General features: G+C 63.1%; 114 protein-coding genes, 2 tRNA genes and 1 pseudogene (2 of these 117 only partly in view). 19 read left to right on the forward strand and 98 right to left on the reverse strand.

From position 1 onward, the window contains the following. The 33 genes from D8M36_RS07185 to rpsJ form a co-directional block, all read right to left on the reverse strand. Positions 1 to 392, reverse strand: partial view of a DNA-directed RNA polymerase subunit alpha gene (locus D8M36_RS07185; protein WP_055089393.1) — the 5' end (the start) only. 610 nt of this gene lie to the left of the window's left edge; 392 of the gene's 1,002 nt are visible here — the first part of the coding sequence; the start codon lies at positions 390 to 392; its stop codon lies beyond the left edge, outside the window. 96 nt (positions 393 to 488) lie between these two features. Next, on the reverse strand, positions 489 to 896 hold the full coding sequence (gene rpsK, locus D8M36_RS07190; protein ID WP_016664053.1) for a 30S ribosomal protein S11: 408 nt from the start codon (positions 894 to 896) through the stop codon (positions 489 to 491). A 77-nt stretch (positions 897 to 973) separates the two neighbouring features. Beyond that, the gene (gene rpsM, locus D8M36_RS07195) at positions 974 to 1,351 is read right to left on the reverse strand and encodes a 30S ribosomal protein S13 (RefSeq protein WP_074297683.1); all 378 of its coding nucleotides are present in this window, start codon (positions 1,349 to 1,351) and stop codon (positions 974 to 976) included. Positions 1,352 to 1,523: 172 nt separating this feature from the next. Beyond that, positions 1,524 to 1,637 carry a 50S ribosomal protein L36 gene (gene rpmJ, locus D8M36_RS07200; RefSeq protein ID WP_016664051.1) on the reverse strand — a complete coding sequence of 38 codons (114 nt, stop codon included), beginning with the start codon at positions 1,635 to 1,637 and terminating at the stop codon, positions 1,524 to 1,526. 74 nt (positions 1,638 to 1,711) lie between these two features. Then, entirely contained in the window at positions 1,712 to 1,933 is a 222-nt protein-coding gene (gene infA / locus D8M36_RS07205) for a translation initiation factor IF-1 (protein WP_016664050.1), read from the reverse strand. Between the two features lie 177 nt (positions 1,934 to 2,110). Beyond that, a complete protein-coding gene (gene map, locus D8M36_RS07210; RefSeq protein WP_126847854.1) occupies positions 2,111 to 2,971 on the reverse strand; it encodes a type I methionyl aminopeptidase in 861 nt (286 codons plus the stop codon). A 6-nt stretch (positions 2,972 to 2,977) separates the two neighbouring features. Then, complete coding sequence (locus D8M36_RS07215; RefSeq protein WP_126847856.1) at positions 2,978 to 3,562, reverse strand: adenylate kinase; 585 nt, start codon at positions 3,560 to 3,562, stop codon at positions 2,978 to 2,980. Continuing rightward, positions 3,559 to 4,866, reverse strand: a complete 1,308-nt coding sequence (secY, locus tag D8M36_RS07220) for a preprotein translocase subunit SecY (RefSeq protein WP_126847857.1) — start codon at positions 4,864 to 4,866, stop codon at positions 3,559 to 3,561. The genes D8M36_RS07215 and secY overlap by 4 nt, the downstream gene beginning before the upstream one ends. Before the next feature lie 158 nt (positions 4,867 to 5,024). Next, complete coding sequence (gene rplO / locus D8M36_RS07225) at positions 5,025 to 5,477, reverse strand: 50S ribosomal protein L15 (protein ID WP_126847859.1); 453 nt, start codon at positions 5,475 to 5,477, stop codon at positions 5,025 to 5,027. Between the two features lie 3 nt (positions 5,478 to 5,480). After that, on the reverse strand, positions 5,481 to 5,663 hold the full coding sequence (rpmD, locus tag D8M36_RS07230; protein WP_034372287.1) for a 50S ribosomal protein L30: 183 nt from the start codon (positions 5,661 to 5,663) through the stop codon (positions 5,481 to 5,483). Continuing rightward, positions 5,660 to 6,352, reverse strand: a complete 693-nt coding sequence (gene rpsE, locus D8M36_RS07235) for a 30S ribosomal protein S5 (RefSeq protein WP_034372284.1) — start codon at positions 6,350 to 6,352, stop codon at positions 5,660 to 5,662. Before rpsE ends, rpmD begins: the two co-directional genes overlap by 4 nt. 35 nt (positions 6,353 to 6,387) lie before the next feature. Next, on the reverse strand, positions 6,388 to 6,774 hold the full coding sequence (gene rplR / locus D8M36_RS07240) for a 50S ribosomal protein L18 (protein ID WP_034372282.1): 387 nt from the start codon (positions 6,772 to 6,774) through the stop codon (positions 6,388 to 6,390). Between the two features lie 2 nt (positions 6,775 to 6,776). Next, complete coding sequence (gene rplF, locus D8M36_RS07245; protein ID WP_034372280.1) at positions 6,777 to 7,319, reverse strand: 50S ribosomal protein L6; 543 nt, start codon at positions 7,317 to 7,319, stop codon at positions 6,777 to 6,779. An 18-nt stretch (positions 7,320 to 7,337) separates the two neighbouring features. After that, on the reverse strand, positions 7,338 to 7,736 hold the full coding sequence (rpsH, locus tag D8M36_RS07250; RefSeq protein ID WP_016664041.1) for a 30S ribosomal protein S8: 399 nt from the start codon (positions 7,734 to 7,736) through the stop codon (positions 7,338 to 7,340). Between the two features lie 63 nt (positions 7,737 to 7,799). Further along, on the reverse strand, positions 7,800 to 7,985 hold the full coding sequence (locus D8M36_RS07255; RefSeq protein ID WP_016664040.1) for a type Z 30S ribosomal protein S14: 186 nt from the start codon (positions 7,983 to 7,985) through the stop codon (positions 7,800 to 7,802). A 1-nt stretch (position 7,986) separates the two neighbouring features. Next, a complete protein-coding gene (gene rplE, locus D8M36_RS07260; protein WP_065247396.1) occupies positions 7,987 to 8,544 on the reverse strand; it encodes a 50S ribosomal protein L5 in 558 nt (185 codons plus the stop codon). After that, positions 8,544 to 8,954, reverse strand: a complete 411-nt coding sequence (gene rplX, locus D8M36_RS07265) for a 50S ribosomal protein L24 (protein WP_055089370.1) — start codon at positions 8,952 to 8,954, stop codon at positions 8,544 to 8,546. Before rplX ends, rplE begins: the two co-directional genes overlap by 1 nt. 1 nt (position 8,955) lies before the next feature. Beyond that, entirely contained in the window at positions 8,956 to 9,324 is a 369-nt protein-coding gene (rplN, locus tag D8M36_RS07270; protein WP_016664037.1) for a 50S ribosomal protein L14, read from the reverse strand. Between the two features lie 506 nt (positions 9,325 to 9,830). Beyond that, entirely contained in the window at positions 9,831 to 10,742 is a 912-nt protein-coding gene (locus D8M36_RS07275; RefSeq protein ID WP_126847861.1) for a sensor histidine kinase, read from the reverse strand. Continuing rightward, positions 10,739 to 11,512 (reverse strand): response regulator transcription factor, encoded by a 774-nt coding sequence (locus D8M36_RS07280; RefSeq protein ID WP_126847863.1) that lies wholly within the window; start codon positions 11,510 to 11,512, stop codon positions 10,739 to 10,741. The genes D8M36_RS07275 and D8M36_RS07280 overlap by 4 nt, the downstream gene beginning before the upstream one ends. Next, on the reverse strand, positions 11,502 to 12,065 hold the full coding sequence (locus D8M36_RS07285) for an OmpA family protein (protein WP_126847865.1): 564 nt from the start codon (positions 12,063 to 12,065) through the stop codon (positions 11,502 to 11,504). The genes D8M36_RS07280 and D8M36_RS07285 overlap by 11 nt, the downstream gene beginning before the upstream one ends. Further along, entirely contained in the window at positions 12,062 to 12,769 is a 708-nt protein-coding gene (locus tag D8M36_RS07290; RefSeq protein WP_126847867.1) for a hypothetical protein, read from the reverse strand. The genes D8M36_RS07285 and D8M36_RS07290 overlap by 4 nt, the downstream gene beginning before the upstream one ends. Before the next feature lie 265 nt (positions 12,770 to 13,034). After that, on the reverse strand, positions 13,035 to 13,310 hold the full coding sequence (gene rpsQ, locus D8M36_RS07295) for a 30S ribosomal protein S17 (RefSeq protein ID WP_034372258.1): 276 nt from the start codon (positions 13,308 to 13,310) through the stop codon (positions 13,035 to 13,037). A gap of 17 nt (positions 13,311 to 13,327) precedes the next feature. After that, entirely contained in the window at positions 13,328 to 13,561 is a 234-nt protein-coding gene (rpmC, locus tag D8M36_RS07300; protein WP_034372255.1) for a 50S ribosomal protein L29, read from the reverse strand. After that, positions 13,561 to 13,980, reverse strand: a complete 420-nt coding sequence (rplP, locus tag D8M36_RS07305; RefSeq protein WP_016664027.1) for a 50S ribosomal protein L16 — start codon at positions 13,978 to 13,980, stop codon at positions 13,561 to 13,563. The genes rpmC and rplP overlap by 1 nt, the downstream gene beginning before the upstream one ends. A gap of 5 nt (positions 13,981 to 13,985) precedes the next feature. Next, positions 13,986 to 14,813 (reverse strand): 30S ribosomal protein S3, encoded by an 828-nt coding sequence (rpsC, locus tag D8M36_RS07310; RefSeq protein WP_126847869.1) that lies wholly within the window; start codon positions 14,811 to 14,813, stop codon positions 13,986 to 13,988. Then, on the reverse strand, positions 14,813 to 15,178 hold the full coding sequence (gene rplV / locus D8M36_RS07315) for a 50S ribosomal protein L22 (protein WP_065247390.1): 366 nt from the start codon (positions 15,176 to 15,178) through the stop codon (positions 14,813 to 14,815). The genes rpsC and rplV overlap by 1 nt, the downstream gene beginning before the upstream one ends. Positions 15,179 to 15,237: 59 nt before the next feature. Further along, entirely contained in the window at positions 15,238 to 15,519 is a 282-nt protein-coding gene (gene rpsS / locus D8M36_RS07320; protein WP_065247389.1) for a 30S ribosomal protein S19, read from the reverse strand. Between the two features lie 21 nt (positions 15,520 to 15,540). Next, positions 15,541 to 16,377: a 50S ribosomal protein L2 gene (gene rplB, locus D8M36_RS07325; RefSeq protein ID WP_065247388.1), complete on the reverse strand. Its 837-nt coding sequence runs from the start codon at positions 16,375 to 16,377 to the stop codon at positions 15,541 to 15,543. Between the two features lie 46 nt (positions 16,378 to 16,423). Then, positions 16,424 to 16,726, reverse strand: a complete 303-nt coding sequence (gene rplW, locus D8M36_RS07330) for a 50S ribosomal protein L23 (protein WP_065247387.1) — start codon at positions 16,724 to 16,726, stop codon at positions 16,424 to 16,426. Then, on the reverse strand, positions 16,723 to 17,667 hold the full coding sequence (gene rplD / locus D8M36_RS07335) for a 50S ribosomal protein L4, sunset domain variant (RefSeq protein ID WP_126847871.1): 945 nt from the start codon (positions 17,665 to 17,667) through the stop codon (positions 16,723 to 16,725). The genes rplW and rplD overlap by 4 nt, the downstream gene beginning before the upstream one ends. 5 nt (positions 17,668 to 17,672) lie before the next feature. Continuing rightward, on the reverse strand, positions 17,673 to 18,353 hold the full coding sequence (gene rplC / locus D8M36_RS07340; protein ID WP_065247385.1) for a 50S ribosomal protein L3: 681 nt from the start codon (positions 18,351 to 18,353) through the stop codon (positions 17,673 to 17,675). A 13-nt stretch (positions 18,354 to 18,366) separates the two neighbouring features. Further along, the gene (rpsJ, locus tag D8M36_RS07345; protein WP_055089348.1) at positions 18,367 to 18,675 is read right to left on the reverse strand and encodes a 30S ribosomal protein S10; all 309 of its coding nucleotides are present in this window, start codon (positions 18,673 to 18,675) and stop codon (positions 18,367 to 18,369) included. Positions 18,676 to 19,142: 467 nt separating this feature from the next. Here rpsJ and D8M36_RS07350 point away from each other — a divergent pair, with 467 nt between their 5' ends. Next, a complete protein-coding gene (locus D8M36_RS07350; RefSeq protein ID WP_126847873.1) occupies positions 19,143 to 19,865 on the forward strand; it encodes a general stress protein in 723 nt (240 codons plus the stop codon). Positions 19,866 to 19,970: 105 nt separating this feature from the next. Here the strand turns inward: D8M36_RS07350 and tuf are convergent, their stop codons facing one another. From tuf to rplJ, 16 genes are all read right to left on the reverse strand, one after another. Further along, the gene (tuf, locus tag D8M36_RS07355; protein ID WP_126847875.1) at positions 19,971 to 21,158 is read right to left on the reverse strand and encodes an elongation factor Tu; all 1,188 of its coding nucleotides are present in this window, start codon (positions 21,156 to 21,158) and stop codon (positions 19,971 to 19,973) included. A 127-nt stretch (positions 21,159 to 21,285) separates the two neighbouring features. Then, positions 21,286 to 23,433, reverse strand: a complete 2,148-nt coding sequence (gene fusA / locus D8M36_RS07360) for an elongation factor G (RefSeq protein WP_126847876.1) — start codon at positions 23,431 to 23,433, stop codon at positions 21,286 to 21,288. 42 nt (positions 23,434 to 23,475) lie between these two features. Then, the gene (rpsG, locus tag D8M36_RS07365; protein ID WP_016664015.1) at positions 23,476 to 23,946 is read right to left on the reverse strand and encodes a 30S ribosomal protein S7; all 471 of its coding nucleotides are present in this window, start codon (positions 23,944 to 23,946) and stop codon (positions 23,476 to 23,478) included. After that, a complete protein-coding gene (rpsL, locus tag D8M36_RS07370; RefSeq protein WP_016664014.1) occupies positions 23,946 to 24,320 on the reverse strand; it encodes a 30S ribosomal protein S12 in 375 nt (124 codons plus the stop codon). Before rpsL ends, rpsG begins: the two co-directional genes overlap by 1 nt. Before the next feature lie 407 nt (positions 24,321 to 24,727). Then, positions 24,728 to 25,975 carry a septal ring lytic transglycosylase RlpA family protein gene (locus D8M36_RS07375; protein WP_161970229.1) on the reverse strand — a complete coding sequence of 416 codons (1,248 nt, stop codon included), beginning with the start codon at positions 25,973 to 25,975 and terminating at the stop codon, positions 24,728 to 24,730. 337 nt (positions 25,976 to 26,312) lie between these two features. Next, positions 26,313 to 30,200, reverse strand: a complete 3,888-nt coding sequence (locus tag D8M36_RS07380) for a DNA-directed RNA polymerase subunit beta' (RefSeq protein WP_126847880.1) — start codon at positions 30,198 to 30,200, stop codon at positions 26,313 to 26,315. Between the two features lie 117 nt (positions 30,201 to 30,317). Beyond that, complete coding sequence (gene rpoB, locus D8M36_RS07385; RefSeq protein ID WP_126847881.1) at positions 30,318 to 33,803, reverse strand: DNA-directed RNA polymerase subunit beta; 3,486 nt, start codon at positions 33,801 to 33,803, stop codon at positions 30,318 to 30,320. 217 nt (positions 33,804 to 34,020) lie between these two features. Beyond that, the gene (locus D8M36_RS10095) at positions 34,021 to 34,218 is read right to left on the reverse strand and encodes a hypothetical protein (protein ID WP_161970230.1); all 198 of its coding nucleotides are present in this window, start codon (positions 34,216 to 34,218) and stop codon (positions 34,021 to 34,023) included. Continuing rightward, on the reverse strand, positions 34,215 to 34,739 hold the full coding sequence (locus D8M36_RS07395; protein WP_126847885.1) for an ATP-binding cassette domain-containing protein: 525 nt from the start codon (positions 34,737 to 34,739) through the stop codon (positions 34,215 to 34,217). Before D8M36_RS07395 ends, D8M36_RS10095 begins: the two co-directional genes overlap by 4 nt. Then, a complete protein-coding gene (locus D8M36_RS07400; protein WP_126847887.1) occupies positions 34,724 to 35,761 on the reverse strand; it encodes a hypothetical protein in 1,038 nt (345 codons plus the stop codon). The genes D8M36_RS07395 and D8M36_RS07400 overlap by 16 nt, the downstream gene beginning before the upstream one ends. Beyond that, entirely contained in the window at positions 35,758 to 36,594 is an 837-nt protein-coding gene (locus tag D8M36_RS07405; RefSeq protein ID WP_126847889.1) for a hypothetical protein, read from the reverse strand. The genes D8M36_RS07400 and D8M36_RS07405 overlap by 4 nt, the downstream gene beginning before the upstream one ends. A gap of 443 nt (positions 36,595 to 37,037) precedes the next feature. Then, entirely contained in the window at positions 37,038 to 37,508 is a 471-nt protein-coding gene (locus D8M36_RS07410) for a hypothetical protein (RefSeq protein ID WP_126847891.1), read from the reverse strand. 84 nt (positions 37,509 to 37,592) lie between these two features. Next, positions 37,593 to 38,369, reverse strand: coding sequence for a hypothetical protein (locus tag D8M36_RS07415; protein ID WP_126847893.1), 777 nt, complete (start codon positions 38,367 to 38,369; stop codon positions 37,593 to 37,595). Between the two features lie 15 nt (positions 38,370 to 38,384). Next, positions 38,385 to 39,239 (reverse strand): hypothetical protein, encoded by an 855-nt coding sequence (locus D8M36_RS07420; protein WP_126847895.1) that lies wholly within the window; start codon positions 39,237 to 39,239, stop codon positions 38,385 to 38,387. Between the two features lie 148 nt (positions 39,240 to 39,387). Next, positions 39,388 to 39,774, reverse strand: coding sequence for a 50S ribosomal protein L7/L12 (gene rplL, locus D8M36_RS07425; protein WP_016664006.1), 387 nt, complete (start codon positions 39,772 to 39,774; stop codon positions 39,388 to 39,390). 117 nt (positions 39,775 to 39,891) lie between these two features. After that, entirely contained in the window at positions 39,892 to 40,407 is a 516-nt protein-coding gene (gene rplJ, locus D8M36_RS07430; RefSeq protein WP_065247372.1) for a 50S ribosomal protein L10, read from the reverse strand. 679 nt (positions 40,408 to 41,086) lie between these two features. Between rplJ and adhE the strand changes: the two genes are divergently transcribed. Continuing rightward, positions 41,087 to 43,702 carry a bifunctional acetaldehyde-CoA/alcohol dehydrogenase gene (adhE, locus tag D8M36_RS07435; protein ID WP_126847896.1) on the forward strand — a complete coding sequence of 872 codons (2,616 nt, stop codon included), beginning with the start codon at positions 41,087 to 41,089 and terminating at the stop codon, positions 43,700 to 43,702. 79 nt (positions 43,703 to 43,781) lie between these two features. Here adhE and D8M36_RS07440 read toward each other — a convergent pair whose 3' ends face one another. Then, a complete protein-coding gene (locus tag D8M36_RS07440) occupies positions 43,782 to 44,963 on the reverse strand; it encodes a Gfo/Idh/MocA family protein (protein WP_164497578.1) in 1,182 nt (393 codons plus the stop codon). A 365-nt stretch (positions 44,964 to 45,328) separates the two neighbouring features. Between D8M36_RS07440 and D8M36_RS07445 the strand changes: the two genes are divergently transcribed. Beyond that, positions 45,329 to 46,912: a peptide MFS transporter gene (locus D8M36_RS07445; protein WP_126847900.1), complete on the forward strand. Its 1,584-nt coding sequence runs from the start codon at positions 45,329 to 45,331 to the stop codon at positions 46,910 to 46,912. A gap of 88 nt (positions 46,913 to 47,000) precedes the next feature. Here the strand turns inward: D8M36_RS07445 and rplA are convergent, their stop codons facing one another. The 5 genes from rplA to D8M36_RS07470 all read right to left on the reverse strand — a co-directional run bounded on the left by rplA (position 47,001) and on the right by D8M36_RS07470 (position 49,431). Continuing rightward, on the reverse strand, positions 47,001 to 47,720 hold the full coding sequence (gene rplA, locus D8M36_RS07450) for a 50S ribosomal protein L1 (RefSeq protein ID WP_126847902.1): 720 nt from the start codon (positions 47,718 to 47,720) through the stop codon (positions 47,001 to 47,003). Between the two features lie 6 nt (positions 47,721 to 47,726). Then, entirely contained in the window at positions 47,727 to 48,158 is a 432-nt protein-coding gene (gene rplK / locus D8M36_RS07455) for a 50S ribosomal protein L11 (protein ID WP_055089313.1), read from the reverse strand. A gap of 81 nt (positions 48,159 to 48,239) precedes the next feature. Continuing rightward, positions 48,240 to 48,995, reverse strand: coding sequence for a transcription termination/antitermination protein NusG (gene nusG / locus D8M36_RS07460; RefSeq protein WP_126847904.1), 756 nt, complete (start codon positions 48,993 to 48,995; stop codon positions 48,240 to 48,242). 28 nt (positions 48,996 to 49,023) lie between these two features. After that, a complete protein-coding gene (gene secE / locus D8M36_RS07465; RefSeq protein WP_126847906.1) occupies positions 49,024 to 49,287 on the reverse strand; it encodes a preprotein translocase subunit SecE in 264 nt (87 codons plus the stop codon). Between the two features lie 71 nt (positions 49,288 to 49,358). Next, a tRNA-Trp gene (locus D8M36_RS07470) sits at positions 49,359 to 49,431 on the reverse strand. A gap of 218 nt (positions 49,432 to 49,649) precedes the next feature. Between D8M36_RS07470 and D8M36_RS07475 the strand changes: the two genes are divergently transcribed. Continuing rightward, complete coding sequence (locus D8M36_RS07475; RefSeq protein WP_126847907.1) at positions 49,650 to 50,873, forward strand: pyridoxal phosphate-dependent aminotransferase; 1,224 nt, start codon at positions 49,650 to 49,652, stop codon at positions 50,871 to 50,873. 3 nt (positions 50,874 to 50,876) lie between these two features. Then, positions 50,877 to 51,923 carry an adenosine deaminase gene (locus D8M36_RS07480; protein ID WP_126847909.1) on the forward strand — a complete coding sequence of 349 codons (1,047 nt, stop codon included), beginning with the start codon at positions 50,877 to 50,879 and terminating at the stop codon, positions 51,921 to 51,923. Positions 51,924 to 51,929: 6 nt separating this feature from the next. Here D8M36_RS07480 and galK read toward each other — a convergent pair whose 3' ends face one another. Further along, complete coding sequence (gene galK, locus D8M36_RS07485) at positions 51,930 to 53,129, reverse strand: galactokinase (RefSeq protein ID WP_126847911.1); 1,200 nt, start codon at positions 53,127 to 53,129, stop codon at positions 51,930 to 51,932. A gap of 10 nt (positions 53,130 to 53,139) precedes the next feature. Beyond that, the gene (locus D8M36_RS07490; protein WP_126847913.1) at positions 53,140 to 54,702 is read right to left on the reverse strand and encodes a threonine/serine ThrE exporter family protein; all 1,563 of its coding nucleotides are present in this window, start codon (positions 54,700 to 54,702) and stop codon (positions 53,140 to 53,142) included. A 51-nt stretch (positions 54,703 to 54,753) separates the two neighbouring features. On the opposite strand from D8M36_RS07490, the gene D8M36_RS07495 reads away from it, so the two are divergent. Next, positions 54,754 to 55,410 carry a carbonic anhydrase gene (locus tag D8M36_RS07495; protein WP_126847915.1) on the forward strand — a complete coding sequence of 219 codons (657 nt, stop codon included), beginning with the start codon at positions 54,754 to 54,756 and terminating at the stop codon, positions 55,408 to 55,410. A 35-nt stretch (positions 55,411 to 55,445) separates the two neighbouring features. Here D8M36_RS07495 and D8M36_RS07500 read toward each other — a convergent pair whose 3' ends face one another. Further along, the gene (locus tag D8M36_RS07500) at positions 55,446 to 55,733 is read right to left on the reverse strand and encodes a DUF3017 domain-containing protein (RefSeq protein WP_065247361.1); all 288 of its coding nucleotides are present in this window, start codon (positions 55,731 to 55,733) and stop codon (positions 55,446 to 55,448) included. 98 nt (positions 55,734 to 55,831) lie between these two features. Between D8M36_RS07500 and D8M36_RS07505 the strand changes: the two genes are divergently transcribed. Continuing rightward, positions 55,832 to 57,298 (forward strand): aspartate ammonia-lyase, encoded by a 1,467-nt coding sequence (locus tag D8M36_RS07505; protein WP_126847916.1) that lies wholly within the window; start codon positions 55,832 to 55,834, stop codon positions 57,296 to 57,298. A gap of 25 nt (positions 57,299 to 57,323) precedes the next feature. Here D8M36_RS07505 and ppk2 read toward each other — a convergent pair whose 3' ends face one another. The 3 genes from ppk2 to purN all read right to left on the reverse strand — a co-directional run bounded on the left by ppk2 (position 57,324) and on the right by purN (position 60,675). After that, entirely contained in the window at positions 57,324 to 58,274 is a 951-nt protein-coding gene (gene ppk2, locus D8M36_RS07510; protein ID WP_126848036.1) for a polyphosphate kinase 2, read from the reverse strand. Between the two features lie 149 nt (positions 58,275 to 58,423). Beyond that, complete coding sequence (gene purH, locus D8M36_RS07515) at positions 58,424 to 60,034, reverse strand: bifunctional phosphoribosylaminoimidazolecarboxamide formyltransferase/IMP cyclohydrolase (protein ID WP_238638417.1); 1,611 nt, start codon at positions 60,032 to 60,034, stop codon at positions 58,424 to 58,426. A gap of 65 nt (positions 60,035 to 60,099) precedes the next feature. Continuing rightward, entirely contained in the window at positions 60,100 to 60,675 is a 576-nt protein-coding gene (purN, locus tag D8M36_RS07520; RefSeq protein ID WP_074297698.1) for a phosphoribosylglycinamide formyltransferase, read from the reverse strand. A 73-nt stretch (positions 60,676 to 60,748) separates the two neighbouring features. Here purN and D8M36_RS07525 point away from each other — a divergent pair, with 73 nt between their 5' ends. Then, the gene (locus tag D8M36_RS07525) at positions 60,749 to 61,165 is read left to right on the forward strand and encodes a hypothetical protein (protein ID WP_126847918.1); all 417 of its coding nucleotides are present in this window, start codon (positions 60,749 to 60,751) and stop codon (positions 61,163 to 61,165) included. Here the strand turns inward: D8M36_RS07525 and D8M36_RS07530 are convergent. After that, the gene (locus tag D8M36_RS07530) at positions 61,162 to 62,664 is read right to left on the reverse strand and encodes a cell division protein PerM (RefSeq protein ID WP_126847920.1); all 1,503 of its coding nucleotides are present in this window, start codon (positions 62,662 to 62,664) and stop codon (positions 61,162 to 61,164) included. The two genes, D8M36_RS07525 and D8M36_RS07530, sit on opposite strands and share 4 nt — an antisense overlap. 75 nt (positions 62,665 to 62,739) lie before the next feature. Between D8M36_RS07530 and D8M36_RS07535 the strand changes: the two genes are divergently transcribed. Then, positions 62,740 to 64,062 carry an isochorismate synthase gene (locus D8M36_RS07535; RefSeq protein ID WP_074297871.1) on the forward strand — a complete coding sequence of 441 codons (1,323 nt, stop codon included), beginning with the start codon at positions 62,740 to 62,742 and terminating at the stop codon, positions 64,060 to 64,062. Here the strand turns inward: D8M36_RS07535 and D8M36_RS07540 are convergent. The 4 genes from D8M36_RS07540 to D8M36_RS07555 form a co-directional block, all read right to left on the reverse strand. Further along, entirely contained in the window at positions 64,043 to 65,167 is a 1,125-nt protein-coding gene (locus D8M36_RS07540) for a S1C family serine protease (protein ID WP_074297706.1), read from the reverse strand. The genes D8M36_RS07535 and D8M36_RS07540 overlap by 20 nt on opposite strands. A gap of 9 nt (positions 65,168 to 65,176) precedes the next feature. Next, entirely contained in the window at positions 65,177 to 66,841 is a 1,665-nt protein-coding gene (gene menD, locus D8M36_RS07545) for a 2-succinyl-5-enolpyruvyl-6-hydroxy-3-cyclohexene-1-carboxylic-acid synthase (protein WP_074297709.1), read from the reverse strand. A gap of 9 nt (positions 66,842 to 66,850) precedes the next feature. After that, on the reverse strand, positions 66,851 to 67,837 hold the full coding sequence (locus tag D8M36_RS07550; RefSeq protein ID WP_074297710.1) for an o-succinylbenzoate synthase: 987 nt from the start codon (positions 67,835 to 67,837) through the stop codon (positions 66,851 to 66,853). 138 nt (positions 67,838 to 67,975) lie between these two features. After that, a complete protein-coding gene (locus D8M36_RS07555) occupies positions 67,976 to 70,438 on the reverse strand; it encodes a phosphoketolase family protein (protein WP_074297711.1) in 2,463 nt (820 codons plus the stop codon). A 179-nt stretch (positions 70,439 to 70,617) separates the two neighbouring features. Here D8M36_RS07555 and D8M36_RS07560 point away from each other — a divergent pair, with 179 nt between their 5' ends. From D8M36_RS07560 to D8M36_RS07570, 3 genes are read left to right on the forward strand one after another with little or no spacing between them, the layout of a single operon-like run. After that, a complete protein-coding gene (locus tag D8M36_RS07560; protein ID WP_074297873.1) occupies positions 70,618 to 71,598 on the forward strand; it encodes a 1,4-dihydroxy-2-naphthoyl-CoA synthase in 981 nt (326 codons plus the stop codon). A gap of 58 nt (positions 71,599 to 71,656) precedes the next feature. Next, positions 71,657 to 73,186 (forward strand): AMP-binding protein, encoded by a 1,530-nt coding sequence (locus D8M36_RS07565; protein ID WP_126847922.1) that lies wholly within the window; start codon positions 71,657 to 71,659, stop codon positions 73,184 to 73,186. After that, complete coding sequence (locus D8M36_RS07570; RefSeq protein ID WP_074297715.1) at positions 73,187 to 74,086, forward strand: 1,4-dihydroxy-2-naphthoate polyprenyltransferase; 900 nt, start codon at positions 73,187 to 73,189, stop codon at positions 74,084 to 74,086. A gap of 32 nt (positions 74,087 to 74,118) precedes the next feature. On the opposite strand, the gene D8M36_RS07575 is transcribed toward D8M36_RS07570, so the two are convergent. Next, a complete protein-coding gene (locus tag D8M36_RS07575) occupies positions 74,119 to 74,403 on the reverse strand; it encodes a DUF4229 domain-containing protein (protein ID WP_161970231.1) in 285 nt (94 codons plus the stop codon). Between the two features lie 37 nt (positions 74,404 to 74,440). Between D8M36_RS07575 and D8M36_RS07580 the strand changes: the two genes are divergently transcribed. After that, positions 74,441 to 74,971: a PLD nuclease N-terminal domain-containing protein gene (locus D8M36_RS07580; protein WP_126847926.1), complete on the forward strand. Its 531-nt coding sequence runs from the start codon at positions 74,441 to 74,443 to the stop codon at positions 74,969 to 74,971. Here the strand turns inward: D8M36_RS07580 and D8M36_RS07585 are convergent. From D8M36_RS07585 to D8M36_RS07625, 9 genes are all read right to left on the reverse strand, one after another. Next, entirely contained in the window at positions 74,968 to 76,203 is a 1,236-nt protein-coding gene (locus D8M36_RS07585) for a GHMP family kinase ATP-binding protein (RefSeq protein WP_074297721.1), read from the reverse strand. The genes D8M36_RS07580 and D8M36_RS07585 overlap by 4 nt on opposite strands. After that, complete coding sequence (locus D8M36_RS07590; RefSeq protein ID WP_074297724.1) at positions 76,200 to 76,994, reverse strand: nucleotidyltransferase family protein; 795 nt, start codon at positions 76,992 to 76,994, stop codon at positions 76,200 to 76,202. Before D8M36_RS07590 ends, D8M36_RS07585 begins: the two co-directional genes overlap by 4 nt. Before the next feature lie 44 nt (positions 76,995 to 77,038). Further along, positions 77,039 to 77,809 carry a fructosamine kinase family protein gene (locus tag D8M36_RS07595; protein WP_238638418.1) on the reverse strand — a complete coding sequence of 257 codons (771 nt, stop codon included), beginning with the start codon at positions 77,807 to 77,809 and terminating at the stop codon, positions 77,039 to 77,041. 51 nt (positions 77,810 to 77,860) lie between these two features. Then, positions 77,861 to 78,904: a c-type cytochrome biogenesis protein CcsB gene (gene ccsB, locus D8M36_RS07600; protein WP_074297728.1), complete on the reverse strand. Its 1,044-nt coding sequence runs from the start codon at positions 78,902 to 78,904 to the stop codon at positions 77,861 to 77,863. A gap of 10 nt (positions 78,905 to 78,914) precedes the next feature. Next, complete coding sequence (gene resB, locus D8M36_RS07605) at positions 78,915 to 80,543, reverse strand: cytochrome c biogenesis protein ResB (RefSeq protein ID WP_074297730.1); 1,629 nt, start codon at positions 80,541 to 80,543, stop codon at positions 78,915 to 78,917. A gap of 32 nt (positions 80,544 to 80,575) precedes the next feature. Then, the gene (locus D8M36_RS07610; protein ID WP_153246513.1) at positions 80,576 to 81,325 is read right to left on the reverse strand and encodes a cytochrome c biogenesis CcdA family protein; all 750 of its coding nucleotides are present in this window, start codon (positions 81,323 to 81,325) and stop codon (positions 80,576 to 80,578) included. Positions 81,326 to 81,330: 5 nt separating this feature from the next. After that, entirely contained in the window at positions 81,331 to 81,909 is a 579-nt protein-coding gene (locus D8M36_RS07615) for a TlpA family protein disulfide reductase (protein ID WP_074297734.1), read from the reverse strand. Further along, complete coding sequence (locus tag D8M36_RS07620; protein WP_074297736.1) at positions 81,906 to 82,553, reverse strand: histidine phosphatase family protein; 648 nt, start codon at positions 82,551 to 82,553, stop codon at positions 81,906 to 81,908. The genes D8M36_RS07615 and D8M36_RS07620 overlap by 4 nt, the downstream gene beginning before the upstream one ends. Before the next feature lie 64 nt (positions 82,554 to 82,617). Next, on the reverse strand, positions 82,618 to 83,121 hold the full coding sequence (locus D8M36_RS07625; protein WP_074297875.1) for a MarR family winged helix-turn-helix transcriptional regulator: 504 nt from the start codon (positions 83,119 to 83,121) through the stop codon (positions 82,618 to 82,620). 229 nt (positions 83,122 to 83,350) lie between these two features. On the opposite strand from D8M36_RS07625, the gene D8M36_RS07630 reads away from it, so the two are divergent. Both D8M36_RS07630 and D8M36_RS07635 read left to right on the forward strand, forming a co-directional pair. Beyond that, positions 83,351 to 83,893 carry a YceI family protein gene (locus D8M36_RS07630; protein WP_065247337.1) on the forward strand — a complete coding sequence of 181 codons (543 nt, stop codon included), beginning with the start codon at positions 83,351 to 83,353 and terminating at the stop codon, positions 83,891 to 83,893. 24 nt (positions 83,894 to 83,917) lie between these two features. Further along, complete coding sequence (locus D8M36_RS07635) at positions 83,918 to 84,253, forward strand: glutaredoxin family protein (RefSeq protein WP_074297738.1); 336 nt, start codon at positions 83,918 to 83,920, stop codon at positions 84,251 to 84,253. Between the two features lie 358 nt (positions 84,254 to 84,611). Here the strand turns inward: D8M36_RS07635 and D8M36_RS07640 are convergent, their stop codons facing one another. The 3 genes from D8M36_RS07640 to D8M36_RS07650 form a co-directional block, all read right to left on the reverse strand. After that, positions 84,612 to 84,710: a 30S ribosomal protein bS22 gene (locus D8M36_RS07640; protein ID WP_005504750.1), complete on the reverse strand. Its 99-nt coding sequence runs from the start codon at positions 84,708 to 84,710 to the stop codon at positions 84,612 to 84,614. A 240-nt stretch (positions 84,711 to 84,950) separates the two neighbouring features. Next, a complete protein-coding gene (locus D8M36_RS07645) occupies positions 84,951 to 86,645 on the reverse strand; it encodes a GTPase family protein (protein WP_126847929.1) in 1,695 nt (564 codons plus the stop codon). Then, positions 86,642 to 88,423: a dynamin family protein gene (locus D8M36_RS07650; RefSeq protein ID WP_065247334.1), complete on the reverse strand. Its 1,782-nt coding sequence runs from the start codon at positions 88,421 to 88,423 to the stop codon at positions 86,642 to 86,644. The genes D8M36_RS07645 and D8M36_RS07650 overlap by 4 nt, the downstream gene beginning before the upstream one ends. A 146-nt stretch (positions 88,424 to 88,569) precedes the next feature. Here D8M36_RS07650 and D8M36_RS07655 point away from each other — a divergent pair, with 146 nt between their 5' ends. Continuing rightward, positions 88,570 to 89,976 (forward strand): TrkH family potassium uptake protein, encoded by a 1,407-nt coding sequence (locus D8M36_RS07655; protein WP_126847931.1) that lies wholly within the window; start codon positions 88,570 to 88,572, stop codon positions 89,974 to 89,976. A 19-nt stretch (positions 89,977 to 89,995) separates the two neighbouring features. Further along, on the forward strand, positions 89,996 to 90,664 hold the full coding sequence (locus tag D8M36_RS07660; protein WP_065247333.1) for a potassium channel family protein: 669 nt from the start codon (positions 89,996 to 89,998) through the stop codon (positions 90,662 to 90,664). Between the two features lie 42 nt (positions 90,665 to 90,706). On the opposite strand, the gene proC is transcribed toward D8M36_RS07660, so the two are convergent. The 3 genes from proC to D8M36_RS07670 are packed head-to-tail and all read right to left on the reverse strand — an operon-like array spanning position 90,707 to position 96,229. Beyond that, on the reverse strand, positions 90,707 to 91,546 hold the full coding sequence (gene proC, locus D8M36_RS07665; RefSeq protein ID WP_126847933.1) for a pyrroline-5-carboxylate reductase: 840 nt from the start codon (positions 91,544 to 91,546) through the stop codon (positions 90,707 to 90,709). A gap of 19 nt (positions 91,547 to 91,565) precedes the next feature. After that, a complete protein-coding gene (locus D8M36_RS10155; RefSeq protein ID WP_164497579.1) occupies positions 91,566 to 91,739 on the reverse strand; it encodes a hypothetical protein in 174 nt (57 codons plus the stop codon). After that, positions 91,736 to 96,229, reverse strand: coding sequence for a DUF4011 domain-containing protein (locus D8M36_RS07670; RefSeq protein ID WP_126847935.1), 4,494 nt, complete (start codon positions 96,227 to 96,229; stop codon positions 91,736 to 91,738). Before D8M36_RS07670 ends, D8M36_RS10155 begins: the two co-directional genes overlap by 4 nt. A 193-nt stretch (positions 96,230 to 96,422) precedes the next feature. Here D8M36_RS07670 and D8M36_RS07675 point away from each other — a divergent pair, with 193 nt between their 5' ends. Beyond that, positions 96,423 to 96,638 carry an Rv0909 family putative TA system antitoxin gene (locus tag D8M36_RS07675; RefSeq protein ID WP_065247331.1) on the forward strand — a complete coding sequence of 72 codons (216 nt, stop codon included), beginning with the start codon at positions 96,423 to 96,425 and terminating at the stop codon, positions 96,636 to 96,638. Between the two features lie 331 nt (positions 96,639 to 96,969). Here the strand turns inward: D8M36_RS07675 and D8M36_RS07680 are convergent, their stop codons facing one another. Together D8M36_RS07680 and mobA are read right to left on the reverse strand one after the other, a co-directional pair. Then, positions 96,970 to 97,650, reverse strand: coding sequence for a copper resistance CopC family protein (locus D8M36_RS07680; protein WP_126847937.1), 681 nt, complete (start codon positions 97,648 to 97,650; stop codon positions 96,970 to 96,972). A gap of 26 nt (positions 97,651 to 97,676) precedes the next feature. Further along, positions 97,677 to 98,363, reverse strand: coding sequence for a molybdenum cofactor guanylyltransferase (gene mobA, locus D8M36_RS07685; protein WP_126847939.1), 687 nt, complete (start codon positions 98,361 to 98,363; stop codon positions 97,677 to 97,679). 128 nt (positions 98,364 to 98,491) lie between these two features. On the opposite strand from mobA, the gene D8M36_RS07690 reads away from it, so the two are divergent. Further along, positions 98,492 to 98,564: transfer RNA gene (locus D8M36_RS07690), tRNA-Arg, on the forward strand. A gap of 97 nt (positions 98,565 to 98,661) precedes the next feature. On the opposite strand, the gene D8M36_RS07695 is transcribed toward D8M36_RS07690, so the two are convergent. From D8M36_RS07695 to D8M36_RS07760, 14 genes and pseudogenes are all read right to left on the reverse strand, one after another. After that, entirely contained in the window at positions 98,662 to 99,666 is a 1,005-nt protein-coding gene (locus D8M36_RS07695; RefSeq protein ID WP_126847940.1) for a Gfo/Idh/MocA family protein, read from the reverse strand. Next, positions 99,663 to 100,667 (reverse strand): Gfo/Idh/MocA family protein, encoded by a 1,005-nt coding sequence (locus D8M36_RS07700; protein ID WP_126847942.1) that lies wholly within the window; start codon positions 100,665 to 100,667, stop codon positions 99,663 to 99,665. Before D8M36_RS07700 ends, D8M36_RS07695 begins: the two co-directional genes overlap by 4 nt. Positions 100,668 to 100,703: 36 nt before the next feature. Next, positions 100,704 to 101,603, reverse strand: coding sequence for a carbohydrate ABC transporter permease (locus D8M36_RS07705; RefSeq protein WP_126847944.1), 900 nt, complete (start codon positions 101,601 to 101,603; stop codon positions 100,704 to 100,706). Then, the gene (locus D8M36_RS07710) at positions 101,596 to 102,567 is read right to left on the reverse strand and encodes a carbohydrate ABC transporter permease (RefSeq protein ID WP_126847945.1); all 972 of its coding nucleotides are present in this window, start codon (positions 102,565 to 102,567) and stop codon (positions 101,596 to 101,598) included. The genes D8M36_RS07705 and D8M36_RS07710 overlap by 8 nt, the downstream gene beginning before the upstream one ends. Further along, positions 102,564 to 103,886, reverse strand: coding sequence for an ABC transporter substrate-binding protein (locus D8M36_RS07715; RefSeq protein ID WP_126847947.1), 1,323 nt, complete (start codon positions 103,884 to 103,886; stop codon positions 102,564 to 102,566). The genes D8M36_RS07710 and D8M36_RS07715 overlap by 4 nt, the downstream gene beginning before the upstream one ends. Before the next feature lie 41 nt (positions 103,887 to 103,927). Next, positions 103,928 to 105,139 (reverse strand): ROK family transcriptional regulator, encoded by a 1,212-nt coding sequence (locus D8M36_RS07720; protein WP_126847949.1) that lies wholly within the window; start codon positions 105,137 to 105,139, stop codon positions 103,928 to 103,930. A gap of 244 nt (positions 105,140 to 105,383) precedes the next feature. Beyond that, the gene (locus D8M36_RS07725) at positions 105,384 to 106,745 is read right to left on the reverse strand and encodes a D-serine ammonia-lyase (protein WP_238638419.1); all 1,362 of its coding nucleotides are present in this window, start codon (positions 106,743 to 106,745) and stop codon (positions 105,384 to 105,386) included. Between the two features lie 49 nt (positions 106,746 to 106,794). Further along, a pseudogene (locus tag D8M36_RS07730) lies at positions 106,795 to 107,904 on the reverse strand (GntT/GntP/DsdX family permease); the annotation flags it as partial. A gap of 168 nt (positions 107,905 to 108,072) precedes the next feature. Beyond that, positions 108,073 to 108,954 (reverse strand): hypothetical protein, encoded by an 882-nt coding sequence (locus D8M36_RS07735; protein WP_126847951.1) that lies wholly within the window; start codon positions 108,952 to 108,954, stop codon positions 108,073 to 108,075. Between the two features lie 87 nt (positions 108,955 to 109,041). Next, positions 109,042 to 109,959: a C40 family peptidase gene (locus tag D8M36_RS07740; protein WP_238638420.1), complete on the reverse strand. Its 918-nt coding sequence runs from the start codon at positions 109,957 to 109,959 to the stop codon at positions 109,042 to 109,044. Between the two features lie 183 nt (positions 109,960 to 110,142). Further along, a complete protein-coding gene (locus D8M36_RS07745) occupies positions 110,143 to 110,871 on the reverse strand; it encodes a metal-dependent transcriptional regulator (protein ID WP_126847953.1) in 729 nt (242 codons plus the stop codon). A 155-nt stretch (positions 110,872 to 111,026) separates the two neighbouring features. Next, positions 111,027 to 111,326, reverse strand: coding sequence for a hypothetical protein (locus D8M36_RS07750; RefSeq protein WP_126847955.1), 300 nt, complete (start codon positions 111,324 to 111,326; stop codon positions 111,027 to 111,029). Positions 111,327 to 111,379: 53 nt separating this feature from the next. Continuing rightward, a complete protein-coding gene (locus D8M36_RS07755; protein ID WP_126847957.1) occupies positions 111,380 to 112,060 on the reverse strand; it encodes a hypothetical protein in 681 nt (226 codons plus the stop codon). Positions 112,061 to 112,201: 141 nt separating this feature from the next. Further along, on the reverse strand, positions 112,202 to 113,026 hold the 3' portion of the coding sequence (locus D8M36_RS07760) for a DUF308 domain-containing protein (RefSeq protein WP_126847959.1). Its footprint extends 651 nt past the window's final position; the window shows 825 of its 1,476 coding nt (coding positions 652–1,476); the start codon falls outside the window, past its right edge; its stop codon occupies positions 112,202 to 112,204.

Here is a 113,026-nt window from a genome sequence, read left to right on the forward strand (position 1 = left end):
TTGGAGTTAAGGGTCGCGATGTGCAGGTCCGGGTTGTGGATCTCAACACCGGCAGGCGGGGTGATGTCGGCGGCGGTCACGACGCCCTCACCCTCCTTGCGCAGGTACATGACGACCGGCTCGTCGTTCTCCGACGACACCACGAGGTTCTTGATGTTCAGGATGAGCTCGGTGACATCTTCCTTCACACCGGGAACGGTCGAGAATTCGTGGAGAACGCCGTCGATGCGGATCGACGTCACTGCCGCGCCCGGGATGGACGAGAGCAGTGTGCGGCGCAGCGAGTTGCCGAGGGTGTAGCCGAAGCCCGGCTCGAGAGGCTCGATGACGAACCGTGAACGGTAGTCAGAAACGACCTCTTCGGTCAGCGTGGGGCGCTGTGCAATGAGCACGTTGTGTCCTTTCTTGGAACGTCCGCTATATGACGTTCGCGGTGGCGGTACGACACTGATGGATGACGGTTATCGTTTCGCGCACCCGAGCAATGCTCAGTTGCGGCGACGCTTCGGCGGGCGAACGCCGTTGTGGGGCTGCGGGGTGACGTCCTGAATCGAACCGACCTCGAGGCCCGCCGCGGTGAGCGAACGGATGGCGGTCTCGCGACCCGAACCCGGGCCCTTGACGAAGACGTCGACCTTCTTGAGGCCGTGTTCCTGGGCGCGGCGAGCAGCGGCTTCAGCAGCCATCTGCGCGGCGTACGGGGTGGACTTACGCGAGCCCTTGAACCCGACCTGGCCGGAGGAGGCCCACGAGATCACAGCGCCACTCGGGTCTGTGATCGACACGATGGTGTTGTTGAAGGTGCTCTTGATGTGTGCTTGGCCGTTAACGACGTTCTTTTTGTCCTTGCGGCGGGGCTTACGCGCCGCAGCGGCCTGTCGTGACTTTGGAGGCATATGCCAAAACTCCTTGAGTTTGTAAAAGGTGATCGATACGAGTCAGTGCTGGGCACCGCTCGTGGAGTAACTGCGGCTCAGCGAGTGGCCTTCTTCTTGGCGGCCACGGTGCGCTTCGGGCCCTTGCGGGTGCGGGCGTTGGTCTTGGTGCGCTGACCACGAACCGGAAGACCACGGCGGTGACGCATGCCGGCGTACGAGCCGATCTCGATCTTGCGGCGAATGTCCGCGGCGATCTCGCGTCGCAGGTCACCTTCGACCTGGTAGTTCTCTTCGATGTAATCGCGCAGCTTGACGAGGTCCTCATCGGAAACCTGGTGGACGCGCTGATTGCCGTCAACGCCGGTGGCATTGAGAGCTTCAGTTGCGCGGGTGCGACCCACGCCGAAAATGTACGTCAAGGCGACTTCCAGGCGCTTTTCGCGCGGAAGATCGACGCCAACGAGACGTGCCATGAGCAGTTCTCCTACTGTTTCTCAGGGGCCTGATCCAGCATGTCGCTCCCGCATGAGCGGTGCGCCGCGGCCCCTGGCCCGCGGGTGATCCTCGAAATGAGGTTCATGCTGTCTCTTTACTTATAAGGTGCGGTTGTCACCGCGGTGTGCCTCTCCTCTAGAGGCGGTGCACTTAGCCCTGGCGCTGCTTGTGGCGCGGGTTGGTGCAGATAACCATGACGCGCGAGTGGCGACGAATCACCCTGCAGTTGTCACAGATACGCTTCACGCTGGGGTAAACCTTCATGATGCCCTTCTACAGTTGATCTGCCCTTGAACCTTCGAGGCTCAGGAGCGTACCTGACCGCGTGTGCGGCCGGCTTACTTGTATCGGTAAACGATGCGACCCTTTTCAAGGTCGTACGGGCTGAGCTCCACCACCACGCGGTCCTCAGGAAGGATCCTGATGTAGTGCTGGCGCATTTTGCCCGAGATATGCGCGAGTACTTTGTGGCCGTTGTCCAGCTCAACGCGGAAGCGCGCGTTCGCGAGCGCTTCGGTCACGGTGCCCTCGACTTCGATCACGCCGTCTTTTTTCGCCATAGTCTCTACTGTCCCTCTGCCCCTTTCGGGGACTGGTTTCGCATGTGCTACCTTCGAGCGCGCTTTAACGGGCGGCGAACCGCCAGAATTAACGGGGGTAGCCCCAAAGAGCGCACTCGGTTCTCTATCGTACACGCGCGATAGCCCCGCGATAAGTGGCTATAGGCGTGGGTTCGCTCACCTTCCGGTGGTGGCGGAGGAGTCCGACGGTTCCTCGGCGATCATGATGCCGCGCTTTTCGAGCTCCGCCTTGCCGCCATCAACAGCGCTGAGCACGAAGATCCCCGTTTCGGTGACCGCGACGGAGTGCTCGAAATGGGCTGCACGCCCGCCCTTCGTCGCCACGACGGTCCACTCGTCGTCAAGGATGTCGAAGTCACCGTCGCCTTGGATGAGCATCGGTTCGATGCACAGTGCCATACCCGGCACAACTTTCGGCCCCCGGTCGCGGGTCCGGAAATTCATGACGTCGGGCGGCTCGTGCATCGCTCGACCAATCCCGTGCCCGCCAAATTCTTCGAGGTGCTGGATCCGCTCCCCCGCCATCTCGGCAACGTAGTCTTCGATCGCGGCGCCGATCTCCCCTACGCGTTTCGCCTGTGCAAGCGCCGCGATGCCTTCCCACATCGCTCCCCTGGTCACTTCGACGAGTTCGCGATCGGCCTCGCTTTTCGCTGTGCCCACGATGTGCGTCCGGGCAGCGTCGGAGTGCCATCCGTCCACGATGCAGCCGGCGTCCACGCTCACCACGTCACCTTCGCGGATGACTCGGGAGCCAGGAATGCCGTGGACGATCTCTTCATTCACGCTCACGCAGACCGTGGCAGGGAACCCGTGGTAGCCGAGGAAGTTGGACTTCGCGCCCGCACTCGCGATGATGTCGCGCGAGATTTGGTCGATGTCCGCAGTCGTCATACCGGCGCAAAGGCTCTTTTCGATCTCCTCATGGATCCGGGCAAGCAAAAGCCCCGCGCGGCGCATCGTCCCGAACTGCTCGGGAGTTTTGAGGCTTACGCGGGGCTTTCGGCGAAAAGACATTCGGGTTCAGGCTCCGAGTGCGGCGAGGATTTCGGCAGTCACGGTGTCGATGTCCTTCATGCCGTCGATGCGCTTGACAAGACCGCGACGCTCGTAAATGTCGATCAGCGGGGTTGTTTGCTCGCCGTAAACATCGATCCGGCGGCGGATCGTTTCTTCGTTGTCGTCGCTACGGCCCTGCTCCTTGCCGCGCTGAAGAAGGCGCTGAACAATTGCTTCGCTGTCAACGTCGAGAAGCACCACGGCGTCGAGCTCGACACCAAGCTTCGCGAGAATACCATCGAGGGCTTCAACCTGCGCGACGGTACGGGGGTAGCCATCGAGAAGGAAGCCGTCCTGGGCGTCAGCTTCGCCGAGGCGTCCCTCGACCATGTCGTTCGTGACCGAATCGGGAACGTACTCGCCCTTGTCCATGTAGGACTTCGCGAGAACGCCAAGCTCGGTTTCGTTCGACACGTTTGCACGGAAGATGTCTCCGGTCGAAATGGCGGGGACACCGAGCTTCTCCACGATCCGCTCGGCCTGCGTGCCCTTGCCGGCACCCGGGGGACCAACGATAAGGAGGCGGCGTGCGGGGGTAGAGGCGTTCATCGGAGAATCCCTTCGTAGTGGTGCTGCTGGAGCTTGGAGCTGATTTGCTTCAAGGTATCGAGGCCAACACCGATAATGATGAGGAGCGAAGTTCCACCGAACGGGAATTTCTGATCCGCGCCAAGAAGCGCGAAGGCGATCAGCGGAACGAGGGCGAGGACGCCAAGGTAAAGCGACCCCGCGGAGAGCACGCGATTGATCACGTACTCGAGGTAACGCGCGGTCGGGCGTCCGGCACGGATACCGGGCACGAAACCGCCGTACTTCTTCATGTTGTCGGAAATTTCTTCAGCGTTGAAGGTGATCGACACGTAGAAGAACGCAAAGAACACAATGAGGGCGAAATACACGAGCGAGTAAATCCACGAGAATCCCTGACCGAGCACGAAGTGGGCATGGATCCACTGCACCCAAGCGGAGGTCGGATCACCGAAGGAAGCGATGAGCTGGGGAAGGGCGAGAAGCGAGGACGCGAAGATGATGGGGATCACGCCCGCCTGGTTGACCTTGATCGGGATATAGGTCGAGGAGCCACCCACGAGGCGACGGCCGACCTGGCGCTTCGCGTACTGCACCGGAATACGGCGCTGAGACTGTTCGACGTAGATCACAGCCACGACGATCACCATGCCTACGAGCATGACAAGAGCGAACGTCATCCAGCCCTGGAGCTTGAGGATCTGACCGAACGAGCCGGGGAAGCCAGCGGCGATCGACGTAAAGATGAGCAGCGACATGCCGTTGCCCACGCCCTTTTCGGTGATGAGCTCACCGAGCCACATGATCACGAGGGTGCCCGTGGTCATCGTGAGGATCATGAGAACCAGCATCCACCAGGACTGGTTGGGCACGAGGGGCAGGTTGCAGCCCGGGAAGAACGCACCGCTGCGCACGAGCGTAATCACGGTGGTGGATTGGAGAACGGCGAGGCCAATCGTCATGTAACGCGTGTACTGCGTGAGGGTTGCCTGCCCCGCCTGACCGTCCTTATGAAGCTCTTCAAACTTCGGGATCACCACGCGTAGAAGCTGCACGATAATCGACGCGGTGATGTAAGGCATCACGCCAAGTGCGAAGACGGACATCTGCAGCAGCGCCCCGCCGGAGAACAAGTTCACCATGCCGAGCACGCCGCCACCTTCACCACTGAGCGCCTGATCAGCACACGCGTTGATGTTCGTGAAGTCGAAGCCGGGGGTCGGTACGAACACACCGAAGCGATAAATGGCGAGCATTCCCAGAACAAACAGAAGCTTGTTCCTCAGCTCAGGGGTGCGGAAAGCGCGCACAAAGGCGTTGTCCACCAGGTTCCTCCTGTCGGGGCGGCCCGAGGGGTGGGCCAATAATGCACACGGGGCGCATTAGAGCAAGGGATTAATGGCCTATAGAAACAGGCACCGCGACTCAAAATATCCCGAGTCGCGGTGCCTGGTCAAAGAAGCACTATGAAATTTGCTTCAACTCACGCCACGGTGATCGAGCCGCCGGCGGCGGTGATCTTCTCCTCGGCCGAAGCCGAGAACTTCTGGGCGGTGATGTCAATCTTCACAGAAATGTCGCCGGAACCGAGCACCTTGACGGGCTGGTTCTTGCGCACGGCATTCTTCGCGACGAGGTCCTCGACGGTGATCGTGCCACCCTCGGGGAACAGCGCCTCGATGGTATCCAGGTTCACGACCTGGAACTCCACGCGGAACGGGTTCTTGAAGCCACGCAGCTTGGGAAGGCGGCGGTGCATCGGGGTCTGACCACCCTCGAAGCCGGCCTTCACCTGGTAGCGAGCTTTCGTGCCCTTGGTACCGCGACCCGAGGTCTTACCCTTCGAGCCTTCACCGCGGCCCACGCGGATCTTGGCAGTCTTCGCGCCGGGAGCCGGGCGGAGATCGTGAAGCTTAAGCGGGTTTTCGTTAACCATGGATCAGTCCACCTCTTCAACCGTCACGAGGTGACGGACGGCATTGATCATGCCGCGAATCTCGGGGCGGTCTTCTTTCACAACGACGTCGCCGATGCGCTTGAGGCCGAGGCCTCGCACCGTCGAACGCTGTGCGTCGTTACCGCCAATTACAGACTTGACCTGAGTAACCTTGAGCTGCATCAGGCACCTACCTTCTCTTCACGTGCCTCGCGGGCCGCAGCGCGGCCCTCGGCCTGCGCACGGAGCAGGTAGCCGGGGGCGACCTCCTCGAGGGGAAGACCGCGGCGTGCTGCCACTGCCTCCGGCTCCTCGAGCTGCTTGAGGGCCTTGACGGTCGCGTGCACGATGTTGATCGTGTTCGAGGAACCGAGCGACTTCGACAGAACGTCGGCGACGCCCGCGCACTCGAGAACCGCACGCACCGGACCACCGGCGATTACACCGGTACCGGGTGCAGCCGGGCGAAGGAAAACGACGCCTGCGGCGTCCTCTCCCTGAACCGGGTGCACGATCGTGCCCTGGATGCGGGGAACACGGAAGAAGTTCTTCTTCGCTTCCTCAACACCCTTCGAAATGGCGGCAGGAACTTCCTTCGCCTTTCCGTAGCCGATGCCGACGGTGCCGTCGCCGTCGCCCACCACCACAAGCGCGGTGAAGGCGAAGCGGCGACCGCCCTTGACGACCTTCGAGACGCGGTTGATGGTGACAACGCGCTCGAGGAATGCCGACTTCTCTTCCTGACGACCGCCACGGCCCTCGCCGCGGCGACCGCCCTGATTGCGGCCGTTGCCACGACCGCGGTTGTTACGATCCTCGTTTTCGCCCCTCCGACCGGAGGCCGCGGGACCATTGTTACGCTGCTCAGCAGCCATGTGAATCCTCTTCTCGTCCTATTTCCGGGGGGTGGTCACAGAGTCAGTCCGGCCTCGCGGGCACCGTCAGCAACGGCGGCCACGCGACCGTGGTACTTGTTGCCGCCACGGTCGAAGACCACGGCGTCAATACCGGCTTCCTTCGCGCGCTGCGCCACGAGCGAGCCGACCTGCTTGGCCTTCTCGGTCTTCGTGGCCTCCGAGGCGCGGAGGTCTGCTTCCATGGTCGACGCCGACGCGAGGGTGATGCCCTTCGTGTCGTCGATGACCTGAACGTACATGTGGCGCGCCGAACGGGTCACGGCGAGGCGGGGGCGCTCAGCGGTGCCCGCCACACGGCGACGGAGGCGCAGGTGACGGCGGCCGCGTGCGCGGACGCGGCTCTTGCGGTCACCGCGAGTGTGCTTTTCAGCGAAACCCATAATCACTTACCAGCCTTTCCGGCCTTGCGCTTCACGGTCTCGTCGGCGTAACGCACACCCTTGCCCTTGTACGGCTCGGGCTTACGAATCTTGCGAATCTTCGCGGCGGTCTCGCCGACCAGCTGCTTGTCAATACCCGACACCGAGAACTTGGTGGGGCTCTCCACGTTGAACGTGATGCCCATGGGGGCCTTCACGAGAACGGGGTGCGAGAACCCGAGTGCGAACTCGAGGTCGGTTCCCTTCGCGACAACACGGTAACCAGTGCCCACGATCTCGAGCTTCTTCTCGAAGCCCTCCGTGACGCCCTGGACCATGTTCGCGATGAGGGTGCGTGCGAGGCCGTGGAGGGCCTTGTTTTCACGCTCTTCGTTGGGGCGGCGCACAACGATCGAGCCGTCTTCAGCGCGTTCAACGCTGAGGGGCTTCGGAACGTCATACTGAAGCTCGCCCTTCGGGCCAGCGATCTGAACGTGCTGGCCGTCGATCGTCACACCAGTGATGGAAGCCGGTACGGAAACCGGACGAAGTCCAATGCGGGACATTACGGTTCTCCTTTCCGGTTACCAGACGTAGGCGAGGACTTCCCCACCCACACCCTTCTTCGTGGCCTGCTTGTCGGTGAGGAGGCCGGAGGACGTGGACAGAATGGCCACGCCGAGGCCGCCGAGCACCTTGGGCAGGTTGGTGGACTTTGCGTATACGCGAAGGCCGGGCTTCGAGACACGGCGCACGCCCGAGATCGCACGCTCGCGATCGTCGGTGTACTTGAGTTCGATGACGAGGTTCTTTCCAACCTCGGCTTCTTCCTCGCGCCAGTCCTTGATGTACCCCTCGGCCTTCAGAATCTCCGCGATGCGGGACTTGAGGTTCGAGTACGGCATGGTCACGGAATCGTGGAACGCGGTGTTGGCGTTCCGGATTCGCGTGAGCATGTCCGCGATCGGATCAGTCATTGTCATGTCGAATGCTTCTTTCTCACCGTGGTTTCCCTCGCGTGAAGCGGGGACCTGTGGCGATAGTCCTTACCAGCTGCTCTTGGTGACACCGGGCAGTTCACCGCGGTGGGCCATCTCGCGAAGGCACACGCGGCAAAGGCCGAACTTGCGGTACACCGAGTGCGGGCGACCGCACTTCTGGCACCGGGTGTAGGCGCGCACAGCGAACTTGGGCTTGCGCTGCTGCTTGTTCTTAAGCGCTGTCTTGGCCATATCAGTTCTCCTTGAACGGGAAGCCGAGCGCACGAAGCAGCGCACGTCCCTCGTCGTCGGTCTTGGCGGTGGTCACCACGGTGATGTCCATGCCGCGAACACGGTCGATCTTGTCAGGATCGATCTCATGGAACATGACCTGTTCGGTGAGACCGAAGGTGTAGTTGCCGTTGCCGTCGAACTGCTTCGGCGAAAGACCGCGGAAGTCGCGGATACGCGGAAGAGCGGTCGAGAGCAGGCGGTCGAGGAACTCCCACATGCGAGCGCCGCGAAGAGTCGTGTAGCAGCCGATGGCCTGACCTTCACGAAGCTTGAACTGCGCGATCGACTTGCGGGCACGCGTCACCTGCGGCTTCTGGCCGGTGATCGCGGTCAGATCCGCGATGGCACCGTCGATGACCTTCGAATCGCGTGCGGCGTCGCCGACACCCATGTTCACGACGATCTTCGTGAGACCGGGGATGAGCATCGGGTTGGCATAGTTGAACTCGCTCTGGAGCGAATCCTTGATTTCTTCGTGGTACTTGGTCTTAAGGCGCGGGGTGGTCGTCTCAGTCATCAGATGTCCTTCCCGGTGCGCTTCGAGTAACGCACACGAATGGTCTTCGTGCGACCGTCCTCGAGCTCGACCTTCTCTTCACGGAAGCCCACGCGGGTGGGCTTGCCGTCATCAGCCACGAGGGCGACGTTCGAGATGTGGATCGGGGCTTCAACCTGCTCAATGCCACCGGCCTGGCCGTTGTAGCCGGGCTTGTTGTGGCGGGTGATGCGGTTGACGCCCTCGACGAGCACGCGCTGGGTGTCGGGGAACACCTGGAGCACGCGGCCCTGCTTGCCCTTGTCGCCAGCGGTCAGTTCACCCTTGCCCTTTTCGGCGCGGGTTTCGTTGCGCTTGGCGATCTTGTCTGCGTCGCTCGTGCGACCGGTGATGACCTGAACGAGGTCACCCTTCTTAATCTTCATGCTCATGTCACAGCACCTCCGGTGCCAGCGAGATGATCTTCATGAACCGGCGGTCACGCAGCTCGCGGCCCACGGGGCCGAAGATACGCGTGCCACGCGGCTCGCCATCATTCTTGAGGATGACAGCTGCGTTCTCATCGAATCGGATGTATGAACCATCGGCACGGCGGCGTTCCTTCGTGGTGCGAACCACGACGGCCTTCACAACATCGCCCTTTTTGACGTTTCCGCCAGGGATTGCGTCCTTGACGGTCGCAACGATGGTGTCACCAATGCCGGCGTAACGGCGACCGGAGCCACCGAGAACACGGATGCAGAGGATTTCCTTTGCACCGGTGTTGTCGGCGACCTTGAGTCGCGACTCCTGCTGAATCACTAACGTTCTCCTTGCGTCTCGCCGGTTCTCTCGGCGTGAGCCTCGAGCCTTGCGGAACGGATATCGGACTTGTTTTCCGCCACGCTCACGAGTGGGCGCGGCGGCTTCCAGTTCCCGGGCATCAAAAAACCCCGAGCCGGACTCAGGCACTGCCGAAAGGCGATGCAAGGTCTCCGGCTGGGATGGGTCCCACCAGGGGCCCGAGGACCGGGTCCTGTGCTCAGTGGCGCAATCCGTGAACCTTTCGGTTTTCGGGTGCGTACACACAGCAACCCGTCTAGTCTACGGCACGCACGCACTCTTCGTAAGGGGGCGGGGACGCCTTTGCATGTGTGCTTGGTCTCGCTGGGTGTGGCAACGCCTGGTGGGTCGGTGGGGTACGGCGTGCAGCCGTGGGTCCGACGGTGGCCGGCAAGCGTCGGACCTTCTTTTCACACGTGCCCTTCGCCCAGACTCGCATGGGCGAACGCCCGCGCCCTTTCGCGACCCCCTCTTTTCCGCGTGTTTTACCGCGCGGGCCCCGCAAACGGGAGCGTAAGGCTCACGGATGTTCCTTCGCCATGCCACGACGTGAGGGTCGCAGCGCCTCCGTGACGTTCGACGATCGCTTTGACCATGGGCAACCCGAGGCCCGAGCCCTCGATACCGCGAACCTCGCTCGCGCGACCGAGCTCCTCCCATACGAGCGGAAGGTCGTCCGGAGAAATCCCGAGTCCCGTGTCGGCGACCTCGAGCACAATGCCACTTTCGAGCTGGCGCCCCCGCACTTCGATCGCATCGCCCGGCCGCGAGTACTTCACGGCATTGCTCAAAACGTTCACGAGGCACAGGAAGAGGAGGTCTTCGTCGCCGTTGATCGGCGGCAGAGGGCGCGGAGCCGTGGGAAGCGAGACGCGGATCGAGCGTTCGCTCGCACCGGGCACCTCGCGCGCGGTCTCGATGGCGTCGTGGACGAGACGCGAAGGATCGATCTGCGTAATCTCGAGCTGCGTATGCTCGACCTCCCCAATTTTGCGCAGGTCGCTCAGAAGGGAGGTGAGGCGGCGTGATTGGGCGTCGATGCTCGAGCGCTGGCGCTCGGACGGCTCATCGGCAAGCGCCGCTCGAATGCCTTGGATCGGGTTTTTTATTTCGTGGTCGAGTCTGGCGATGAGCCGACGCCGGCTTGCCGTTTGCTCGGCCACGGTTTCGCGCCGCGCCTTGCTCACGGCGTGGCGCGTGTACCACCACGCGCCGAGGGCGGGGAGCACAGCGAGGGTGAGAACCGCGCCGATTGTGAGCGGGAGCCAGGCGAGCGACATCGAGAAGTAGATGTGCCTCGATTCGCCGAGGACGCTCCATACAAGGGAGGCCACCACGCCGATCGCGAGGGGAAGCGCGGCGAAAGCCGAGGCGTAGGCAAGTGGGTGTTTCTTCATGAACGTTCGACCTTCTGGGCGAAGCGATAGCCGAGGCTCGGGACTGTCTCGATATACGTGGGGGAACCGTCGGCGGAACCAATCACGCGGCGGATCTCGGCGATCCGGTGGTCAACGGCTCGCGTGGTCACGATCGCATCGAAACCCCACACGGTCTGCAGGAGCCGCTCACGCGTGAACACTTCGCCGGGGTGCGCCATGAGGTACTCGAGGAGCGCGAACGCCCGTGGCGTGAGCTGGTCTTCTTTGCCACCCACGAAGATCCGCCGGGCCGTGCGATCGATGCGCAGCTCACCAGAGGTGAGTGTCGAGGACGTGCTGAGCGGGGCCGAGCCCCGCGAGCTTCGACGCAGAACTGCCCTGATCCGCGCGAGGAGCTCATGAGGGTCGAACGGCTTATTGAGGTAATCGTCGGCCCCTTCGTCGAGCGCGGATGCGCGCTCGAAACTCTCCCCCACCTGGGTAAGAAGGATGACGGGTAGCCACTCATGGCGTTCGCGGATGCGGCGAAGCGCTTCTCGACCGTCCATGACCGGCATCATGACGTCGAGGATGACGAGATCGGGTTCCTCCTGATCGAGCCTCTCGAGTGCCTCGGCACCGTTCGCTGCCATGCGCACATCAAGCCCGCTGCGTGAGAGCACTCCCCCGAGATGCTCGCGAATCGTCTCATCGTCGTCCACGAGCAGGATGCGCTGACGCGCCGGATCGGCCGGCTCCACTGAACCGGCCGATCCTGACGCGAATGAAGGAGTGTGGCTACCCGTCATAGCGGATCTCCACGCGCCTGTTCTTGGCGCGTCCATCGGGGTTGTCCTCCCCGCCTTTCTCATTGGGCTCAACAGGTTTCGTGTCCCCGTGGCCCGCGACCTCGAGCTTGAGGTCGCCACGCGCCGCGGAGATCGCGTCGGCCACCGCCTGGGCGCGCTCCTTGGAGAGCACGTCGTTGCCGCGATGGTACGGGATGTTGTCAGTGTGCCCGTCGACCTTCACGGTTGCACCCTGGGGAACGTCTTTGACGAGCTCCCCGATGCGTTTCTTCGCCGGGTCAGATAGTTTGTTCGAGCCGTAATCGAAGAGAATGTCCGAGTTCAAGGTGACAACCTTCGTGTTGCCCTCTTGTGTATCGGTATTGAGATCTTCGATGTTTTGCTCGAGCTGGTAGATATTCTGCTCGAGGGGAAAAATATTGGGCTCGTACGTACCGATCGTGCTCGGCGGCTCGGGGGCGGGCGTTTCGTCCCCATTATCCGCAAGGGCCGCTGGCCCAGCAGCGAAGACGAAAGCCGCGGCCGTGAGGCTTACAAGGTGACGCTTTTTCACTTGATTTCGACCCCCTTCGCGACCTCACCCGTCGACCACAGCATCACGTCCATGGTCTTGACGTCCGCCGGCGGCGCCGCGAACGTCGCAAAGGCATACGCGGTCTGACCGGGCATGATGTCCACATCAATGAGTTCAGTCATTGCACGCTCTTGGTTATTCTCCGTCGCAAGTGGCGTGTGCTTTCGGAGGTTCTTCGTGTCGATGACGAATGGCGTCCACCTGTGGCTACCGTTGAGGTAGAAGAAATCCTGCTCCTCCTTCACGGTCGTATTGAGCTTGAACGAGTAGAGGGCGGTGACGGTCTCCCCCTCTCGCTTCAGCCCGTGAAGCGAAGCCGTGACAGTGGCGTTCGGATCCCCCTTGACGACGACAGGAGCCTCCGTCGTGAAGATCGGCGCGGGGTAGTTCGCCCCGTTGGGATCCCCCGCCGCCTGCTGGCCGTTCGCGCCGCCCTGATCGGAACCTGCCGAAGCGCCGCCGGCATCGCTCGCGCCTTGCGCGGGATTCGCGCCGTCGGACCCGCTTCCCTGATCGCCGCCATTGCTGTTGTCTGCCGGGGCTGCCGCGCTCGCCTGTTCCGTGGGCTTCTCATCGCTGCTACCGAGCACGCCGAACGAGCACCCGCTTGCACCGGCAACAAGAAGAGACGCGGCTGCAAGGGCTGCCGCGAGGCGGCGCTTCGTCATCGTGGTCGTCGTCATGGGATTCACTCCTCAAAGTCACGGGAGTCGCTTCTCGCCTCCTCGTTACCTCCACGCTATTGCCCGGATATCGCGGCGGCGTTGCGACGCGGTACCTACTCTGCCATGTCGTGTCGCAGATTTGCGACAACTGTCGTCACGCACATGGCCGTTGGTCACCGTATCGCCAGGAGGGCGCAAACGCCCGCTCAATAGCGGAAGGGGCCGCCCGCTGAGCAGCGGACGACCCCTTCTCGGAGATCTTTCGGGACTGAGCCCGACAGATTTACTTAGCCTTCTCGATGATTTCGACGAGACGCCAGCGCTTCGAGGCGCTCAGCGGCCTGGTCTCCATGATGCGAACAAGATCGCCGACACCGGCGGTGTTCTCCTCATCGTGGGCCTTGAACTTCTTGTGCTTCTTCATCACCTTGCCGTACAGCGAGTGCTTCACGCGCTCTTCGACCTCGACAACGATGGTCTTATCCATCTTGTCGGAGACGACGTAGCCGCGCTGAGTCTTGCGGTACGGACGCTCTTCAGCGACCTGATTTTCGTTCATTACCTAACCTCGCTCGTTCACTCGGCCGAACCGGGGGCCTGGCGGATCCCCAGCTCGCGCTCGCGCAGGATCGTGTAGATCCGTGCGATGTCCTTCTTGACCGAACGCAAGCGAGCGCTCGACTCGAGCTGGCCCGTCGCGCCCTGGAAACGGAGCTTGAACAGCTCGTCCTTGGCTTTCGCGAGTTCTTCGGCGAGCTTTGCGTCATCGAGCTTGTTGAGCTCGTCAGCGGTAAGCTTCGTGGCTGCCATCAGATGTCACCACCCTCTCGGCTGAGGATTCGGCACTTCATGGGGAGCTTGTGCATCGCAAGGCGAAGTGCTTCGCGTGCAGTCGGCTCATCGACGCCGGCAACCTCGAACATGACGCGGCCGGGCTTGACGTTCGCTACCCAGAACTCCACCGAGCCCTTACCGGAACCCATGCGGACCTCGGCAGGCTTCTTCGTGAGGGGGCGATCGGGGTAGATGTTGATGTACACCTTGCCGCCACGCTTCATGTAGCGAGTCATGGCGATACGTGCAGCCTCAATCTGGCGGTTCGTGACGTAGGCGGGCTCGAGAGCCTGGATGCCGTAGTCGCCGAACGCGAGATCGAAGCCACCCTTGGCCATACCGGTACGGGTGGGGCGATGCTGCTTGCGGTGCTTGGTCCTACGCGGAATCAGCATTGGACTCAGGCCTCCGTTCCCTTATCGGCCGGAGCGGCAGCGGGAGCCTCGGTGGCGGCCTGAGCCGGAGCCGAAGCTTCCGCCTTCTCACGGCGGGCGGCGTTGCGCTCGTTGCGGCGGCCACGGGGGCGCTCAGCGCGCGGACCACGGCCCTGGCGCGGAGCCTGGGCGGCCTGCTGTGCAGCGAGTTCCTTGGACGTGATGTCACCCTTGTAGATCCACACCTTCACGCCGATGCGGCCGAATGCGGTGCGGGCCTCGTAGAAGCCGTAGTCGATGTTCGCGCGAAGCGTGTGCAGGGGCACGCGGCCTTCACGGTAGAACTCGCTGCGGCTCATTTCGGCGCCACCGAGGCGGCCCGAAACGGCGACACGGATACCCTTCGCGCCGGCACGCTGCGCGGACTGAATGCCCTTGCGCATCGCACGGCGGAAGGACACGCGGCTCGCGAGCTGCTCGGCGATGCCCTGAGCAACGAGCTGCGCGTCTGCCTCGGGGTTCTTGACCTCGAGGATGTTGAGCTGAATCTGCTTGCCCGTCAGCTTCTCGAGCTGACCGCGGAGACGCTCGGCCTCCGCGCCACGGCGACCGATCACGATGCCGGGGCGAGCGGTGTGCAGATCAACGCGAACGCGATCACGGGTGCGCTCGATCTCGACCTTCGACACGCCAGCACGCTCAAGCCCCTCGGAGAGGAGGTTGCGGATGGCGACGTCTTCCTTCACGTAGTCGCGGTAGCGCTGACCTTCCTTCGTGGAGTCGGCGAACCAGCGGCTCGTGTGGTCGGTCGTAATACCGAGGCGGAACCCGTTGGGATTGACCTTCTGGCCCACTAGCGGGTCTCCTTCTTCTTCGACGGGGCAACAGCCACGGTGATGTGGCTGGTGCGCTTCTTGATCTGGAATGCGCGACCCTGAGCACGCGGCTGGAACCGCTTCATGGTCGGGCCTTCGTCGACGAATGCAGCGGACACGACGAGATCCTGCTCATCGAAACGCTCCCCTGCCTGATCTGCCTTCACGCGGGCGTTGGCGATCGCGGACTTTACGAGCTTCGAGACGGGCTCGCTGGCGGCCTGCGGTGCGAACCGCAGGATCTCCAGGGCTTCACCCGTGCTCTTACCACGAATAAGGTCAACGACGCGCCGGGCCTTCATGGGCGAAATACGGATGAACCGCACCTGCGCCTTGGCTTCCATTGCTGTCCTGCTTTCTTTAGTGAATAGCGAGGGCCATCATCACTACGCCAGAGCGGCGATTAGCGACGACGTCCCTTCATGTCGTCCTTGTCATGGCTGCGGAAAGTGCGCGTGGGAGCGAACTCGCCGAGCTTGTGGCCCACCATCGACTCGGTGACGAACACCGAGACGTGCTTGCGGCCATCGTGCACTGCGAAAGTGTGGCCGAGGAAGTCCGGCGTGATGACCGAACGGCGCGACCAGGTCTTGATGACGTTCTTGGTACCGGCTTCGTTCTGAGCGTCGACCTTCTTCTGAAGGTGATCGTCAACGAAGGGGCCCTTAGCAATACTGCGTGGCATATCTGTTTATCCCTCGTCCTATCAGCGCTTTTTGCCGGTACGGCGGCGGCGCACGATGAGCTTGTCGCTTTCCTTGTTCGGCTTGCGGGTGCGGCCTTCCGGCTGGCCCCAAGGCGAAACGGGATGACGACCGCCCGACGTGCGGCCCTCACCACCACCATGCGGGTGGTCCACGGGGTTCATCACAACACCACGGACGTGCGGGCGCTTGCCCTTCCAGCGCATGCGGCCGGCCTTGCCCCAGTTGATGTTGGCTTGTTCGGCGTTGCCCACTTCGCCGATGGTCGCGCGGCAGCGCGCATCGACGTTGCGGATTTCGCCGGACGGCATACGAAGCTGGGCGAACTTGCCTTCCTTCGCGACGAGCTGCACGGAGGCACCCGCCGAACGGGCGATCTTCGCGCCGCCACCGGGGCGGAGCTCGATAGCGTGCACAACGGTACCCACGGGGATGTTGCGCAGCGGAAGGTTGTTGCCGGGCTTGATGTCGGCGCTCGGGCCGCTTTCGAGCACGTCACCCTGGCGAAGCTTCGCCGGGGCGAGGATGTAGCGCTTCTCGCCGTCCATGTAGTGGAGCAGCGCGATACGAGCGGTACGGTTCGGGTCGTACTCGATGTGGGCGACCTTAGCGTTGACGCCGTCCTTGTCGTGGCGACGGAAGTCAATCACACGGTAGGCACGCTTATGGCCACCACCGCGGTGACGCGAGGTCACGCGACCCTTGTTGTTACGGCCACCCGTCTTGGACAGGGGGCGGACCAGCGACTTCTCCGGCTCACTACGAGTGATCTCGACGAAGTCGGCGACGCTCGAACCGCGACGGCTCGGCGAGGTCGGCTTGTTCTTACGAATTCCCATCGTGGGTTTCCTCAGACTCTCTCGTTTGTCTTCGGGTCACGACCGCTCAGGCGGTCGCGCCTCCGAAGATGTCGATGGATCCGTCCTTGAGGGTGACAATGGCGCGCTTGGTGTCGTTGCGCTTGCCAATGCCGAAACGCGTGCGACGCGTCTTGCCCTGACGGTTGATGGTGTTCACCGAAGCAACCTTGACGTCGAAGATTTCCTCGACGGCGAGCTTGATTTCGGTCTTATTAGCGCGGCGATCGACGACGAAGACGTACTTGCCTTCGTCCATCTGGCCGTAGGACTTCTCGGTGAGGACCGGCGCGAAAAGGATGTCGCGCGGGTTCTTGTGGATCGAGGTCACTTGGCTTCCTCCTCATCGGCCGGGCGAACGGCGTTCACAAAGCCGGCAGCTTCCGCTGCCTCCGGCGTCGCGAACCAGACCTCAGCCTTGGTGCGGCCGTACCACGGCGATTCTTCGGTGTGGTACTTCATGGAGTTGCTGTTGCCCTTGATGGTGAAACCTTCGGGGGCCTTGCCACCGTCGAGCGGAAGGGCGCTGCCTTCGCCGTAGGGAGCTTCAACGGCCTCGGGCGCGGTCTTCGCCTCAGCCTTGGCGGCCACGGGGGCAGCCTCGGTGGTGGACTGCGAAGGAGCTTTCACAGCGGCGAGAGTTGCGCCAGCCACGAAGTCCTCGAGTGCACCTTCGGTGAAGACGACATGGTCAGAAGCCATCACGTCGTAGGTGTTGAGCTGATCGGCGAACAGCACGTGAGCGTTCGAGAGGTTGCGCGAGCTGAGTGCGCCGACCTCATCGTCACGGCGAACGACCAGGAGGAAGTTCGAGCTGTCCGATACGGTAGCGATGGTCTTCGCCACGAGCTTCGTCGAGGGCTTGTCGCCCTCAAGAAGCGCGGTGAAGACGTGAACGCGGCCAAAGCGGGCGCGATCGGAGAGGGCGCCACGGAGCGCAGCAGCCTTCATCTTCTTGGGCACACGCTGCGTGTAGTCACGCGGAACCGGACCGTGCACAACGCCACCGCCGGTCCACTGAGGTGCGCGGATCGAGCCCTGGCGAGCGCGACCGGTTCCCTTCTGCTTCCACGGCTTACGGCCGCCGCCGCGGACCTCGCCGCGGGTCTTGGCCTTGTGCGTGCCCTGACGTGCAGCGTTGAGCTGAGCCGTCACGACCTGGTGGATAAGCGACACGTTGGTCTGGACATCGAAGATGTGAGCGGGAAGCTCGGCGGTGCCAGTCTTCTTGCCTGCGGGGTCGAGAACATCGACCGTCAGGTTGTTAGCCATGAAAATCAGGCTCCCTTCTTCGGACCCTTGACGGCCGAGCGAACCAGAACGATGCCACCCTTGGGGCCGGGAACGGCACCCTTGATGAGCACGAGGTTCTTCTCGGCGTCCACCGCCTGAACGGTGAGGTTCTGGACGCTGTTGCGGTTACCGCCCATGCGGCCCGCCATGCGCATGCCCTTGAACACGCGTGCGGGGGTCGAGGCGCCACCGATCGAGCCGGGCTTGCGGTGGTTGCGGTGCTGACCATGCGAGGAACTCACACCGGCGAACCCGTGGCGCTTCATGACGCCCGCGTTGCCCTTACCCTTGGTCGTGCCAACGACGTCGACCTTCTGGCCGGCCTCGAAGATCGAAGCGTCGATCTCCTGGCCGAGCTCGTACTCCGCCGCATCATTCGTGCGGAGCTCAACGAGGTGACGGCGCGGCGTAACGCCGGCCTTCTCGAAGTGACCCTTGAGGGGCTTCGTCACCTTACGGGGATCAATCGCGCCATACGCGATCTGGACAGCGTCGTAGCCATCAACGTCCTGTGAGCGGACCTGCGTGACAACACACGGGCCGGCCTGAACCACGGTCACGGGGACGATCTTGCCGTCCTCATCCCACACCTGGGTCATGCCAAGCTTGGTGCCGAGCACGCCATTGATGACGCGATCGCGCTGCCCTGTCAGTTCGTTACTCATGTGTTCCGATACCTCAGAGCTTGATCTCGATGTTGACGTCCGCAGGCAGGTCGAGGCGCATCAGCGAATCCACAGCCTTGGGCGTGGGATCGACGATGTCGATGAGGCGCTTGTGGGTGCGCATCTCGAACTGCTCACGGGAATCCTTGTACTTGTGCGGCGACTTGATCACAACGAAAACGTTCTTCTCAGTCGGCAGCGGCACCGGGCCCACGACCGTTGCACCAGCGCGGGTGACAGTGTCGACGATTTTGCGCGCCGAGCTGTCAATCACCTCGTGGTCATACGACTTGAGCCGGATGCGGATCTTCTGTCCCGCCATAGCCTAGGTCTATCTCTTTCTCTAAAACCGCTCTTACATGGAGTGGGCCAGACCGACACCCGCGGTCGGGTGTGTCGCTCTTGCGAGGCGCAAAAAGGCCGCGCGAAACCCATGTCCTTGCGACTGTTCCCTCAAACGATGCGCCCTCAGCGGAGTTTCCACACTGTTCGCATCCTTGGGCTGAGCGTCATCCGGTGGTCATTCCCAGAGATGGGGAACGGAACCGGGCATGGCCGCTCGCGCAAGCAACTCATCTAGTTTGCCACGTATCTCAAATGGGCACCAGGGGCTCAGGCGTGGAACGCCTCACAAGCAGAAAGCGTCTGGCACACGGCTTCCCTACCCAGACCGTTCGTCACACGCACGACGGCGCGCTCGCGCTCCCTCTGCTCGGCACCCGCGGCCGAGGCCCGCCGGGCACCCACTCATCCGCACACGTGCGCAGCGAAGCACCCTAGAGTAGAGGCATGAGTCAACAGCCAAACAACCCGCTCCAGTCGCGAGCATTCTCCCTCGAATTTCCGCAATCGCTCGGAACTTACCACGAGTACTCCGACGTCCAACGTTTAGTCGACACCCTTGCCGACGCCGGGTTCCCCGTCCACAACACCCTCATCGTAGGAACCGATCTACGTCTTATCGAGCGCGTAACCGGACGCAAAACGTGGACGCGCGTCATTCTCGGCGGGGCACTGAGCGGCATGTGGATGGGCCTATTCGTGGGCCTCCTCTTCAGCATGCTCTCCGAGGAGTGGCTCTCAACTATCCTCAGTTCAATTGTGCTCGGCGCGGTGTTCTTCACCGTGTGGGCAGTGATCGGCCATGCCACGAGTGGCGGTCAGCGCGACTTCACCTCAATGACCGCGACGGTTCCGATGCAATACGAACTCCTCGTGGAGCACCGCAACGTCATGGACGCCCGCCGCATTCTTTCCGAGGCCGGTGTACGCCTCGGCGAGGGGGCCTTTGGCGGCGTAGGCCCGGCTGCCCCTTCCTCCGGTCAACCAGCACAAAGACCTCGCGCGCAAAGCGGAGAAACCCCGACTTACGGCCAGCCGGGCTCGACGCCCGCCGACGGCAACGCCGATGCGGACAACGCCGGTGCTGCCACGAGTGACGGCAGTCAGCCAGCGAAACGCCCTACGTACGGTCTACCGTCGGACTCTGCCGAAAAGACCGAACGAGACTAAGCTCGCACGGTCCCTTCACCGCCAATCGAGCGTCCACGCATAGAAAAACGCCCCGGACGAATCCGGGGCGTTTTCCTTTAACTCTGCAGGCTATGCAGCGTCAGATCACTTGATGATCTTGGTGACGCGACCCGAGCCAACGGTGCGGCCACCCTCACGGATAGCGAAGCCGAGGCCCTCTTCCATAGCGATCGGCTGGATGAGCTCAACGGTCATCTCGGTCGAGTCGCCAGGCATGACCATCTCGGTGCCCTCGGGGAGGGTGATAACGCCGGTCACGTCCGTGGTACGGAAGTAGAACTGCGGGCGGTAGTTCGAGTAGAACGGGTTGTGGCGGCCACCCTCGTCCTTCGAGAGGATGTAGACCTGGCCCTCGAAGTCGGTGTGCGGGGTGATCGAACCCGGCTTCACGACAACCTGGCCGCGCTCCACGTCTTCACGCTTGGTGCCACGGAGGAGGAGGCCACAGTTCTCGCCTGCCCAAGCCTCGTCCATCTGCTTGTGGAACATCTCGATACCGGTGACGGTGGTCTTCTGAGCCTCGCGGATACCCACGATCTCAATCTCCGAGTTGATGGCAAGCTTGCCACGCTCGACCTTACCGGTCACAACGGTGCCACGACCGGTGATGGTGAAGACGTCCTCGATCGGCATGAGGAACGGCTTGTCCATGTCGCGAACCGGATCCGGGATCGACTCGTCGACGGCAGCCATGAGGTCCTGAACCGACTTGACCCACTGCTCGTCGCCCTCGAGCGCCTTGAACGCCGAAACGCGAACGACGGGAGCGTCCTCATCGAACTCCTGCGAAGCGAGAAGCTCACGGACCTCCATCTCGACGAGCTCGAGGATTTCCTCATCGTCGACCATGTCGCACTTGTTGAGCGCAACGAGGAGGTAGGGAACGCCAACCTGGCGAGCAAGAAGAACGTGCTCGCGGGTCTGCGCCATGGGGCCGTCGGTGGCGGCAACCACGAGGATTGCGCCGTCCATCTGAGCAGCGCCGGTAATCATGTTCTTGATGTAGTCGGCGTGGCCGGGAGCGTCAACGTGAGCGTAGTGACGCTTGTCGGTCTGGTACTCGATGTGGGAGATGTTGATCGTAATGCCGCGCTGCTTTTCCTCAGGGGCGTTGTCGATCTGATCGAAGTTGCGCTTCTCGTTGAGGTCGGGGTACTGATCGTACAGAACCTTCGAGATAGCAGCGGTCAGCGTGGTCTTGCCGTGGTCAACGTGACCGATGGTGCCGATGTTGACGTGCGGCTTCGTACGCTCGAACTTGGCCTTAGCCATAGTGTGTCCTCCTAGGACTTTGGTTGGGTGTACTTCTGTTGAACGGGTGGGGCGCCCCCGAAGGGGCGACCCAAGCGGTCCGAGAACCAGCGAACAGATCTACTCTACCCGCTAATTCCCGTAAGGCTTACTCGCCCCGCGTCTTCGCGATGATCTCTTCCGAGATGTTCCTCGGGACCTCCGCGTAGCTGTCGAACTGCATCGTGTACATCGCGCGGCCCTGCGTGAAGGAACGCAGGTCGCCAATGTAGCCGAACATTTCGGACAGCGGGACGAGAGCACGGATAATCTTGACCCCGCTCGCGTCCTCCATCGACGAAACCTGACCGCGTCGCTTGTTCAGGTCGCCGATGACATCTCCCATGTACTCCTCGGGAGTACGAACCTCGACGCTCATGATCGGCTCGAGGAGAATCGGCTGGGCCTTCTTGAGGGCCTCGCGCGTCGCCATCGAACCGGCAATCTTGAACGCCATTTCCGAGGAGTCCACGTCGTGGTAAGCACCGTCAATAAGCGATGCCTTGACGTTCACCACCGGGTAGCCGGCGAGAACGCCGGACTGGAGCGCATCCTGAATACCCGCGTCAACGCTCGGGATGTATTCACGCGGGATGCGGCCACCGGTGACGAGGTTTTCGAACTCGTAGAACACGCCTTCTTCAGCGTCGGTAAGAGGCTCGAAGGTGATCTGAACCTTACCGAACTGACCGGAACCACCGGTCTGCTTCTTGTGCGTGTAATCGAACTTCTCAACGGTCTTCTTGATCGACTCGCGGTAGGCCACCTGCGGCGAGCCCACGTTCGCTTCGACCTTGAACTCGCGGCGCATACGGTCCACGAGCACGTCGAGCTGAAGCTCGCCCATACCCTTGATGACCGTCTGGCCGGTTTCCTCGTCGAGTTGAACCTGGAAGGTCGGGTCTTCCTTGGCGAGACGCTGAATCGCGATACCGAGCTTCTCCTGGTCGCTCTTGGTCTTCGGCTCGATGGCCATCGAGATCACGGGCTCCGGGAAGGTCATCGACTCAAGCGCGATCGGGTGCTGCGCGTCGCACAGCGTGTCGCCGGTGGTCGTGTCCTTCAGACCGATGAACGCGTAGATGTGGCCCGCGAATGCCTCGTCGACCGGGTTCTCCTGGTTCGAGTGCATCTGGAAGAGCTTGCCGACGCGCTCCTTCTTGCCCGTATTGGCGTTGAGCACCTGGGAGCCCGTCTCCACGTGACCGGAGTAGACGCGCACATAGGTCAGCGAACCGAAGAACGGGTGCGCAGCGACCTTGAACGCGAGAGCCGAGAAAGGCTCATCGGCCGACGGCTTACGCGTGAGCTCCTTTTCCTCGTCCTTCACGTCGTGGCCGATCATCGGCGGCACGTCGAGCGGCGACGGGAGGAAGTCGATCACGGCGTTGAGCATGGGCTGCACGCCCTTGTTCTTGAACGCCGAACCGCAGAACACCGGGTAGGCCTGCGAGGAAATCGTGAGCTCGCGAATGCCATTCTTGAGGTCCTCGAGCGAGAGGTCGCCCTCTTCGAGGTACTTCTCCATGAGCTCTTCGCTTGCTTCGGCAACGTCCTCGACGAGCTTCTCGCGGTATTCATCAGCCTTGGCCTGAAGGTCTTCCGGGATCGGAATCTCCTTCTGGTACTGACCGAGGGCCGCATCACCCTTCTTCTTATTGAACTCAGGGGCGTCCTCTTCGAACTCCTCGGGCCACTCGTAGGCCTTCATCTCGAGGAGGTCGATCACGCCGCGGAACTCAGACTCAGCACCGATCGGCACCTGCATCACGAGCGGCTTCGCCTTGAGGCGGTCAACGATGGTGCCAACGGTGAAGAAGAAGTCCGCACCCATCTTGTCCATCTTGTTGACGAAGCAGATGCGCGGCACGTCGTACTTGTCGGCCTGGCGCCACACGGTCTCCGACTGCGGCTCGACACCTTCCTTGCCGTCAAACACGGCAACGGCACCGTCGAGAACGCGAAGCGAGCGCTCCACCTCAACGGTGAAGTCGACGTGGCCTGGCGTGTCGATGATGTTGATCTGGTTGTCGTGCCAGTAGCAGGTGGTTGCCGCGGACGTAATGGTGATGCCGCGTTCCTTCTCCTGCTCCATCCAGTCCATCGTGCCGGCACCATCGTGGGTTTCGCCAAGCTTGTAGTTGACGCCGGTGTAGTACAGGATGCGCTCGGTGGTGGTGGTCTTACCAGCATCGATGTGTGCCATGATGCCGATGTTGCGGACCTTGTTGAGGTCCTTAAGCACTGCAAGTGCCACGGGCTATGCCTTTCTGCGCTTCGGTTCGAGGACCGCCGGTGATTACCAGCGGTAGTGAGCGAAGGCCTTGTTGGACTCCGCCATCTTGTGGGTGTCTTCGCGGCGCTTCACAGCGGCACCGAGGCCGTTCGAAGCGTCGAGGATCTCGTTCATCAGGCGCTCGGTCATCGTGTGCTCACGGCGAGCACGCGAGTAGCCAACGAGCCACCGCAGCGCGAGGGTCGTCGAACGACCGGCACGCACCTCGACGGGCACCTGGTAGGTGGCGCCGCCGACTCGGCGGGAGCGAACCTCGAGCGAAGGGCGGATATTATCCAGGGCCTTCTTAAGGGTCGCTACAGGGTCCTGACCGTTCTTCTCGCGGCAACCCTCGAGGGCACCGTAGACGATACGCTCAGCGACGGTCTTCTTGCCGTCGAGAAGAACCTTATTGATGAGCTGAGTGACAATGGGCGAACCGTAAACCGGGTCGACCACGAGCTGACGCTTGGGAGCTGCACCTTTACGTGGCATTACTTCTTCTCCTTCTTCGCGCCGTACCGCGAGCGCGCCTGCTGGCGACCCTTCACGGCCTGGGTATCGAGCGAACCACGAACGACCTTGTAGCGGACGCCCGGGAGGTCCTTCACACGACCGCCGCGAACGAGGACGATCGAGTGCTCCTGGAGGTTGTGGCCTTCACCGGGGATGTAGGCCGTCACTTCGACACCGGAGGAGAGACGAACACGCGCGATCTTACGGAGCGCCGAGTTCGGCTTCTTGGGGGTGGTGGTGTACACACGGGTGCACACGCCGCGGCGCTGGGGCGAACCCTTGAGCGCGGGCGTGCTCGAGGCGACAGGCTTGTCCTGACGACCCTTGCGCACCAACTGCTGAATAGTAGGCACTTGTTCTCTTTCTGTCGCTAGCCACGCTCTTCACGAGGCCAGATCACCTTCTTTGCCCACAGGCGCCGAAGCACCGTGTCCACGGGTGTGGAGTGGGCCGCGACTCGAGGCCGACCCCCGCGTTCGGGTGTGTCGATCTCGACCCGCTCGAGCCTCAGACGAGGCCCGGTGGCTGAGGTACCGTACCCCCGCTCATTCCGCTCGCACGAGGCGAGGCCGCGAGAGGGCATAGGGCACCCAGACACAGTTCATCAGTCTACGTTGCAGGATTTATTTCGGTCAAAGGACTGGGCGGACTTCGTTGTACATCACATGCGGAGAAACTTTGAAGTGTCGCGCAGGCAACAGCAAAGAAGACGGGCCGACGGTTGCTGAGTACCGTCGGCCCGAAATTCGCGAGTGCTGATTTACTCGACGATCTGCCAGTCGACGCGCGCCACTCCGGAGCTCACGCCACCGATACTCTTCATCGCCGCGTAGGAAAGGTCGAGGCAGCGGCCGCCCGCGTACGGACCACGGTCATTGATGCGCACGACCACGCTGCGGCCATTGGCCTTGTTGGTCACGCGCACGCGCGTGCCGAACGGCAGGCTCTTGTGGGCCGCGGTGTACGCATGCGTGTTGAAACGCTCGCCGCTCGCCGTGGGGCCACCGTCCGTTCCGTCGCCGTTGCCGTAGAACGAGGCACCGCACGAACGAACGCCACTCACAGCCTTGCCGCCCTGAGGCGCGGATTCGCTGCGCTTTTTGCGGCTCGGCTTGGTGTCTTTGCTGCTATCCGTGCTCACGTCCTCGCTCTTCGGTTCCTCAGCGGGGCGCTTCTTGGTGCCCTTGGCGATGACCTCGGTGACGGGCTCCTTCGTGACCTCTTCCTTCACGACTTCCTCGCCCGTCACTTTTCCGTCGGTCGTCGAAACCTTCTTGACGATGGTCTTTTCGCCCTTTTCGCCCTTCGTGACCACGCGAGTTTCACCTTCGTAGATCGCGTCATCCTTGCGGGTTTCGGACTTGTAGTCGATCGCCACCTTCTCGGTCTTCTCCTCGGCATTGAGGCGGACGAGGTGAATCGTGTCGCCGTCCTTGAGAACGGTGTCGCGCGAAGGCGTGACCTCATCATCGGCATCAACCGAATCGGCGAAATACTTGTCAAGAAGATCCTGCACCGTGCGGGTGGTCGTTCCCTCAGCGACCCACGATCCGTTCATGCCGGTCACGGTGATGTCCTTGGCCGTTGTCACGGTCACGGCACCATCGAGATCGTCAAGCGCGGTTTCGGGCTTCGGGGACACCGCGGCCCCGTCGGTGTCGATTCCGGCCTGTGCGAGAGCATCGGCAACGGTGCCACCCTCGACGAGAACGGACTGCTCTTTGCCGTCGACACTGAGCTTCACTTCGTCGCGTTCTTTCACGACGATCTTGTCGCCCGAGTCGATGGTCTCACCGAGCGCCGGCTGAACGAGATCGGTGTGGGTCACATCCACACCGTGTGCTTCGAGGATGTCGGACACCTTCGAGTCAAACGTGCGGAAGGTATCCACACGACCGTAGGCGTTCACGGTCACCTCGCTCGACATCGCGTAGGCGGCGCCACCGCCACCGCCCGCGAATACGGTCGCGAGCGCGGCTGCGGCGATGATCGGAGTCTTCTTCTTCACGAGTGTCCTTCGCATTGACGAGTGCACGGGAAGTGTCGCGCGATGGGCGCGAGTGCGGATTTCTTGAATAAGTCCATCTTGTCGCGCCTTCACGCGCGCGAACATAGGAAAAACCAACGCTTGAGCCAAGAGCAACCGCAACTTTGCCATTACTTGACGCTTATCGCGGTCTACTTCACAGCGGTCAGCGCACGCGTCGCATGAGCCGCCATCGCACCTGCGGCGAAATTCCGGCAGGCGCGAGAACCCCGCATTCACGGCGGAAGGGCCGCCCCTCCCCCACTCGGGAAAGAGACGGCCCTCCAGTACGCGCTCGCGCGCGAGGCTCAGTGTCGAATCAGCGGAAATCGGTGTTGAACGGATCCGAGTAGCTGAAGTCGTCGAGGTTCAGGTTCGAGCCGGCACCACTGAAATCAGCGAGGCCGAAATCGTCGTAGCCGGGAACCGTGTACATCTGCGCCTTGGCTTCATCGGTCGGCTCGACCTCGAAGTTGCGGAAACGGGGAAGGCCCGTGCCCGCGGGGATGAGCTTACCGATGATGACGTTCTCCTTGAGGCCCATGAGTTTGTCGCTCTTCGAGCTGAGCGCAGCCTCGGTGAGAACGCGAGTCGTCTCCTGGAACGACGCAGCCGAAAGCCACGACTCGGTCGCAAGCGACGCCTTCGTGATGCCCATGAGTTCGGGGCGGCCCTGCGCGGGCTCCCCGCCCTCGGCGAGGACAGCACGGTTCGCTTCAATGAACGCGGCGTTTTCCACGAGATCGCCAGGGAGGAGCTTCGTGTCGCCCGAAGCCACGATGGTGACGCGGCGCAGCATCTGGCGCACGATGACCTCGATGTGCTTCGCGTGAATGTCCACGCCCTGGCTCACGTACACCTTCTGGACCTCGTCCACGAGGTGCTTTTGCACGGCACGCGGCCCGAGGATGCGAAGCACCTGCTTCGGGTCGACGGAACCCGGCGAAAGCTGCTGGCCAACCTCAACGTGGTCTCCGTCAAACACGAGCGGGGTCACTCGGCGCGAGAGCGTGTAGGTCACGGGCTCGCTGCCGTCGTCCGGTGTCACGGTGAGCTTGCGCTGCTTGTCGGTTTCGTCAACGCTCACGCGGCCCGCGATTTCGGTAATCGGGGCGAAGCCGGCCGGGGTACGGGCCTCAAAGAGCTCCTGCACACGCGGAAGACCGTGCGTGATATCGCCCTCTGCCGAGGCGACACCGCCGGAGTGGAAGGTACGCATCGTGAGCTGGGTACCGGGCTCACCAATCGACTGGGCGGCGACGATACCGACGGCCTCGCCGATATCGACGAGCTGGCCGGTCGCAAGCGAACGGCCGTAGCACTGCGCACACGTGCCCACGGCGGAATCACACGTGAGAACGGAGCGCACCTTCACCTCGGTGACACCAGCAGCGATGAGCTTCTCGATGAGCACGTCACCGACGTCCTCGCCGGCGGAGGCGAGAACGGTACCATCGTCGCCAGCGACATCCTGCGCAAGGGTACGGCCATAGGCCGTGATCTCCACATTGTCGGCGGGCACGATGGTGCCGTCGAGATCCTGGCCAATCGCCATCGTGAAGCCCTTGGAGGTTCCACAGTCGCCTTCGCGCACGATGACGTCCTGCGAGACGTCAACGAGACGACGCGTCAGGTAACCCGACTGTGCGGTCTTGAGCGCGGTATCGGCAAGGCCCTTACGCGAGCCGTGCGAAGCGATGAAGTACTCGAGAACCGAAAGACCCTCGCGGTAGTTCGAGAGAATCGGGCGCGGAATGATCTCGCCCTTCGGGTTGTTCACGAGGCCGCGCATACCGGCGATCTGGCGAATCTGCATCCAGTTACCGCGAGCACCCGAGTGCACCATGCGATAAATGGTGTTGTCGAGCGGGAAGTTCGACTTCATCGCCTCGGCAACCTCATTGGTGGCCTCGGTCCAAATGTCGATCAGCTCGCTGCTGCGCTCGGCTTCGGAGACGAGACCGAGATCGCGGTTTTCCTCGACCTGCGCGGCCTTCGCCTCGTACTTCGCGATGATTTCAGCCTTGTTCGGCGGTGCGACAACGTCGCTGAAAGCGAAGGTCACACCCGAGTAGGTTGACCACGAGAAGCCGTAGGACTTGAGCGCGTCGAGTGAAGCCGAAACCTGGCCCTTGTCATAGCGTTCTGCGAGCGCGTTGACGATCCCGCCGAGGCGCTTCTTGCCCACCTGGCCTTCCACGTACGGGAAGTCCTCGGGGAGGGTTTCGTTGAAGTAGTAGGCACCAAGCGTGGTTTCGAGCGTGATCGCGTCACCCTCGTTCCAGCCTTCGGGGGCCTTCCAGTCCGACGGTGGCACAACATCGGTGAAGCGCACGTTGATCGGTGCGTTCAGATCGATCTCGTTGTTGTCGAAGGCCATGATCGCCTCGGCGATCGACGAGAACGTACGGCCGTGACCGAGCGCCTCCGGCTTCGGGGTCGTCAGATGGTACAGACCGATAATCATGTCCTGTGCGGGCATCGTCACCGGGCGGCCATCCGACGGCTTGAGGATGTTGTTCGAGGAAAGCATGAGCACGCGCGCTTCGGCCTGCGCTTCGGGCGAAAGCGGGAGGTGCACAGCCATCTGGTCACCGTCGAAGTCCGCGTTGAAGGCGCCACACACGAGCGGGTGCAGGTGGATGGCCTTGCCTTCAACGAGCTTCGGCTCGAACGCCTGGATACCGAGGCGGTGAAGCGTAGGTGCACGGTTCAGCAGCACCGGATGCTCGGTGATGACCTCTTCAAGAACGTCCCACACTTCGGGGCGCGAACGCTCAACCATGCGCTTGGCGGCCTTGACGTTCTGCGCGAGCGAGAGATCCACGAGACGCTTCATGACGAACGGCTTGAACAGCTCGAGCGCCATGCCCTTCGGAAGACCACACTGGTGAAGGTGCAGCTCAGGGCCGTTCACGATGACCGAACGGCCCGAGTAGTCCACGCGCTTACCGAGCAGGTTCGCACGGAAACGGCCCTGCTTGCCCTTGAGCATGTCGGAGAGCGACTTGAGCGGGCGGTTGCCGGGGCCCGTGACCGGGCGGCCACGGCGGCCGTTGTCGAACAGCGAATCCACCGACTCCTGAAGCATGCGCTTTTCGTTGTTCACGATGATCTCGGGGGCGCCGAGGTCAATGAGGCGCTTGAGGCGGTTGTTGCGGTTGATCACACGGCGGTACAGGTCGTTGAGATCGGACGTCGCGAAGCGGCCGCCGTCGAGCTGGACCATGGGGCGAAGATCCGGCGGAATGACCGGGATGCAATCGAGCACCATGCCCGCGGGTGAGTTGGTCGTCTGCTGGAATGCCGAAACGACCTTGAGGCGCTTGAGGGCGCGAGCCTTCTTCTGCCCCTTGCCGTTCGCGATCACCTCGCGGAGCTTTTCGGCCTCGGAGTCAAGGTCGAAGTCGAGCAGGCGCTGCTGCACGGCCTCGGCGCCCATGCCACCCTCGAAGTAGTGGCCGTAGCGGAGCTTCATCGCGCGGTAGAGCTGCTCATCGCCCTCGAGATCGGCAACCGAGAGGTTCTTGAAGCGCTCCCACACGTTCTGCACGCGCGTGATCTCCGCGTCGTACTTCTTGCGGATCTGAGCCTGCTCGCGCTCCGCGGAGTCGCGAACCTTGCGCTTGGCGTCGGCCTTCGCGCCTTCTTCCTCGAGCTGGGCGAGGTCCTTCTCGGCGGTGACGGCACGATCGTTGATCGCGGCATCGCGCTCGTTTTCGAGCTCGCGAATCTCAAGGTCGTGGCGGCTCTGAAGCTCGGGCATGTCGGTGTGACGTGCCTCGTCGTCGACCTTCGTGATCATGTATGCAGCGAAGTAGATGACCTTTTCGAGGTCCTTCGGTGCGAGGTCGAGCAGGTAGCCAAGGCGGCTCGGCACGCCCTTGAAGTACCAGATGTGGGTCACGGGAGCAGCAAGCTCGATGTGGCCCATGCGCTCACGGCGCACGGAGGACTTGGTGACCTCCACGCCACAGCGTTCACACACGATTCCCTTGAATCGCACGCGCTTGTACTTACCGCAGTAGCACTCCCAGTCGCGGGTGGGGCCGAAGATGCGCTCACAGAAGAGGCCGTCCATCTCGGGCTTGAGGGTGCGGTAGTTGATGGTTTCGGGCTTCTTTACTTCCCCGAATGACCAGGAACGGATGTCGTCGGCCGTCGCGAGGCCGATCTTGAGCTCGTCAAAGTGGTTGACGTCGAGCACGTGTGTCCTTCTCTCGTCTAGAAAGTCGTCAAGGTCTGAATGGTTGGGGCTGAGATCTCCGGGGTGTGAAGGTCCGACGGTCGCTCGGCAAGCGTCGGACCCTCCCCCGGTGATCGATCAGACCTCTTCGATGTTGATCGCGCCCTCGTTCGGGCGGCTCGACAGGTTGATTCCGAGTTCCTCCGCGCTGCGGAAGATGTCCTCGTCGCGGTCACGGACCTCGAGGTTCTGACCGTCGGCGCCAAGCACCTCAACGTTCAGGCACAGGGACTGCATTTCCTTGAGGAGCACTCGGAACGATTCGGGGATGCCCGGTTCGGGAATGTTGTCGCCCTTAACGATCGCCTCGTACACCTTCACGCGACCCGTGATGTCGTCCGACTTAATCGTGAGGAGCTCCTGAAGTGCGTAGGCGGCGCCGTACGCCTCGAGCGCCCACACCTCCATCTCGCCGAAACGCTGGCCGCCGAACTGTGCCTTACCACCGAGCGGCTGCTGGGTGATCATCGAGTACGGACCGGTCGAACGAGCGTGCAGCTTGTCGTCGACGAGGTGGTGCAGCTTGAGGATGTACATGTAGCCAACCGAGATCTCGTGCGGGAACGGTTCGCCGGTGCGGCCGTCGAACAGACGCGCCTTGCCGTTGTCCTGGATCATGCGCTCGCCGTCGCGGTTCGGCGTGTAGTTCTCGATGAGACCGTTGAGCTCGGTGTCACTCAGGCCGTCGAACACGGGGACGGCAACGGGCGTGCCGGGCTCGCCGTGCAGGGCGTCCTTCGGGAGGTCCTTCGCAGCCGGGTTTGATTCATCGATATCCCAACCGGACTTCGCGACCCAACCGAGGTGGGTTTCCATCACCTGGCCGATGTTCATACGCCCAGGCACACCCATCGGGTTGAGGATGATGTCGATCGGGGTGCCGTCCTCGAGGAACGGCATGTCCTCAACGGGCAGGATCTTCGCAATGACGCCCTTGTTGCCGTGGCGGCCGGCGAGCTTATCGCCGTCGGTGATCTTACGCTTCTGCGCGATGTACACGCGCACCATCTCGTTGACGCCGGTCGGGAGGATATCGGAGTCCTCTTCCGAGTCGAACACGCGAACACCGATCACGGTGCCCGATTCGCCGTGGGGAACGCGCAACGACGTGTCGCGCACCTCGCGGGCCTTCTCACCGAAGATCGCGCGCAGGAGGCGCTCCTCGGGGGTCAGCTCAGTTTCACCCTTCGGGGTGACCTTGCCGACGAGGATGTCGCCGGGAACGACCTCGGCGCCGATACGGATGATGCCGCGTTCGTCGAGGTCGGCGAGGACATCCTCACCGACGTTCGGGATATCCCGCGTGATCTCTTCCTTACCGAGCTTCGTGTCACGAGCATCGACCTCGTGCTCCTCGATGTGGATCGACGTGAGCACGTCATCCTGGACGAGGCGCGAGGAGAGGATGATGCCGTCCTCGTAGTTGTGGCCGTGCCACGACATGAACGCCACGAGAAGGTTCTTGCCGAGCGAGAGCTCGCCGTCGTCCGTCGAGGGTCCGTCGGCGAGAACCGAGCCGGCCTCCACGCGGTCGCCCTCGTCGAAGAGAACGCGGTGGTTGTAGCAGTTACCGGCGTTCGAACGCTGGAACTTATCGATGCGGTAGGTCTGATTCGTGCCGTCGTCCGCCGCAACGGTGATGAGGTCGGCGGAAAGCTCAGTGATGACACCGGCCTTCTCGGCAACGATCACGTCGCCCGCATCGACGGCCGCACGGCGCTCCATACCGGTACCAACGAGCGGCATTTCGGTGCGCAGGAGCGGAACGGCCTGGCGCTGCATGTTCGAGCCCATGAGCGCGCGGTTCGCGTCGTCGTGCTCAAGGAACGGAATCATGGCGGTCGCGACCGACACCATCTGGCGTGCCGAAACGTCCATGTAGGTCACGTCGCTCGGTTCCACGAGCTCGGGCTCGCCACCGGGCATACGCGAGAGAACGTTTTCCTCGAGGAACTTGCCGTTCTCGTCGATCTTCGCGTTCGCCTGGGCAATGATGTGGCGGTCTTCGTCGTCAGCCGTGAGGTAGACGATCTCATCGGTGACAACGCCGTCCACGACCTTGCGGTACGGGGTTTCCACAAAGCCGAACGGGTTGATGCGCGCGAACGTGGCGAGCGAGCCGATAAGACCGATGTTCGGGCCTTCCGGCGTCTCGATCGGGCACATGCGGCCGTAGTGCGACGGGTGAACGTCGCGAACTTCCATGCCTGCGCGGTCACGGGAGAGACCGCCCGGGCCGAGCGCCGAGAGGCGGCGCTTGTGGGTGAGGCCCGAGAGCGGGTTGTTCTGATCCATGAACTGCGAGAGCTGCGAGGTTCCGAAGAACTCCTTGATCGCCGCGGTCACGGGGCGGATGTTGATGAGCGTGAGCGGCGTGATCGCTTCGACGTCCTGGGTCGTCATGCGCTCGCGCACGACGCGCTCCATGCGTGAGAGACCCGTGCGAACCTGGTTCTGGATGAGTTCGCCCACGGCGCGGATACGGCGGTTGCCGAAGTGGTCGATGTCGTCCGTCTCCACGCGGATCTCGGTGCCGAAGCTGTTCTCCATGCTGTCCATGCCAGCGTGGAGGGCAACGATGTACTTGATCGTCGCAATGACATCTTCGAGGTTGAGCACGCTCTCGCTGAGCGGGCCTTCGAGACCGAGCTTCTTGTTGATCTTGTAGCGGCCGACCTTCGCGAGGTCGTAGCGCTTGTCGTTGAAGTAGAGGTTGTTGAGCATCGTCTCGCCAGCATCGCGGCTGGGCGGCTCGCCCGGGCGCTGCTTGCGGTAGATGTCCATGAGCGCCTCGTCCTGCGACTCAACCTTGTCCTTCTCGAGCGTGGCGCGCATGGATTCAAACTCGCCGAACTCCTCGAGAATGTCGCTCTTGGACATGCCGAGCGCCTGGAGAAGGGTCGTCACGGACTGCTTGCGCTTGCGGTCGATGCGTACACCGACCTGGTCGCGCTTGTCGACCTCGAATTCGAGCCAGGCACCGCGCGAGGGAATGACCTTCGCGCTAAAGACGTGCTTGTCACTCGTCTTGTCGATGCTTTCCTCGAAGTACACGCCGGGTGAGCGCACGAGCTGCGACACGACAACGCGCTCAGTGCCGTTGATGATGAAGGTGCCCTTTTCAGTCATGAGCGGGAAGTCGCCCATGAAGACCGTCTGGGTCTTAATTTCGCCGGTCTCATTGTTCATGAACTCCGCCGTGACGTAGAGCGGCGCGGCGTAGGTGAGATCCTTTTCCTTGCACTCCTCAACCGAATAGTTCGGTTCTTCGAAGGAGTGGTTCCTGAAGGACAGCGACATGTTGCCGCCAAGATCCTCAATCGGAGAGATCTCTTCGAAAATGTCGGCGAGGCCGGAGGTCTGCGGAACGTCTTCGCGGCCCGCTGCTTCAGCTTCCGCCGCACGCTCTTGCCAGCGCTCGTTGCCAAGCAGCCAGTCAAACGAGCTCGTCTGGAGCGAAAGAAGGTCGGGAACTTCGATGGGATCGCCAAGCTTCGCGAAGGTGACGCGGGGCGAGGCGGTGCGCAGTGCAGTGGTGTGAGAATCGGTGCTCGAGGCAGCCAAGGGTAATCCTTCCACGGGATGAGGACTCGTACACGCTTCGATAGACTCGATGTGTTTCGGCCCCTCATTCACGACCAACCCCGCTATATGAGTCGAATGAGTTGAAAAAGGGCGCACGAAACACGGGCGCTAAGTTTCAAGAGTATGCGAGAGTTCCCCCGCCCTCAAGACCTCGAGTGAAAAAATTGGCGAGACTGTGGTCACGTCGAGCACCACGTCATTCCGCACTGCCGCGGCGGGAAGCTCCAAGCGTGAGCGTCGCACTTGCGAGGGCATCGAAGTGCTCGCCGTGCGTTGCGACAAGTATCCCGTGTCCCCTCTTCGCAAGCGCCTCCACCCCCGTGACGACAATCTCGACATTCTTGGGGTCCAGGCTCGCCGTTGGTTCGTCCAGAATGAGGATTGGTGGCCTCACCACCATCGCCCTCGCGATCGCGACGCGCGCCTTTCCCCGCCGGAGAGAAGCCGAGCAGGAAAGTCGAGCCGGTGAGACACTCCGAAAAGTTCCGCAAGCTCTAACGCCCACTTCTGCGCCTCTTCGCTGAGGCCTCCCCCTCCCCATCCCCTCGAAGCGCGCACGGGCAGCACAATATTTTCCCTGGCTGTCAAACGTTCGTCCAGAAGAAGGTCCTGAAACACCATGCCGAAAAATTCGGCGCGCATTCGACTAGCCGCCTTCGAAGGCACGCGCGGGGCGGGTGCGCCGTCAACAATGACCTCTCCCGACGTTGGCGGGATGGCAAGCCCCATGATTTTGAGGAAAGTACTTTTCCCCGCCCCCGAGGGGCCGTGAACAACAAGGACGTCTCCGGACTGGAATTCCGCACTCGTTGGCGGAAGGGCGAGGATCTCTTCCTTGCCCACTGCGTAGGCCTTGGTCACACCGTCAGCTCTGACCCAGTGCGTCCCACTTTCGCTCTTCATCGTCTCACCCATGCCGCGGTTTTTACCCCCTGAGAGGTGACGCCATGCCAGGTGAGCGCAACGAGCACACAAGCGGGCACGAGCGCTACCCCACACACCAGTGAGAGAGGAACCGGGTAGGCTCCCACGAGAGCTGCGGGTACGAACGCGAGCATGCTGGGCACAACCCAAATCACCGCTGCAAGGCCGATTAAGTCTCGCAGAAGAGCGGCAGGGCTGTACCCGAGGGCGTTTCGAGCATTGAGCGCGGCGACATTGTCACGAATGGTGCGCACGAAAACCCAGGCAACCATCACGAATAGGGCGAGCACACATGCGCTGAGGGCTGCAACGAAACCAATCTGAGAGCGGCCCTGTGCATCGCCTTGCCCACTCACACTCACAGCGCCGTCATTGTTGGTGAGTGGATCGAGGTCAGCATCCGCGAGCGGCCTCGTGACCTTGGCGGAGTCAATCACCGTCGCTGCCCCCACGTGAGCGATCATTTCATCCAGGGCCTCGGGAGTGACGCACACAAGTACCCCCTCGTCGAGGTCAATGTATTCGTACCCGAGCGCCCCGCTTCGGGTCTGCGAGGAAAGTTCCACGATTTCTGCGGGATTTCGGAACGGAGTTGGTTCCAGCATCCTCGCAACCGATGCGTCGTCCAGTTTGCTTGCGGCAACGTATTTTTCGCCATCCGGTACAGCGCATATTCGATCAAAGGTCGCACCGGAGACCACGACACCTTGCGAGGCTTTTGCGGTCTCGTTGGAGAATGCCCCTAACGGAATCCTAAGCTCGATACTCCCCTTCTGCAGGAGTCCTTGAAGGGCCGCAACTTGGCTGGGGTCCGCGGTGAAGTCCCCAGGAAAAAATTCCGTCAATCGCAGGCTCTCTTGAGCACTGTCGCCGACCGTCCCTAGCCTCAGGTCCCGCTGCGCCACCGTGCTCGACACGGGGAAGGCAAAGACGGCAACAGCAAGAACAACGGGGAGCATAAGAGAGAGCAGAACCGTCCAGTCTTCACGAATGGTGTCTCGAAAGAGGCTCATGACAGCTCCTTTGCTGAGCTAATGCTCTTTTCACTACGCCATTGACCCAGGAGAAACCCCGCGGCCACGGTAATAATGACCGCGATTGACCATCCAATCCCCCACGGGCTTATGCCGATCCCACCCATAAAGCAGAAGAGGCCGATGACGGCGAGAACTGCGAATAACACATAGATTGCAATAGAAACACCAACGTGAAAGACATGCGCACGAGAGTCATCTATCCCCAGATTCGCTCGGACCAGCGCCGCATGCCCGCCCGAAGATCGAAGCAAAGACCCCAGCTTCCAGGCGACCCCAAAAATCACGGTAACCATCACGAGGAACATCACGAAGATAGGGATGCCAAAGAATCCTGCCACTACCCCACCTTCTGGCACGGTAACGCTATAGCCTTCGCTTTCAATGTCTTTTCTCAGGCGCTCTACTTCACCCTCGTTTAGTCCGGGGAAGACGTACAGGCCGCTGGGGCGATCAATCTTATCGAGGTGAACAAACAGAAACGAGTCGCGAGAGATGTCCCCCATAACGAACTTCGGGATCGGGTGCACTTTTGACCGAGAGAAAGTCTTCTCGAGATGATCTCTACTTGGCCCCTTGATGTTCGGATTAAAGAACACCTCGTCGTTTTTTCTGTTGTGCCCGCCAAGGCCCCTAGGGTCGCCAAGCGAGTAAAACCACACAGGCGAAGCTAAGGACTTCACCGACGCCGGCACCTCGTGCACTTTCCTCGAGGAATCACGCACGAATGGATTATCGCCGAGAGGAGCATCGACATATAGCGCCGGTGCCCCATTCGCTACCCGTTCTTCCGGGCCCATTCCGGTACTCACGAGGGCCCAAAATGAGAGTGCACCTGCTGCTAGCCCGAGAACCACCGCAACACCGGCCGCAGCAATAAGACCGATGACGTTAGATGACCGCGACGATGCCATGCCGTCACTGGTTCCCGCCGTCGCGCCACGCTGCCACACCCGAAAACATGAGAGTTGCGGAAGAGATCAGCGCAACCAGGTCTTTCATCGTTCCTCCTTGAACTGCGCTTACTTTCCTAGGCCTTTGGCGGTGAGACTAGCATCACGTTCGTAGCGCCACAAGGTTTACGTGAAAGTATTTCGCAACTTCTGCGAAGCGACAGGGGCCTTGGACCGCACTGCACATCGGCCGTCGAGCAGGGACGGCAACGATGAAGAGCTCGTTCCAGCTTCGATACCGCTGGCCCCCACTTCGCCTCACGCTCGAACTTTTTGAGCTGCGCCTCAACAAAGGGAGCAGTTTACTGGAGGCACTGATAAAAACTCGGCTCTGTACCGCATTCATCAACGTACAGCTCATCCTCGAGCCGGAAGAGCTGCACAATATCTACCTCTTCATCGGTGCGGAACGCCATGACCCGGGCTTTGGGGCGTCGGTGTTTATTGCGGCTGAACCTGCCCTCGTCTTCAGAGTAGTCAGCCACGACGACTGTGTTCACACCTGATTGAGGCGCCTGCATCGCTTGGACAGCGGCTCTGCAGTCTTTCCGGTAGTCGGCTTGAAGGTAGTTCGGGTCGGGTATCTCTACCGGGAAAGTCAGCTGCTGATCACTCGGCGTTTCGACCTCAACGGTCACCTTGTTGAAGCTTGACATCTGGTCCGATTCTTCAGCCGTAAGGAGCCAGCGTGCGAGGTCTGCTTGAGTTTCTTCGGAGCCCCCATGTTCCGACGCCTGCCCGCACGACGCTGTTGCCGTCGGGGCACTGTTCATTCACTCTCGATTCCACCCTGCAGTCGGTGCGGAGTTTTTGCCACTTGTTGTGTCTCCAACCGAGGTGGAGAGGCCGCCGGTCACTTAACGGTCGCTCGCAATCGACCGGTCGAAGAGATCCAGCTGAGCATCAATCACGGCTTGAGCATCGTCATCACCGACATCGGACATGACGACGAAGACATGGCGCTTGCCGCTGGATTTTCCAGCGAGGAAGAATTCTTCGTCGGGAAGCTTGACGTGCACCCCTTCACCACCGAAAGGTTTATCCACGGTGACCGGGGGCGCTCCCTGGATATCTCCACACTTTTGCACAACATCGTTGTAGAAGTCCATGACGTTCATATCGTCGGGGGTCGTCAACGCGACAATCTTAATCATCGACTCCGCATTGGCGGAGCCCGGAGCGGGCCGTCCTCGGAACACGCTCGTCGCAACGGTCGCGGAAGTAAACGAGGTGTTGTTGAGCGTGGTGACCGCATCTGTGCATTCTGGTGAAATGTTCGGGTGCTCAAGTGAGAAGCTCAGCTCGAAGTCGCCCTCTCCTTTGTCGACTTCGACTTCGCTGGGCTTCATGCCGTCCACCGGCAGATGCTCCTCGGTGAGAAGCCATGACTTCACATCATCGGTGTTGCCTGCGGGCTGCTTTTTCCGGTCGGGAACGCCGTGCCCGCCACTCCCCTTCGTGTGCCCGTTTTCGCTTGAACTATGCGAGGTCGACGAGGAGTCCGATCGGTCGTTCTGTCCAGCATCGGTAAGCGCTCCGCACCCCGTCAACGATGTGGCTAGGGCGAGTGCGGCGAGGCCCGAAAACCACATACGTGGGCGGCGAGCAGACATGAGCAAAGTTGAGTTGATCATGAAAATCCTCACCGGTCAGGCGGCATTCGTCACAGTGCGATCAAAAAGGTCGATTTGGGCATCGATATAGGTTTTGGCTTGCTCAGGCTCGACATTCGCAAGGATCATCCAAATGTGGCGATTGCCGTGGGACTTGCCGGCGAGGATCAGGTCCGCGGACCCAAGCTGCACATGGATGCCCTCGTGTTCGGGAAGCTTTTCCACGACCGATGCTGGCTCACCGGGGGTATTCGCGCATTCGGCGAGGATGTCGTTGTAGGCGTCCATGAGGGTGAGGTCCTCATCGCTCTGAACGGCGGCGGCTTGAATCGTTGGAGCGATCGATGAGGGGTCGAACGCCTTAAAGTTTCCTTCGTATTTTGCGACTGCCATCTGCTGGATGGGAATTTCGATCTCATTCACTGCGGCGACAGCATCGATGCACCCTTGCGAAGCATTCGGATGATCGAAGGTGAAGCTCAGCGTGAACGTGTTGCCGGCGGGCGCGCCCCCATAGACACCGTCGACTGTCACGCTGTCAATACCTTCGAGGGGAACGTACGGGGTGTTCGCAAGCCATGTCGCGGGTGAATCGGGGTTGCCGGCCGGCTGCTCCTCCCCTTGAGCTGCGGGGGCGCTTTCATCGCCGGTGGGAGTCGTAGAAGAGGTGTCCCCCGGCGTGGCGCTCGACGTATCGCTCGGATCGCCACTTGCCTCCTCGCTCGGCTCGACAGAGCCTTCACTTGAGGTCGACGTGGGGGCCGCGGGAGAGGTTTCGTCCTTTTTCGCGACGCTGCTCCCGAGCGCCCCGCAGCCAGCGAGGGAGGTGGCAAGGAGCAGTGCAGCGACGCCTCGCGCGGCGCGGGTCAAGGCGGGAGAGGTGGGGGTCATGTCGACTCCTTGAGGGATGTGGGGGTGGAATCACGGCACACCCTACCAAGTGTTATTGAGAGGCGCTTCACACTTCTGAATGCAGAAGGAAAAGGCCGCCCCGAACGGGACGGCCTTTTCTATGCTGGGTGCGCTTAGAGCGCGGAGATCACTTGAGGGTGACGGTTGCGCCAGCGCCCTCGAGCTGCTCCTTGGCCTTCTCGGCGTCTTCCTTCGAAGCAGCCTCGAGAACCGGCTTGGGAGCGCCATCGACGAGGTCCTTCGCCTCCTTGAGGCCGAGCCCCGTGAGAGCGCGCACCTCCTTGATGACGGCGATCTTGGCCGAACCGACCGACTCGAGGATGACGTCGAATTCGTCCTTTTCCTCAGCAGCGGCAGCCTCGCCACCGGCAGCACCGCCTGCAGCGGCAACAGCAACGGGGGCAGCAGCGGTCACGTCAAAGACCTCTTCGAACTGCTTCACGAACTCGGAGAGCTCGATGAGGGTCATTTCCTTGAAAGCTTCAATGAGCTCTTCGTTGGTGAGCTTAGCCATGGGGCTAGTCCTTCCTGTCAAGCGACACCCGCAGGTGTCTGGCGCATGTGCGCCGAGTGTTTGTGTAAAAGGTTGTGCCGAGCGCGTGCATTACGCCTCGGGATGAGACTCGACGCCTCAGCCCTCGTTCTTGGCACGCAGGGCGTCCACGGTGCGCGCAGCCTTGGTAAGCGGCGCAGCGAGAACGAAAACAGCCTTCGACATCGATGCCTTGAGGGCACCGGCAGTCTTGGCAAGAAGAACCTCGCGCGATTCGAGATCGGCAAGCTTCTCAACGTCGTCAGCCGTGAGGGGGTTACCCTCAAAGTAACCGGACTTGACGACCAGCATGGGGTTGTCCTTGGCAAAGTCACGCAGGGCCTTGGCCGGTTCAACCGGCTCACCCTTAATGAACGCAATCGCGGTGGGGCCGTTCAGGTCACCTTCGAGGGAATCAATCCCGGCTTCCCGGGCCGCGATAGCGGCGAGCGTGTTCTTTACCACGGCGTAGGTGGTATCGGCACCGAGCGAACGACGCAGCGTCTTGAGCTGGTCAACGCTCAGCCCGCGGTACTCGGTCAGAATTGCCGCGTTCGACTCACGGAACAGTTCCGTAAGCTCGGCAACGGCAGCTGCCTTGTCAGGCCTCGCCATGGCCCTCCTTCCAGAGGTCTCGAGGCCGGCCTGAAAGCTTCAGTCATGAAAAAAGCCCTGACCGCAGGGTCAAGGCAAAGCGCGCGAGAGTGCGCGTATCGTTTCTTGAGCACCTGCGCAGGCCGCTTCACCACGGTGAAAGCTTTCGGTCCCCCTGATGGCAGGGCGACGACCGGCGGTCTTCGGTGACAACAACTTTACTCCCGCAACCCCCGCAAGCAAACCCCGATAGCGGTGATCCCTCCCACAGGATCGACGCGGAACAATTCGACGTGAATCGGGCCACATTTACAGAAAGGGGACCAATATCCCCGCGGGAAGCGTCGGCCCCTCGCTGCACATTACCGACTGCTCGAGCACACCCGTCGACCCCGCCCTGAAGTCCAACTTTTCCCAGGATTTATGATCTCAACGAACATGCAGGTCAAACGGGGACCTTATACCCCTAGAGAGCTAAGGTGGCGCTTGCGACCAGGTCCGACGCTTGCCACGCCACACCGACTCCAGTCTTGCGCAGCCGTGCACGACCCCGCGACCAAATCCCTTCTTGAACAGGCCTTTTGTCGGTATTTGAAATTTACCGTTGTCAGTTGAGTACCACCCACTAGCAAAGTAGATTTGAGTCACAACGACGTACTTCCCTATTCACTCCACCCGCCAGAAAAGGATGGACACGCTCATGGCAGATGCCACAGCTACGCCCGATGTCGATACCCAAGCGATGATCGACGCTCTCGCCGACAAGGGTGCTACCGCGCTCAAGGATTTCCGCGACTTCACGCAGGAACAGGTCGACCACATCGTGCACCAGGCGGCACTCGCCGCGCTCGACCAGCACATGGCAATCGCCAAGCACGCGGTCGAAGAAACCGGGCGCGGTGTGTACGAAGACAAGATCATCAAGAACATCTTTGCTTCCGAGTACATCTGGAACTCGATCAAGCACGATAAGACCGTTGGCATCCTCCACGAGGATAAAACCCGTGGCGTAATCGAGGTTGCCGAACCCGTAGGCGTGATCGCAGGCGTCACGCCGACGACCAACCCCACCTCGACCACGATCTTCAAGTCGCTCATCGCATTGAAGACCCGCAACCCCATCATCTTCGCGTTCCACCCGAGCGCACAGGAGAGTTCCGCCCATGCCGCGCGCGTCGTGTACGAGGCTGCCGTCGAGGCCGGTGCTCCCGAAAACTGCGTACAGTGGATCGAAACGCCCTCGCTCGAAGCAACGGGCCTCTTGATGAACCACGACAAGGTTGCCCTCGTGCTCGCCACCGGCGGCTCCGGCATGGTCAAGGCCGCGTACTCCACCGGCAAGCCCGCCCTCGGCGTGGGCCCCGGTAACGTTCCCGTGTACGTGGACAAGACCGCGAAGATTTCGCGCACGGTCAACGATCTCCTGCTGTCGAAGACCTTTGACTCGGGCATGATCTGTGCCTCCGAGCAGAGCGTTCTCGTCCACACAGACATCAACAAGGAGTTCGTCGCCGAATTTGAAAAGTACGGCGGCTACTTCCTCAACAAGACCGAGCGCACGAAGCTCGAGAAATTCATGATCACCGAGAAGGGCGGCGTCAACCCCGCACTCGTGGGCTCGAGCGCCCTCAAGATCGCCGAAGGCGCAGGCCTCAAGGTTCCCGCCTACACCAAGGTTCTTCTTGTGCCGATCGACGGCGTGGGCAAAGACCACCCGTTCAGCCAAGAAAAGCTCATGCCGGTGCTCGGCTACAAGGTCGTGAAGGACGCCGCCGAAGGCTTCGAGCTCGCCGATCAGCTCCTCGAGCATGGAGGGCTCGGCCACACTGCCGTGATCCACACGAGCGACGAGAAGCAAGAGCGCGAATACGGCATTGCGATGCGCGCATGCCGCATCGTCGTGAACTCCCCGAGCTCGCAGGGCGGCATCGGCGACATCTACAACGGCCTCATTCCCTCGCTCACCCTCGGCTGCGGCTCCTACGGCCACAACTCGGTGTCGCGCAACGTGTCGGCCATCGATCTGATCAACATCAAGCGAATTGCGGAGCGTCGTAACAACATGCAGTGGTTCAAGGTTCCGAAGACCTACTTCGAGCGCTACTCCACCCAGTACCTGCGCGACATGGAAGGCATCAACCGCGCCTTCATCGTGACCGACCCGGGGATGGTGCAGTTCGGTTACGTTGACATCGTGCTCGAGCAGCTTCGCGAGCGCCGCAACCCAATCCAGTACCAGATTTTCTCGGACGTCGAGCCGAACCCGAGCTCTGACACCGTGTTCCGCGGCGTTGAGCAGATGAACCAGTTCAAGCCCGACACGATCATCGCCCTCGGTGGCGGCTCCGCGATGGACGCCGCGAAGGGCATGTGGATGTTCTACGAGGATGGCAACGCCTCCTACTTCGGTATGAAGCAGAAGTTCCTCGATATCCGCAAGCGCACCTACACGTTCCCGAAGCTCGGTGAAAAAGCAAGCTTCGTCGCGATCCCCACCACCTCGGGCACCGGCTCGGAGTGCACCCCGTTTGCGGTCATCACCGACTCCGAGAACCACGTGAAGTACCCGATCGCCGATTACGCGATTCTCCCCGACGTCGCGATCGCCGACGCCCAGTTCGTGGACACCGTTCCCGCGCGCACGGCGGCTGACTCGGGCATGGACGCGCTCACCCACGCGATTGAGTCGTACGTGTCGACCATGGCCTCGGACTACACGAAGGGCCTCTCGCTCCGCGCGATCCAGATGATCTTCGCGAACCTTCGCAAGTCGGTTCTCGAGGGCGACCGCGAGGCCAAGGAGAACATGCACAATGCCTCCACCATGGCGGGCATCGCATTTGCGAACGCCTTCCTCGGTATCGTGCACTCGCTTTCGCACAAGGTCGGCGCCGAGTTTAATCTCGCCCACGGCCGCACGAACGCGATCTTCCTCCCGCACGTGATCAACTACAACGCGAAGAAGCCCGTCAAGCACGCGCTCTTCCCGAAGTATGAATCGTTCCGCGCCGATGAGGACTTCGCCGAAATCGCCCGCGCACTCAACCTCCCGGCAAAGACCACGGAAGAAGGCGTTGCCTCGCTCGTCAAGGCCGTCACCGAGCTCGCCGAGGACATCGGCATCGAGATGTCGCTCAAGGCGAACGGGGCGAAGCTCGAGCACCTCGAAAAGACGATCGACACCCTTGCCGATCGCGCCTACGAGGACCAGTGCACGCCCGCCAACCCGAAGCAGCCGCTCGTGAGCGAACTCAAGGCGCTCATCCGCGACGCGTTCGAGGGCGAGCTCGACTACAGCGAGAAGCACGCGAAGTAGTCGAAGGCTCTCCACCTGAGTGCATGAGGGGTGGCTCCGCTTGGCGGGGTCACCCCTCATGATTGATACGCGAAGTGAGCTAGGACTGCCCCGAGTCGAAATACTCGCGCACGCGCGCTGGCACGGGTGGAACGTCAAGCATGTGCCCACCCGAGCGGATGGAAAGAGCGCCCACCACACCCGTGGCAACGGCCTCACGTGCGGCGATCACCGAAACGTCGGTGCGGCCACCATTTCTCACAAACTCGAGAAACTCGGTGATGAGTCGAGGATCTGCGCCGCCGTGGCCGCCGTCGGCCCTCGCGATCACTTCCACCTCATCCGGGCGTCCCGCCCCCGAGTGCCGCGAATTCCACAGAAAAATCTGCTCACCAGCACGATCCCCCATGTTTTCGAGGCGCCCCTCGTCACCGATCACCGTATAGTTCCGCCAGTAATCCGGAGTGAAGTGACACTGCTGATAAGAGGCGTACACGCCGTTGTCGAGCATCATGTGCAGCATCGAGATGTCCTCGACATCGATCACGGGATTGAGCTCTTTTTGCCTCGATGGTGGGAAGACTTCCGCATCGAACCAGTCCCACATAAGGCGATCCGAGTTATCGCGTCGATCCTCGATGTCACCGTAGACCTCGAGTCCTCCGATCCCCGATACTCGGCGGGTATACCCGCCGGCGAGCCAGTGGATCACATCGATATCGTGCGCGCCTTTCTGCAGCAGGAGGGAGAAGGCGCGCTCGCGCTCGGCATGCCAATCCTTGAAGTAAAAATCGCCGCCGGCGCCCACGAAGTGGCGGCACCAGATGGCACGCACCCGCCCAATCTTTCCTTGCTCGATCATGTCTTTCATTTGCCGGATCACCGGCATGTGGCGCATGTTGTGACCCACATACAGGCCCGTGCGTTTCTCATACGCGAGGTTCAACATTGCATCGGCATCCTCGACCGAAATTGCCATGGGCTTTTCGGTAAAAGTGGGAATGCGCGCCTCAAGCGTCTTCAGCGCAATCGGGGCGTGCAGATTATCGGGGGCAAGGATCATCACCGCGTCCACGTCACCGCCCGAAAGGAGATCGTCAACCGTGTCCACGGTGCGTACGTCCTCGCCGATAATTTCGCGTGCTTTGGCTTTGCCTCGCTCGGAGGGATCCGCGACAACCGACACGCGAGAGCCTTCACCCGGCTTATGTGCGTGAAGCGCGAGGGGCCCTCGGGCTCCGAAGCCCACTACCCCTACTCGAAGATCTGTGTTCTGCCTCAACGAGTTCTCCTTTCGGGTGCCTTCCAAGAGTGGTCCGCACACGTTCCGTGGGTCTCTATTCCTCTGATAATACGGGCCTGCCCGCCCAGATTTTTCGTCAATAACGTGACTGGACCATTCCCTCTGGGTGCCCTTCCTTCCCGTGCCCTAGGTCCCTACTCCTCTTATCTTTCCGATCATCCGGATCGGTAGTTGCGGCGATCACGTTTTTTGCCATTTCTGACTCGGGCCGCGTAGTCGAGGTCTGATGTCATGGATGAAATACGGCGCACACCCCGCGCCACCCCCGGCCACAACCCGTGCGCCGGCCGCCCCTCGCCCGCTACACGCGGTCCTCAGGAGATCGACAAAGCAAGGATTTATCGATGACGACCAATCCGTCCGCACAAGATTCAGCGGTCTACAAGTACCGGCCCTCGGAACTACGCACGGGCCCCTCCAAGAACGATAAGTCCTTCATCGGCCACCCTGGCGGCCTGCCCTGGATGCTTCAGGTAGAGATGTGGGAACGCTTCAGCTGGTTCGGCATGCGCGCGATCCTGCTGTACTTCCTCACCGATGTCGCCGCTCACCAGGGTCTCGGGCTTTCCGATACCGCCGGTCAGGTCATCGTGTCGGCCTACGGCGCCGCGGTGCTCCTCATGACGATCCCGGGCGGCATCATCGCCGATCGCATCCTCGGGCCGTGGATCTCGGGGCTTATCGGCGGTTCGGTCATCATGCTCGGCCACGTGCTGCTGGCATTCCCTGCCGCGATTACGTCGTGGTCGGGTCTTATCTGCATTGCGATCGGTACCGGCCTCATCAAGCCAAACCTCTCAACCATCGTGGGCGGCCTCTACGACGAAGACGACCCGAGGCGAGATGCCGGCTTCCAGTACTTCTACATGTCGGTCAACGTGGGCTCGCTTGTCGCGCCGCTCGTCGTGGGCTTCTTGCGCGGCCACTTCGGCTACCACGTGGGCTTCCTCGCCGCTGCCGTCGGTATGGCGCTCGCTCTCGTGTCGTTCTTCTACGGTCGCCACAAGCTCGGCGAATTCGCCTACCGCATCCCGAACCCGCTCCAGAAGGGTGAAGGCGCGCGTCTCGCCCTTGGCGGCCTCGTAGTCGTGGTCATCGCGGCCCTGCTCGTCCTTGGTTTCAACGCCCTTCTCGGCGAGCTTCACTCGGCGATTGCCTACTCGCTGTTCGCCTTCGCACTCGTGATGAGCGCCTACTACTTCCTCACGATGTTCAAGAGCCCGAAGGTCACTGCAGAGGAGCGCACGCACCTCGGCGCGTTTTTGCCCCTGTGGGTAGGTCAGATCCTGTTCGTCGTGATCTTCGAGCAGGCGGCCGGCAAGATGGCCTTCTTCGCCGAGAACAACACGGACCGCACGATCGGCAGCCTCAACCTCTCCCCCGAGGTCTACCAGTCGATCAACCCGGCCGCGGTGCTCTTGCTCTCGCCGGTGATCGCGTGGATTTTTACGCGCCGCAAGGGCAAGTTCCCGAACACGGCCGCAAAGTTCGCCCTTTCTCTCGTCATCATCGCGCTGTCGGCCGTGCTCATGGGCTACGGCTTCGGAACGTGGCCGGGCGCGGGCATGCTCGCCCCGTTCTGGTACCTGGGCCTCGTGTTCGTGGTGCAGACGGTTGCCGAGCTGTGCATGAACCCCGTGGGCCTCTCGGTGACGACCAAGCTTGCACCGAAGCAGTTTGCCTCGCAAACCATGACCCTTTGGTACCTTGCGCCGAGCGTCGGCATGGGTCTCACGTCGGTCATCATTGACCAGGTCAAGAGGGCAAATCTCGGTGACTCCGTGTACTACTACGGCCTCGGTGTAGTGACAATCGTGGTGGCGGTCGTGATGTTCCTGATCGCGCCGTGGGTGCAGTCGAAGATGGATGACGTCGACCAGCGTGAGCTTAGTGGCGCACGCGAGGTGGGCGTGAAGGTCGCGAAATAGCAACGCTCTCGATCCCCACATAAGAATCGGGCCCCGCGCAGTGCGCGGGGCCCGATTCTTATGTTTTCCCTTCCGGGAGGAGCGAGGCTCAGGCCTCGTCGGTCTCCTCGGCGAGGTTACGCGTGCGGTTCACGTCGATCGGGACGCCAGGACCGAAGGTCGTGGACATCGTGATCTTCGAGATGTAGCGGCCCTTCGAGCTCGCCGGCTTGAGACGCAGGATCTCTTCGAGCGCCGCGACGTAGTTCTCGACGAGCTGCTGCTCGCTAAACGAGGCCTTGCCAATGATGAAGTGAAGGTTTGCAGCGCGGTCGACGCGGAAGTCGATCTTGCCGCCCTTGATGTCGCCCACAGCCTTGGCGGTGTCCATCGTGACGGTGCCGGTCTTGGGGTTCGGCATGAGGCCACGGGGACCGAGCACGCGGCCGAGGCGGCCCACCTTACCCATGAGGTTCGGGGTTGCCACGGCGGTGTCGAAGTCGGTCCAGCCGCCGGCGACCTTCTCGATGAGGTCGTCGTCGCCGACTTCATCGGCACCTGCGGCGCGTGCAGCCTCAGCCTGGGGGCCGGTAGCGAACACGATGACGCGGGCGGTCTTACCGGTACCGTGCGGGAGGTTGACGGTGCCGCGCACCATCTGATCCGCCTTACGGGGATCAACGCTCAGGCGCATGGCGACCTCGACGGTCGAATCGGTTTTCTTGGAGCCGGACTTCTTCACGATGCGCACGGCGTCGAGAGGCGCATAGTGGCGGCCTTCCTCGATGAGCGCAGCTGCGTCCTTGAATGCCTTAGATTTCTTTGCCATGTTGGATCAGCCCTCCACCGTGATGCCCATGGAACGCGCGGTTCCAGCCACGATCTTCGCGGCGGCGTCAATATCGTTTGCGTTGAGATCGGGCATCTTGGTCTGCGCGATCTCCTTGACCTGCTCCATGGTCACCTTGCCCACCTTCTGGGTGTGGGGCACGGGCGAACCCTTATCAAGGCCAGCTGCCTTGAGGAGGAGGCGTGCAGCGGGCGGCGTCTTCGTGATGAACGTGAACGAGCGATCCTCGTACACGGTGATCTCAACCGGGATGATGTTGCCGCGCTGGCTTTCGGTGGCGGCGTTGTAGGCCTTGGTGAACTCAACAATGTTCACACCGGCGGCACCGAGTGCCGGGCCGATCGGCGGGGCAGGCGTTGCCTGTCCGGCCTGGATCTGGAGCTTGATAATGCTCGCGACCTTTTTCTTGGGAGCCATTGCTCTTCCTTCTTGTCGTGGTTCGGGCGGATGCCGTTCGACACCCTCCCACTACGGTCCCGCGAGTGCGGGTAGGCATTTTCAGATCTTGGCGACCTGCTCGAAGCCCAACTCGAGCGGGGTCTCGCGGCCGAAAATCGACACGAGAACCCGAAGTTTCTGGTTGGTGTCGTCGATGTCCGCGATAGTCGCGGGCATCGTCTCGAAGGGGCCGTCCATCACGGTGACGGACTCGCCCACCTCGAACGCCGGAACGGCCTTTTCCTTGGCCTTCGACGAAGAGGACTTCTTCTTCTCGGGCAGGTTGACCGACGGCGCCAACAGAGAGTAAATCTCATCGAACGAGAGAGGTACAGGATCGGTGCTGTTTCCCACAAAGCCGGTCACGCCGGGGGTGTCACGCACCACGCGCCACGAGGCTTCGGTGAGGTCCATGCGCACGTACACGTAGCCGGGGATGCGCACGCGGCGAACGACCTTCTTTTGGCCATTCTTGATTTCGGTCGCATCCTCCATGGGCACCTCGACCTGGAAGATGTAGTCCTCCATGTCCTGAGTTTCAGTGCGGGTGAGCAGCTGGGTCTTGACGCGGTTTTCGTGCCCCGAGTACGAGTGGATGACGTACCACTCACCGGGGGCGGAACGCAAGTGACGCTTGAGTGCCACGACCGGGTCTTCGACTGTGGTTTCAGAGTCCGCGTCAAGCACAACGGGGGCCTCGGTGCCCTCAGTCGCATCAGCGCTTTCGGGAGCCTCGGTGCTCTCCGGGGCCTCAGTCGTTTCCGGGGCGGTCTCGAGCGCCTCGTTTGCGAGGTCGTCGTTCATGTCTTCTGCCACGAGTTTCGTTTCCTTACTCTTAAGATTTTCAGTGCGCAGTGAAGAGCGTGCGCGCGAGCGAGCCGAACACGAAGTCCATGCCGAACACAAGAAGGATCATGCACACAACGAAAGCCACCACCGCGATCGTGTACGTGACCATCTCGCGGCCAGTTGGCGTGACGACCTTGCGCAGTTCGGCGAAGACCTGCTGAAGGAAAATCCAGCACGCCTTAAACGGGTTCTTCGTGCCGATATTCGACTCTTGCTCGAAGTCGCCACGAGTGGGATCGGTCTCGGGGTGAACGCTCATCGTTTTCCTTCTCCATCTCCACGTCGGCGACGTGGCGATCCGGCGCTGGGGATTTCCGCTTAAAGAAAAAGCAGGGCAGACAGGACTCGAACCTGCAACCTACGGTTTTGGAGACCGTTGCGCTACCAATTGCGCCACTGCCCTGTGCTTCACGAGCACTGCCCGAGGAGCGAAGCCCTCAAAAGGGCCAGATACGATCATAGGCGAATCCTTCGCCCAGGTCTAGTCGCGGGCGTTCTCAGAGCGATTGTGTGACGCACTCGGCTTGCATGCCTTCGCCCACGGCCTACCTTCGCCCTGCTTTACGCTTCCCACGTGGCAGTTTCACGCGACGCCATGGTTTTTCTGACAAGATCGAAGCTATGAGCCTCGATCTCTCCACCCCCGCACAGCACGAACGGCGCCTTTCTGCGCGTCTCGCATCGATCGCCGAGTCGGCAACCCTCGCCGTTGACGCGAAGGCGAAGGCACTAGCCGCAAGCGGAGAGGACGTGATCGGCTTCGGCGCCGGAGAGCCAGACTTCCCGACGCCCGAACACATCGTCGAAGCTGCCATCGCCGCGGCACGCGACCCCAGAAATCACCGCTACTCCCCCGCGACGGGCCTTCCCGAACTCAAGGAGGCGATCGCGCGCGCAACCTCCGAGGCCGACAACCTCGACGTCGACCCCTCGCGAATCGTCGTCACAAACGGTGGCAAGCAAGCCGTCTACGAGGCCTTTGCCGCGCTCCTCGATCCGGGCGACGAGGTCCTCCTACCCGCGCCGTATTGGACGACCTACCCCGAGGCGATCCGCCTTGCGGGAGGTGTTCCGGTGACGGTTCGCGCTGGCGCCGATCAGGGGTACATTCCCGAGGTCGAACAACTTGAGGCGGCGCGCACGCCCCGCACCAAGGTGGTGCTTCTGTGCTCGCCCTCGAACCCCACGGGCGCGATCATGGAGCGACACCAGGTGGAGGAATTCGGCCGCTGGGCCCTCGAGAACGATCTGTGGGTGCTCTCCGACGAGATCTACCAGCACCTCACGTATGACGGTGCTCAGTTCCACTCAATCCTCGATCTCGTACCCGAACTCGAGAACCGCACGGTGCTCCTCAACGGCGTGGCAAAGACGTTTGCCATGACGGGCTGGCGCGTGGGCTGGCTCATCGCTCCCCCTGACATTGCGAAAGGCGTCGCACGGCTTCAAAGCCACTTGACCTCGAACGTCAACAACATCGCGCAACGAGCCGCGATCGCCGCCCTCACGGGCCCCACCGAACCGCTCGACGACATGCGAGCCGCGTTCGATCGCCGACGCCGCACCATGTGCGACATGCTCCGGGAGATTGACGGCCTCTCGCTCCCCACTCCGCGCGGCGCGTTCTACGCCTTCCCCGATGTCACGGGCCTCCTCGGCCGCGAAATCGCCGGGGTGCGGGTCGAAAGCTCCGCCGAACTCGCCTCCCTCATCCTCGAGCGCGCGAAAGTAGCGCTCGTACCCGGGGAAGCGTTCGATGCACCGGGTCACCTCCGCCTCAGCTACGCGCTTTCCGACGCCGACTTGGCGGAAGGCGTGTCCCGACTTCAGAAAGTGCTTGGCTAGGCCATGGCTAACGTCGGCACTCACGCCCCCCGCCGCGAAGGTGAGCGTGACCTGCGCACCCTCCCCAAGGCGCATTTGCACTTGCACTTCACGGGATCGATGCGCCACGACACGCTTCAGGAACTCGCCTCGACGCAGAACCTGCGGCTGCCGCGCACCCTCGCGGAGCAAACGGCGCTCAAGGTCGAGCCGAGCGCACGCGGCTGGTTCCGCTTTCAGCGCTTCTACGACGCGGCGCGCAAGGTCGTCAACTCGGAGACCATCATGCGCCGCCTCTTGCGCGAAGCGGCCGAAGACGATCTCGCCGAGGGCTCGGTGAGACTCGAGCTCCAGATCGACCCCACAAGTTACGCCCCGTTCGTAGGCGGCCTCACCCCCGCGATCGAGATTATCGTGGACGAAGCGCGCGCCATCGAGCGCGATCTCGGCATCTCCATGGGAATCATCGTTGCGGCGAGCCGAATGCGCCACCCCCTCGATGCGCGTATTCTCGCGCGCCTCGCCGTGCAGTACGCGGGCACCGTGATGGGCTTTGGCCTCTCCAACGATGAGCGACGCGGCGACACGAGCTCTTTTGCGGCGGCTTTTCGGATCGCCCGCCACGGCGGCCTCGCGTCGGTGCCCCACGGTGGCGAACTCCTCGGCCCGCCCCACATTCACGAGGTTGTCGACTCGCTCGAGCCCACGCGTCTCGGCCACGGCGTACGCTCGATCGAGGACCCCCGCCTGCTCGAGACACTCATCGAGCGTGACATCGCGCTCGAGGTCTGCCCCGCGTCAAACGTGTCACTCGGCGTGTACCGAGAAATCGGCGACGTGCCCGTCCCACAGCTCGCGCGGCACGGGGCGACCATCGCGCTCAGCGCGGACGACCCGCTCCTGTTTGGTTCGCGCCTGCTCGCGCAATACGAAGCCGTTCGCGCGATGGGCATGACCGATCGAGAGATCGCGGATCTCGCCGCGGGTTCCATCCGCGCATCGCGCATGAGCGAGACGGAGAAGCACGCGCAGCTCGCACGCGTGAGCGCCTGGTACGAGGGCGAAGGCTAAAGACTCTTAGCGGTCGCGTCCGGCGCCGCGGCTCGGCGTCGCGAGAAAGAACATCGGTTCGGTAAAGGAATGCTCGGCGAAGGCGCTCTCCACCGCGCCCGCCACGGTCGCAACGCGGTCCGCCTCCACAAGCGCGATCACGCTTCCGCCGAAGCCGCCGCCCGTCATGCGCGCGCCGTGGGCACCTGCGTCGCGTGCCGCCTCCACCGCGACATCGAGCTCCGGGACAGTCACCTCGTAGTCGTCGCGAAGGGAGTCGTGCGAAGCATTGAGCAGCTCGGCAATGCGTGCAAGGCCCTCGCGAATCGAGCCCGTCTCAAGAATCTCGGCGAACTCGCGCACGCGCTCGATCTCATTGATGATGTGCCTGCTGCGCCTTTGGACCACGGGATCGGTGATGCCACGGCAAGCGTCGGAAGCCCCCTCGAACGGGACATCCCGCAAGCTTTCCACGCCCAGCGCACGCGCCCCCGCTTCGGCCTGCGCCCTGCGCTCCGCATACTCGCCACCCACGAGGCTGTGCGGGGCACGCGTGTCAATGATGAGCAGCGCGAGACCCTGGCCGGCGAGGTCCCAAGGAACGGACGTCGTCGAAAAATCCCGGCAGTCGAGAAGAATTGCGTGGCCCTCCTCGCAAAGGATTGACGCGGACTGATCGAGCCCGCCCGTGGCCGCTCCTGCGAATTCCGTTTCCGCCTTGATCGCCGCGCGGATCCGTTCGTGCGGCGTGGTGCCGAGTTTGCACAGTTCCTCAATCGCCGCTGCAACCGCACATTCGAGGGCCGCGCTCGAACTGAGCCCCGCGCCGAGCGGAACGTAGCCGTCAATCAGCAGATCGACACCGCTCGCGACTCCCCCTTCAAAGCGGTCCGCGAGCGCCCACACGACGCCCGCCACATAAGAAGCCCAACCGTCCACCGCGCCGGGGGCCAGCTCCGGAGCGGAAGCCTCGACCGTCTCGCCGGACTGCACGGAACGCATCCGCACGACGCCCGCATCAGTGCGGCGCGCGGCAACGAAACAGCGGTGCGAGATTGCCATCGGCACACACAGGCCCTGCTGGTAATCCACGTGTTCGCCGATGATGTTCACGCGGCCGGGGGCCGAAAACACACCTTCCGGTTCGCTGCCGAAAGCCTCCCTAAATTCGCGGGAAACCTTCTCGATGGCATCGGCGTCGTGGGGAGCAGCATGCAACTCAGTCATACCCACAAGTTTAGAGGGGCTCGGAAGATTGTGTGTCCTTGTCTGCGCTTTCATCGGCGCGGATCGCCGGCATCTCGATGTCTTCAGGGGCCATCTCCACGATTTCGAATCCCGATTCGCGCGTGTCCGGCTGGAGGTTCTCAAGATCCTCGCGCCAGTCAGGACCGGCCTCGATATCGATCGTGGGGTCGAGCTCGTCCGGATCGAGGTGGACGACGGGAATCGCGGTCGTGAGAGCGCCAGGCTTACGACGGCGCCTGAAGGTCACCATACGGCGGTGACGATTCGTGCCGAACGGCTGCGAAATAGTGGGCACGCGCACACGCCCGCTCGCAAGGAGTGTGACGACATGGCTCGCGACGAGCTCACCAAGAATCACGCCCGCCGAGATCGCGATCGCGATCTCACACGCCAGCAACAGATAGCTCGCACCCGTGTTGCTGCCGTCGCTGAAGCCAAGAAGACCGCGGTAAATCACGGATCCCGGCACCATCGTGATAATCGCGGGGGCAATGAGGATATTGACGTACGCTTTCGCGTGCTGCGAGATCGCCACCGCGAAAACGCCAACGAAGAACGCGGTGATTCCCGTCGCCCACGCGCGTTCAAGCCCCGCAACCTCGATCACAAACGCCGAAGTCGCGGTAAAACCCGGCAGGAGTGTCACCCAGAGCAAAAGGCGCGGCGGTACCTGAAAACCCACCGCATAGCCGAGCCCGATGAACGCCCCCGCGATCGCCACGAGCAAGGTGGAAATAAGCGTCGCCGGCACCGTCGACGTAATCGAAATATCTGCCCCCACCCAGTCGGCAACGAGCATGCCGCCACGGATGCCGATCACGGCACCGACCGTGAGCATGAACGTCTCGAGCAAGCGCCCCGCGGCCGTGACGTACCACCCCGTGATCGCGTCCTGCATCGCGCCTACCGACGTCGAACCCGCGAGCACCATGACCAGGCACGCGACCACCACGAGGGAGGAGTTTGCCGTGGGGTCGAGCCTATTCACGATGAGCGAGATGAGCACGACGATGAACCCGCCCGCGATCTGGGCGTAGAACACCGGAAAGCGCATCTTGTCGAAAAGAATGTACACCTGCCACAGCACGCCCGCGGCGAGGGCCGCGAAGACCGTCACGAGAATGCCTGCGCCGAAGAACATCGCGCATGCACCACCCATGAGGATCCATGCGAGCGTCGTCACTATCGGGCCATAGAACCGCTTCATCGAGCGCACACGATCGACGGCAAGGAGTGCTTCGTGAAGGCCCATCTCACCCTTCACGTACTTGCTCGTGATCTGGTCGACCCGATCAAGCTTCGTGAAGTCGTAGGTGTAACCGCCCGCGGTGCGAATGCGCGTAAACGGCGCCGATTGCGTGTCCTGATAATAGGACACTGAGACTTCCGTCAGAGTCGTTTGCACCGACACGTTGCGGATGCCAGAAGACGCGGTGACGCGTAGCATTGTCGCGGTCACGTCGGCCGCTGCGGCACCGTTCGAAATCATGACCTCACCGATACGCATGGCGAGTTCGAATACCTGGTGCAGGCGGGTCAGGGAAGTGCTCACCCCACCATCGTGGCACACGGCCGGCGGGCCGCGCACGGAAAGGATCAACGAATGGCACACACCGCAATCCACGCGCACGAATCGCTCGCACGCCTGAGCGAAGGCAACGCCCGATTCGCTAGCGGTACGACCCGTCACCCCCACAGCGATGAGGATCGGCGTCTCGGTGTGTCCTCGGGCCAGGCGCCGTTCGCGGCGGTCTTCTCGTGCGCCGATTCGCGCGTGCCTCCCGAGATCGTGTTCGATTGCGGCCTCGGCGACCTGTTCGTCGTTCGTTCGGCCGGGCAAATGGTCGAGAACGCGGTGCTTGCTTCCCTGGAGTTTGCCGTTCACGAGCTTTCGGTTCCCCTGATCCTCGTGCTCGGTCACGAGGGCTGCGGGGCCGTGGCCGCGGCCGAATCCCTCATGGCTCAGCGAGCATCGGGAGCGCCCCTCGTTCTCCTTCCGGGGCACCTCAATGCGCTCGCCGAGCAGATTTCACGGCGTTTGGGGGCCGGCTCTGGCGAGGCTCACCTCAAAACTTCTGCCCTCACCGATGCCCCTCGACCCATGACCCAGGCCGCCCGAAATACCGCGGCAGCGAGGGCGGAGGTCAGTGCGCGCTCGCCTCTCATTCGTGCCGCGCACGAGGCCGGCGACCTTGAACTCGCCCACGCTATTTACGACCTCGAAACGGGACGAGTGACCTTCAGCGGTGCCGAAAATTGACACCGGGGCCGCCGGGTCGGGGCCGCGGAGTCCGGTTAAAGTCCGGGGCTCGAGGCGAGCACAAAAATAAGGACCGCGAGGAGAAGAATCGTCGCGACATCAACCGAGCGGCGCCTCACCACGAGCGCGCCGAGCGCCTCCACGGGGAGGAAGAGTCGCACGGCCGCGAGAGCGAAGAGCAGCGCCGAGAGCATGTATCCGGCGGTCGGGACAGAAAAAATAAGCCCGATCGGGAGCACCACAAAAAAGACAAACCCCAGCGTCACAAGCAAAAGCCGCTGGCGATACACGGCAGCGCCAAGGGAATAGGGTGATCGATTCACGCCTCCATGGTAGCCCGACGTGGTTAGGCTAGAGATACCGCATTGATCGCGGCACCACGCAGTACCGCCTGCCTCACCACAAGGACGTGAACCATCACATGACCGACGTGCGCATCGAGCATGACCTGCTCGGAGACCGCGAAGTTCCCGCCGACGCCCTTTACGGCGTTCAGACCCTCAGGGCCCTCGAAAACTTTCGGATCTCGGACTTCCGCCTCCACCATTTCCCGTCGCTCGTCAGGGCACTCGCCTACGTCAAGCACGCGGCAGCACGTTCCAACCAGCGTCTCGGCGGACTCGAGAAAGCCAAGGCCGACGCGATCGCGAAGGCCTGCACGGAGATCGAAAATGGCGAGCATCACGAGCATTTCGTGGTCGACCTCATCCAGGGCGGTGCGGGCACGAGCACGAACATGAACGCCAACGAGGTCATCGCGAACCGCGGTCTCGAAATCCTCGGGCACGCGCGCGGCGAGTACGAGTACCTCCACCCCAACAACGACGTGAACTTCGGTCAATCCACCAATGACGTCTATCCCACCGCGGTGCGGCTTGCGATCCTGCTGAGCTTTCCCGATCTCGCCGATGCGATGCAAGGCCTCATCGATGCGCTGAGCGCGAAAGGCGAAGAGTTCGACCACGTGCTCAAGATGGGCCGCACACAAATGCAGGACGCGGTGCCCATGACCGTAGGGCAGGAGTTCCACGCGTGGGCGACGACCATGAGTGAGGATGTCGAGAGACTCACGCGTACCGCACGCTTCTTCCGCGAAATCAATATGGGCGCGACCGCGATCGGTACGGGCATCACGACCGACCCGAAGTATGCCTCGCTCGTCGTTGAGGAACTCACCCGCATCACGGGCAAGGAATTCACCCTCGCGGCCGACCTCGTCGAGGCCACAAGCGACACGGGCGCGTTTGTGACCTTCTCGAGCGTGCTGAAGCGCATCGCGGTCAAGATCTCAAAGATCTGCAATGACCTGCGCCTTCTCTCCTCGGGTCCGCGCGCGGGTTTCAACGAAATTAACCTTCCCGCCGTCCAGCCGGGAAGTTCGATCATGCCGGGGAAGGTCAACCCCGTGATCCCCGAAGTGGTCAACCAGGTCGCTTTTCAAGTGATCGGCAACGACCTCACGGTGACGCTCGCCGCCGAAGGCGGACAACTCCAGCTCAACGCGTTCGAGCCCGTGATTGCCTACAACATCCTCAACTCGACGCGCATCATGACGCGCGCGATGCGTACCCTGACCGAGCGCTGCATCGAAGGCATCACGGTCAACGAGGACGTGCTCGCGGGCAACCTCGAGCGTTCGATCGGGATTGTCACGGCACTCGTGCCCGTGATCGGCTATGCGGCATCCTCAGATATTGCTTCGCAAGCCCTTCACACGGGTAAATCGGTGCGTGAAATCGTGCTCGAGAGGGGACTCGTGAGCGAGGGGCACCTCGATGAGATTCTTACGCCGGCGCGCATGACCCAGCCGTACAGGGCAACCGCCACGGGGGCAATCCCCGCGCTCGACAGCTCTGATCCCATCGCCGAGGACGACCTCGAGCTCTAGCTCGGGCCGCCCTCCGCGTAGCGAGCTATTCGTTTGCTTCTTCGTTCTTGCCGCGCATCACGAGCAGCGGATCGGGAGTGCCAACGACCTCGTGGTCCTTCCCCTCATACTCGAACTGTGAGAGGAAAAACTTCATCGCATTGAGGCGGGCACGCTTCTTATCGTTTGAGCGAATGATCGTCCACGGCGCGTACTTTTTATCAGTGCGGCGGAACATTTCTTCCTTCGCGGCGCCGTACGCCTCCCAGCGATCGAGAGACTCGAGGTCCATGGGCGAAAGTTTCCACTGACGAACCGGGTCGAGCTGACGAATGGCGAAGCGCGTGCGCTGTTCCTTCTGCGACACGGAGAACCAGAACTTCGTCACGTGAATGCCGGAATCCACAAGCATGCGCTCAAAATGCGGCACCTGTGTCATGAAGGTTTCATACTCTTCGTCACTCGCGAATCCCATCACGCGTTCGACACCCGCGCGGTTGTACCAGGAGCGGTCGAACAGCACCATTTCACCGTCGGTTGGGAGGTGCTCGACGTAGCGCTGGAAGTACCACTGGCCCTTCTCGCGCTCGGTGGGCTTATTGAGCGCAACCACGCGCGCCATGCGCGGATTGAGATGCTCGGTAAAGCGCTTGATCGTGCCACCTTTACCGGCTGCGTCGCGCCCCTCGAAGATGATGATGGCCTTTTTCTTCGCATCCTCGAGCCAGTACTGGAGCTTGAGCAGCTCGACTTGGAGGTAGTACTTCTCACGTTCGTATTCTTCGCGCGCCATACGCGTGGGATACGGGTAGCCCTCCTGCCACGTGTACACGGGGTTGCCGTACGGGTCGATCAGATCGGGGTCGGGCGAGTGTCCGTCCGCAACCGTGTAGCCGAGCTCGCGCAAGTGTTCGATAAATTCGCGCAGGTTGCTGCTGTGGGGAAGCTCGCCGTTGAGGTCGAGTTCAGGAACGGTGCCCTTTTTACCTTTTTTCATCGCTGGTCTTTCGCTCGTGGGGGTGGGGGTTGGATCCTCATGAGTGGATTCGGGTGGGGCAGGTGCGGGCCCCGGTTCGGGGTTCGGGGTAGGGGCCGACGCTTGCTCGGCTTCGGGTCGCTTTCCAAAGATTCGTTTGACGAAAGCGATCAGTGCGCGAAGTGGCGAGTGCCCGTCGTGTACATCGTGATTCCTGCTTTCTGGCACGCGTCGATCACCTCCCTATCGCGAATGGAGCCGCCGGGTTGCACGATGGCCGTGATACCGGCAGCGATGAGCTGTTCGGGGCCGTCAGCGAAGGGGAAGAAGGCGTCGGAAGCCGCCACCGCGCCGCGCGCACGTTCCTCACCGTCCTCGCCGAGGGTGTTGGCGCGTTCAACCGCAAGGCGGCACGCATCCACGCGGTTGACCTGCCCCATCCCAACGCCTACGGCGGCGCCGTTCTTCGCGAGCAGAATCGCGTTCGATCGGGGTGCGCGCACGGCTCGCCACGCGAAGGCAAGGTCCGCGAGGGTTTCTTCCGACGCCTGCTCCCCGCACACGAGTTCCCAATTCTCGGGGTCGTCGCCGGGCGCCTGGTACCGGTCGGACTCCTGGTAGAGCACGCCTCCCCAGATCTCGCGACCTTCGAGAGCGGAATCGGTGCGCGGCGCGCCCGAAATTTCGAGAATGCGCAGGTTTTTCTTTGCCTTAAGTACGTCGAGAGCGCCGTCTTCGTAACCGGGGGCGACGATGACCTCGGTGAACACCTGGGTGACGCGTTTTGCCATGTCGAGGCTCACCGGGCGGTTCACGGCAATCACGCCGCCAAAAGCCGAGACGGGGTCGGTCGCGTGGGCCTTGGTGTACGCCTCGGCGACGTCGCTTGCTTCGGGCGTGATCGCGATTCCGCACGGGTTGTTGTGCTTGATGATCGCCACGCATGGCTCGGGGTGGTCGAAGGCAGCGCGCAGAGCGGCATCGGCGTCAACGTAGTTGTTGTAGCTCATGGCCTTGCCGTTCAGCAGCTCGGCTTCGGCAAGGGTCGTGGAGTCCTCGAACAGCGAGCGGCTCGCGTCAAGGAAGGCCTGCTGGTGGGAGTTTTCGCCGTAACGCAGTGGCGTGAGGTCCTGTTCTTGCGGATCGATGCCGAGCGTTTCATCGGCGCGAGCCGCCATCCATTCTTCAATCGCGGCGTCGTATTCGGCGATTCGCGAGAAGGCGTCGGCGGCGAGCACGAGGCGCTCTTCGCGTGTGAAGCCGCCGCTTGCCAGCGCCCCTTCCACGAGGTCGTACTGTTCGGTGCTGGTGATGACGGCGCACGAGCTGAAGTTCTTCGCAGCACTGCGCACCATCGCGGGGCCGCCGATGTCGATCTTCTCGACGATGTCCTCGAAGGACGCACCGCTCGCGACGGTCTCTTCGAACGGGTAAAGGTTGCACACGAGGAGGTCGATCGGAGCGATCTCGTGCTCCTCGAGCGCCGAAACGTGCGTCGGTTTGTCACGGTCGGCGAGGAGACCGCCGTGAACCTTGGGGTGGAGAGTCTTGACGCGCCCGTCAAGGATCTCGGGGAAGCCGGTCACGCTTTCGACGGCGGTCACGGGAATCCCTGCCTCCGCGATCGCCTTCGCCGTGGATCCGGTTGAGACGATTTCAACGCCACCCTTGTGGAGAGTGGTCGCGAGTTCGGTCAGCCCGGTCTTGTCGTACACGGAGACCAGGGCGCGCGTAACAGCACGCTGGGACATGCGGGAGGCTCCTTCGTCGTCAATACTCATGCGGTATGCCCTTTAAACCTATCGCGTTCAGGTGAACGTGGCGTGACGGCGAGCGGGCAGGTGAGCTACTGCTTCCGAGCGCGCTGCGCGATCACGTCAACGAGCATTTCGCGCTCGATGACCTTGATCCGCTCGTGGAGGGCTTCTTCGCTCTCACCTTCCTGCACGGTCAGGGCCCGTTGGTCAATAATCGCGCCCGTGTCCACGCCTTCATCGATCTCGATCACGGTCGCCCCCGTGACCTTCACGCCGTAGTCGAGGGCATCGCGCACGCCGTGGGCACCAGGGAAGGCCGGCAAGAGCGCGGGGTGGGTGTTGATCATGCGCCCGCCGAAGGCTTCGAGCATGGGCGAGCCGAGCAGCCGCATGAAGCCCGCGAGAACAACGAGGTCCGGCGCATACCGACCCGTGCATTCGGCGAGGGCACGGTCCCAGTCCTCGCGCGAGTCGTAATCAGCGAGCGCAACGATGTGCGTAGGGATGTCTCGCTCGCGTGCGAAGGCGAGGCCCGGCGCATCGAGGTCTGCGACCACCGCCGCGACCCGCACGCCCGCGAGCGCGCCGGAATCAATCGCCTCAAGGATGGCGCGGAGGTTGCTCCCCGTTCCCGAAATGAACACAACGCACGTGAAATCGTTCATGATCCCACAGTAGCGGGCACGAAGCGCCCGTGCGCTTACGACCACGCGGCGGCTATGCGGCACAATGGGATCCGTGACTTCCGAACCACGCCCCCCTCATGACCAGCCCGCCTTCTCGCCGGAACGCCAGAAAGCGTTCAGTCGCACTTTGCTTTCTGCCGCGATGTGCATGATTGTCGCGTGGGGTGCAACGCTCCTTCCCCTGCCGTTCAGTCTCATCGCGGGCCTCGCGGGCATCGGCGCCCTCGTGTTCCTCGTGCGGCTCATGGTGATCGCGTGGCCAACCCCCGCGCGGCGTTCGGCGAGCGTCACAGCGGCGTTCGGGATTCCTGCCTCGATCGTCGTGATCGGCCTTGCGCTCTTATCGCTCGTGTTCTATGGGCCGATGACCCAGTACCAGGAGTGCCTTGATTCGGCGCTCACGAATTCGGCCGTCTCGTCATGCGGCAAGGATCTGCCGGGCGCGATCCTCGAGTGGCTGCCGTTCTAGTCTGAATCGCGCGTGGGAGCGGGCGCGTTCTCTTGCTCGTGATCGTCGCTGAGCGGAGCCTCGGATCCACCCTCCAACGCGGTGGCGTCGGCTGGCTCGTCAGGCTCGGCTTCCTCGGCAGCTACAGCATCGCTGTGCTCAGCCTCGGTCTGCTCTAAAACGCGTTCGCTCGCGTGTGAGTCGTCATCGCCGTGTTCGGCCTCTGCCGCTTTGCCCTCGGCCTTTTCGACACGTGCGCGTAGTGACGCGGTTCGCTCGCTCACGTATGCACGGCCCGCGCGCGCCTTCCCAAGCACCCACGAATCGAGACCGGTTTGGCTCCATCCTGCAATGAGGGCTGCCGGCACGAGTACGAGGAGCGCGACGGGGAGCATCAGTGACGTGAACTTCGGGCCCACGTGCGCGAGCTGCGCCGTGCCGATACTCCCACTTCCGAGCGTGAAGATCACCGTGAGTGCGAGGAGCGAACCGACCGCATAGGTGAGCCACGCGACCACCCTTGCGCGCACGTCGAAGTGACGGGTGCGCATAGCCAGGAACACCGACGCTCCGATCGAGGAGAGCGCGGGGATCGCAATGAAGGCCCACACCCACGGCGAAAAGCGGCCGGGTTCGGGGAGGGCGCCGAGGATGGGAAATGCGGGGAGCACCCCCGTGAGCGACCCTTCAAAGGACACGTGCGTGTTCGAACCTACCGTGACCGTCCCCGCACACACGAAGGCCGCTGCCCATACGAGCATGGTAGGGAAAAAGGCGAGAGCCGCGAGAACGAGCGCGACCGTGCCGAAAAAATCGGGCTCGAGCCCGCGATGCACGGAGAGCATCGCGTCACGTCGGATCACCATCCACACCGTGAGCGCTACCGCTGTGCCCCCAAAAAGACCGAGCACCAGCACGCCGATCGACCGCAACGCCGCGGCGTATTGCTCGCTCACGAGAGCGAGCAGACCCACCCGCGGCGCGGAATCACTCGAGCGGCGCACGAGAGAGGCCATGAGGCCCGCGGCCCCCGCGATCACAGCAAGAGCAAGGGCACTCACGCCCGCACTCACGGTCACCGGCTGCACCCCCGGTGTTCGGGCGAGCAGGGAGGAGACGGTCGCCATGAGGGCATAGGAAATACCGAAGCCCGCGAGGATAAGCCCGAGCGCCGTAAGCGCACCCCGCTTGAGCGCGCCCGACGGCTCCGTGAGCGTCATTGACCGTCCCGTTCGCAGCATCGTTGTGCCGCACACAAGCGCAAATACGAGAGTCAGCCCGAGCGGAGGAAGAACGGCCGTGCCATCGATCCCCACCCCGGTGAAGGACATCGCTCCCCCGTGGCCGAGCACAACCAGGCACAGCGCCACGATCACGGCATCGAGCGTGCTCGCTTGCGTGAGCGTGTTGAAGCCGTGGGCAACGAGAACGGGTACCGCGACGATCGCGACGTTGATCGTGAACGCGATCACGGCAGCCGTCACGCCAAGGAAGATCGGGGTCGCATCGTTTCGTTTCACAGCACGCTTCCCATGGTCAACGAGGCCGCGACGGGTGCGAGGGGACAAACGGCGGTGCGCAATAATGTGGACATCATGCCCATCTTATTCACGAGTTCCCCCCGCCCCACGCAAGAGAGCCCCCGTTTTACTGTGCGATCGATCCGGGTCGACGCCCCCGCGACTCTCGCCGACCATATCCCCGAGGCCCCGAGCGCCCTGTGGCTTCACGAATCGGGTGGACTCATCGGCATCGGTGAGGCCGCGAGGCTCGAGGCCACGGGCCCGGATCGCTTCGACGCTCTCGCGAACGCCTTTCGCGACCTTGAGGCCAGCACCGATGTCGAGGACCTCGCGAATCTCCGCGGCAGTGGCCTCGTAGCTTTTGCCTCGTTCTCCTACTCCCCCGCGTCCTCGCGCCCGTCGCGCCTCGTGATCCCCCGCTACCTCCTCGGATCCGTAGAGGGCCGCGCTTTCGTCACGTGTGTGAGCAGTGATTCCGAGGAAAGCGTCGGAAAAACCCTCACCGAACCGGAGGAAATCCTCGCACTTTTCTCCCCCGGGAAAGTGCCCACGGTCGCTCCACGCACGATGCAGCCCGCACATTCCGGCGAGGCGTATCGCGGGCTCGTGAAAGAGGCCGTGCAGGAGATTGATGACGGCGTCGCCGAGAAAGTCGTGCTTTCCGAGCGGTTTGATATCGACCTCGGCACACTCGAGGCGAGCTGCCTCCTTCCAGCGCTCGCCGCGCAACTTAATCATCGCTACCCGACAGCATGGACCTTCGCGCTCGACGACATTGTGGGTGCCTCGCCCGAAATGCTCGTGCGCACCGAAGGACCGAAGGTGTTTTCGCGCGTGCTCGCCGGTTCACGCCCCGTGAGCGGGGACGACGAACTCAGTGCCGAAGAACGCCAGGCCTTCCTCAACGATCCCAAGGAGCGTGCCGAGCACGATTTCGCGGCGCGCTCGGTCCGCGAGCCGCTCATGAGGCTCGGTGTGAGCCTGCCACCATCGGAAGGGCCCTTCGTGCTCCACCTTCCCGGGATCGAGCACCTTGCGACCGATATTCGCGGGGTCGCACCTGACGGGCTCGGGATTCTCGAGATCGCGGGGGCACTGCACCCCTCCGCGGCCGTCTCCGGAACGCCGCGCACGGCTGCTAACGAGGTCATCGCGCGGCTCGAACGCGTTGATCGCGCCGGCTATGCCTCCCCCGTGGGGTGGATCGGTGCGGACGGCGACGGCGAACTTGCGATCGCACTGCGCATGGCCCATGTTCAGGGCACCACGCTCACCGTGCAAGCGGGCGGCGGGCTCGTAAGTGACTCAGATCCGCTCACCGAGCACGCCGAGGCACTCGCTAAAACGCGCCCGATCGTGCGGGCTCTCGCTTCGCTCAGTTCCCCTGAAGAGTGACCTTGACGGTCTGCTCCTTGCCGCCGCGATACACGGTAAACGCGTGGGTACTGCCCACCTCAAGGCTGCGCACGTAGGCCGTGAGCGCCGATGAAGAGCCGATCTGCACATCATCGACCTTCGTCACGAGGTCACCGTTCGTCATCCCCGCCTTCGCCGCGGAGCTCCCCGGCGTGACCTCCACGACGTGCGCCCCCTTGATCGTGGCCGAACCAGTACCGGCCTCCCCGTCCTTGATGCGCACACCGAGGAATGCGTGCTGCGCCTTCCCGCTGTGCGCGAGCTGCTCTGCGATGAGCCTGACGGTATTCGAGGGGATCGCGAAGCCGAGTCCAATACTTCCCGCGCCCTCACTCGTGGAAGCATTCGAGGCGATCGAGGAGTTGATACCGATGACCTCGCCCGCGCGATTCACAAGCGGGCCACCCGAGTTGCCGGGATTGACGGAGGCATCGGTCTGGATCGCCGAGGTGTAGGAAGCGGTAGACGGGTCCTGGTTTTCACTGCGCTCGGGGCGCGTAACGACCGGGCGATTGAGTGCCGAGACGATGCCGGTCGTGGCAGTGTTCGCGAGGCCGAGCGGCGTGCCGACCGCCATGACGTCCTGCCCAACCGTGAGCTTCGAGGAGTCTGCAAACGTCGCCGGCGTGAGGTCCTTCGGTGGTTTCACCAGACGCACGAGTGCGATGTCGGTGCTCTCGTCGGTGCCGATCAAAGTCGCGTCGAAGGTGCGGCCATCCGCGGTGGTCACGTCAATAAGGATGGCGCCTGCGACGACGTGGGCGTTGGTCACGATCGTCCCCTTGTCGTCATACACGATGCCCGTGCCCTCAGAACCACCCTTGCCGGTGTCGACGCGGATCGAGACCGCGCTCGGCGAGATCACGCGCGCGGTATCCACCCATGAATCCTCCACAACGTCGCCGCCGTGCCCAACGTTCTCTGCCGGGTTCGACGAGTGGGGGTTGCTGCCGGATCCTTCGCCCGGCGCTCCCCACAGCATGAGCCCGAGGCCCGCGGCAGCGCCGATCGTAAAGATCGACGACACGCACATGCCGACGATGACGAGGACGGCGGTTGCAAGCCATGACGGTGATTTCTTCATAGGCGTGATCTAAGCCCTTCTTCCTGAAAAATCGCTTCCGATTTCCACAAAAAAGACCCGTCGACGCGCACCGTGTGAGGCAGACGACAGCCTCACAGCGAGGTCGCTCGGTACGCAGCGCTCCACCTGAACACCGAGCCCCTCGATCGCCGAGGCGAGATCCACCCCGTGTGGCGTCGTGAAGAAACGCTCGAGGACCGTTCGGGGCGCCTCGCGATGCTCGAGGCCCGAGAAGATGCGCCCACCGTTATCGTCCACAATCACAATGTCGAGCTCGGGTTCACGCTCGGTGGGGCCGATCACGAAGCCCGTGAGGTCGTGAATCGCACTGACGTCTCCGAGCAGGACTCGCGTGCGTGTGCGCGCGGCGAGGGCGATGCCGCTGGCCATGGAAACGGTGCCGTCGATACCTGCGAGCCCGCGATTCGCATGCACGCGGGCACGGCACGCACCCGCGTATTGTTCGAGGTCGCGGATGAGGGCGCTTGCCCCGAGTACGAGGGGCGCGTGATCTCTCGCGCAGGCTTCCCACACCGCGAGCGCGGCCTCGGCCTGCGGGGCTCGATTGTCACTACTGTGCTTCGCGAGGGCGCTACCAAGACTCCTCCACGCCTCGAGGAATCCCTGCTGCTGTGCGACGAGGCTCGAGTGTTCGACGTCGATCAGGGGCACGATGCGTGCGGCATTGCGCGAGGCATCGGGCCATTCGAGACGGCCACTTTCGACGGTGACCTCCATGTCTCTCGCGCCGAGCAATTGGCGAAGCACGGGGCGCGAGAGCGTGGGGTGGCCGAACACGATCGCGGCTTCGGGGCGAAGGGGGTGGCCCCGATCCGCCATGACCCGGGCGAGTGCGTCCGGGTAGCACGGCACGAGCGTGTCAGCCAGCTCGCGCGCGTTGCTGCTCGGTTCGGCAAAGAGCGGGAGGCGAAGGCGCGCGGCGAGCGCGGCTGCCCGATGACCCGACTCGTCACCGTCGCCCGCGACGACCACGGTGCGCGCGGGAAGCGTGGTGAGAGCCGTGCCCGCATGTGGCGCGGGTTCGGCGTGTGCAGGGACGCGGAAAGTGGCATCGGAGCCTTGCTCGGGTGCGTGCGTCGCCGCGAGGGGGTCGCGGAAACCAAGGTTGAGGTGCACCGGGCCGGGGGCGCTCAGCGCAGCGTGGGCGGCCCGGGCGGCTGTATCGACCATGAGACGCAGTTCACTCTCGGTCGCGTCGTGCGCGCCCGGCGCAGGAAGGTCCGCGCTCATCACCGCAAACGGCGCATAGAGTCCTGCCTGGTACGTCGTTTGATTTGCCCCGGTTCCGCGCAGCTCGGTCGGGCGGTCTGCCGTGAGGAGCACAAGCGGAATCCCGCTGTGGTGGGCTTCCATGGCGGCGGCAAGCAGGTGGGCGGTCGCGGTTCCGCTCGTGGTTCCGACGGCCGCCAGCTCACCCGCGCGGCTCAAACCGAGCGCCGTGAACGCCGCCGCGCGCTCGTCATGGCGCACGTGTACCTCGAAGCTTTCCGCCCCCCTCTCGGCGAGTGCACTCGCTGCGTAGGCGAGGGGCGCCGAGCGTGAGCCGGGGGCGAGTACGAGGTGGCGCAGGCCGCACGCGATGAGTGATTCAAGCAGGACGTACGCGGCCTCGAGTGCGCCCGAGCCGGTGCGGGGCGGGGCGGAAATACGCATGCCTCAAGCCTACCGGGGCCAGTACCCGCGCGCCTCGAGAACCTCGGCAGCCTCGGCGATCCTGGCCTGCCATACACGCGTGCGTTCCTCGGGGGCGCGATGCTTCTCGAGCAATTCCTCGCTCACCTCGACGCGGCCCGCGGGAAGCGTGCCGTCCTCACTCACGAGGGGCGCTTCAGTCACGTCGCCCTTCAGTAGGCGCGCCGTTCCGAGCCCGCACGCGTGCTCGATATCGGGAAGCGCCGCCGCAAACGCAAGGCCGGCGCTGAGCCCCACCGACGTCTCGAGCGCACTCGAGACCACGACGGGAAGGCCCGCCTGCTCCGCGAGCGCGAGGGCGCGGCGCACTCCCCCGAGCGGCTGCGCCTTCATCACGAGGATATCGGCGGCCTTCGCCCGTGCCACCGCAAGGGGATCCTCGGCCTTGCGCACCGATTCATCCGCGGCGATCTTGACGTGCACCTCACGCCGCACCTCGGCAAGCTCGCGCACGCTCACGCACGGCTGCTCAACGTACTCGAGGCCACCAGCCGCGCGGTCGAGCTCGCGAATCTTCTCGATTGCCTCGCGCACGCCCCACGCCGAGTTGGCGTCAACACGAATGCGCGCTTCATCGCCGAGGGCTTCGCGCACGGCCGCGACGCGAGCCAGATCATCGCTGTGGGCGCAGCTGGCGTCGGACACCTTCACCTTTGCGGTGGCGGCGCCAAACGACCGGGCAAGCGTGTACGCACGCTCGGGGCTCACCACGGGAATGGTCGCGTTGATCGGGATGCGAACTCGCGCGGGTTCGGGGAACGGGAGTGTGGCCTGCTCGAGTGCGGCGGCGAGCCAGGCCGACGCTTCTTCAGGTCCGTATTCGAGAAATGGTGAGAACTCCCCCCAACCCTCGGGGCCACGCAGGAGAGCCGCTTCGCGCACGTCGATGCCGCGAAAGCGCGTGCGCATGGGGATGCGCACGATCTCGATGCGCTCGATCTGTCCTTCGAATTGCATAGGAGTTGTGGGGGAAATGGCGTCTCCAAGCCGAACTGCATAGAACCGAATTGCATAAGAGTTGTGGGGGTTATCCGCGAGGTCTCACCCCTCGCAAACCCCCACAACCCCTATGTAATCCACGGGATAAGGGAGGGACTACTCGTTGTCGCCACCCGTCACGTTCACGGCCTCGCTCGCGATCGCCGCATCGTGCTGCTCATCGTCCCACACCCAGTTCGCGACCTCGGGAATGTCCGCGCCATGGGTGAACGCGTACTGGCGGGCGCGGATGCGTTCATCCGCCATGCGCTGGCGCAGGCCCGCGTAACGCGTGCCGAGCGAATCGACGTGGTCGATCACGTCCATCACAAGGTGGAAGCGGTCGATGTCGTTACGCATGAGCATGTCGAACGGCGTGGTTGTCGTGCCCTCTTCCTTGTACCCGCGCACGTGAATGCGCGCGTTCGGGTCGTGACGGTACGCGAGACGGTGAATGAGCCACGGGTAGCCGTGGTACGCAAACACGACCGGAATGTCCTTGCCGAAGAGACCGTCGAAGTCCTTCTCGGAAAGACCGTGCGGGTGCTCGCGCTCGTGCTGGAGACGCATGAGATCCACGACGTTCACGACGCGCACGCGCAGCTCGGGGATCTCCTCGCGGAGAATCTTCGCCGCCGCGAGGGTCTCGATCGTCGGGATGTCGCCGGCGCAGCCGAGCACAACGTCCACGCCTTCGCCATCCACCTCGGTTCCTGCCCACTCCCAAATGCCGATACCGCGCGTGCAGTGCACGATCGCCTCGTCCATCGTGAGCCAGTTCGGGTTCGGTTGCTTGCCGGCAACGACCACGTTGATGTACTGGCGCGAACGCAAGCAGTGATCGTAGGTCGACAGGAGCGTGTTCGCATCCGGCGGAAGGTACACGCGCACGACTTCGCTCTTTTTGTTCACCACGTGGTCGATGAAGCCCGGATCCTGGTGGCTAAAGCCGTTGTGGTCCTGACGCCACACGTGCGAACTCAGAAGGTAGTTGAGTGAAGCGATGGGGCGGCGCCATTCGATCTCATTCGTGACCTTGAGCCACTTGGCGTGCTGGTTCACCATCGAATCGACGATGTGAATGAACGCCTCGTAGCTCGAGAACAGGCCGTGGCGGCCCGTGAGCAGGTAGCCCTCGAGCCAGCCCTGCATCTGATGCTCGGAGAGCATCTCCATGACGCGGCCTTCTTGCGCGAGATTCTCAGCGGCATCATGCTCCTCGAACTCGCCATTCCACTGCTTTCCCGAAACCTCGTAGATCGCCTGGAGGCGGTTCGAAGCGGTTTCATCGGGGCCGAACACGCGGAAATTGTGCATGTTGTTCTTCACCACGTCGCGAAGCCACGTGCCGAGCACGCGGGTCGCTTCGGCGTTCGTGCCGCCGTGGTGGGGAACGTCGACGCCGTACTCGCGGAAGTCGGGGAGCACGAGGTCGTGGAGGACCTCGCCGCCGTTGGTGATGGGGTTCGCGCTCATGCGCTTGTCCCCCGCGGGTGCCGCATCGACGATCTCATCGATGAAGGCGCCATCCTCGTTCACAAGTTCATCGATGTTGTACGACTCGAGCCATTCGCGCAGGTCGTTCAAGTGCTCGTCGGTGTCGCGTGCGCTCGCGAGCGGCACCTGGTGGCTGCGCCACGAGCCCTCGGTCTTCTTGCCGTCGATTTCCTTCGGGCCGGTCCAGCCCTTCGGGGTACGGAACACGATCATCGGCCACAGGGGGCGCTCGATGTCGCCCTCGGCGGCGCGCTTCTTGATGTCGGCGATCATGTCGAGCACCTCGTCGAGCACCGCAGCGAAACGCTTGTGGGTTTCCTCGATCGGCTCGTCGTCGAAGCCCCCTTCGAAGAAGAACGGCGTGTGGCCGTAGCCGACCATGAGTGAACGCAGCTCGTCGTCGCTAATGCGTGCGAGAACGGTGGGGTTCGCGATCTTGTACCCGTTGAGGTGCAGAATCGGGAGCACAACGCCATCGTTCTTCGGGTTGAGGAACTTGTTCGAGTGCCAGCTCGTCGCGAGCGGACCGGTCTCTGCTTCGCCGTCGCCCACGACGGTGAACGCAATCTGGTCGGGATTGTCGAGAACGGCGCCGTAGGCGTGCGACAGGGCGTAGCCGAGCTCGCCGCCTTCATGGATTGAACCGGGGGTTTCGGGGGCGACGTGCGAAGGGATGCCGCCCGGGAAGGAGAACTGCGTGAACAGCTTCTTGAGACCGCGCTCGTCCTTCGTGATCGCGGGGTAGGTCTCGGTGTACGTGCCTTCGAGGTAGCTCGCGGCCACAAGACCGGGGCCGCCGTGGCCCGGACCGGTCACGTAGAACGCGTTGAGGCCGCGCTGTTTAATCGCGCGGTTGGCGTGCGCGTACAGGAACGTGAGGCCCGGGGTTGTGCCCCAGTGGCCCAGCAGGCGCGGCTTCACGTCATCGCGCGAGAGTGGCTCGCGCAGGAGCGGATTGTTCATGAGGTAGATCTGGCCCACCGAAAGGTAATTCGCGGCGCGCCACCACGAGTTGATCTGATGAGCTTCTTCAGCGGTGAGTGGATGGGATGGCTCGTTCGGCCATTCGTGTGCGGAGCTCATGTCTCTCCCTGCCCATAACTGGGACTTGCACTAGTGGGGCGACACGACGCAGGGCGGCAGGCCACTCATGCGCCAATGCCGATTGCACAATGTAGTCTACGCCTCATTTTTGACGGGCCCCTTGACCGTTCTGGGCTCGAGACGGCGTGCTTTTCACACGAACCTTTAAGCTTGAAAACATGACAGCAGCACCCCTCCCTTCTCCCGTATCGGCGACGTTCGATCCCGATCGTTGGCGCGACATCACCGAGGAGGAACTCGGCTCCGCTCCCTTCACGGACATCACCTACCATCGCGCGGTTGAACGCACGCGCGATGAGCGCGGCGAGGCTCTCACGCGTGACCTCAATGCCGTGCGCATCGCCTTCGATCGCCCCGAGGTACGCAATGCCTTTCGCCCCCACACGGTGGATGAGCTCTACCGCGCGCTCGATCACGCGCGCCTCGACCCCGGGGTTGGCGTCATCATTCTCACGGGCAACGGCCCCGCCCCGAAGGACGGCGTGTGGGCGTTTTGCTCGGGCGGGGATCAGCGGATCCGCTCGCGCAGCGGGTACCGCTATGCCGACGGCGACACGGCCGAATCGATCCGACCGGAAAGCACAGGCCGCCTCCACATCCTCGAAGTCCAGCGCCTCATTCGCACAATGGGCAAGGTCGTGATCGCTGCGGTCAACGGCTGGGCCGCCGGCGGTGGTCACTCTCTGCACGTCGTTGCCGACCTTTCGATCGCGAGCCGAGAGCATGCGCGCTTTAAGCAGACCGATGCGAACGTGGGCAGCTTCGACGGCGGCTACGGAAGCGCGTACCTCGCGAAACAAGTCGGGCAAAAGCGCGCGCGAGAAATCTTCTTCCTCGCCGAGGAGTATTCGGCGGAGGAGGCCTACAACTGGGGTGCTGTCAACCGCGTCGTGCCCCACGAGGAACTCGAAAACGAGGCCCTGCGCATGGCACGCGTGATCGGCACGAAGTCCCCGCAGGCGATCCGCATGCTCAAGTTCGCCTTCAACCTCGCCGACGACGGCCTCATGGGCCAACAGGTTTTCGCGGGCGAGGCCACCCGCCTTGCCTACATGACCGACGAAGCGGTTGAAGGGCGCGATGCCTTCCTCGAAAGGCGCGATCCCGATTGGTCGGCCTTTCCCCACCCGCAGGGTTAGGGTTCAGACGCTTCACCGGCAAACGTCGGAAAAGGATCTTTGACAGAAAGGAGCCCGCGTGAGCACCCAAGGCGCACCTGAGCGCGAGTCGTTGCCGTGGCTGGCGCCCGGCCCGTTCGACGGAACCGTCGCGTCGCAAGTGGAGTATGCCCGTGCGATTGGGGAGGCCCTCGCGGGCACCGCGCGCGTGTGGCTCGGCGCCCATAAGCGCCCGGAGCTCATCGGTGCGCTCGAGTGCGGCAAGCCGCGAGAAAGTGCGTGTGCAGGCTGCACGTGCACACGCTCCAACGCGGGCGTAAGCGAGCCTGATCCGAGCGAGATCGCCCTCGTCGTGCCGACCTCGGGTTCGACGGGCACGCCGAAGTCGGTCGCGCATTCAGTGCAGAGCCTCAAGGCGTCGATTCATGCGACGGCCTACGAGTTTGGCTCACACGGCGCGTGGATGCTATTTCTGCCGCCCACGCACATTGCGGGCATACAGGTCATCGCTCGGGCCTGCGTGGCAAGCACGCTTCTGGGACTCGACGATCACGATGCTCTTCCTGGCGCACTCGCGCCTCTTGTGGACCTGTCAAGCCATTTCGATGCGGCGGTGCTGACGGGTGCGATGGAGCGCTGGGACGCACGTGTCCGCAGCGATGAGGCCCTCGCTGATCTGCCGCTTTACACTTCCTTCGTTCCCACGCAGCTTGAACGAATCGTGAGCGCGGCAGAAGCGGGAGACGCCGAGATCGCGCGCGCCCTCTCCCGTTTTGAGGCGATCCTCGTGGGCGGCGCCGCGACTGCGCCCGCACTCCTCGATCGCGCGCGAAAGCTCGGCGCGCGAATCGTCACGACGTACGGCTCGAGTGAGACCGCCGGTGGCTGCGTCTACAACGGTCTCCCCCTCCAGGGGGTCGAACTCAAGGTCAACGATGAGGATCAGCTCATGATCACCGGGCCATCGATTGCGCTCGGCTACATCTACGAGACGGGGGCGTTCACGAATGTCGATGGCAACGATGCCGATACGCGCCGTCGTTTCTTTTCCACACCAGAGCTCGCCGCAACGCGGCTCTTGCGCACGAGCGATCTCGCGCGTCTCACGCGCGACGAGGCCACTGGGCTCACTCGTCTCACGGTGCTCGGTCGCGCCGACGACGTGATCATCTCAGGCGGACGCAAGATCGTGCCGCAGGCCCTTGAACGCACCCTCGCGGATACGGGTGAGTTCGGCGAAGTTCTCATCGTTCCCGTCGAGTCGAACGAATGGGGCGAGCAAGCAGTCGCCCTGACCGTTCCTCGCGTGGAAGGTGCGATGCCGACGCAAACGTGGACGGCGGATCTCCAGACGCAGCTCACGGTCGCGACCGCCCTGACGGAGGCGGGCTTCGCGCGCCATGAGATTCCTCGCGCGATTCTCACGACCGGCGCCCTCCCCCGCCTCGAAAGCGGCAAGGTCGACCGAAAAGCCGCCGCAGAGCTCGCACGAGAGGCGCTCTTGAACATCGAGGCGTTCGACTACGCGAAGAGCCTCGGGACGCGCTTCAGCGACGGCGGGCACCACGAGCTCGAGTTCGGCGGCCCCGGCGACGAAGAGAACGAGTAGATGGCAAGCGCAGCGCAATGGATCTCGGGGGCACGGCCCCGCACGCTTCCCGCAGCAATCGCCCCGGTCGCCGCGGGCACGGGCCTCGCTCTCATGCACGCGGGTTACCAGGCGGGCGTCACGGTACCGCGGGCTTTACTCGCGCTCGTGCTCGCGCTCGCCCTGCAGGTGGGCGTCAATTACGCGAATGATTATTCCGACGGTATCCGCGGCACCGATGATGACCGCGTTGGCCCGTTCCGCCTCACCGGTTCGGGAGCGGCGAAACCGAGCGCGGTGAAACGCGCCGCTTTCACATCGTTTGGGGTGGGCGGCCTCGCGGGCCTCGTGCTCGTGATTCTCGCGGGCGCCTGGTGGATGATTCTCGTGGGCGTCGTGTGCATTCTTGCCGCGTGGTTCTACACGGGCGGGAAACATCCCTACGGCTACATGGGCCTCGGCGAGGTCATGGTGTTTGTCTTCTTCGGGCTCGTCGCGGTCATGGGCACGAGCTACCTGCTCTCGGGGCACTCTGGACTGAGTGATCTGCTCGTCGCGAGCGCCATCGGACTATGGGCGTGCGCGGTGATGCTCACGAACAACCTTCGCGACATCCCCTCCGACCGCGTCTCCGGCAAGCGCACACTTGCTGTTCGGCTCGGCGACGGTGCGACGCGCCTGCTGTATGCGGCGATGATCCTCGTGCCGTTCCTTTTGCTGATTCCCGTGGTTCCGCACGCTCCACTCGTGGCGCTCACGTTCCTCGCGCTTCCCCTTGCGATGGCACCGGTGCGGCGCGTGATTGAACAGCGTGCTGGGGGACGCGACCTGATTCCCGTGCTCGCGGCGACAGGCAAGCTTGAGCTCGTCGCTTCTCTTCTGATGCTCGCGGGCTTCGCACTGAGCACCATGCTTTTCTAGAGGGCTATGCGCCGGATGGCTCAGCTGATGCTCTACTCGCCGCGGTCGAGGAGGGAATCCTCCGCTTCGGCGTCGAGCTCCGCTTCGGTCTTCAGGTCGCGTCGCTTATCGCGGCGTGCATCGACCGAATGCTTGAGGTTCGCCGCAACGCCCTGGCGGAGCTTGCCGAGTGCGAGGATCGAGATGAGCATCGCGATCACGGCGGCCAGGATACCGGTGAAGAACCAGTGCACGCCGGGCATGAGGAAGTACAGGAGCGCCCACACCCCCGCAAAGAGGGCAAGGCGGATGATCGAGTAAAGCACGTAGTTTCGCATTGTCCCCATTATCCCCCGTCATGAAAGAATGACCGACATGCCTCGCTTGATCCTGGTCCTCGCCTACGTTGCCCTCACGGTATACGCCCTCGCCGATGTGGCGAACACCCCCGAGTCGCGCGCGAAGGTGCTTCCGAAAATCGGGTGGATCCTCGTGATCGTGTTCGTTCCGTTCCTCGGCTCGTTCCTGTGGCTTCTTCTTGGCAAGAGCAACGGCTCCGAGCCGCGCTCGCCCCGAAATTCACGCGCGCGCGGGCCGCAGCGACCGATCGCTCCGGACGACGACCCGGCCTTCCTCGCGAAACTCGATCAGGAGAATCGTGCACGCCGCCGCGAGCAGATTCAGGACGAAATGCGCCGCAAGAAGCGAGAGGGGGCCGGCGGCGGCAGCTCCACGGCGTCGACCGGGCCACGCCCGGCGCCGCCACGCACACCCGCACCGAGGGACGATTCCTCGATTACGCCCGGGAAGGGGCCGCGCGACTACACCGTTCGCGACTATGAGCGCCCCGAAGATAAGCGCACCGGCGATCTCGAAGGCCCCGACGACGACGGCGCTCGTCGCTAAAACTCGAGGCGTTCCGCAGGACTACCAGGATCCGATACGAGCGTAGTCGCTTCGCGCAGCGGATATTTCGCCTCGTAGTCGCGTTTCCACTGCTTCGCGAATTCCTCGGCGTCGCCTCGGGGAACGAGCGCCCACACGCTGCCGCCAAAGCCTGCCCCGAAAGCCGAGGCGGCGCGCGCACCGAGGGCGCGGGCAAAGTGCGCAAGGTCGATGGTTTCGGAGATTTGATTGCCGAGCTTGCGTTCAGCGAGATCCTGAGAGCGGGCAACGATCGACGAGAACGCCTCGAGATCACCGCTGCCGAGCGCGCTCGCAGCCGCGGGCACGAGCACCTCGGATTCCTCAATGAACTGCTCAAGCCTCGCGCTCGCATACCCCTCGGGAGCGACGCGCCGAAGCGCGTCGAGCTCGCGCGAAGATCGCTCCACCGGCTGTGCGGGATCGGTGACACCGGTAAGTTCGCGCACGACTCGGTGGAGCGATGAGTCCTCGCGCCCCGTGTGTGCGTTCCACGCCTCAAGCACAGCTCCAAGGGCGGCGGGCCCACGGTTGTACGCCTCGCGCGCCGCACCCGTCTTCTCGGCGAGCACCCCGCTCACGGCCACCACGAACGTAAGATCGCCCGGAAGCGAGGCAGTGCCAAGAACCGTTGGGGGATCAAATACCACGTGGCTGAGGGAGCCCTCTGTGGTGGCGAGCATGCCCGTGTGATCGAGCGAGCCACCCGAGGTGCCCACGCCCGTGAGACCTGCGAAGTTCTTGAATCGCTTGCCATTCTCAATCGAGGCGGCGTAGCCCGCGAGATCCACGCGGTTCGCGATGGTTCTTTGCCACTCTTCACGCGACGGGAGATCGTTGAGATCCGCGAGAGTGAGGGCAACGGCGGTCAGCACCGCCGAGGAGCTGCTCATGCCCGAGGCCGGTGGCAGGTCTGATTCGATCGTCAACTCAGCCGAAGCGAGAGGACCGAAGTTCGTGGTGAGTCGGTCGAGGACGGTTTGGACGTAATGCCCCCAGTGCCCGTTCGGCAAGCGCGGATCGCGAAGCGGCACGAGCTCGGCTCGTTCACCGTTCAAAGACGTGCGAATCGAGAAGGGCGAGGAGGCGTCGGACTTTTGTTGCCCACGCACCGTCACGGCCCTCCCCACCGCCGACACGAGCACCTGGCCGCCCGCATAGTCAGTGTGTTTACCGAGCACTTCGATGCGGCCCGGAACGCGCCAGCCCCTCACAGGCGCACGCTCACGTGCGCGACGCGACTTTCGACATCGGCGATATCATCCCGGCGCGAAAGATCGAGCACCCCGCCTGAAACGGGCACAACCTGCACGTTTTCGAGCGCGAGAACGGCATCAACAATCTCGTACTCCCCACGCGCCGACGGCTTGATCGTGCGGCATGCTTCGAACACGGTCGGCTCGAAGGCAAAAAGATTCATGGACACGGGTGCGCTCTCGCCGTACTCGGCCAGTTCGGCTTCCGACGGTTTCTCAATCATGCCGATCAGGCGGTTGTCGGCGTGCCGGATGAGCGCGAATGCCGCGATGCGCTCTGCGGGAATGTTGCTCTGTGCGACGAGTGAGGAACGCTCAAAGCCCGCGATCGCATTTCCCGACACGTGCGTCATCGCTTCGAGGGCCTCGAGCGGATAGAGGTTATCGCCGTTCACCATGAGGAACGGCTCCTCCCCCACGGCCATCTCGGCGCTCGCGAGGGCGTTCGCCGTGCCGAGTGCCTCGTCCTGGACCGCAAACTCGATGCGCAGGCGGCTGGGGGCGAGTTCGCGCACGTGCGTTTTGAACGCTTCATGCTCGGGCGCGACGACAACCACGGCCCTCGTGACTCCCGCATCGGCGAGAGCGCTCAGCGAATAGTCGATGAGACGATGCGCACCGATCGGCATGAGCGCCTTGTAGCCGAGGCTCGCGGCCGCGGCTTGGCCCGCGGTCAGGGATGAGCTTTGGCCTTCGGCACGCATGCGTGTGCCGAGGCCGCGGGCGAGGATCACGGCGGTGTTGATCACGAGGTTCCTCCGAACCGACGATTGTGCAGAAGCGATTTTCAATTTTAGACGTAACGCCTGGCGATCCCGAGCGCCTCGCGGGCGTAGCCGCCGCCGAAAAGTGTGGCGTGCAAGAGCACGAGGTGCAGCGAGTGAAGCGGGATCAGCTCGCGCCACTCTTGAGTGAGGGAGTGCGCCGACTTGTACCCCTCGAACATGTGCGCGAGGTGGGGCGCGCCGAAGAGGGTGAGTGCCGCGAGATCATCGAGCCGGTGCCCCGAATAGGCGGTGGGGTCGATCAGCACGGCGCCGTGAGCATCGAAAAGCACGTTGCCGGCCCACAGGTCTCCGTGGACGCGCGCAGGAGGGTCATCATCATCGAATACGCCGTCTCGAAGCCGCGAGACGAGGCGGCTGAAGAGGGCACGGTCATCCGCGTCGAAGAGATCTCCCGAAGCCCGCACGAGTGGGGCGAGCCGGAGATCCCCGAACATCGCGCCCCATGACGTGAACTCACCTTCGCGCGCGAGCGGAAGCGGCAATTGCTCACCCGCCGGCCCCTGGAAACCATCGCCTTCAAAAGCGGTACCGGAGGCATCGATTGGGCCGAGCCCGAAGCTCCTGCGCCCCGCCTCGCTCTCGCGCCCGGTGCCGGCACTGTGGGTCACGGCAAGGGCCGCACCGAATTCCCGCGCCGATTGCGCACTCGGTGCGACCGGCGAAATCTGCTCGAGGCACAGCTGGGAGGCGTCGGAAGCCAGGATCCCCACCACCCGAGCACCGCCGTGAGCGGACGCCGAGGCGAGCCACTCAAGCCCCGCACGCTCCCACTGCACGGCGCGCGCCGAACCTCTCTTGCGAAAAACTTCCGGGTGCCGCTCCATCCTTTAGAGACCCGAGTACGAGTGGAGGCTATTGATGACCGTGTTCACGATCGTGTAATTGAAGATCACGCACACGAAGCCGGCGATGCAGAAGTAGGCCGCGACCTTTCCGCGAAAGCCCACCGTGGCGCGCGCGTGGAGGTAGGCGGCATAGACGACCCAGATGATGAACGTCCACGTTTCCTTCGGATCCCAGTTCCAGTATCGGCCCCACGCATAATTCGCCCAGATCGCACCGAAGATGAGCGTGAAGGTCCACATCACAAAGCCCACGGCCGTCGTCTGGAACGCGATCTGCTCGAGGCGTTTCGCCGAAGGCAGGTGGTCGAGAATTCGATCAAGGAGCGCGAAGCGAGGCTTCTCCCCCGCCTCAAGCCGGCTTTCCCGCGCGTGCTGGAGGAGCTGGAGAACGGCCACGACCGCCGAGAGGGAAAAGAGCGACATCGAGAGCACCGCGACGATCACGTGGATCACGAGCCACGGCGAGTTCTGAAGGCTCGGAGTGAGCTGCGCGGCAGGCAGGTACCACGAGGTGTACGCGATGACCATGATGAACAGTACGGGGGTGAGCACAAAGAGCCCGAGCCTGCGCATGTCTCGCACGCGCAAAGTGAGCAGCAGGAACACCGCCATGATGACCGCGGCGCCCGTCATTGAGAATTCGTACATGTTGCCCCACGGCACGCGCTGGGTCGCCACACCGCGCGCGACGACGCCAAGCAGCTGGAACGCGGTCGCGATTCCGGCGGCACCGAGCGCAAAGGACAGCGGGCTCATGCCGCCCCTGTTCTCCGGCACAGCGGCCCCGCTCGCGTTTTCGGAGAGATCAGGCTCTACGGGACGTGCCGCGCTCGCGGAATCGGGATCTGCGGGAGCGCCGACGGTTGCCAGTTCACGCTTGCGCACCTTTTTTTCGAGGCGCAGATCCGAACGCACCCTCACGGCCTTCGCGATGTCGACCGCGAAGGCGACGAAGGCCATCATGTACACGACCATCGCGAGCAAAATGAAAAAATCCGATGCCGCGGCGAGCTCTTGGAGATTCACTTTCCGGTCCTCATTCTCGTAGGTCGGCGGAGGCTGGTGTAGGCGCGAGGCGATCAGCGAGGCGCGTCACGTCGTCGGCGAGGGCGAAATCTTCGCTTCGCGCGAGTCCCGCGACCTCAATCTCGGAGCCTTCGCCAGACGGGGTGGCACGCACCCACATGCGGCGGCGCGGGATGAAAAGCGAAAGCATAAGACCGGCTGCCGAAACAAGCGCCATCACGAGCGTGAACCCCTGCCAGGGGTCGTGCTTCACGTCAAAAGCAGCATAGCGCTTGATATCGCGAAACTCGATACTTGAGCCGTCGGGGAGATCGAATTTCTCGCCCGGCGCGAGGGTCATGAGCAGGGGCTTTCCCCGCGAGTCCGTCACCTGGTCGAGCGTGGAGACATCGATCTGATACGCATTCGTGGGCACCCCTTCATCAAGCCCCAGGTCTCCCGTGTGTGCCGTGACGAAAAGCTTCGGGTTCACGAGACCCGCATATCTCGAATGCGGGCCGCGCTCATCGATCACCGCGGTGGGCGCGAAAATCCCGACGAGCGCCATCTGTTTCGGGGAGGCATCGGGCATCTTGAGCACGAGCTGGCCGGTGTAGTTCTTGTCGTTCGCGACCGTGCGCACAGGGCCGTCGGCCACCACGTGTCCCTCTGGGTCGCGCACCGTGATGATGGGGGCGTATCCGTTGCCAAGCAGGAAGGCGCTCGCGCCGTCGACCTCGAGTGGCTCGTTCACGCGCACTCGCTGCGTGGAGGTTTCGCGCCCCGGCGCATCAACCGTAAGGTCTGCTTCGAACTTGGTGGGAAGGCCAAATGCTTTCGGGTTCGAGGAGTCGGTCGAGAATTCCGCACGGAATTCGTCGAGCGTGAAGCGGAACGGCGGCAATTGATCCGGGTCGAACCACGCGCCTGGTTCGAAGTAGTCGTAACTCGTAAGGGAGTTCGCAAACCCCTCCCCTTCAACGACAGTGATCTGCCCGCGGTACGAGGTCAAATACCCGAGCCCCACGCCAAGGAGCACACCGAGAAGGGCAAGATGGAACACGAGGTTGCCGGCTTCACGCAGGTAACCGCGTTCGGCGCTGACGCTCAGAGCGCCCGAGCCCTCCTCGAGGGTCCGCACCCGATAACCAGCCTTCTTGAGATGCCTCGCAGCCCTGTGCTGGATGTCCTTCGGTACCGTGTCCGCGAGCGGTCGGCTCGTGTATCCCGTGAACCGCTGCAGCCGGCGCGGCGTGCGCGGCGGCTTCGCGACGACTTGACGTGCGTAGGTGATGCAGCGCGGAACCACGCAGCCCACGAGGGATATGAATAGCAGCAGGTAGATCGCGCTGAACCACGGCGAGGTAAACACCTCGAAGAAACCGGCCCAGTCGAGTAGCTCGCCCCACCAACCGTTGTCGGCAAGAAACTGCTCCGTTTTCGCCGGGTTCACTGAGCGCTGCGGAAGGAGCGATCCGGGAACGGCCGCCACCGCGAGCAAAAGCAAGAGCACGAGCGCGGTATTCATGCTCGTGAGCTGGCGCCACAGGAAGCGGAGTGTGCCGCGCACACCGAGGCGGGGCATCGTAGGAGCGCTCGCGCCTTCGTAGGCGCGCTCGTGCGCGGGCTCCGGGTTTTCCGACGCTTGCTGGTCTTTCATCGCTGCTTCTCCTCTCTCGCCTCTTCGGCCGGTCATATCACGGTGGTGAACGAACCGGTCCAGGTGGCCAGCTGGGCCATCCACTCGCCCCACTGGCCCGTGAGGAGCAGCGTGCCAATGATAATGAGCAGCGCCCCGCCGAGAACGGTGATCGATCGGCGGTGCCTCTTCAACCACGCCGACCACGTGAGCGCGCGGTCGAACAGAAGGGCGAACGCGAGAAACGGCAGGCCGAGCCCGAGCGAGTAGGCGAGGGCGAGAAGGGCGCCGCGCGTGGCGCTGCCACCGTCAAGGGCGAGGGTGCTCACAGCAGCGAAGGTGGGGCCGATGCACGGGGTCCACCCGAAACCGAAGATGATCCCCATGAGTGGGGCTCCCCACAGGCCTGCATCGGGGCGCTTTTTCACCCGCACCTCTCCGCTCAGGCGGGGGAAGAGCCCGATGAACAAAAAGCCCATGAGGATCACAACAACACCCGCGATGCGGTTGATCCACGCCGCGTGCGCGCTCAGCGTGTATCCGATAGCGCCCACGAAGCCGCCCATCACCATGAAGATCACGGTAAAACCGAGCACAAAAAGAAGGGCGCCGAGGGCGAGTCGCCCCGTGCGGTTATTCGATTCTTCACGCTGCCCGGCGATGCCCGAAACATAGGCGAGGTAGCCGGGCACAACTGGAAATACGCACGGCGAGAGGAACGCGACAATGCCCGCGAGCGCGCTCACGGCCGCGGCAAGGAGAAGCGAGCCGTCGAGAACCGTGCTCGCAAACACGTGCTGGATCTCGGTCATTCGGCAAGAACCCGATCGATCATCGCGCTAAGGATTGAGGGATCGGCGAGGCCCGAGATCCGCGCGGCAACCCGGCCCTGTTTGTCGAACACGAGAGTCGACGGTACGGCATTCGGGGATACCTGCCCGCGAAGCGCGTAGAGGATTGTGCCATCGCGATCGGGAATCGACGGGTACGGAATTGAGAACTTCTTTTCGAAAGCCTGGGCGGGGCCGGCTTCGTCGCGCACGTTGATCCCTATAAATTCCACGCCCTCACCCGCGTACTTCTCGTGGAGTTTGACGAGGTCGGGGGCTTCTTTGCGGCACGGCGCACACGAGGCGTACCACACGTTGAGCACAACGGGTGCGCCACGCTTCTCGCTCAGCGTGAAGGTCTCGCCGTCAAACGTCTCGCCAGTGAAGTCATAGGCATCGCCGCGCTTGTCCACCGACACTTCGGTGCTCACGCCTGAGCCTTCTACGTAGCCGGTGTCGTAGCGCTCGGACGTATCGGTGCTCGCGCAGCCGGCGAGGCCGAGGACCCCGAGGGGAAGCGCGAGCGCGGCGCGGCGCGTCACGAAGGAGCGGCTCATGTGAGCTTCCCGCCCGTCGCGTCCACGGCACCGTCGTAAAGCGCGGCGGCCGGCTCGGCGTATTCGACGTGGTCGAGGTGCTCCCCGTGGAACATGAGGGAGGTCACGGAGGCGAGGGCGCATTCGCGGTTTCGCGGATCGTGCAGCATGGGCTTGTGCTCGGCGGCGCGCCTCGTGAGCCAGATCGGGAGTTGGTGCAGCACCAGCGCGGCTTCGTGCCCCTCGGCTGCATGGCGGGCATCGCGCACCGATGCCATCACGCGGTCGACCTGATCGCGGTAGCGCTCTCCCCAGCTCGGCCGGAAGGGGTTGAGGAAGTACTTCCAATTCTTAGGGTTCGTGAAGCGCGCTTCGCCGTGGCCGATTCGATGACCTTCGAAGTAGTTGAGAGCCTCCGTGAGACGCTCATCGGTCTCGATGTCGAGCCCGTGGGGCTCTGCGATAGGTTTTGCCGTTTGCTGCGCGCGAAGAAGCGGGGAGGCGACGACCTTCACGATGTCGCGCTCGGCAAGTGCCTCACCCGCGAGGCGCGCCATCTGCTCGCCGCGCTCGGAAAGCCGGTAGCCCGGCAGGCGCCCGTAGAGGATCTTTCCCGGGTTGTGCACCTCGCCGTGCCGAACCAGGTGAACGATCGTCGTAGTCATAAGCCCTCTCGATGGTGGGAAGGGGTGGTCATGAAGCTTTGGCGCTCCAGCCTATCGGCTCGCGTCACTCGCCGGCAGCAAACTCGATGCACTCGCGGTCCTCATCACTCACGAGCTTATCGAGGATGCGGGCAAGCGCCAGGAAATCCTCCCTGCCCAGCCGATCCAGGAGAAGCTCACGGACGCTTGCCACGTGGATCGGCGCCGCCTTTTCCAGGAGTTCACGGCCCGCGGTGGTGAGAACGGCAATGCGCCCGCGACCGTCGGCAACCGAACGCTCACGCGCGACCAGACCGCGCTTTTCCATGCGTGCCACCGTGTGGGTGAGTCTTGAGCGCGAGTGCACAACCTGTTGCGCAAGCTCCGACATGCGCACGCTTTCGTTTTCGCTCTCGCTGAGGCGCACGAGAATTTCGTACTCGGCGAGCGAGAGGTCGATGCTCGGATTCTGTTCAAGGGCCTGGGAGAGGCGGTCTTTGAGGCGGGTGGTCGTGAAGAGGTAGGTGCGCCAGGCCTTTTGTTCGTCGAGGTCTAGCCACGGGGCCTCCTGCCCGTTGTTCTCGTTCACCACCTGCGGCTCCTTTCGCGCGACGCTCTCGGAAAATGCATGAAAACGCCTCCTATTATGCGCGTGTGGAGGTGCTCGTGCACGCAAGGGTGTCTCCCGCCTCACTCCGGGCGGCGCTCGCGAGCACGGTCGCGGGCTTGACTTCGCCACACAGCTCCAATAGTTTAGTTTTCAACTTTAGGGTGGCGGCCGTCGGACCGCCGCTCTACCAACCAAAGGAGAGAACCACATGACCGCACTTCCCGAAGGCCTCACGCAGGGAACCTGGACCCTTGATGCCTCCCACACCGCCGCCGCATTCACCGTTCGCCACGCTGGCATTTCCAAAACCCGCGGCCAGTTTGACGAGGTTTCGGGCCAGATGATCGTGGGTGAGACGCTCGAAGACACCCGCATTAGCGCCGAGATTCAGATCGCCTCGCTCACAACCGGCAACGAGGACCGCGACCAGCACCTCAAGAGCGCCGACTTCTTCGACGCGGAACAGTTCACCGCCATGGCGTTCACCTCAACCTCGTTCGACGGTAAGACTCTCAAGGGCGACCTCACGATCAAGGACGTCACGAAGAATGTCGAGCTCGACGTCGAGTTCGAAGGCGCCGCGACCGATCCGTTCGGCACCTATCGCGCAGGTTTCTCGGGCACGACCGAGATCTCCCGCAAGGAGTTCGGCCTCACGTGGAACGCCGCGCTTGAAGCCGGTGGCGTGCTCGTGGGCGACACCGTGAAGATCACGATCGACGCCGAATTCACCGCGCCCACCGCGGCTTGAGCATCGATCTCTTAGGCTGGGGTCATGAACCACAACGCGCATGACCCCGACCTTTCCTCATCTTCGGGGGCGCGCATCGTGCTCCTCGAACGCCCCGGTTGTCACCTCTGCGAGGAAGCGGCGCTCATCGTCGAGCGTGTCGCAACCGCCACCGGCGAGAAGGTCGAGAGGGTCAATATCGAAAGCGACGACGCGCTCGCGCGACGCTGGTCGATCGAGATCCCGGTTGTTGCCGTTGACGGCAAAGTCGTGGCGGTCTACCGCGTCAAAGAAAAAGACCTGATGGCCGCCCTCACGCGTGATCTCAAGCGCCCGCACCCGATCTTCGGTGCGGCAACGAGGTTTCTCCGCCGCGGCTAGTCGCATGAGGCACGGAGCCCCTAAGGACCACTAAAGCCCTATGCCCTCGGTGGAAAACTGACACCATCCCCGCTCCCCCAAGCACCCCCCTAAAGCGGCCCCCTCCCAAAGCAGCCCCTCAAGCAGCCCCCTCAAGCAGCCCCCCTCAAACACGAAAGTGGTGAAAAACGGCGTTGGAGGCAGCTTTTTGGCCGCCAGATGTCGATTTTTCACCACGGCGCTGCCGCCGGGGAGGGCGCGGTAAAGCAAAGCAGGTGGCGCAACTCAAGATCAGGCGACGGAGCACAAGCAAAAACTGCCGCACTCCGGAATGGAAAACGGCAGTTTTTGACACGCGCGGGCTCTTGCCCGCCGCGCCTTACTTCTTGTTGCGGCGCTGGTGGCGGGTCTTACGAAGAAGCTTGCGGTGCTTCTTCTTCGACATGCGCTTGCGACGCTTCTTGATCACGGAACCCATGATTGCCTCTTTTCTTACAGTGCGTGGTGGCGGCGGCGCCGCCCAGGTGTCAGTGGCCGGCGAGCGCCGAGCGCAGCCGGGGCGGCTACCCTCGCGGGGCAGCGGCCACAAACACAGACAATGAACTATTTTAGCGCTGCACCCGGGCGTGCTCAAAGGTCATTGACGAAGCGTGAGAGGCCTCACGCACGCACATTCGGCTCACGAGTTCCGTGCCCCGAAGCCCAACGGTTCGCTGACTCACGTCGATGCCACAAGCGCGGCCAGAGCCGCCTCAAGGCGCGCGGCCCTGTCAAGCTCGTTCTGTGCACGTGCCACGACAGTCCGTTCGGCCGCCTCACGGAGCGAGGAACGCAGCGCGCGGCGAGCCCGACGCTTGCGGGAGCCCGCGATGAGCGAATTGAGAAACGCCGCGAGAGCCCCCAACAGTATCCCGAGCCCGAGCCCCGCGATGATCATGGCTGTAGGCACTGGCACAGGCACCCACAAGCCTTCGAGCATTGGCATCGGGGGCTTCGGCACCTGGAGGAAATCGAATCCCGCAAGCGCAAGCAACCACACGAGCCCCGCGATCGCCGTGAGGAACGCGAGCCACTGCACGATATTGAGCGGAAGCCACGTCCAGGACTTCTCGGCACCTCGAAAATCCGTGTGGGTGAGCGCGTAATCGACTTCGTCGGGGAGGCTCTCTTTTTCCTCATCGAGGGCGGCGGTGAGACGGCCGGGCCATGGGTGTGGCGCCTCGCCTGCAAGTGCCAGCGCACACTCCTCAACCGCACGATTCATGCGCGCACGGGCACCAGGCGCATCGATCGAGAGGGAGGAACGCGACACGAACTCCTCGCCTGAATCTCCCGTGCGGTGACTGTTGCTCGCGCGCCCAATGCGCATTCGCTCAAGAGGGTCCACCTTGAACGCTCCGATCCAGCGAAGTGCCGGCCAGCCCGTATGCCGCCCCGCGCGCGTGCGGTAGCTCTTCGCCACAGCCTCGGAAATCTTCTCCACTTGAGCTGCGGCGGCACAAGCCTCCTCGAGGCGATCAACCTCGGCATCGGGGACCTCACGCGGAAGTGAGGGAATCTCGGCCGACTTGCGCGTGATGCTCACGCCCGTCGCCTCGGCAATGGCGTGCCCTTCGGCGCGCGCATCTGCGAAAAGACGCTCGAGGATCGCGCGCTTCGACTCGACAACCGAAGCAATCTCGGAGCGTAGCTTGGGTAGCCCGCTACCCTCGAGTGCGCTCACGAGGAACACCTCTGTCTTTGCGAGACCGTCCTCATCGAGAAGCGCCTTCATTGAGGAGCGCACGGCGGCACCATCCGCTTTCGAGAGGCGGTCGGCCTGATTGACGACCACGATTGTGACGGCGTCATGGCGCGCGAATCGACGAATGAACTCGGTGTGCAAAACGGCATCAGCGTATTTTTCAGGGTCTGTGACCCACACGAGCACGTCGACCGTACCCGCAAGACGCTCCGCGATCTCGCGGTTCGCGCTCTCCACGGAATCGAAATCGGGAAGATCCACGAGGATTGCACCCTGCGGAAGCGAGCCGCGCCCCACCGTGTGCCGCTCGTGAATCTCAAGCCAGTCCAGGAGTGAGGACGCGGAATCGCCTTCCCGCTCATCGGTGGGCTCCGGGAGCACCGCGAGCGCACTCGAGGTCGTGGGGCGTCTGTGCGCGACGCGCGCAATATCTGCGCCGACGATGGCGTTCACGAGCGAGGACTTTCCCGAGCCCGTCGCGCCGAAAAGCCCGATGACGGTATGTTCGCTCGAGTGCTCGAGACGCTCCGTGAGCCGATGACGCGCAGCCCGCGCGCTTGCAAGCTCGGCATCAGTGAGCAGCGGTTCCGCTTGCGCGATTGCGTCATTGAGGGCGTCGACGGCAACGTCGAGGCGGCCGCGAGCCTTCGAAACGGATCGAGCCCTCATCGCTGATCACCTCGTGCGCGCGGAGCGGAAGGACCACCAAGGCTCTCAATGAGGGTACGGATGGCCTCGGCATCGGCCCTCATGTCACTCGAGGGCGTGGTGATGGGCTGCGCAGCAAGAGCCTTGGCGAACGCCGTAGCTTGTGCATCCACCACATTTGCAATGCGCGAATCCAGCATTCCGCGCGCCTTCTTCGCGAGGCGCCTCACGGCCTCATCACCAAAGATTGACTCGAGAAGTTTCTGCCCCACGAGCGCCGTTGCCGTTCCCGCGCCCACCTCGAGACCCGTGGGCATGAAGGCGGTTGACGCGAAGACGACGACCATGAGTGCGATGCCCACGACGTTCACGCCGAGCGACAGCACACGCGCTTGCGTGCGACGATCAGAGCCCTCGGCCTCAACGAGTTCGAGAACATCCTTTTGCCAGGCCCGCACCTGATCCTCGACCGTGCGGTGGAAATCCTCGGGCACCTGCATGAGTGTCACCGCGAGTCCAGGGCTCGACTGAAGAAGGGAGGACCCGGCGGCGTGAGAATTCCACGCGCGGACGGTGCGGGAACGGGCATTGGCGACATGGTCAATCACCACGGTCACAAGGCCCGTTTCAATCGCGTTCTCCGCTGCAACGATTGGACGCGTGCGACCCGTGATCGCGGCCGTGAGGCGATCACGCGTGCGCGAGATCCATCCCTGCACCCCCTTGAAGAATTCCCCGGTGCCCACGACATCCTGCCAGCGCGCGAGCACCTCGCCGCGCAAGAGCGCACCGTCACGCGTGAGACTCGCGATCGAATCCTTTGCCGCATCAAACTCCGCGCGTGCGAGAGCCGCGAGCCGGTCCCGCTCTTCTTCTTGTGCCCCCACGGCTTCAGCAAGCTCATCGAGCGATTGCGCGGTCGCGACGAGCGCTCCGCGCAGCGTGCGCCTCGCGATCGCCGAGCGCGCCTCCTTGTCACGCGCGAGTGCCCCGAGCCACGCCGAGAGCTCTCGCACCTCTTCTGTTTCGAGGAGCTCCCCGTCGTCGAGTTCCTGTTCGTGTATGGCGAGCAGGCGCTCTGTCACGACTCCGCGCTCGGCGAGCATCGCGCTCAAATGCGAGGTGAGATCCTCTGCCACGCCGTCCTTGTGCGGGATCCGGTTCATGACCACGACCACCGTGACATCGCGCTCCGCCGCCTGCGCGAGCGCGAGCCACGGAACGGCATCGGCGTACCTGTGGGCGGTCGTCACAAAAATCCACAGGTCGGCGGCGCGCAAAAGCTGGCCGGCAAGCTCGCGGTTTTCGCGACTCACCGAATCGATATCGGGCGCGTCCAAAAGAGCAACGCCCTGGGGAACCCGCTCACTCGCCACGAGGTGAAGCGCCGTGCCAAAACCCGTCCCGCGCTCACGTGCCTCGGGGCTTGAGGCGCTCATGTGCACGCGCGGAAGCGACGGCAGGATCCGCTCCCCCTCGAACCACTCCCTATCGGCCGGGTTGTGCACGAGGACGGGCTGGCGCGTGGTGGGTCTCAGCGCCCCCGCTCGAGAGATGCTCTCCCCCACGAGCGCGTTCACGAGAGTGGACTTTCCCGAACCCGTCGAGCCACCCACCACAGCCAGCAACGGCGCCTCGAGCGAGGCGATCCTCGGCGCGAGGTGGTCCTCAACTTGCTGGGCAATATGCCCTGCCTTCTCGCGCGCCTCGGCTGCACCCGCGATCTCAAACGGCAGGCTCGCCTCGCGCGCATGCCGCGTGATCGGCGAAAGAAGGGAGGAGTCCACACGTGCATTCATGACATAAGACTACCGAACGGGGCTCCGCCCAAGGCGCGGCAGCCGTCGGACCCCAAAACCGCAGCCGACCCCATGCAAAATACCCCGATCCGCCCAAAGGGAATAGAGTGAACGAGGCCGTACCACCCGCGTCGAAAGGAGGCCCCGTGGGAGCACCCACCATTGCCCACCAAAAACCACGGCGCCGCCTCAACGCGGTCGCTTCCTTCATTTCGCGTCTCGTACGCGAAGCGGCCCGCACCTCCCCCGCGCGCCTCGCACTATTCGTGTTCACGGCGATGATTTTGCTGTTCACGCTCATCCTTGAGCTACCTATCTCGAGCGTTTCAGGCCAGCGCACCCGCTTCGTCGACGCACTTTTCACGGCCGTGAGCGCCATGTGCGTGACGGGCCTCGTGACCGTACCCACGCAAACCCACTGGTCGACCTTTGGTCTCGTCGTGCTCATGGTCGCGATCAAAGTGGGCGGCCTCGGCGTTCTCACGCTCGCCTCACTCCTCGGCCTCAGTGTGATGCGGCACATGGGTCTCGCCCAACGCATCGTGACGGCACGGGAAACCAAAGCTGCGAAGCTGAGCGAAGTTGGCGGTGTGCTTCGCACGATCGTGCTCACGTCAACAGGTTTCGAGGTCGCGACGTTTATCGCCCTCGTCCCCTTCCTCATGCGACACGAAGCGACCCTCAAGTACGCTCTCTTCAACTCCGTGTTCTACGCAGTCTCGGCGTTCAACAACGCGGGCTTCATCCCCGAGGTGGGCGGCATCGAACGCTATCTCGGTGACCCGTGGTTTTCCATCCCCATCGCCACCTCCGTGTTCGTCGGCGCGCTCGGCTTCCCGGTCATCCTCGTGCTCGTACAAAATTGGCGCACGCCCGAGCACTGGAGTCTCCATGCGAAGTTGACGATTTGGACCTCGAGCATCCTCCTCGTCGCCGGCTCAATCGCCATTCTCCTCTCCGAGTGGAGCAACCCCGCCACCCTCGGCGGGCACGGCTTCGACACGAAACTGCTGTCGTCAACATTCGCGAGCGTCATGACCCGCTCCGGCGGCTTCTCCACCCTCGATATCGGCGCGATGAACACCGACACGTGGCTGATCATGGACCTTCTCATGTTCATTGGCGGCGGCTCGGGATCCACTGGTGGCGGCATCAAAGTCACCACGTTCGCTCTGCTCGTGCTCTCCATCGTCGCGGAAGCGAGGGGTGATCGCGACATCGAAATCTTTAGCCGCAGCATCCCCTACGACACCATCCGCCAAGCCATCGCCGTGCTCGTCATCAGCGTGCTCTTCGTCGCGATCGCCACCTGGGTCATGCTTCGCCTCACCAACTACCCACTCGACCGCGTGCTGTTCGAAGTCCTCAGCGCGTATGGAACCGTGGGCCTCTCCACGGGCATCACGAGTGATCTCAGCCTTGCCGCGAAGTACGTCATCATCGTGTGCATGTACGTGGGCCGCATCGGCCCCATGACCCTCGGCGCGGCTCTCGCTTTGCGTAGCCGCCGCAGGGTCATTCACCTGCCCGAAGAGCGGCCCGTGGTCGGCTAAGTCCGGTAGGCTGGAACACATGGCAAACTCCCGCTCCTTCGGCCGCAGCGTCCTCATCATCGGCCTCGGTCGTTTTGGGGCGTCCATGGCCCTCAACCTTGAATCGCTCGGCACGAATGTGCTCGCGATCGATAAACGCGCTGATCTCGTCCAGGACTTTTCGGGCAAGCTCACTCACGTCGTTGAAGCGGACGCCACGAATATCGAAGCGCTCAACCAAGTGGGGGCTTCTCACTTCGATGTCGCCGTCGTTGGCGTGGGCACGTCAATCGAGGCGAGCGTGCTGATTACCGCGAATCTCGTGGACCTCGCGGGCCCCGTCATCTGGGCGAAAGCCATCTCGGTTGCCCACGGCAAGATTCTCGAGCGCATCGGCGCGCACCACGTTGTGTTCCCCGAAAAAGACGCGGGCCAGCGGGTCGCGCACCTTGTCAATGGCCGCCTTCTCGACTACATCGAGTTCGACGACGGGTGGGCGATCGTGAAGATGCACCCCCCGCGCGAAATCCAAGGCTTCTCCCTTGGCGAATCCGATATCCGCACCAAATACGGCGTGACGGTCGTGGGCGTGAAGTCCCCCGGCCGCGACTTCACCTACGCGGAGCCGGACACGGTCGTCTCCTCGCACGACACCCTCATCGTGTCGGGTCACACGGATCTCATCGAACGCTTCTCCAACCGCCCGTAGCGCGGTGTTTTCGGGGCGAGGGTTCCGACGCTTGCTGCGCCCTTAGCGCTCCTCCATTTTTCGCGACGTTTCTGCAGCCGCCCGCATGCCGCGGGCCATGAGCGCACGGATCCCGCCCTCTTCAAGTGCGGCGATGGCCTGCGCGGTCGCGCCTCCAGGCGAGGTCACGGCGTAGCGAGCGCTCGTGGGTGCCTCTCCTGCTTCATGCAGCACACTTGCGCTGCCCACCATGGTGCCAACGACCAGGTCAGTCGCCACGGCGCGGGTGAAGCCCTGGGCGACGGCCTCATCGATCATGGCTTCGGCGATGAGGAAGAAATAGGCGGGCGCACTTCCCGCGGCGCCGATCACGCCGTGGACCTGATGCTCGGGAATGTCGACGACGGTCGCGGACTGCGCGAAAAGAGCGCGGGCGAGTTCACGCTCACTCTCGCTCGTCTGTTCGCCGGGCATGAGCCCCACCACGCCTTTGCCAACGGCGATAGGAGTGTTCGGCATGGCGCGCACGAGTGCTGTGTGGCCGTTAAATGCTTCGCTCAGCGTTTCGAGGCTCGCCCCCGCGAGAAGCGACACGATCAGCGCCCCCTCCTGCACGTGCGGGGCGATCTTCGGTGCCATGGCCTGGAGGTGGTAGGGCTTGAAGCCGAGCACAATGACGTGAGATTCGGCAACGGCAGACGCGAGGGTGGCGTCGGAACCGTATTTCTCAAACGCACTCGCAGCGTCAATCCCCCGTGCAGCCTTCGCCGTGGATTCCTCACTCGAGTTGAGGAGAACGAGCCTCTCGGCGCCGACGCCGGCCTTACGGATGGCACGCGCGACAGCGCCGCCCATGTTCCCCGCACCGATCACGGTCACGGTGAGATCGTTGAGATGCGCCATCGCGCTTCCGCCTCCTTTTTCAGCGGCCCCAGTGCGGCGGGACGTCCCGCATGAGGCGTTCGTCGTTCGAGTCGTCACCGCGGTCGGCCTTCGCGCGCGACGGAATCACGCGCTCTTTCGGTGGCGTGACCTCGATCGGTTTCCCCGTGCGCGAGGAGACGATGGGGCGCCGCGCGGGCTTCTTGTCACTCACCGCGCCTCCCCCTCGCTTTGCTTTGCGAGGTAACGCCGGATCGCTGCTGAAACTGACACGTCAAGGAGCACGCTGCGCTCGGTGAAGGCGAGAAAGTCTCGCACCTCCGAGGCAAGCTGCTCCGAAAGCCTGGCCTGACCATCCGAGCAGATATAGGCAACGACCTGGTCGAAATCATCCGGCCCGTAGAAGCTCAGCGGGTGACCGGCGGGGATCTTCGGCTTCGGCAGACGGTGGCGGGCAGTTCCGCGACCAATCTTGAGGTCCTGCTGCTCGAGATAGTCGTGATAGGCACGCTCAACACTCTTGATCACGCGCTCGGCTTCACCTTCGGGATCGATGAACAGCGCCCACGACCACACGCGTTCCACGGCCCAGCCCGCGGCCTCGAGGCGCTCGATGCTCAAGCGGTCACGCTCGCGTTGGTCCGTGATCTCACGGTAGCGCGGCCCATCGGTCGCCACGGCTACGAGGTAGCGACCGGGAAGCTCGGGGTGGGCGATCGCGAGTTCCACACGTTCGGTTGAGAGCCCGTAATCGAGTTCGATCGTGTAACCGGCGCGCCACAGGCGATCGGCAAGGTCGGCAACGAGAGCCTCGGAGCTATCGGGGATCTCGGGCGCCTCTCGCGAGTCGGAGCCTTCTTCGGGCGCGCTCTCGCTTTCGGGCTCAGTGCTCTCGGCATCATCCTTGGAGGAATCCTCAGCACCTTCGACGCTCTCGCTCGCCTCGACACTCTCCGGCGCCTCGCCTTCGGCCGCCGTGGCGTCGGCACCCTCCGTCACCTCGGTGGGTTCCGACGCTTCCTCCCGTTCAGCCACATCCGCGCTCTCAAGCACGTTCTGCGAGAAGCCCGCTTCGAGGAATTCGAGCAAAAGCCGCAAGTCACGGGCGCCGTCGGTGCGGAGCCTATCGATCTCGAGGTCGCTGCTGCGAACGGCGCTCACGACACTCGTGTGGAAACGCGCGCGAGTGAGGAGCGTGAGGAGGGCACGCCGACCGGCATCGGTCGAAAGCGGGCCGAAGCGGTGCAAGAGGCGATCGTGCGGGGTGAGGCCGAAGCCGAGCGACACGATCACGTCGTCGCGAACAACCGCGGTTGCCGCTTGTGCCGGCACCACCGTGAAGAATTCCTCGCGTTCGGGATTGAAGAAATCGTGGAGGTCGGGAAGTCGGCTCACAGACCGCATGACCGAGTCGTGAACGGCCTTCGCGTGACTCGGCGTCAGGGTGACGACCGCAAGGGAACGCTCGGGGTTGTGCCGCGCGTGGTAGATCACGAGGTCGGTCACGCGGCGCAATTCGGCATCGGTTGACTCCACGAACTCGGCACCGTGGTGCACGGGGCCTCGACCGTCGGGAACATAGATGAAGGTGTCCTCATCAATGTGTTCGGGGCTCGGCGGGGCGAGAAGCGCACCCCAACCCGTGTCAAGAGCTTTCGCGCGGTTCTCGACGAAGCGCCGCACACCACCGGTTGCGGGGTGGGTGTCGCGCACGAGCCGCAACACAGGCGCGACCTGGCTCGCCTCATCGAGCAGGCGGGCCATGCCCGAGTGGTGAGCGCGCACGTCATCGCCATCCACGAAGTCGAAGGGGTCACCAACAATGACGGCCTGACGCGCACGTGAGAGTGCGGGAATCGCCGCGGCCGTGGGAAGGCGAGCGGCATCCGCAAGGATCACAAGATCAAAGTGGCGGCCGGCGGGAATCATTTGCGGCACCATGAACGGCGAGGCGAGCCACAGGGGCCGTGCGCGAAACATGATGTCCTGGTATTTCGCGGCGGTGTCACGCACGCTCATCGTTCCGGGAGTATTGAGTTCAATGATCGCGCTACGGGAAGTCTCGGGGAAACGCTTCATGGTCTCCACGAGCAGTTCATCCACGTGCTTACGCACGCGGAAACGGCCAGTCTTGAGATGCTGCTCGTCGAGGCGTCGGTAACGTTCGGCGACCTGGGAGAGCTTCGTTCCGTCGTATTGCGAAAGGGTCGGCTCGGCACGGGCGATGAACTCGAGCACGCTCACCCACCACGCGAGGTTCAACTCGTCAACGGCGAGCTGAGCGGTGATCTCCGGGCCGCGAATGTCGCGAAGGAGAGCGGCAAAGCCCTCAAACTCGAGCTCGCGCATGACCTTCGTGCGCCGCGGGAGCACGTCGAGCACTTCGCTTTGCGCATGCAGGCCCTTCATACGCTCGTGAAGCGCACCGAGCTCGGTGTTGTCGAAGTCCGTTCCCTTCTCGGTCCCGGCGAGGAGAACCTGCAGTTCGTCGAGGCTCTTTTGCGTGCTTCCCACGAGCGCCTCGACCTCACCGAGGGACTTCGGCACGACGGGCGTCAGGCCCGAATCCGTCGCAATGGCTTCCCACTGGCGATGGATGTCCTGCGCAGCCAGGAGATGTGCGCGGAGATTCTCCGTGCTTTCCGACGGTTGCAGCATCGACTTTGCAAGCTTCTTCCAGCGGCGGCGCTCTCCAAAGCCCATGGCCGCGCCGTGCTCTTCACGGTAGGCCTTGTCGGAGACAGCCGCGAGAAGCCTGTCGATCTTCTCGTTGAAAAGCTCGGGGCGCACATGAGCGAAGAGGGAGCGCATGGCATCGAGCACACGCACCGTGTGGCGCAGCTCCGCAAAGCTTCGGGCTTTTTCGAGGTTGCACGGTGCGCCGAGAGCCTCAGCGTGCTCCATGAGCTGCGGAAGCGAGGCCTCATCGAGCTCGGTCACGAGTTCAAGCGCACGCTTCGCCTGGTGCTCGCTCGTGATGGACGCTCCGTACCACGGGGTGTCCTCGGGAACCATCGTGAGGGCACCAGAGGCGACAGCCTCGCGCATGAGCTGCTCGTAGCGCGCGCGGTTACGGAGAATCGCTTGGGCGACGTTCGGAGTGAGGCGCACACCGGTGCGCGGAGCCGGGCGGCGCCGCGCAAGATCGGCAAGTTCGTTGATCGCTTCGTGGGCGCTCACGCCCCACGGTTCCTGCACGCGGTGCATGGCTTCTACGTGGCCCGTGAGCACATCGCGCGCCTCCGCCAAACCTTCGGGTTCCGCGAGACTCACGGGAGGCACGAACGAACTGGCCTTCGCGAGGGAAAGCAGCATCGACCGGCTCGCCTCCCGCTGCAGATGAGGGTCCGGCACGAGGCTCAGGAGGATATCGTCGAGGCCCGCCTCCTGGACCGCCCGCTGGAGTTCGGCGAGGCGACTCGAGCTCTGCGACACAAGGAGCACGCGCTTACCTGCCGCAACCTGCTCGGCGGCGAACGCCACAACCGTGCGCGCAAGGGGGCGGCCCGGGGCGCCGTGAACGACGAGTGCGGGACGATCCTGGAGGTTCTCGGCAATGAGGCGTGCGTCCGGGTCGGCGCTTGCGACCTGCTCGGGTACTTCGTGCGACGTGAACGCCTCCGCGTCGAGTTCTTCGCGGGACTCCTCATCGCCCGCGAGCGCCCCGATGATCGGCAAATCCGCGAGGTCGGTCGCGGGGACGTCGAAGTCCTCGAGCATCGGGCCCGAGGCATCCACGAGGTTGCCCACCACGAGCGCGTGGGAAACGCGGAATCCGGGAAGCGGCTCGCCGAGCGAGCGGAAGGCGTCGAGAACCGGCTGTGGGTCAAAGCCATGGTGGGAGTCGGTGAGTTCAAGCAGAGCGCGCGCGTCGATGAGCACTCCTTCGTCGCGAAGGGCTCTGAGCACAACCGGGTTGAGGTCAACTGCGGCGTCGAGATCGATGTCGATGTCCTCGCGTGCACCACCGCGCACATGGAGGTTGAGGGGGCGCAGGAGGAGCGGGGCGTGTACGGGCTCTCCCGAAAGATCGGTCCACGTGGCCTCGCCGATCGCCAGGTGACATGTTGTGAGGCCGCGGTTCTCTGCGTGGGCAAGAGCGCTTTCGCGAATCTCGAAAGCGGCTTCGCGGGCGCGTTCAAGGGAGGCCTCTTCGCGCACGAGCGAAGAAAGTCTCGTGGATCCACGACTCGCAAACAGGTGTGCGAGTCCCTGCGGGTGCGAGTTCGTGAGATCGAGGAAAACACCGGAGCGCATGTCCGTAAGGAAGTCGTGTTCACCGGCGAGAGAAGCGAGTGCGGTGCGCCAGGTTGCGAGCGACTCTTCGATGCGCTCTTCGCGGGTGGCTTCGGTCACGAGCACGCGCGAGAGGGCACCCTGAAGATCGGTTTCGTCGGGGTCATTCTCGAAGTCCGCGGGCGTGAAGACGTGCGCACCCGTGTCGTCGATACTGCTTTCGGCGTACTCATGAGGGGTGCTCTTCGAGGCGCGCGGGTCGCGAATCTCGAGCGTGGGCTCCTCAATGGCGCTTGAGCCGCCTTCGGCGGGCGCTTTCTCCGTGCCCTCCGTGGATTCGCCCCTTTCGGGGGTCGCAGAGTTTCCCACCCACGCGTGACTTTCGCGCGCGCGTGCAGTCAGCGCGTCATCCTCGGCCTTCTTACTGCCCTGAGATTTCGCGCGTTTTGAACGTCCAAACCAACTCACCTTCCCACGGTATCCGAGGTGAGGCGCTGAGGCGCTGAGGCGGGCATGTGGCGCGCCGCTCCTTACCGCATTTTTACCCTCGCGCACTCTCTCTGACGACGTTCACGAACTCTCCAGGTTTCTTCCCTAGCGTTTTCGTCGTAGCTTCCACAAGGGAGGCTCACGCAGTTGAGACTCTAGGAAAGGACTTGACATGGGATTCGATGACGCACTGAACAAGGCCAAGGGCGCGTTCGAACAGAACGAAGACAAGGTCAAGGATTTCGCCAAGGAGCACGACGCTCAGGTTGACGGCGCGATCGATAAGGCAAGCGAGAAGGCTCAGGACGTCGCTCCCGACCAGCTCGGCGACAAGATCGCTGGCGGTGCCGAGAAGGGCAAGGACGCTTTCGACAAGTTCCACGGCTGATCACCATTGACTCGTCGCTAGCGCCACGGCGTTAGCACCGAAGAGGCGCTCCCCGTTTCGGGAGCGCCTCTTCTCGCATTCCATAGAGGTTGTGGGGGTTTGGTCCGCCGAGATTTATGGGAACCACCCCGGAACCCCGTGGATTGCATAGGGTTTGCGGGGGTTTGGGAGGCGCCTCACGAAGCCGGACGGCCCCACTGCCTCGTGACGCCCGACGGCTCCAGCCGAAACCTCACGAAACCGGACGGACCCAACGCCCCGCCTCACGGAACCTCACGGGTTTAGCGCACCATTACCCCCACAACCCCTATGCAATCCAGTTAAGAGCGAGTTAGTCGTCGTCGTTCTTTCGCAGAAGCCAAATAGCCACGGCGATCGCGAGCAGCGCCACCACAATCACCGGGATCCACAGCGCCCAGTTGAACGACTTCTGCTCATCGACGACTTTGTCGGGTGACTCGACAGACGTCGGGGTCGCCTCGGCCCGTTCGTCGTCCTTCTTATCGCCCTGATCGGCAGCATCGCCGCTCTTGCCGGAGTCACCGGAAGCCGAGCCACCGTCGGCCCCTTCGCCGGCACTCTCTTCCGTGGCGGAGCTTCCCGCTTCCTCGGTGGGGTTGGTCGGGTCCTCAGTGACCGCGTAGGTCAGCGTGCCCGAAATCGGGTGGCCGTCGGAACTCACGACCCGCCATTCGAGGGTCATGTCGCCGGGAGCCGGGAGCTGGTCGAGCTCGACACGAACCTCGTGACCATCAACCTGGGGTTCCCCCTCAAACAGAACCCTTCCGGCAGAATCCTTTGCGCGCACCTCGTTGCCAAGTTTGAGCGGCTCCGCGGAAAACTCGAGCGTGATGGTGCGAGCCTCTCCCTGGAGGATCTCGGCGCCATCCGCCGGCGTCGACCCCACGAGTCGGTCGTGCGCGAGAGCGGGCGCCGCGAGAATCATCATCGCGGCAAGGGCCGCACACACGAGGGTAAAAAAGCGAGAAACGGGGCGTGATAGCGCGCGCATGAAAGTCCTTTCACAAACACCGGCACTCAGCGGCGCGAGCGGGCCTGCTCGAGCTGCTCGGGTGAATCAATATCGCTGAGCGAGCGCGCCACAAGCTCCGGCGCTAGTCCGCTCGCGCCTGCAAGCGTACCAACGTCAAGCCACGCCGGCTGGACGGGCTCGGGCGTCAACTCGCCGAGAGCGCGATAGAGGGATTTCGCGCTCGCCCCTGCGAGAGAGCCCCCCTCCCCTGCAACGTGCGAAAGCGCGCGCGCAAGCACCGCGTATGGCCACGCGGCGCACAGGAATTGCCGACGCCCGCCCGCATCCACGGCCCCCGCAACTTTTCCGGGTGCTTCCGCGCACGCATGCACGAGAGCGCCGAGCACTCGCGGCTCGAGCCATGGCATGTCGCCGCCAAGCACAAGTACCACCTCATTAGTGCTCCCGAGCCGCTCCAACTCGGCCAGTCCACGCGCGAGCCCCGCAACCGGGCCGGAAAAGGGTGGCTCCTCCCGCACGCACACCGCACCGATGCTCTGCACGTCCGCGCCCCGCTCCCCCACGAGAACGAGAGGCGCCCCTTCGCCGAGCGCCGAACGCGCCGCCAACAGCACGCTCGCGCGCATGGACCGCTCCTCGACCTCGAGAGTGGGTTTATCAACGCCGCCCATGCGCGAGCCACGGCCGCCGGCAAGCACGATCGCCGCGCCTGTCACCTCGAAAGCTTCCATGCCTCCATCCTCCCACCCGCGCCGCCTCGCGTGACATCCGCTTCCGCGCACCGCTTGGAACTTTGAGGCTGCGGCGATCGCCGCTAGAGTGGAAGGGCTCGAAAGCGCGAAGCATGCGACTTTCGATTGCCCTCGTAGCTCAGGGGATAGAGCACCGCTCTCCTAAAGCGGGTGTCGGACGTTCGAATCGTCTCGGGGGCACAACGAAAGCCCAGGTCAGAAGGCCTGGGCTTCGTCGTACGAACCTTCCGGTACGCAGCGGCTCCGCAATAGTTTCTACCGCCAGGCGACCGCCTCGTCAGCGCAGTGGCACCGGCCTTCCCGTGCGCACCGACTCCTGCGCAGCGTTCACGACCCGCACTGTGCGCGCGCCAACGGCGCCCGACGGCTCTTGGCCCTCGCCGCTGCGCACGGCTTCAAGGAAGGCGTCGAGAAGGAGCGCATCGAGGTTGAGTCCGAAGGGGTGCCACTGCCCGGGGCCTTCGACGCGTTGCGAGAACGCATCGATGTCGAGCTGGCCGCCCGTGCCGGCCACGTGCAGTTTCAGGCCTCCCCACGTGGGGGCTTCGGCGGGCTGCGACCACGAGCAGTCGATCGTCGCGATGAGTTCGTTCGCGTAGCGAAGTGTCACGAGACCGCCGGTCTCGGCATCACCGTCGTTCGTGTGGCCGTACAGCACGCCGTTCGCGACCGCGTACACGGATTCGGGTTCACCGAAGAGCGAATCGAGAATTTCGGCGAGATGTACCACGTGGTCGACGAGGGCCCCGCCACCGGCAGCTTCCGGGTCGGTGAACCACTCGCGACCTGCGGGAAGCTTGCCGTTGTTGGCGCCCGCGAGCGCGATGATCTCGCCGAGGCTGCCGTTTTCGACGGCCTGGCGAAGCGCAGCAACCTGGGGCGAAAAATGCACGGGGAAGGCCGTCATAAGCACGAGTGAGGCGTTCGCGCAGGCGTCGACCATCGCCTCGGCGTCCTCAACGGTTGTCGCGAGCGGCTTCTCGCACAGCACGTGAATGCCGCGACGCGCCGCCTCAAGCACCAGGTCTTTATGGCCGGCGTTTTCACTGCACACGACGACGGCATCGGGCGCTTCGCCGTCAAAGGCGGTCCAAGCTTCCTCGATCGAGGAGAGCGTGCGATTCGCGGAAACGTCGCCGTAGCCATCCGGGTCGGCAAGAACGACCTCGATGTCGGCGCGGCTTTCCAACAAACGCACGTAGGAGGCAGCGTGGACGTGGGCGGCGCTCAGCACGGCCACGCGGAGGGCGCGGCCCGCAAGGGTGGGGTCGGTCGCGTTCACAGCACGATCCTTTCGCCGGTACGGATGGATTCGCGGGCGGCCTCGGCAACGGCGATGGCGCGGGTGGCGTCGGAACCGTTCACGCGCGGGGCGGGCCCGGGGTTTCCGACGCTCGCCTGCTTCACACAATTCCAGAAATCCTCGATCTCAGCCGCATACGGGTCGCGCATCCCGGCGACGCTCGGAAGGTAGCTCTTGCTCTCACCCGACGAGGCAACCGCGTCAAATTCGATGCCGGTGTTCTTTGCCGAATCGTACGTGAGCTTGCCGCCGCTTCCCGCGACGTCGAAGGAATAGTGGAAGACTGTGCCTTTCGCGCCCCACAGGCCGCGGCAGAATGTGAGTGCGCCGTTTGCGTGGGTGAGGATCACGTGAGCGGCGCGCACGCTCTGATCCCCGCTCGAGATGTTCTGTGTGGCGAAAACGCTCGTCACCTCGCCCGCGAGCCACAGCGCCTGGTCGATGTCGTGGATCATCTGGTCCATGATGATGCCGCCGCTGACGGACTCGTCTGCGAACCAGGGCTGCACGGGCATCGAACCGGAGCGCTCGAAGCGAAGAACAGCAAGATCGCCGAGTCGGCCAGAGTCGACGGCACGGCGAAGCGCCTCGTATTGAGGGAAGAACCGCACAACGTGCGCGGGGAAAAGAATCAGGCCAGCCTCGCGAGCGTGTTCCGCCATGCGCTCAGCCTCGCTCGAGGTGAGCGCGAGCGGCTTCTCGCACAGCACGTGCGTGCCGTGATCGAGCGCAGCGTGCACGTACTCGGGGTGCGAAGGGGTTGGGGTGCACACGTCAATGACGTCGACCGCCCCGAGGAGGCTGTCGAACGAGTCGTGGATCGTGACGGGCGAGAACTGGGCGGCGAAATCTTCCGCTCCCTGACTACTGAACACGTGGATGTCGGCACCGAGGGCCCGCCAGCCGCGGGCGTGGGAACGGGAGATTCCTCCGGTTCCCACGATGCCCACGCGCGGGTTCGGCTCAGAGTGGAGAGTCATTTATCCATTCTTTCAAGTGACACTGAACCGTAGGTATTAGCGGAAGCTCGAGAGAGCAAAGCCTTCGATAACCTTCTTTTGCATGATGGCGAACGCGATGAACACGGGGGCCATGGCCATGAGGCTCGCCGCCATAATCATCGGGTAGTCGGGTCCCACCAGGTGGTCGCCCTGGAGCATCGCGAGGCCGACCGCCACCGGGTACTTCTCGGTCGAGTTGATAACGACAAGTGGCCACAGGAGACTGTTCCAGGCCGACAGGAGCGTGATCACGCCGAAGGAGAACAGCGCCGGTCGCGCGAGAGGAAGCATGATCTTCCAGAACATTTGCCACGGGTTGCAGCCATCGAGCTTCGCGGCGTCGACGAGTTCCTCGGGGATGCGGCGGAAGTACTGCATCATGAAGAACACGCCGAAGGCACTCACGAGGCCCGGGGCGAGGATCGCGAAGAAGTTGTCGAGAAGCCCCGCCGCGTCGACCATCTGGTACTGCGGGATGAGGAAGATTTGCCCGGGAACCATGAGAACCGTGAGCAGGAGGAAGAAGATGACATTGCGGCCGCGAAAGCGCATGCGCGCAAACGCGTATCCGGCGAGTGAACATGTCACGAGTTCCGCGAGGACCCTCAGGAACGCGTAACTGACGGTGACGGTCATCTGCTCGGTGAACGGCACGAACTCGAAGACACGCGCGAAGTTCTCCCACCGGAGTTTCTCGGGCCAAAGGTTCATCGGAATTTCGACGACCTCGGCTCGGGTGCTGAGCGCGAGTTTGATCTGCCACAGGAACGGGAACAGCATCGTGAGGGCGCCGATCGCGAGGATCAGGTGCGCGTCCCACGTGTGCCCGTGCAGGCCTTTGCTGCGCTTTTGCTTCTTCTTTTTCTTCGCCTTGGTGCCGTCGAAGGGAAGATCGGGGGCGAGGGAATCAGTCATAGTTCACCCACTTCTTCTGGACCCGGAACTGGACAATCGTGAGAATGCCGACGATCACGAGGATGAGCAGGGCGATCGCGGAGGCGTAGCCCTTGTCGTCGCCCGGGAACGCCGCGCGGTAGAACAGGTACACGAGCGAGAGCGTTTTCTTCGTGACGGGGTTGGCGTCGCCGAGCACCGCGAAGATGAGATCGAAGAGCTGGAAGCCACCGATGATGCTCGTGACCGTGAGGAAGAAGATGCTCGGAGTCAGCAGTGGGATCGTGATCGAGAAGAACTGGCGCCACGTTCCCGCGCCATCGAGCTGCGCCGCCTCGTACACTTCGGGCGGAATCGTTTTCAGACCCGCCCCGAGCACGATGATTTTGAAACCGATGCTCATCCACAGACCCACAATCGCGACGACGATGAGGGCGACCCATTCAGTCGTGATCCACCGTGGGCCTTCGATACCGAAGAAGCGCAAAACCACGTTGACGATGCCGGCTTCGCTGTGGAAAATCATGCGCCACACCATCGAGATAGCCGTGGGCATCGCGATGTACGGCAGGAAGAACAGGGCGCGGTAGATGCCGGCGCCCTTGAGCCCCGGGCGCTCAAGCAGCGCCGCGAAAAGCACGGAGATCGGGATCGCGAGCAAAATGATGACCGTGTAGATCACCGTGTTGAGGAACGCGCGCGGGAGCTGCGGATCCTCGGCAAGGCGCTTGAAGTTGTCGAGCCCCACGAAGTGCGCGGGCTCGAACGTTGACCACGACGTGAGCGACATGCCGAAGCTCATGATCATCGGCACGAAGTACATGAGCCCAATGCCGATCACGGTCGGGGCGATGAAGAGCCACGGCCAGATGCCGTCGCTCATGCTTCCGCGGCGCTTCTTCTTCCGCGGGGCCTGCTGGCCCGCCTCATGGATCTCTTCAGAGGCGGCGCCAGCGGCAGCGTTCGAAACGTCGATCGAGCTCACTCGCTCTCCTTTGCGAGAACCTCGTTCATGGCCTTGGCGAGCTCGGTGCAGCCTTCCTCGGCAGTGAGTTCACCGGTGAAGACCTTCGTGAGGTACTCGCCCTCGAGCTCCTGCCAGTCCGGGCAGTTCTTCGAGACGGGGAATGACACACCGTTGTTCTCGGCCTGGTCGATGAACACCTGAAGGTTGAGCTCCGGGTGAGCGTTGACGTAACCCTCCTGAGTACCATTGAGGGCCGGGTTCGCGGCACCGGATTCGGCGCTGATCTTTGCGGCCTCTTCACCGGCGAGGAAGGCGACGAGAGCCTGCGCGGCGGGCATGTTCTTGGTGAATGCAGAGATGCAGTTACCGATACCGTGCACCGCGGTCTTCGGGATATCGCCGCCGGGCAGCGTCGCGACGGTCACGTCATCCTTGGTCGAGGCCTTGAGCATCGCCGGCACGCGCCAATTGCCCGACCACTGCATCGCACACTTGCCACTCTCGAACATGGCGTAAGCGGAGTTTTCGGCAAGGTAGTCAAGGTCGGGGGATGCGCCGATCTCGATCAGGTCGCGCCAGAACTTCACGCCCTCAATGGTCTTGGGATCGTCATAGCCGGACTTCTTCTTATCGTCCGAAATCACGTAGCCACCCGTGATAGCGATCGAGTGGTAGTAGGACGCCGTGCGCGAGAACACCTCGGCGCAGCCCCAGACATCGTCGGGAAGCTTCTCGCCGAGTTCGACGGCCTTTTCCTTGTAGGTGTCGAGCGTCCAGGTCTCGTCGGGGTAGGCGACACCGGCCTGGTCGAAGAGCTTCTTGTTGTACCAAATGGCGACGGTGTCGAAGTCTTTCGGCGCAGCGAACGGCTCACCGTCGACGCTGTACATGTCAGCGAGCGCCTCGGGGTAATTCTTCGGGTCGAACAGGCCGGCATCCTGGAGACCCTTGAGCGAGGCGAGCTGGCCGTTCTCGGCGTAGGAGCGGAAGTTCGGGCCGGTCATCCAGAACACGTCGGGAAGAGCTTTCGAGGACACCTGCGTGCGCAGCTTCCCGAAGTACTCCTTCCACGGGGTCATCTGGAGGCTGACCTTGACGTTCGGGTACTTCTCATTGAACGCCTTGATCATCTCTTCCAGCATGTCCTGCTGGTTGACGTCCCAAAAGGCGTAGGAAATGCTGCCTTCGACCTTTTCGGGGTCGTCACCGATTTCGTTCTTCGTACCCTCACTCGAAGTGTTACCGGTTCCGGCACCGCCGCATCCGGCTGCGGCGGCCGCGAAGGCAGCGCCGCTTGCGGCGAGAAGAGACCGACGGGCAATGGTGGATTTCGTCATGATGTGCTCCTTGAGTCGTGAGAGAAAAGAGGGGTCAACAGTCAACTGGCATGTGCGCGGGGCGAGTGGATAGTGGTGTCGGTCGGAAGGTCGGGGGCGGTCAGGGTCAGGGGCGCGGGCAGATGCCAGTGGGCGAGTGCGGGTGCACTCGGGTTCGTGAACGCGGTGTAAAGGGCTCCGACGGCTGTTGAATAACGGCCGTGCGCTGAGCGCTTGATCCGCGGCAAGAAGGGCACCGTAAGGCGTTCCTTCAGGTTGGTCGCGAAAAAATCCGCGAGGGGCGCGGAGGTCTCGCTCAGAGCGCCCGCGAGAACGAGCACCTCTGGATCGAGGATCGCGACGAGACGCGATAGGGGGTCGGCGAGGGCCTCGAGGTACTCGTGCAGACTCGAAAGGGATTCGGTGTCGCCCGCGTGGGCGCGCTCGGCGGTCTCAAGGGGACTCCTGCCCTCCGGCCATTTCCAGTCGCCGCATACGGATCCAGGAGTCCACTGGGTGCCCACCGCCGTCGTCATTTCGCCAGCAACACCATTGGCACCTTCGAAAAGCTCGCCGTTGAGGGTCACAGCGGTCGACACACGACGCCCGAGCCATACCGTCACCTGAGACGAATCCACCGTGCCGGCACCGAGGCGCGCTTCCCCGAGCGCGGCCGCCTTGACGTCGTTACTCACAAAAAGCGGCACGTTTATGAGGGATTCAATTTCACGATGAAAATCCCAATCATTAAGGTAGGGCAGCACACGCGAAAGCTTGACCTTTTGCGATTTGACGATGCCGGGAACCGCGAGCCCAACACCCGCTATCGAGGCGCCCTCACTCACGATCCGAACCACGTCATCGAGGTCACGCAGGAAGGTGTCGCGCGAAGGCTCGCGCACGCGATCTGCTTCGTGGCGTGCCAGGATGCGACCGGCGCGGTCAGTAGCGATCGCGCGAATAGCGTGCTCACCAATGTCGACGCCAACCATTCGGTCTCGGGGCACGAAAGTGTAAGTTCGTCCAGGTCGACCTGCTTTTCCGGTCGGGCGCAGGTCGGAGGTGACAACGTTGGCTGTCTCGAGAGAGCGCAGAGCAGCATCGATCGTGGGCCGCGAAAGATCGGTGCGGCTCGCGATCGCGCTCGCCGTAAGCGAGCGGTGATCGCGAAGCAATATAAGGCACTGCTCTTCGGGAGAAACGAGGAGCGCGGGGGTGCGCTGGTCAGCCGGCACCACACGCGCTGCGGATGCCGCACCTCGCACTCGCGCCATGGTTACCCTCCTCGAATTCGCACCTGCCGCGTTCGCGCCAGGAGTTTTTAAAGACGATTTAAATAAACCAATCGCGTGACTTTCCCTCAAGGCAGGAAACGAAATGTCAGCACCTGTTCACCGACAATTCAGACGCACGCCCCCGCATGACAACCTGTGACCGGAATCGGCGGCTCACGTCCCTCGAGCAGCAGGAAGCCCCGAGCTCATCCGCTCGGGGCTTCCGCAGGCGTTTACGCGCACCCTACAGGAGGGAATTTCCCCTCTCGATGTAGCTCGCCATCTCCTCTTCCGGCACCATGTTGCCGCCTGTGATCCACGACAGGTGCGTGGCGTTCGCGAGCTTTTCCTCGTCGACACCAATCCGCTCACGGTACTCGGCATTCGCCAACACGTGCGTGGGCCCAAGGAGGCTCGTCGCACTCGACGGCTCCATCTTCAGCCCCTCGGCGCTGTCTGCCTCAGCGACGAGACGGTACATCTCGTCATCATCGACCGTATAGAAACCGTCGATAAGCCGGCCCATCGCCTGCCCCACAAAACCAGAAGGGCGGCCGCACGCGAGGCCATCAGCCGCTGTCACGTTATCAATCCCGAAGTCCTGCACGGCGAGCGCCTCGTGCGCACCCGTGTGCACACCCAGCAGCATTGACGGACAGTGCGTGGGCTCGGTGAAGATACAGCGCACAGCATCTCCGAACTCGACCTTGAGGCCAAAAGCGACACCACCGGGGCCGCCGCCCACCCCACACGGGAGATACACGAACAGCGGATGATCAGCGTCGACTTGCACCTCCATCGCCTGCAGCTGACCAGCGAGCCGATGACCCGACACCGCGTAGCCGAGGAACAAGCTCTTGGAATTCTCATCATCAACGAAGTAAATCGTTTCGTCACTTTCCGCCTGCTTGCGACCTGCCGCCACAGCAATCGAATAATCCGATTCGTACTCCACGACCTCAACGCCGTGCGAGCGAAGGCGGTCCTTCTTCCACTGGCGAGCGTCGGAAGACATGTGCACACTTGCCTTGAAACCAAGTTTCGCGCTCATGATCCCGATCGAGAGGCCGAGGTTGCCGGTCGAACCAACCGCGACGCGGTAGCGGCCGAACACCTCGCGTGCCTCATCAGAGTCAAGCACGCTGTAGTCGCTGTCGAGCGTGATGAGCTCATGCTTGAGGGCGATCTCTTCGGCGTGCTTGAGCACCTCGTAGATGCCGCCACGCGCCTTGATCGAGCCAGAAATCGGGAGGTGGGAATCGAGCTTCGCCCACATAGAACCGGGCATCTGTGCGCCCTTGCGCTCACCGATCACGGCGGCTAGGTTCGGGACCGCCGCAATCGGGGATTCGATAATGCCCGCCGACACCGAGGTTTCGGGAAACACCGAGCGGATGTAGGGCGCGAAGCGCTTGAGCCGGGCTGAGGCATCGCGGATATCCGCCTCGGTCAGGCCAACGTCGGCGATCCCTTCCTCGGCGGTTCCGGCGATACCCGGGTTGAACCACGAAAGCTCGCGCATCGCGGCCAACTCGCTAATGAGCGGGAACTCGTCAATCCAGGCTGCGCGTGTGCGCCCGGCAATCGTGTCAGTCATGTCAGTCATATCTGTCTCCTTGAACAGTTCGGTCTTACGGACAGTTGTCTCGCGAGGATTAGAAAGCAATGCTGAGGGCCAGAACCGCCCCTAGGGCGACGACCGAGCTGATCGTCGTCCCGAGCGTGAGGGTCTTGAAAGCATCAGCGACGCTGATTTGCATGTACTCCTTGTACATCCAGAACAGTGAATCAGTGACCTGAGTCAGACCAATCGCGCCAGCTCCAATCGCGAGCGCAAGAATTTCCGGGGAGAGATCGGGGTTCGCCGCCAGCATCGGAAGGACTATGCCTGCGGCACTGATCATGGCGACGGTTGCCGAGCCCACGGCGAAGTGCAGCACGAGGGCAACGAGCCACGCGACGATCACGGGGCTCACCGGTAGTTGACCGAGCGAGTCTGCGAGAGCTTCCGCGATACCCGAAGCTTCAAGTACCGCGTTGAAGCCGCCTCCCGCGCCGATGATGAGCAGTACGCCACCGATCGGTCCGAATGCCGAATCGGTGATCTCCGAGATACTCGTGAGCTTCATGCCGCGACTCAGGCCGAGAGAAACATACGAGAAGAGAACCGAGATGAGGAGCGCGGTGATGGGGTTCCCCACGAAGGACACCACTCCCCCGAGCGTCGAAGAATCGTCGATGAAGATCAGCAGCACCGTGCGGCCCACCATGATGATGAGCGGGAGAAGAATCGTGAGGAGCGTGATCCAGAATCCCGGGAGCGAATGCTCCGCTTCTGCGTCGGTAAGTCGCGATTCGACAACTGCCGCATCGGCCGACGAGACACCAGTAGCGTTACCGGGAATGGTGGGCTCACCGGGGCCACTTGCAACTGTCGCACGAACGTCGAGAGCGGGAAGCACGAACCGCGCGAAAATCGGGCCCGCGACGAGCGCCGAAGCAGTCGCCACCACGAGGCCGAGCATGATGACCATGCCCACGTCTGCCCCGAGAGTACCCGCGATTGCCGTTGCCGCCGGGTGAGGCGGAAGAATACAGTGCACCGTCATAAGTGAGATCGCGAGGGGAACACCCACGATGACGCGCGAGATTCCCGCTTTCTTCGCCACCACGAATACGAGCGGCACGAGCAGCACGAAGCCCACTTCGACGAACACCGGAATGCCAGCGAGAAGCCCCAGAACCGCCATGGCAAGCGGTGCTCGCTTCTCACCGAACGCCTACACAAGCGACGTCGCGAGGCGCTCTGCGCCACCGCGAGAGCCGCGATCACAAGCGCAAGCGAACCGTGCATCTTAAATTTGACGATAAGAACAACGATCAGAGCAATCGCGGCTATGCGCGCGAGAGTACAGGCCCAGAGGCGAGCATTTCTACCAGCGCTCGGGGTACCCGATAGGCGCGGGCGCTACCACCTGTTGCCGGGCAGAAGCTCGCCGCGCCGCAACAATCGACATGCCGGTGACGGCCACGATGATGAGTCCAAGCCCAGTGAGTGCGCACATAACAGCCGGCACGAAAACGTCGTGCGCGGCCGCATCGAGCACGCGCTGCACCACCGGCCCACCAACGGTAGACCCGGTGAGAGAATCGGGCACCCAAAGACTGTTGCTATAGAGAACGGCTATCCACGTGAGCGCCGAGAGAACCACCGCGATACCAAGAAGCACGAGAGTGCGCAGCCGCACGTTCGAGATGGCCAGGGCACCTAGACCAGCAGCGACTCCCACAACCGTTAAGAGCGTGGCGTTCACCGCGCAGGCCTCTAGGACCTCGAACCAACCGGCGTTGAAAGTTCCGAGGGTGACGACTGTTGGCCCCACGTCGGGGAGATCGAACGGGAGAAAAGACTGCACGGGGGCAAGGAGGGCATCCCACACGGGAGTGAGGTCGGCGTGCACCGTCACGGTCGTGGCGCCGCTCGTGAGCTGATCGTGCATGTCCCCCATCGTTCCGGTCCACATGTGCCCGTAGGCTTCAGTCTCTGTCACGACCCCGACTTGACTCAGAATCGTGTCCTGAACCGTAGAGCGCAGGCCCGCGGGAATGGGAAGCCCTGCACCAACCTGGTTCATCGCCTCGTTCGCGAGGTCCTTTTGCAGATCGAGGTCATGCGCGAGGGGGCTCGTGAGCGATAAGAAGCCGTCCCTATCGACAATGCGGTCGCGCACCCACGCCGCGGGAACGCTCACGGTCGTGGCCACAAACGAAATAAGCACGAGGAGCACGGCCCCGATTTCACGCACGATAGTCATAGCCTCACCCTACCGAAACGTGGTCGGCGGTTAAATAAGGAAGCCACCTCGGAATGAACCGAGATGGCCGCCTCGAAAGAATGAGGGTCAGTCAACGATGCGGTGATACGACCAGTTAGCCTTCCACATCTTGCGGAGGCTTGTGTCTTTACGCGAGTTTCCCGCGTCGAGAATCATGCCGTTACCGGCGTAGATGCCCACGTGGCCGGGGTAATACACGAGATCGCCTGGGCGGGCCTGCGACTTCGAGATGCGCTTACCCATGCGAGCCTGAGCGCCCGCGCTGTGCGGAAGGTTGATGCCGTGCTGGCGGTACACCCATGAAGTGAAGCCCGAGCAGTCCCAACCCGAGCGCGAGCTCCCACCGAACTTGTAGCGAACGCCAATGCCACTCTTCGCGGTGGCAAAGATCGAGCTGCCTGCGACCGCGGGGCTTGCAGCCTCTTCGGTCTCCTCATCGCGCGTCTCGCCCTCGTCCTGCGCACGCGAATCTTGCTCGTCTTGATTGCGATCATCGCGGTTCGAACGCTCGTTGTTTCGGTTCGAGCGCTCCTCATCGCGGCTCGAGCTCTCCTCATCGCGGTTCGAGCGATCCTCGTCGCGGTTCGAGCGCTCATCTTCACGGTTGCGCGAGTCTTCGTCGCGGGTGTTCTCCTCCGCGTCCGCGTCGTGACTGTCTGCTTCTTCGACCGCAACAACGGGCGCCTTGGGCTTGAGGGTCGCAGCTTCGGCAGCGAATACACCAAAGGCGGCATCATCGTGCTTCTGCGCAGCCGGGATGGTCACGGCGGGGGCGGTGACGGGCGCGATAATGTTCGCCGACTCAGCAGCCGCATCGGCCTGGGTAGTGCCATCGGCGAGAGCGCCGGTGGTGCCGGTGAGAACGAAGGTCGCAGCGAAAGCAACGCCAGCGGTGCCACGGGTTGCGCGGGCCACGGGGGTGACGGGGCGCATCTGGCGGCGATGAGTCTTCGCGGAACGATTCGACACTTGGGGACCTTCCATGTTCTCGGCCTTGCGGCTCCTGCCTAAGTTTTCGGGCTTCCCGGAGCAGGGGTGAAAATCCGGGAGCGGGGCGCGGCTCATCCGCAACCGAGTAAAACTCTACGGAACGAAAAGCCTCCGCCAGAGAGATCTGACGGAGGCTGTGACAAGTCTTTGACTACCCTTTACCTAGACCGGGTGAGGTCACACTAAATCGACCCCAATGTGTCCCGCATCGGAAGGCGTGAGCGAGATCGACTCTCCCGCGACCGCTTCGAGAACGATCGCGTCCGCATCGGCGCAAACGCGCACGTCAGCGCCGGGAACGATCCCATGACTCTCCAGATCCGCGAGGAACGTGACATCCGATTGAATGACTTCACCGATCGAGGCGATCCGCACGCGTCGCTCTCCGTCGCTCAGGTCACAGTCCACAAGCCTTTGACCCGCACTTTGCCGAACATTCGAGCCATTGACGCCCTCGGCAACCCCGGGGTGGATGTCTTCGAGCCCGCAGTCCAATTCGGCGAGGCCCGGGATCGGGTTGCCGTACGGATCACGGTACGGGGGCTTCAAAAGAGAGGCGATCTTCCGCTCCACGTCGAGGCTCATGACGTGTTCCCATCGGCACGCCTCCTCGTGCACCTTCGAATACTCGAGCCCAATGATGTCGATCAAATGGCGCTCGGCAAGTCGATGCTTGCGCATGACTCCCGTAGCGATTCGTTCACCTTCGATGCTGAGGTGGATCACGCGCGCATCGTCAAGAAAGAGCAGCCCATCGCGTTCCATCCGCGCGACCGTTTGGGAAACGGTGGGACCCGATTGGTGAAGCCGCTCCGCGATCCTCGCCCGCATCGGCGTAATCCCCAACTCGAGAAGTTCGAACACCGTTTTGAGGTACATCTCCGTCGTGTCGATCAGGTCAGTCACGGTGCTCCTTTGAGTGGGTACAGGGGGCGCGCGAGTGTGGGTGGCGCTGCTCGATTCTATAAGTCCCTCTCCGACGTTTGCCTCGCAAGCGTCGGACTCACCTTCGTGTAAGCGCTCTCCCCCTGCCGAAAAGCCGAGCGAAAAGCGGTGCGAGCTCAAACATCCTTAGTGATGATCCTCGAGATCAGCGTCAGGGCTCCCGCAGTGAGAGCAAAGAACGATCCGGTTGCCGCGATGGCACCAACAACCATTGCGCCTTTGGACGCGTGTCGAACAGCAAGCACGAGAGCCCATGCCGCAAGCACGAGCCCCACAAGCGACAGCGCGACGCCGATGCTGATGAGGGCCATGCCCTTGAGAATTCCAAAGGCGCCACCGATGATCGCGAAGATGATCGCGACGATTCCAAAGACGAGCGTCCGGGTCGTGGCGCGAGGGGATGCGGGCTCGGGCACGGTCGTGGCACTACCCCCTCTCGCTTCTAAGGGCGTCTCGTATGGTGTGCTGTTCACGGCAATCGCCACTGCACGTTGTGTTCCACGACGTCCTCGTCGTCGTTGGTAAACGTGAGAATCTTTTCGCCCTGCCCCATGACCTCATCGGGAAAGCACACGAAACCGGAGGTCGACTCGCCTTCTTGCAAAATCTCGGGGATGAGTTGTCCCGGCACGATCACGGGACGCGAACGCACCCCCTGGTGCGTGCTGCTTGTCAGCCAAAACATCGCCGCGTTCGCATCACCCTCGTTGCTCTTCGACGTGATTTCCACGGTGATGCACTGGGAGGGTCCCGCATCTGCGGGCTGTTCAGGGTGGAAGCCCTTGTCCACGACCGTCACGGTCACCTTGCCAGCATCGACCGGAGTTCCGGGCGTGCCTTGCTGGAGGGGCGCGGGCGGTGGCGGTGGCGGGTAGATTTCCTCGTCACCTCCGCCAAGCGTGATGCCGTACTGCATCCCGGTGGGACTAGGTGAGGGCGTGATCGCTGCCGTTTCGGGTGTTTCCTCGCTGCCGGCTTCGACACTCGCCCCCTGACTCGTGAAAAGAACATAGGCGAACACGCCGAGGACCGCGAGGATCGCGACACTCACCATGAGATTGCCGCCAATCAGCACTCCGGTGAGAGCACGATTTCGCGGGGGCTTTGGGTGCTGCTGGCTCATGCCAGGCTCGAGTGGCGGTGCGCTCATGCGGCCATCATAATCGCCGCACACACAAAAAGGTATGGCGCGTCACAAGATTCTGGCGTGCGGCGGAACGAGAATCGCCCCGCACCATGCTCCTCAACAGAGCAGGTGCGAGGCGATGCCGCATGAATGGTGAGCCGATCGCTACAGCATGGCGATGAGGCCAATGATGATCGAGACGATGCCGATCAGAACCGAAATCACCGAAAGCACGGCAGCAATGATGCCGAGCACCTTGCCGCTTCCGCCCTTGAAGCCGCGCACCGCGCCCCAGATACCGAGCACGAGACCCGCGATGCCGAGCGGGATCGAGAGCGCGTAAACGAGCATGATCGGCACGAACGTGAGGCCGATGCCGATGAGGGCGAGCACGATGCCGATGATGGCAAGCACGGTGCCGCTCTTCTTCGGGGCAGTGTCAACGGCAGGCGCCTGCTGCTGGTTGTAGCCCGCGGGGGTCGCGTAGCCGTTGTTCGCACTCTGGGCAGAATAGGCGCTCTGTGCGCTTGGGGCGCTCTGCGCGAATGAGTTGGCACTCGAATTTTGCGCGCTGTAGCCACCCTGCGGGGCAGACTGGTGAGGGCCGGAGTTCATCGCACTGTAGCCGCCCTGCGGAGCCTGCTGAGGCTGTTGGCCGTAGCTCGACCCGCCGTAGCCCTGACCGTACTCTTGACCGTAGCTCTGCTGCTGGGTCTGTTCTCCGTAGCTCTGCTGCTGGGTCTGTTCTCCGTAGCTCTGCTGCTGGGTCTGTTCTCCGTAGCTCTGCTGGCCATAATTCTGACCGTAGCCCTGCGCCTCGTTCGAGGAGCCGTAGCTGGGGGCGCCGCTCGCGGAGCCGTAACCCGGGGCCTCGTTCGAGGAACCATAGCTCGGGGCGCCGCTCGCGGTGCCGTAACCCGCGGCCTCATTCGAGGAACCATAGCTCGGGGCGCCGCTCGCGGTGCCGTAACCCGCGGCCTCATTCGAGGA

Origin of the sequence: Dermabacter sp. HSID17554 (genome assembly GCF_003989295.1) — a bacterium.
Classification (GTDB): Bacteria; Actinomycetota; Actinomycetes; order Actinomycetales; family Dermabacteraceae; genus Dermabacter; species Dermabacter vaginalis.

What these genes read in the sequence shown, in the direction of transcription:
- D8M36_RS07255 (WP_016664040.1), bottom strand. Translation starts at nt 7,985, where the DNA reads ATGGCCAAGACAGCGCTTAAGAACAAGCAGCAGCGCAAGCCCAAGTTC.
- rpsM (WP_074297683.1), bottom strand. Translation starts at nt 1,351, where the DNA reads ATGGCACGTCTCGTTGGCGTCGATCTTCCGCGCGAAAAGCGCCTGGAA.
- D8M36_RS07725 (WP_238638419.1), bottom strand. Translation starts at nt 106,745, where the DNA reads ATGACTGACATGACTGACACGATTGCCGGGCGCACACGCGCAGCCTGG.
- D8M36_RS07575 (WP_161970231.1), bottom strand. Translation starts at nt 74,403, where the DNA reads ATGCGAAACTACGTGCTTTACTCGATCATCCGCCTTGCCCTCTTTGCG.
- D8M36_RS07215 (WP_126847856.1), bottom strand. Translation starts at nt 3,562, where the DNA reads ATGAACGCCTCTACCCCCGCACGCCGCCTCCTTATCGTTGGTCCCCCG.
- rplV (WP_065247390.1), bottom strand. Translation starts at nt 15,178, where the DNA reads ATGGAAGCCAAGGCGCAGGTGCGGTTCATCCGTATTTCGCCCATGAAG.
- D8M36_RS07580 (WP_126847926.1), top strand. Translation starts at nt 74,441, where the DNA reads ATGCCTCGCTTGATCCTGGTCCTCGCCTACGTTGCCCTCACGGTATAC.
- D8M36_RS07735 (WP_126847951.1), bottom strand. Translation starts at nt 108,954, where the DNA reads ATGACTATCGTGCGTGAAATCGGGGCCGTGCTCCTCGTGCTTATTTCG.
- D8M36_RS07715 (WP_126847947.1), bottom strand. Translation starts at nt 103,886, where the DNA reads ATGACGAAATCCACCATTGCCCGTCGGTCTCTTCTCGCCGCAAGCGGC.
- D8M36_RS07635 (WP_074297738.1), top strand. Translation starts at nt 83,918, where the DNA reads ATGAACCACAACGCGCATGACCCCGACCTTTCCTCATCTTCGGGGGCG.
- purN (WP_074297698.1), bottom strand. Translation starts at nt 60,675, where the DNA reads ATGAACGATTTCACGTGCGTTGTGTTCATTTCGGGAACGGGGAGCAAC.
- secE (WP_126847906.1), bottom strand. Translation starts at nt 49,287, where the DNA reads ATGAGCGTTCACCCCGAGACCGATCCCACTCGTGGCGACTTCGAGCAA.
- D8M36_RS07280 (WP_126847863.1), bottom strand. Translation starts at nt 11,512, where the DNA reads ATGACGGGTAGCCACACTCCTTCATTCGCGTCAGGATCGGCCGGTTCA.
- tuf (WP_126847875.1), bottom strand. Translation starts at nt 21,158, where the DNA reads ATGGCTAAGGCCAAGTTCGAGCGTACGAAGCCGCACGTCAACATCGGC.
- D8M36_RS07290 (WP_126847867.1), bottom strand. Translation starts at nt 12,769, where the DNA reads ATGACGACGACCACGATGACGAAGCGCCGCCTCGCGGCAGCCCTTGCA.
- D8M36_RS07560 (WP_074297873.1), top strand. Translation starts at nt 70,618, where the DNA reads ATGACAGCAGCACCCCTCCCTTCTCCCGTATCGGCGACGTTCGATCCC.
- rplL (WP_016664006.1), bottom strand. Translation starts at nt 39,774, where the DNA reads ATGGCTAAGCTCACCAACGAAGAGCTCATTGAAGCTTTCAAGGAAATG.
- mobA (WP_126847939.1), bottom strand. Translation starts at nt 98,363, where the DNA reads ATGGAAGCTTTCGAGGTGACAGGCGCGGCGATCGTGCTTGCCGGCGGC.
- D8M36_RS07630 (WP_065247337.1), top strand. Translation starts at nt 83,351, where the DNA reads ATGACCGCACTTCCCGAAGGCCTCACGCAGGGAACCTGGACCCTTGAT.
- D8M36_RS07740 (WP_238638420.1), bottom strand. Translation starts at nt 109,959, where the DNA reads ATGGAAGGTCCCCAAGTGTCGAATCGTTCCGCGAAGACTCATCGCCGC.
- rpsJ (WP_055089348.1), bottom strand. Translation starts at nt 18,675, where the DNA reads ATGGCGGGACAGAAGATCCGCATCCGGCTCAAGTCGTATGACCACGAG.
- D8M36_RS07555 (WP_074297711.1), bottom strand. Translation starts at nt 70,438, where the DNA reads ATGAGCTCCGCACACGAATGGCCGAACGAGCCATCCCATCCACTCACC.
- rplC (WP_065247385.1), bottom strand. Translation starts at nt 18,353, where the DNA reads ATGAGTAACGAACTGACAGGGCAGCGCGATCGCGTCATCAATGGCGTG.
- rpmC (WP_034372255.1), bottom strand. Translation starts at nt 13,561, where the DNA reads ATGGCAGCCACGAAGCTTACCGCTGACGAGCTCAACAAGCTCGATGAC.
- D8M36_RS07400 (WP_126847887.1), bottom strand. Translation starts at nt 35,761, where the DNA reads ATGAGCCTCTTTCGAGACACCATTCGTGAAGACTGGACGGTTCTGCTC.
- D8M36_RS07615 (WP_074297734.1), bottom strand. Translation starts at nt 81,909, where the DNA reads ATGAGCCGCTCCTTCGTGACGCGCCGCGCCGCGCTCGCGCTTCCCCTC.
- D8M36_RS07475 (WP_126847907.1), top strand. Translation starts at nt 49,650, where the DNA reads ATGAGCCTCGATCTCTCCACCCCCGCACAGCACGAACGGCGCCTTTCT.
- D8M36_RS07495 (WP_126847915.1), top strand. Translation starts at nt 54,754, where the DNA reads ATGGCACACACCGCAATCCACGCGCACGAATCGCTCGCACGCCTGAGC.
- D8M36_RS07505 (WP_126847916.1), top strand. Translation starts at nt 55,832, where the DNA reads ATGACCGACGTGCGCATCGAGCATGACCTGCTCGGAGACCGCGAAGTT.
- D8M36_RS07350 (WP_126847873.1), top strand. Translation starts at nt 19,143, where the DNA reads ATGAGTCAACAGCCAAACAACCCGCTCCAGTCGCGAGCATTCTCCCTC.
- rplP (WP_016664027.1), bottom strand. Translation starts at nt 13,980, where the DNA reads ATGCTGATTCCGCGTAGGACCAAGCACCGCAAGCAGCATCGCCCCACC.
- D8M36_RS07415 (WP_126847893.1), bottom strand. Translation starts at nt 38,369, where the DNA reads ATGATCAACTCAACTTTGCTCATGTCTGCTCGCCGCCCACGTATGTGG.
- rplB (WP_065247388.1), bottom strand. Translation starts at nt 16,377, where the DNA reads ATGGGAATTCGTAAGAACAAGCCGACCTCGCCGAGCCGTCGCGGTTCG.
- D8M36_RS07395 (WP_126847885.1), bottom strand. Translation starts at nt 34,739, where the DNA reads ATGGGTGAGACGATGAAGAGCGAAAGTGGGACGCACTGGGTCAGAGCT.
- map (WP_126847854.1), bottom strand. Translation starts at nt 2,971, where the DNA reads ATGTCTTTTCGCCGAAAGCCCCGCGTAAGCCTCAAAACTCCCGAGCAG.
- rpmJ (WP_016664051.1), bottom strand. Translation starts at nt 1,637, where the DNA reads ATGAAGGTTTACCCCAGCGTGAAGCGTATCTGTGACAACTGCAGGGTG.
- rplK (WP_055089313.1), bottom strand. Translation starts at nt 48,158, where the DNA reads ATGGCTCCCAAGAAAAAGGTCGCGAGCATTATCAAGCTCCAGATCCAG.
- rplA (WP_126847902.1), bottom strand. Translation starts at nt 47,720, where the DNA reads ATGGCAAAGAAATCTAAGGCATTCAAGGACGCAGCTGCGCTCATCGAG.
- rplE (WP_065247396.1), bottom strand. Translation starts at nt 8,544, where the DNA reads ATGACTGAGACGACCACCCCGCGCCTTAAGACCAAGTACCACGAAGAA.
- D8M36_RS07620 (WP_074297736.1), bottom strand. Translation starts at nt 82,553, where the DNA reads ATGACTACGACGATCGTTCACCTGGTTCGGCACGGCGAGGTGCACAAC.
- D8M36_RS07680 (WP_126847937.1), bottom strand. Translation starts at nt 97,650, where the DNA reads ATGCGCGCGCTATCACGCCCCGTTTCTCGCTTTTTTACCCTCGTGTGT.
- rpsS (WP_065247389.1), bottom strand. Translation starts at nt 15,519, where the DNA reads ATGCCACGCAGTATTGCTAAGGGCCCCTTCGTTGACGATCACCTTCAG.
- rplJ (WP_065247372.1), bottom strand. Translation starts at nt 40,407, where the DNA reads ATGGCGAGGCCTGACAAGGCAGCTGCCGTTGCCGAGCTTACGGAACTG.
- D8M36_RS07275 (WP_126847861.1), bottom strand. Translation starts at nt 10,742, where the DNA reads ATGAAGAAACACCCACTTGCCTACGCCTCGGCTTTCGCCGCGCTTCCC.
- rpsG (WP_016664015.1), bottom strand. Translation starts at nt 23,946, where the DNA reads ATGCCACGTAAAGGTGCAGCTCCCAAGCGTCAGCTCGTGGTCGACCCG.
- rpsH (WP_016664041.1), bottom strand. Translation starts at nt 7,736, where the DNA reads ATGACAATGACTGATCCGATCGCGGACATGCTCACGCGAATCCGGAAC.
- proC (WP_126847933.1), bottom strand. Translation starts at nt 91,546, where the DNA reads ATGGCGCATCTCAACGATCTCACCGTGACCGTGATCGGTGCGGGGAAC.
- rpsE (WP_034372284.1), bottom strand. Translation starts at nt 6,352, where the DNA reads ATGGCTGCTGAGCAGCGTAACAATGGTCCCGCGGCCTCCGGTCGGAGG.
- adhE (WP_126847896.1), top strand. Translation starts at nt 41,087, where the DNA reads ATGGCAGATGCCACAGCTACGCCCGATGTCGATACCCAAGCGATGATC.
- D8M36_RS07445 (WP_126847900.1), top strand. Translation starts at nt 45,329, where the DNA reads ATGACGACCAATCCGTCCGCACAAGATTCAGCGGTCTACAAGTACCGG.
- D8M36_RS07480 (WP_126847909.1), top strand. Translation starts at nt 50,877, where the DNA reads ATGGCTAACGTCGGCACTCACGCCCCCCGCCGCGAAGGTGAGCGTGAC.
- D8M36_RS07755 (WP_126847957.1), bottom strand. Translation starts at nt 112,060, where the DNA reads ATGAGCGCACCGCCACTCGAGCCTGGCATGAGCCAGCAGCACCCAAAG.
- D8M36_RS07420 (WP_126847895.1), bottom strand. Translation starts at nt 39,239, where the DNA reads ATGACCCCCACCTCTCCCGCCTTGACCCGCGCCGCGCGAGGCGTCGCT.
- rpsQ (WP_034372258.1), bottom strand. Translation starts at nt 13,310, where the DNA reads ATGAACGAAAATCAGGTCGCTGAAGAGCGTCCGTACCGCAAGACTCAG.
- purH (WP_238638417.1), bottom strand. Translation starts at nt 60,034, where the DNA reads ATGAGTATTGACGACGAAGGAGCCTCCCGCATGTCCCAGCGTGCTGTT.
- rpsK (WP_016664053.1), bottom strand. Translation starts at nt 896, where the DNA reads ATGCCTCCAAAGTCACGACAGGCCGCTGCGGCGCGTAAGCCCCGCCGC.
- D8M36_RS07550 (WP_074297710.1), bottom strand. Translation starts at nt 67,837, where the DNA reads ATGCAATTCGAAGGACAGATCGAGCGCATCGAGATCGTGCGCATCCCC.
- rplR (WP_034372282.1), bottom strand. Translation starts at nt 6,774, where the DNA reads ATGGGTTTCGCTGAAAAGCACACTCGCGGTGACCGCAAGAGCCGCGTC.
- infA (WP_016664050.1), bottom strand. Translation starts at nt 1,933, where the DNA reads ATGGCGAAAAAAGACGGCGTGATCGAAGTCGAGGGCACCGTGACCGAA.
- D8M36_RS07650 (WP_065247334.1), bottom strand. Translation starts at nt 88,423, where the DNA reads ATGAATGCACGTGTGGACTCCTCCCTTCTTTCGCCGATCACGCGGCAT.
- ppk2 (WP_126848036.1), bottom strand. Translation starts at nt 58,274, where the DNA reads ATGAAAAAAGGTAAAAAGGGCACCGTTCCTGAACTCGACCTCAACGGC.
- D8M36_RS07660 (WP_065247333.1), top strand. Translation starts at nt 89,996, where the DNA reads ATGGCAAACTCCCGCTCCTTCGGCCGCAGCGTCCTCATCATCGGCCTC.
- D8M36_RS07640 (WP_005504750.1), bottom strand. Translation starts at nt 84,710, where the DNA reads ATGGGTTCCGTGATCAAGAAGCGTCGCAAGCGCATGTCGAAGAAGAAG.
- rplF (WP_034372280.1), bottom strand. Translation starts at nt 7,319, where the DNA reads ATGTCCCGCATTGGACTTCGTCCGGTTTCCGTACCGGCTTCCATCACT.
- rplD (WP_126847871.1), bottom strand. Translation starts at nt 17,667, where the DNA reads ATGGCTAACAACCTGACGGTCGATGTTCTCGACCCCGCAGGCAAGAAG.
- D8M36_RS07675 (WP_065247331.1), top strand. Translation starts at nt 96,423, where the DNA reads ATGGGATTCGATGACGCACTGAACAAGGCCAAGGGCGCGTTCGAACAG.
- menD (WP_074297709.1), bottom strand. Translation starts at nt 66,841, where the DNA reads ATGCGTATTTCCGCCCCGCCCCGCACCGGCTCGGGCGCACTCGAGGCC.
- D8M36_RS07410 (WP_126847891.1), bottom strand. Translation starts at nt 37,508, where the DNA reads ATGAACAGTGCCCCGACGGCAACAGCGTCGTGCGGGCAGGCGTCGGAA.
- D8M36_RS07705 (WP_126847944.1), bottom strand. Translation starts at nt 101,603, where the DNA reads ATGACTGATTCCCTCGCCCCCGATCTTCCCTTCGACGGCACCAAGGCG.
- resB (WP_074297730.1), bottom strand. Translation starts at nt 80,543, where the DNA reads ATGAAAGACCAGCAAGCGTCGGAAAACCCGGAGCCCGCGCACGAGCGC.
- D8M36_RS07535 (WP_074297871.1), top strand. Translation starts at nt 62,740, where the DNA reads ATGCCCATCTTATTCACGAGTTCCCCCCGCCCCACGCAAGAGAGCCCC.
- galK (WP_126847911.1), bottom strand. Translation starts at nt 53,129, where the DNA reads ATGACTGAGTTGCATGCTGCTCCCCACGACGCCGATGCCATCGAGAAG.
- D8M36_RS07570 (WP_074297715.1), top strand. Translation starts at nt 73,187, where the DNA reads ATGGCAAGCGCAGCGCAATGGATCTCGGGGGCACGGCCCCGCACGCTT.
- D8M36_RS07540 (WP_074297706.1), bottom strand. Translation starts at nt 65,167, where the DNA reads ATGAAGAAATCACCGTCATGGCTTGCAACCGCCGTCCTCGTCATCGTC.
- rplX (WP_055089370.1), bottom strand. Translation starts at nt 8,954, where the DNA reads ATGAGCATGAAGATTAAGAAGGGTGACCTCGTTCAGGTCATCACCGGT.
- rplO (WP_126847859.1), bottom strand. Translation starts at nt 5,477, where the DNA reads ATGGTTAACGAAAACCCGCTTAAGCTTCACGATCTCCGCCCGGCTCCC.
- D8M36_RS07700 (WP_126847942.1), bottom strand. Translation starts at nt 100,667, where the DNA reads ATGACTCTCCACTCTGAGCCGAACCCGCGCGTGGGCATCGTGGGAACC.
- D8M36_RS07645 (WP_126847929.1), bottom strand. Translation starts at nt 86,645, where the DNA reads ATGAGGGCTCGATCCGTTTCGAAGGCTCGCGGCCGCCTCGACGTTGCC.
- D8M36_RS07720 (WP_126847949.1), bottom strand. Translation starts at nt 105,139, where the DNA reads ATGGCGCGAGTGCGAGGTGCGGCATCCGCAGCGCGTGTGGTGCCGGCT.